This is a genomic window from Haloplanus sp. GCM10025708 (assembly GCF_042663985.1).
GTDB lineage: Archaea > Halobacteriota > Halobacteria > Halobacteriales > Haloferacaceae > Salinirarus > Salinirarus marinus.
This window is the reverse complement of the sequence record NZ_JBHSZA010000011.1, coordinates 2518105-2631883: the sequence shown is the minus strand read 5'-3', so window position 1 is coordinate 2631883 and position 113779 is coordinate 2518105. Positions and strand designations below refer to the sequence as shown.

Annotated in this window: 88 protein-coding genes, 1 tRNA gene and 29 pseudogenes (2 of these 118 running past the window's edge); 53 read left to right on the top strand and 65 right to left on the bottom strand. The window is 67.4% G+C overall.

Features of this window, described 5'->3' with window-relative positions:
• The 4 genes and pseudogenes from ACFQJD_RS17785 to ACFQJD_RS17770 form a co-directional block, all read right to left on the bottom strand.
• Positions 1-242: pseudogene (locus ACFQJD_RS17785) on the bottom strand (homoserine dehydrogenase); it reaches 705 nt to the left of the window's first position.
• Between the two features lie 2 nt (positions 243-244).
• A complete protein-coding gene (locus ACFQJD_RS17780; RefSeq protein WP_379800008.1) occupies positions 245-832 on the bottom strand; it encodes an amino acid-binding protein in 588 nt (195 codons plus the stop codon).
• A gap of 192 nt (positions 833-1024) precedes the next feature.
• On the bottom strand, positions 1025-2014 hold the full coding sequence (locus ACFQJD_RS17775; protein ID WP_379800006.1) for a sensor histidine kinase: 990 nt from the start codon (positions 2012-2014) through the stop codon (positions 1025-1027).
• A gap of 174 nt (positions 2015-2188) precedes the next feature.
• The gene (locus ACFQJD_RS17770; RefSeq protein WP_379800004.1) at positions 2189-4375 is read right to left on the bottom strand and encodes an elongation factor EF-2; all 2187 of its coding nucleotides are present in this window, start codon (positions 4373-4375) and stop codon (positions 2189-2191) included.
• Positions 4376-4594: 219 nt separating this feature from the next.
• Between ACFQJD_RS17770 and ACFQJD_RS17765 the strand changes: the two genes are divergently transcribed.
• Positions 4595-5350 carry a DUF5781 family protein gene (locus ACFQJD_RS17765; protein WP_379800002.1) on the top strand — a complete coding sequence of 252 codons (756 nt, stop codon included), beginning with the start codon at positions 4595-4597 and terminating at the stop codon, positions 5348-5350.
• A gap of 16 nt (positions 5351-5366) precedes the next feature.
• On the opposite strand, the pseudogene ACFQJD_RS17760 reads toward ACFQJD_RS17765, so the two are convergent.
• The 3 genes and pseudogenes from ACFQJD_RS17760 to ACFQJD_RS17750 form a co-directional block, all read right to left on the bottom strand.
• A pseudogene (locus tag ACFQJD_RS17760) lies at positions 5367-5975 on the bottom strand (30S ribosomal protein S7); the annotation flags it as partial.
• Entirely contained in the window at positions 5975-6403 is a 429-nt protein-coding gene (locus ACFQJD_RS17755) for a 30S ribosomal protein S12 (protein ID WP_379800000.1), read from the bottom strand. The gene ACFQJD_RS17755 and the pseudogene ACFQJD_RS17760, both read right to left, overlap by 1 nt.
• 166 nt (positions 6404-6569) lie before the next feature.
• Positions 6570-6791 (bottom strand): annotated as a pseudogene (locus ACFQJD_RS17750) (sensor histidine kinase); the annotation flags it as partial.
• 47 nt (positions 6792-6838) lie between these two features.
• Here ACFQJD_RS17750 and ACFQJD_RS17745 point away from each other — a divergent pair.
• Entirely contained in the window at positions 6839-7261 is a 423-nt protein-coding gene (locus ACFQJD_RS17745) for a hypothetical protein (RefSeq protein WP_379800618.1), read from the top strand.
• A 49-nt stretch (positions 7262-7310) separates the two neighbouring features.
• Here ACFQJD_RS17745 and ACFQJD_RS17740 read toward each other — a convergent pair.
• From ACFQJD_RS17740 to ACFQJD_RS17710, 7 genes and pseudogenes are all read right to left on the bottom strand, one after another.
• Positions 7311-7625: pseudogene (locus tag ACFQJD_RS17740) on the bottom strand (PAS domain S-box protein); the annotation flags it as partial.
• Positions 7626-7683: 58 nt separating this feature from the next.
• The gene (locus ACFQJD_RS17735) at positions 7684-8112 is read right to left on the bottom strand and encodes a NusA-like transcription termination signal-binding factor (RefSeq protein ID WP_379799998.1); all 429 of its coding nucleotides are present in this window, start codon (positions 8110-8112) and stop codon (positions 7684-7686) included.
• Position 8113: 1 nt separating this feature from the next.
• Positions 8114-9324, bottom strand: a pseudogene (gene rpoA2 / locus ACFQJD_RS17730) (DNA-directed RNA polymerase subunit A'').
• Entirely contained in the window at positions 9317-12250 is a 2934-nt protein-coding gene (locus ACFQJD_RS17725) for a DNA-directed RNA polymerase subunit A' (RefSeq protein ID WP_379799996.1), read from the bottom strand. Before ACFQJD_RS17725 ends, rpoA2 begins: the two are co-directional and overlap by 8 nt.
• 3 nt (positions 12251-12253) lie before the next feature.
• The gene (gene rpoB, locus ACFQJD_RS17720) at positions 12254-14080 is read right to left on the bottom strand and encodes a DNA-directed RNA polymerase subunit B (protein ID WP_379799994.1); all 1827 of its coding nucleotides are present in this window, start codon (positions 14078-14080) and stop codon (positions 12254-12256) included.
• A gap of 1 nt (position 14081) precedes the next feature.
• Positions 14082-15641 carry a DNA-directed RNA polymerase subunit B'' gene (locus tag ACFQJD_RS17715; RefSeq protein WP_379799992.1) on the bottom strand — a complete coding sequence of 520 codons (1560 nt, stop codon included), beginning with the start codon at positions 15639-15641 and terminating at the stop codon, positions 14082-14084.
• Positions 15638-15868, bottom strand: coding sequence for a DNA-directed RNA polymerase subunit H (locus tag ACFQJD_RS17710; RefSeq protein ID WP_379799990.1), 231 nt, complete (start codon positions 15866-15868; stop codon positions 15638-15640). The genes ACFQJD_RS17715 and ACFQJD_RS17710 overlap by 4 nt, the downstream gene beginning before the upstream one ends.
• 252 nt (positions 15869-16120) lie before the next feature.
• Between ACFQJD_RS17710 and ACFQJD_RS17705 the strand changes: the two genes are divergently transcribed.
• Positions 16121-16193: transfer RNA gene (locus ACFQJD_RS17705), tRNA-Asp, on the top strand.
• 343 nt (positions 16194-16536) lie between these two features.
• Here the strand turns inward: ACFQJD_RS17705 and ACFQJD_RS17700 are convergent.
• From ACFQJD_RS17700 to ACFQJD_RS17685, 4 genes and pseudogenes are all read right to left on the bottom strand, one after another.
• Entirely contained in the window at positions 16537-17502 is a 966-nt protein-coding gene (locus tag ACFQJD_RS17700) for a hypothetical protein (protein WP_379799988.1), read from the bottom strand.
• A 505-nt stretch (positions 17503-18007) separates the two neighbouring features.
• A pseudogene (locus tag ACFQJD_RS17695) lies at positions 18008-18223 on the bottom strand (CrcB family protein); the annotation flags it as partial.
• A complete protein-coding gene (locus ACFQJD_RS17690; RefSeq protein ID WP_379799986.1) occupies positions 18220-18558 on the bottom strand; it encodes a fluoride efflux transporter FluC in 339 nt (112 codons plus the stop codon). The gene ACFQJD_RS17690 and the pseudogene ACFQJD_RS17695, both read right to left, overlap by 4 nt.
• 12 nt (positions 18559-18570) lie before the next feature.
• On the bottom strand, positions 18571-19686 hold the full coding sequence (locus ACFQJD_RS17685) for an ATP-binding protein (RefSeq protein WP_379799984.1): 1116 nt from the start codon (positions 19684-19686) through the stop codon (positions 18571-18573).
• 76 nt (positions 19687-19762) lie between these two features.
• On the opposite strand from ACFQJD_RS17685, the gene ACFQJD_RS17680 reads away from it, so the two are divergent.
• Positions 19763-20209 (top strand): DUF7382 domain-containing protein, encoded by a 447-nt coding sequence (locus tag ACFQJD_RS17680; protein WP_379799982.1) that lies wholly within the window; start codon positions 19763-19765, stop codon positions 20207-20209.
• Here the strand turns inward: ACFQJD_RS17680 and ACFQJD_RS17675 are convergent.
• The 3 genes and pseudogenes from ACFQJD_RS17675 to ACFQJD_RS17665 all read right to left on the bottom strand — a co-directional run bounded on the left by ACFQJD_RS17675 (position 20206) and on the right by ACFQJD_RS17665 (position 22767).
• A pseudogene (locus ACFQJD_RS17675) lies at positions 20206-21029 on the bottom strand (protein-L-isoaspartate O-methyltransferase family protein). The gene ACFQJD_RS17680 and the pseudogene ACFQJD_RS17675 sit on opposite strands and share 4 nt — an antisense overlap.
• A gap of 72 nt (positions 21030-21101) precedes the next feature.
• A pseudogene (locus ACFQJD_RS17670) lies at positions 21102-21751 on the bottom strand (HVO_0476 family zinc finger protein).
• Between the two features lie 62 nt (positions 21752-21813).
• The gene (locus tag ACFQJD_RS17665; protein ID WP_379799980.1) at positions 21814-22767 is read right to left on the bottom strand and encodes an aminopeptidase; all 954 of its coding nucleotides are present in this window, start codon (positions 22765-22767) and stop codon (positions 21814-21816) included.
• 116 nt (positions 22768-22883) lie between these two features.
• Between ACFQJD_RS17665 and ACFQJD_RS17660 the strand changes: the two genes are divergently transcribed.
• A complete protein-coding gene (locus ACFQJD_RS17660; RefSeq protein WP_379799978.1) occupies positions 22884-23960 on the top strand; it encodes a type II glyceraldehyde-3-phosphate dehydrogenase in 1077 nt (358 codons plus the stop codon).
• Here the strand turns inward: ACFQJD_RS17660 and ACFQJD_RS17655 are convergent.
• A pseudogene (locus ACFQJD_RS17655) lies at positions 23926-25112 on the bottom strand (phosphoglycerate kinase); the annotation flags it as partial. The gene ACFQJD_RS17660 and the pseudogene ACFQJD_RS17655 overlap by 35 nt on opposite strands.
• Positions 25113-25258: 146 nt before the next feature.
• Here ACFQJD_RS17655 and ACFQJD_RS17650 point away from each other — a divergent pair.
• Positions 25259-25624, top strand: coding sequence for an Hsp20/alpha crystallin family protein (locus ACFQJD_RS17650; RefSeq protein ID WP_379799977.1), 366 nt, complete (start codon positions 25259-25261; stop codon positions 25622-25624).
• Here the strand turns inward: ACFQJD_RS17650 and ACFQJD_RS17645 are convergent, their stop codons facing one another.
• From ACFQJD_RS17645 to ACFQJD_RS17625, 5 genes are all read right to left on the bottom strand, one after another.
• The gene (locus ACFQJD_RS17645; RefSeq protein WP_379799975.1) at positions 25625-26476 is read right to left on the bottom strand and encodes an ATP-grasp domain-containing protein; all 852 of its coding nucleotides are present in this window, start codon (positions 26474-26476) and stop codon (positions 25625-25627) included.
• Between the two features lie 37 nt (positions 26477-26513).
• On the bottom strand, positions 26514-27044 hold the full coding sequence (locus ACFQJD_RS17640) for a 50S ribosomal protein L16 (RefSeq protein WP_379799973.1): 531 nt from the start codon (positions 27042-27044) through the stop codon (positions 26514-26516).
• Positions 27045-27097: 53 nt separating this feature from the next.
• Positions 27098-27838: an endonuclease NucS gene (gene nucS / locus ACFQJD_RS17635; RefSeq protein WP_379799971.1), complete on the bottom strand. Its 741-nt coding sequence runs from the start codon at positions 27836-27838 to the stop codon at positions 27098-27100.
• 92 nt (positions 27839-27930) lie between these two features.
• Positions 27931-28788, bottom strand: coding sequence for an MFS transporter (locus tag ACFQJD_RS17630; protein ID WP_379799969.1), 858 nt, complete (start codon positions 28786-28788; stop codon positions 27931-27933).
• Between the two features lie 22 nt (positions 28789-28810).
• A complete protein-coding gene (locus ACFQJD_RS17625) occupies positions 28811-29107 on the bottom strand; it encodes a hypothetical protein (protein WP_379799967.1) in 297 nt (98 codons plus the stop codon).
• A 100-nt stretch (positions 29108-29207) separates the two neighbouring features.
• Here ACFQJD_RS17625 and ACFQJD_RS17620 point away from each other — a divergent pair, with 100 nt between their 5' ends.
• Positions 29208-30467: a CaiB/BaiF CoA transferase family protein gene (locus tag ACFQJD_RS17620; RefSeq protein WP_379799965.1), complete on the top strand. Its 1260-nt coding sequence runs from the start codon at positions 29208-29210 to the stop codon at positions 30465-30467.
• A 76-nt stretch (positions 30468-30543) separates the two neighbouring features.
• A complete protein-coding gene (locus tag ACFQJD_RS17615; RefSeq protein ID WP_379799963.1) occupies positions 30544-31761 on the top strand; it encodes a PQQ-binding-like beta-propeller repeat protein in 1218 nt (405 codons plus the stop codon).
• Between the two features lie 63 nt (positions 31762-31824).
• Here the strand turns inward: ACFQJD_RS17615 and ACFQJD_RS17610 are convergent, their stop codons facing one another.
• On the bottom strand, positions 31825-32889 hold the full coding sequence (locus tag ACFQJD_RS17610; RefSeq protein ID WP_379799961.1) for an alkaline phosphatase family protein: 1065 nt from the start codon (positions 32887-32889) through the stop codon (positions 31825-31827).
• A 32-nt stretch (positions 32890-32921) separates the two neighbouring features.
• Here ACFQJD_RS17610 and ACFQJD_RS17605 point away from each other — a divergent pair, with 32 nt between their 5' ends.
• Together ACFQJD_RS17605 and ACFQJD_RS17600 are read left to right on the top strand one after the other, a co-directional pair.
• Positions 32922-33356 (top strand): hypothetical protein, encoded by a 435-nt coding sequence (locus ACFQJD_RS17605; RefSeq protein ID WP_379799959.1) that lies wholly within the window; start codon positions 32922-32924, stop codon positions 33354-33356.
• Complete coding sequence (locus tag ACFQJD_RS17600; RefSeq protein ID WP_379799957.1) at positions 33353-33553, top strand: hypothetical protein; 201 nt, start codon at positions 33353-33355, stop codon at positions 33551-33553. The genes ACFQJD_RS17605 and ACFQJD_RS17600 overlap by 4 nt, the downstream gene beginning before the upstream one ends.
• A 60-nt stretch (positions 33554-33613) precedes the next feature.
• Here the strand turns inward: ACFQJD_RS17600 and ACFQJD_RS17595 are convergent.
• A pseudogene (locus ACFQJD_RS17595) lies at positions 33614-34668 on the bottom strand (isocitrate/isopropylmalate dehydrogenase family protein).
• A gap of 352 nt (positions 34669-35020) precedes the next feature.
• On the opposite strand from ACFQJD_RS17595, the gene ACFQJD_RS17590 reads away from it, so the two are divergent.
• Complete coding sequence (locus tag ACFQJD_RS17590) at positions 35021-37978, top strand: FAD-binding and (Fe-S)-binding domain-containing protein (RefSeq protein WP_379799955.1); 2958 nt, start codon at positions 35021-35023, stop codon at positions 37976-37978.
• Between the two features lie 155 nt (positions 37979-38133).
• Here the strand turns inward: ACFQJD_RS17590 and ACFQJD_RS17585 are convergent, their stop codons facing one another.
• Together ACFQJD_RS17585 and ACFQJD_RS17580 are read right to left on the bottom strand one after the other, a co-directional pair.
• On the bottom strand, positions 38134-39342 hold the full coding sequence (locus ACFQJD_RS17585; protein ID WP_379799953.1) for an MFS transporter: 1209 nt from the start codon (positions 39340-39342) through the stop codon (positions 38134-38136).
• A 354-nt stretch (positions 39343-39696) separates the two neighbouring features.
• Positions 39697-40812 (bottom strand): hypothetical protein, encoded by a 1116-nt coding sequence (locus tag ACFQJD_RS17580; protein ID WP_379799951.1) that lies wholly within the window; start codon positions 40810-40812, stop codon positions 39697-39699.
• A 223-nt stretch (positions 40813-41035) separates the two neighbouring features.
• Between ACFQJD_RS17580 and ACFQJD_RS17575 the strand changes: the two are divergent.
• Positions 41036-42336: pseudogene (locus tag ACFQJD_RS17575) on the top strand (MgtC/SapB family protein).
• Here the strand turns inward: ACFQJD_RS17575 and ACFQJD_RS17570 are convergent.
• Both ACFQJD_RS17570 and ACFQJD_RS17565 read right to left on the bottom strand, forming a co-directional pair.
• On the bottom strand, positions 42248-42604 hold the full coding sequence (locus ACFQJD_RS17570) for a helix-turn-helix transcriptional regulator (protein ID WP_379799949.1): 357 nt from the start codon (positions 42602-42604) through the stop codon (positions 42248-42250). The pseudogene ACFQJD_RS17575 and the gene ACFQJD_RS17570 sit on opposite strands and share 89 nt — an antisense overlap.
• Positions 42605-42675: 71 nt before the next feature.
• Positions 42676-43347, bottom strand: a complete 672-nt coding sequence (locus ACFQJD_RS17565; protein WP_379799947.1) for a DUF7345 domain-containing protein — start codon at positions 43345-43347, stop codon at positions 42676-42678.
• 283 nt (positions 43348-43630) lie between these two features.
• On the opposite strand from ACFQJD_RS17565, the pseudogene thiD reads away from it, so the two are divergent.
• Together thiD and mutS are read left to right on the top strand one after the other, a co-directional pair.
• A pseudogene (gene thiD, locus ACFQJD_RS17560) lies at positions 43631-44997 on the top strand (bifunctional hydroxymethylpyrimidine kinase/phosphomethylpyrimidine kinase).
• Between the two features lie 177 nt (positions 44998-45174).
• Positions 45175-47865 (top strand): DNA mismatch repair protein MutS, encoded by a 2691-nt coding sequence (mutS, locus tag ACFQJD_RS17555; protein WP_379799945.1) that lies wholly within the window; start codon positions 45175-45177, stop codon positions 47863-47865.
• 28 nt (positions 47866-47893) lie between these two features.
• On the opposite strand, the gene ACFQJD_RS17550 is transcribed toward mutS, so the two are convergent.
• The gene (locus ACFQJD_RS17550) at positions 47894-49498 is read right to left on the bottom strand and encodes a thiamine pyrophosphate-requiring protein (protein WP_379799944.1); all 1605 of its coding nucleotides are present in this window, start codon (positions 49496-49498) and stop codon (positions 47894-47896) included.
• A gap of 107 nt (positions 49499-49605) precedes the next feature.
• On the opposite strand from ACFQJD_RS17550, the gene ddh reads away from it, so the two are divergent.
• From ddh to ACFQJD_RS17525, 5 genes and pseudogenes are all read left to right on the top strand, one after another.
• A complete protein-coding gene (ddh, locus tag ACFQJD_RS17545; RefSeq protein WP_379799942.1) occupies positions 49606-50544 on the top strand; it encodes a D-2-hydroxyacid dehydrogenase in 939 nt (312 codons plus the stop codon).
• A gap of 43 nt (positions 50545-50587) precedes the next feature.
• Positions 50588-52632, top strand: a pseudogene (gene mutL / locus ACFQJD_RS17540) (DNA mismatch repair endonuclease MutL).
• A 245-nt stretch (positions 52633-52877) separates the two neighbouring features.
• The gene (locus tag ACFQJD_RS17535) at positions 52878-53831 is read left to right on the top strand and encodes a sugar kinase (protein WP_379799939.1); all 954 of its coding nucleotides are present in this window, start codon (positions 52878-52880) and stop codon (positions 53829-53831) included.
• 56 nt (positions 53832-53887) lie between these two features.
• On the top strand, positions 53888-54373 hold the full coding sequence (locus ACFQJD_RS17530; protein ID WP_379799937.1) for a DUF6663 family protein: 486 nt from the start codon (positions 53888-53890) through the stop codon (positions 54371-54373).
• Positions 54349-54474: a DUF6663 family protein gene (locus ACFQJD_RS17525; protein WP_379799935.1), complete on the top strand. Its 126-nt coding sequence runs from the start codon at positions 54349-54351 to the stop codon at positions 54472-54474. Before ACFQJD_RS17530 ends, ACFQJD_RS17525 begins: the two co-directional genes overlap by 25 nt.
• Before the next feature lie 32 nt (positions 54475-54506).
• Here ACFQJD_RS17525 and ACFQJD_RS17520 read toward each other — a convergent pair whose 3' ends face one another.
• Entirely contained in the window at positions 54507-54776 is a 270-nt protein-coding gene (locus tag ACFQJD_RS17520) for a hypothetical protein (protein ID WP_379799934.1), read from the bottom strand.
• 152 nt (positions 54777-54928) lie between these two features.
• On the opposite strand from ACFQJD_RS17520, the pseudogene ACFQJD_RS17515 reads away from it, so the two are divergent.
• Positions 54929-56232 (top strand): annotated as a pseudogene (locus tag ACFQJD_RS17515) (Tat pathway signal protein).
• A gap of 45 nt (positions 56233-56277) precedes the next feature.
• A complete protein-coding gene (locus tag ACFQJD_RS17510) occupies positions 56278-57264 on the top strand; it encodes a DUF7350 domain-containing protein (protein ID WP_379799932.1) in 987 nt (328 codons plus the stop codon).
• A gap of 39 nt (positions 57265-57303) precedes the next feature.
• Here the strand turns inward: ACFQJD_RS17510 and ACFQJD_RS17505 are convergent, their stop codons facing one another.
• The gene (locus tag ACFQJD_RS17505; RefSeq protein WP_379799931.1) at positions 57304-57963 is read right to left on the bottom strand and encodes a DUF2267 domain-containing protein; all 660 of its coding nucleotides are present in this window, start codon (positions 57961-57963) and stop codon (positions 57304-57306) included.
• Between the two features lie 226 nt (positions 57964-58189).
• Between ACFQJD_RS17505 and ACFQJD_RS17500 the strand changes: the two genes are divergently transcribed.
• The gene (locus ACFQJD_RS17500; protein WP_379799929.1) at positions 58190-58609 is read left to right on the top strand and encodes an Hsp20/alpha crystallin family protein; all 420 of its coding nucleotides are present in this window, start codon (positions 58190-58192) and stop codon (positions 58607-58609) included.
• Between the two features lie 142 nt (positions 58610-58751).
• Here ACFQJD_RS17500 and ACFQJD_RS17495 read toward each other — a convergent pair whose 3' ends face one another.
• From ACFQJD_RS17495 to ACFQJD_RS17480, 4 genes and pseudogenes are all read right to left on the bottom strand, one after another.
• Positions 58752-59432 (bottom strand): S1C family serine protease, encoded by a 681-nt coding sequence (locus tag ACFQJD_RS17495; protein WP_379799927.1) that lies wholly within the window; start codon positions 59430-59432, stop codon positions 58752-58754.
• Positions 59433-59506: 74 nt separating this feature from the next.
• A pseudogene (locus ACFQJD_RS17490) lies at positions 59507-59641 on the bottom strand (trypsin-like peptidase domain-containing protein); the annotation flags it as partial.
• 296 nt (positions 59642-59937) lie between these two features.
• Positions 59938-60849 carry a thiamine-phosphate synthase family protein gene (locus ACFQJD_RS17485; protein WP_379799925.1) on the bottom strand — a complete coding sequence of 304 codons (912 nt, stop codon included), beginning with the start codon at positions 60847-60849 and terminating at the stop codon, positions 59938-59940.
• A gap of 397 nt (positions 60850-61246) precedes the next feature.
• Positions 61247-62320 carry a succinylglutamate desuccinylase/aspartoacylase family protein gene (locus ACFQJD_RS17480; RefSeq protein ID WP_379799923.1) on the bottom strand — a complete coding sequence of 358 codons (1074 nt, stop codon included), beginning with the start codon at positions 62318-62320 and terminating at the stop codon, positions 61247-61249.
• 693 nt (positions 62321-63013) lie between these two features.
• On the opposite strand from ACFQJD_RS17480, the gene ACFQJD_RS17475 reads away from it, so the two are divergent.
• The 9 genes and pseudogenes from ACFQJD_RS17475 (at position 63014) to ACFQJD_RS17435 (ending at position 74481) form a co-directional block, all read left to right on the top strand.
• Positions 63014-63541: a hypothetical protein gene (locus tag ACFQJD_RS17475; RefSeq protein WP_379799921.1), complete on the top strand. Its 528-nt coding sequence runs from the start codon at positions 63014-63016 to the stop codon at positions 63539-63541.
• Positions 63542-63547: 6 nt separating this feature from the next.
• On the top strand, positions 63548-64309 hold the full coding sequence (locus ACFQJD_RS17470) for a M28 family metallopeptidase (protein ID WP_379800584.1): 762 nt from the start codon (positions 63548-63550) through the stop codon (positions 64307-64309).
• Between the two features lie 87 nt (positions 64310-64396).
• Positions 64397-66270 (top strand): annotated as a pseudogene (locus tag ACFQJD_RS17465) (CocE/NonD family hydrolase).
• A 338-nt stretch (positions 66271-66608) separates the two neighbouring features.
• The gene (locus tag ACFQJD_RS17460) at positions 66609-68510 is read left to right on the top strand and encodes an ABC transporter substrate-binding protein (protein ID WP_379799918.1); all 1902 of its coding nucleotides are present in this window, start codon (positions 66609-66611) and stop codon (positions 68508-68510) included.
• Positions 68413-69360: an ABC transporter permease gene (locus ACFQJD_RS17455; protein ID WP_379799916.1), complete on the top strand. Its 948-nt coding sequence runs from the start codon at positions 68413-68415 to the stop codon at positions 69358-69360. Before ACFQJD_RS17460 ends, ACFQJD_RS17455 begins: the two co-directional genes overlap by 98 nt.
• Entirely contained in the window at positions 69361-70284 is a 924-nt protein-coding gene (locus tag ACFQJD_RS17450; protein WP_379799914.1) for an ABC transporter permease, read from the top strand.
• A gap of 3 nt (positions 70285-70287) precedes the next feature.
• Positions 70288-71382, top strand: coding sequence for an ABC transporter ATP-binding protein (locus ACFQJD_RS17445; protein WP_379799912.1), 1095 nt, complete (start codon positions 70288-70290; stop codon positions 71380-71382).
• A gap of 257 nt (positions 71383-71639) precedes the next feature.
• Positions 71640-72884: a M20/M25/M40 family metallo-hydrolase gene (locus ACFQJD_RS17440; RefSeq protein ID WP_379799910.1), complete on the top strand. Its 1245-nt coding sequence runs from the start codon at positions 71640-71642 to the stop codon at positions 72882-72884.
• A gap of 259 nt (positions 72885-73143) precedes the next feature.
• Complete coding sequence (locus tag ACFQJD_RS17435; protein WP_379799908.1) at positions 73144-74481, top strand: ABC transporter ATP-binding protein; 1338 nt, start codon at positions 73144-73146, stop codon at positions 74479-74481.
• Between the two features lie 87 nt (positions 74482-74568).
• Here ACFQJD_RS17435 and ACFQJD_RS17430 read toward each other — a convergent pair.
• Positions 74569-75198 (bottom strand): annotated as a pseudogene (locus tag ACFQJD_RS17430) (serine hydrolase); the annotation flags it as partial.
• 470 nt (positions 75199-75668) lie between these two features.
• Here ACFQJD_RS17430 and ACFQJD_RS17425 point away from each other — a divergent pair.
• The 6 genes from ACFQJD_RS17425 to ACFQJD_RS17400 all read left to right on the top strand — a co-directional run bounded on the left by ACFQJD_RS17425 (position 75669) and on the right by ACFQJD_RS17400 (position 79230).
• On the top strand, positions 75669-76334 hold the full coding sequence (locus tag ACFQJD_RS17425; protein ID WP_379799906.1) for a TasA family protein: 666 nt from the start codon (positions 75669-75671) through the stop codon (positions 76332-76334).
• A gap of 78 nt (positions 76335-76412) precedes the next feature.
• On the top strand, positions 76413-77417 hold the full coding sequence (locus tag ACFQJD_RS17420; protein WP_379799904.1) for a hypothetical protein: 1005 nt from the start codon (positions 76413-76415) through the stop codon (positions 77415-77417).
• The gene (locus tag ACFQJD_RS17415) at positions 77407-77931 is read left to right on the top strand and encodes a signal peptidase I (RefSeq protein WP_379799903.1); all 525 of its coding nucleotides are present in this window, start codon (positions 77407-77409) and stop codon (positions 77929-77931) included. The genes ACFQJD_RS17420 and ACFQJD_RS17415 overlap by 11 nt, the downstream gene beginning before the upstream one ends.
• An 86-nt stretch (positions 77932-78017) precedes the next feature.
• Positions 78018-78182 (top strand): hypothetical protein, encoded by a 165-nt coding sequence (locus tag ACFQJD_RS17410; protein WP_379799901.1) that lies wholly within the window; start codon positions 78018-78020, stop codon positions 78180-78182.
• A 32-nt stretch (positions 78183-78214) separates the two neighbouring features.
• Positions 78215-78805 carry an MFS transporter gene (locus ACFQJD_RS17405; RefSeq protein ID WP_379799899.1) on the top strand — a complete coding sequence of 197 codons (591 nt, stop codon included), beginning with the start codon at positions 78215-78217 and terminating at the stop codon, positions 78803-78805.
• Positions 78778-79230 carry a hypothetical protein gene (locus ACFQJD_RS17400; RefSeq protein ID WP_379799897.1) on the top strand — a complete coding sequence of 151 codons (453 nt, stop codon included), beginning with the start codon at positions 78778-78780 and terminating at the stop codon, positions 79228-79230. The genes ACFQJD_RS17405 and ACFQJD_RS17400 overlap by 28 nt, the downstream gene beginning before the upstream one ends.
• Here ACFQJD_RS17400 and ACFQJD_RS17395 read toward each other — a convergent pair.
• Complete coding sequence (locus tag ACFQJD_RS17395) at positions 79137-79910, bottom strand: hypothetical protein (protein ID WP_379799895.1); 774 nt, start codon at positions 79908-79910, stop codon at positions 79137-79139. The two genes, ACFQJD_RS17400 and ACFQJD_RS17395, sit on opposite strands and share 94 nt — an antisense overlap.
• 119 nt (positions 79911-80029) lie before the next feature.
• Between ACFQJD_RS17395 and ACFQJD_RS17390 the strand changes: the two genes are divergently transcribed.
• The gene (locus ACFQJD_RS17390; RefSeq protein WP_379799893.1) at positions 80030-80695 is read left to right on the top strand and encodes a CRISPR-associated protein Cas4; all 666 of its coding nucleotides are present in this window, start codon (positions 80030-80032) and stop codon (positions 80693-80695) included.
• A gap of 19 nt (positions 80696-80714) precedes the next feature.
• Here the strand turns inward: ACFQJD_RS17390 and ACFQJD_RS17385 are convergent, their stop codons facing one another.
• The 3 genes and pseudogenes from ACFQJD_RS17385 to ACFQJD_RS17375 form a co-directional block, all read right to left on the bottom strand.
• Entirely contained in the window at positions 80715-81305 is a 591-nt protein-coding gene (locus tag ACFQJD_RS17385) for an L-threonylcarbamoyladenylate synthase (RefSeq protein WP_379799891.1), read from the bottom strand.
• Between the two features lie 3 nt (positions 81306-81308).
• Entirely contained in the window at positions 81309-81818 is a 510-nt protein-coding gene (locus ACFQJD_RS17380; RefSeq protein ID WP_379800582.1) for a redoxin domain-containing protein, read from the bottom strand.
• A gap of 51 nt (positions 81819-81869) precedes the next feature.
• A pseudogene (locus ACFQJD_RS17375) lies at positions 81870-82112 on the bottom strand (glutaredoxin family protein); the annotation flags it as partial.
• Positions 82113-82383: 271 nt separating this feature from the next.
• Between ACFQJD_RS17375 and ACFQJD_RS17370 the strand changes: the two are divergent.
• A pseudogene (locus ACFQJD_RS17370) lies at positions 82384-83657 on the top strand (hemolysin family protein).
• Here the strand turns inward: ACFQJD_RS17370 and ACFQJD_RS17365 are convergent.
• The 3 genes and pseudogenes from ACFQJD_RS17365 to ACFQJD_RS17355 form a co-directional block, all read right to left on the bottom strand.
• Positions 83654-84826 carry an inorganic phosphate transporter gene (locus ACFQJD_RS17365; protein WP_379799889.1) on the bottom strand — a complete coding sequence of 391 codons (1173 nt, stop codon included), beginning with the start codon at positions 84824-84826 and terminating at the stop codon, positions 83654-83656. The pseudogene ACFQJD_RS17370 and the gene ACFQJD_RS17365 sit on opposite strands and share 4 nt — an antisense overlap.
• Before the next feature lie 39 nt (positions 84827-84865).
• On the bottom strand, positions 84866-85003 hold the full coding sequence (locus ACFQJD_RS17360) for a hypothetical protein (protein ID WP_379799887.1): 138 nt from the start codon (positions 85001-85003) through the stop codon (positions 84866-84868).
• 271 nt (positions 85004-85274) lie between these two features.
• Positions 85275-85772 (bottom strand): annotated as a pseudogene (locus tag ACFQJD_RS17355) (metallophosphoesterase); the annotation flags it as partial.
• Positions 85773-85852: 80 nt separating this feature from the next.
• On the opposite strand from ACFQJD_RS17355, the pseudogene ACFQJD_RS17350 reads away from it, so the two are divergent.
• Positions 85853-86802: pseudogene (locus ACFQJD_RS17350) on the top strand (cation diffusion facilitator family transporter).
• On the opposite strand, the gene ACFQJD_RS17345 reads toward ACFQJD_RS17350, so the two are convergent.
• Together ACFQJD_RS17345 and ACFQJD_RS17340 are read right to left on the bottom strand one after the other, a co-directional pair.
• On the bottom strand, positions 86781-87821 hold the full coding sequence (locus ACFQJD_RS17345; RefSeq protein WP_379799885.1) for a threonine aldolase family protein: 1041 nt from the start codon (positions 87819-87821) through the stop codon (positions 86781-86783). The pseudogene ACFQJD_RS17350 and the gene ACFQJD_RS17345 overlap by 22 nt on opposite strands.
• A gap of 49 nt (positions 87822-87870) precedes the next feature.
• Positions 87871-88164, bottom strand: a complete 294-nt coding sequence (locus ACFQJD_RS17340) for a GYD domain-containing protein (protein WP_379799883.1) — start codon at positions 88162-88164, stop codon at positions 87871-87873.
• A gap of 127 nt (positions 88165-88291) precedes the next feature.
• Here ACFQJD_RS17340 and ACFQJD_RS17335 point away from each other — a divergent pair, with 127 nt between their 5' ends.
• Positions 88292-89374, top strand: a complete 1083-nt coding sequence (locus tag ACFQJD_RS17335; protein ID WP_379799881.1) for an aminopeptidase — start codon at positions 88292-88294, stop codon at positions 89372-89374.
• Between the two features lie 250 nt (positions 89375-89624).
• On the opposite strand, the pseudogene lrp reads toward ACFQJD_RS17335, so the two are convergent.
• Positions 89625-90079 (bottom strand): annotated as a pseudogene (lrp, locus tag ACFQJD_RS17330) (HTH-type transcriptional regulator Lrp).
• Positions 90080-90205: 126 nt separating this feature from the next.
• On the opposite strand from lrp, the pseudogene glnA reads away from it, so the two are divergent.
• A pseudogene (gene glnA, locus ACFQJD_RS17325) lies at positions 90206-91575 on the top strand (type I glutamate--ammonia ligase).
• A gap of 51 nt (positions 91576-91626) precedes the next feature.
• On the opposite strand, the gene ACFQJD_RS17320 reads toward glnA, so the two are convergent.
• The 3 genes and pseudogenes from ACFQJD_RS17320 to ACFQJD_RS17310 all read right to left on the bottom strand — a co-directional run bounded on the left by ACFQJD_RS17320 (position 91627) and on the right by ACFQJD_RS17310 (position 94915).
• Positions 91627-92511, bottom strand: a complete 885-nt coding sequence (locus ACFQJD_RS17320; RefSeq protein WP_379799879.1) for a phosphatase PAP2 family protein — start codon at positions 92509-92511, stop codon at positions 91627-91629.
• 2 nt (positions 92512-92513) lie between these two features.
• Positions 92514-93758: pseudogene (locus tag ACFQJD_RS17315) on the bottom strand (YihY/virulence factor BrkB family protein).
• Between the two features lie 38 nt (positions 93759-93796).
• Entirely contained in the window at positions 93797-94915 is a 1119-nt protein-coding gene (locus ACFQJD_RS17310) for a tRNA (guanine(26)-N(2))-dimethyltransferase (RefSeq protein ID WP_379799876.1), read from the bottom strand.
• 125 nt (positions 94916-95040) lie between these two features.
• Between ACFQJD_RS17310 and ACFQJD_RS17305 the strand changes: the two are divergent.
• From ACFQJD_RS17305 to prs, 3 pseudogenes are all read left to right on the top strand, one after another.
• A pseudogene (locus ACFQJD_RS17305) lies at positions 95041-95385 on the top strand (hypothetical protein); the annotation flags it as partial.
• Between the two features lie 32 nt (positions 95386-95417).
• Positions 95418-96223, top strand: a pseudogene (locus ACFQJD_RS17300) (hypothetical protein).
• A 45-nt stretch (positions 96224-96268) separates the two neighbouring features.
• Positions 96269-97116, top strand: a pseudogene (prs, locus tag ACFQJD_RS17295) (ribose-phosphate diphosphokinase).
• Between the two features lie 4 nt (positions 97117-97120).
• Here the strand turns inward: prs and ACFQJD_RS17290 are convergent.
• On the bottom strand, positions 97121-97546 hold the full coding sequence (locus ACFQJD_RS17290) for a hypothetical protein (protein WP_379799872.1): 426 nt from the start codon (positions 97544-97546) through the stop codon (positions 97121-97123).
• Between the two features lie 110 nt (positions 97547-97656).
• Between ACFQJD_RS17290 and ACFQJD_RS17285 the strand changes: the two genes are divergently transcribed.
• The 4 genes from ACFQJD_RS17285 to ACFQJD_RS17270 all read left to right on the top strand — a co-directional run bounded on the left by ACFQJD_RS17285 (position 97657) and on the right by ACFQJD_RS17270 (position 99925).
• Positions 97657-98454: a hypothetical protein gene (locus tag ACFQJD_RS17285; RefSeq protein ID WP_379799870.1), complete on the top strand. Its 798-nt coding sequence runs from the start codon at positions 97657-97659 to the stop codon at positions 98452-98454.
• A 5-nt stretch (positions 98455-98459) separates the two neighbouring features.
• Complete coding sequence (locus tag ACFQJD_RS17280) at positions 98460-98987, top strand: PH domain-containing protein (RefSeq protein ID WP_379799868.1); 528 nt, start codon at positions 98460-98462, stop codon at positions 98985-98987.
• A 64-nt stretch (positions 98988-99051) separates the two neighbouring features.
• Positions 99052-99282 carry a hypothetical protein gene (locus tag ACFQJD_RS17275; protein ID WP_379799866.1) on the top strand — a complete coding sequence of 77 codons (231 nt, stop codon included), beginning with the start codon at positions 99052-99054 and terminating at the stop codon, positions 99280-99282.
• 1 nt (position 99283) lies between these two features.
• On the top strand, positions 99284-99925 hold the full coding sequence (locus ACFQJD_RS17270; protein ID WP_379799864.1) for a uracil-DNA glycosylase: 642 nt from the start codon (positions 99284-99286) through the stop codon (positions 99923-99925).
• On the opposite strand, the gene ACFQJD_RS17265 is transcribed toward ACFQJD_RS17270, so the two are convergent.
• A complete protein-coding gene (locus ACFQJD_RS17265) occupies positions 99922-100920 on the bottom strand; it encodes a hypothetical protein (RefSeq protein WP_379799862.1) in 999 nt (332 codons plus the stop codon). The two genes, ACFQJD_RS17270 and ACFQJD_RS17265, sit on opposite strands and share 4 nt — an antisense overlap.
• Before the next feature lie 641 nt (positions 100921-101561).
• Here ACFQJD_RS17265 and ACFQJD_RS17260 point away from each other — a divergent pair.
• Positions 101562-101981 carry an HIT family protein gene (locus ACFQJD_RS17260; RefSeq protein ID WP_379799860.1) on the top strand — a complete coding sequence of 140 codons (420 nt, stop codon included), beginning with the start codon at positions 101562-101564 and terminating at the stop codon, positions 101979-101981.
• 26 nt (positions 101982-102007) lie between these two features.
• On the opposite strand, the gene ACFQJD_RS17255 is transcribed toward ACFQJD_RS17260, so the two are convergent.
• On the bottom strand, positions 102008-103183 hold the full coding sequence (locus ACFQJD_RS17255; RefSeq protein WP_379799858.1) for an MFS transporter: 1176 nt from the start codon (positions 103181-103183) through the stop codon (positions 102008-102010).
• A gap of 120 nt (positions 103184-103303) precedes the next feature.
• Between ACFQJD_RS17255 and ACFQJD_RS17250 the strand changes: the two genes are divergently transcribed.
• Positions 103304-104041 carry an AAA family ATPase gene (locus tag ACFQJD_RS17250; protein ID WP_379799856.1) on the top strand — a complete coding sequence of 246 codons (738 nt, stop codon included), beginning with the start codon at positions 103304-103306 and terminating at the stop codon, positions 104039-104041.
• Here ACFQJD_RS17250 and ACFQJD_RS17245 read toward each other — a convergent pair.
• The gene (locus tag ACFQJD_RS17245; protein WP_379799854.1) at positions 104038-104553 is read right to left on the bottom strand and encodes a hypothetical protein; all 516 of its coding nucleotides are present in this window, start codon (positions 104551-104553) and stop codon (positions 104038-104040) included. The two genes, ACFQJD_RS17250 and ACFQJD_RS17245, sit on opposite strands and share 4 nt — an antisense overlap.
• Positions 104554-104713: 160 nt before the next feature.
• On the opposite strand from ACFQJD_RS17245, the pseudogene ACFQJD_RS17240 reads away from it, so the two are divergent.
• Positions 104714-105576 (top strand): annotated as a pseudogene (locus ACFQJD_RS17240) (transcription initiation factor IIB).
• Here the strand turns inward: ACFQJD_RS17240 and ACFQJD_RS17235 are convergent.
• From ACFQJD_RS17235 to ACFQJD_RS17205, 7 genes and pseudogenes are all read right to left on the bottom strand, one after another.
• On the bottom strand, positions 105555-106217 hold the full coding sequence (locus ACFQJD_RS17235) for a P-loop NTPase (RefSeq protein WP_379799852.1): 663 nt from the start codon (positions 106215-106217) through the stop codon (positions 105555-105557). The pseudogene ACFQJD_RS17240 and the gene ACFQJD_RS17235 sit on opposite strands and share 22 nt — an antisense overlap.
• Positions 106214-106957 carry a hypothetical protein gene (locus tag ACFQJD_RS17230; protein ID WP_379799850.1) on the bottom strand — a complete coding sequence of 248 codons (744 nt, stop codon included), beginning with the start codon at positions 106955-106957 and terminating at the stop codon, positions 106214-106216. The genes ACFQJD_RS17235 and ACFQJD_RS17230 overlap by 4 nt, the downstream gene beginning before the upstream one ends.
• A gap of 203 nt (positions 106958-107160) precedes the next feature.
• A complete protein-coding gene (locus ACFQJD_RS17225) occupies positions 107161-107730 on the bottom strand; it encodes a hypothetical protein (protein WP_379799848.1) in 570 nt (189 codons plus the stop codon).
• Positions 107727-107999, bottom strand: a complete 273-nt coding sequence (locus ACFQJD_RS17220; RefSeq protein ID WP_379799846.1) for a hypothetical protein — start codon at positions 107997-107999, stop codon at positions 107727-107729. The genes ACFQJD_RS17225 and ACFQJD_RS17220 overlap by 4 nt, the downstream gene beginning before the upstream one ends.
• Positions 107996-108334, bottom strand: a complete 339-nt coding sequence (locus ACFQJD_RS17215) for a hypothetical protein (RefSeq protein WP_379799844.1) — start codon at positions 108332-108334, stop codon at positions 107996-107998. The genes ACFQJD_RS17220 and ACFQJD_RS17215 overlap by 4 nt, the downstream gene beginning before the upstream one ends.
• A gap of 41 nt (positions 108335-108375) precedes the next feature.
• Positions 108376-108653 (bottom strand): annotated as a pseudogene (locus tag ACFQJD_RS17210) (hypothetical protein).
• Positions 108653-112675: an LAGLIDADG family homing endonuclease gene (locus tag ACFQJD_RS17205; RefSeq protein ID WP_379799842.1), complete on the bottom strand. Its 4023-nt coding sequence runs from the start codon at positions 112673-112675 to the stop codon at positions 108653-108655. The pseudogene ACFQJD_RS17210 and the gene ACFQJD_RS17205 overlap by 1 nt, the downstream one beginning before the upstream one ends.
• A 732-nt stretch (positions 112676-113407) precedes the next feature.
• Between ACFQJD_RS17205 and ACFQJD_RS17200 the strand changes: the two genes are divergently transcribed.
• Positions 113408-113779, top strand: the start of a protein-coding gene (locus tag ACFQJD_RS17200) for a MutS-related protein (RefSeq protein WP_379799839.1). It continues 1629 nt past the right edge of the window; the window shows 372 of its 2001 coding nt (coding positions 1-372); it begins with the start codon at positions 113408-113410; its stop codon lies beyond the right edge, outside the window.

Here is a 113779-nt window from a genome sequence, read left to right as displayed (position 1 = left end):
AGCGTCGTCGGCGTCGCCTCGACGAGGACGTCGTACTCGGCCGCCAGGGCGTCCTCGGGCGCGGCCGTCCCGACGGCTCCCTCGCGGTCCTTCCGGTCGAGCACCGCCTCGGGGTCCAGTCCCGCCGGGTCGATGGCGGCGCTCGACGAGTCGGCGACCGCCGTCACCGTGTGGCCGTACTCGCCCGCGAGTTCGACGACGGAGCGCCCGACCGCGCCCGCGCCGACGACGGCGACGTTCAGGCTCACGCCGATCCCTCCATCAGCGGTTCGACGACGTTCAGTCCCTTCGCGGTCGCCACCTCGCGGACGAGGTCGACCACGGTCGTCGCCTTCCCCGCGCGCGTCGCCAACCGGAGGCGCGCGCTGGAGATGTCCTCGCGGCCTTCGGGGGCCGACAGCGACAGGTCCGCGAGCGTCGCGTCGGTACAGCGTTCGATGCGCCGGAGCGTGTCCGAGAGGTCCGTGTCGACGATGTCGCCGACGAGCAGCACCGTCAGCTCCTCGCCGTAGCGCTCTGATCCGGCCTGGATGACGTTGACGCCCTCCTCGCGGAGCGCGTCGACGATGATCTCGAAACGGTCCGGCGGACATTCCAGGTCGACCTCGACCGGGATGTGGCCGCGCGGCGTCTTGTTCCCGCGCTCGTGGAATATCGAGAGGAGGTTGCCGCCGTTGTCGGCGATCGGCTTCAGGGCGGCCAGTAGCTGTCCCGGTTCGTCCACCAGTTCGAGGCGGATGGTGTACGTCTGCGGGCGCTCGCCGCCGTCGGTCCGCTCCTCGCCGGGCATCTCCTCCGGGGCGTCTGCCGACAGCGCTTCGTCCCCGGACATCACGCCGTCACCCCCGCGGCCCGACCCGTCGCTGTAATAATTGTAATCGGCGACGGGGCGGGACCGCGGGGTGGCTCCGTGCCGACACACCAACGAGTGGGGTTCGTGCCGCAGGCATACCTGCATACAACAGCCACGCGGTATAAGACTTCACCGATGGCGCACGTCGGCGGCCGTCGTTCGGCGTCCCGGTCACTCCCGAACGCGTGCGCGACGATGTGAGAGCGTGACGACGGTGCGGTCCTCGGTCGAGTCGAAGCCGAGGCGGCCGCCGCTCGACTCCGCGATGGTCCGTACCACCCAGAGGCCGAGGCCGCTCCCGTGGGTGAGCTGGTCGATGTCGGCGTCGCCCGTCACGACGGCGCGTTCGTGGTCGGGAATCCCGCCGCCGTCGTCGCTGACGCGGACCCGGACCCAGCCGCCGTCGGCTTCCGCCGTCACCGCGACGTTCGACCCGCCGTGTTCGACGGCGTTCTCGACGAGTTCCGTTATCGCGTCCGCGTAGCCCTCGTCGGCCCACACCCACAGGTCGTCCGGCACGTCCGCCTCGACGCGCTCCCCGTCGACGGCGTCGACGGCCGTCGCCACCGCCCCGGCGACGTTCGTCCGTAGCGGCGGACCGCCCCGCCGTTCGACCGCCGAGACGAGTTCGCGTGCCTTGGTCGCGAGACCGCCGATCACGCTCGCCCGCTCGTGGACGACTCTGGCCGACGACGCGAGTTCGGGGTCGTCGAGTTCGGCTTCGAGCTGTCCGGCGTGTCCCAGCAACACGTTCGCCTCGTTGCGGAGGTTGTGTCGCAGGACGCGACTGAGGACGGCGAACTTCTCGCGTTCGCGAGCGAGCTGTTCGGCCCGGACCCGCCGGGCGTCGTGGACGCCGATGAGGACGTGGGCCGTCGCGCTGACCGCGAGCAGGTTCCCCGCCATCAGCGCGTTCCCGGCGAGGCCGCGCGCGCCGACGTGCAACCAGAGGACGCCCCCGAGGACGACCAGTCCGAGACAGTCCCACACGGCGATGCGGACGACGTTCGGCGTCGAGAAGTCGCTCCGGTACAGTAACACGCCCGAGACGGCCAGCCCGAGGCTGACGGCCGTTCCGAGCGCTCCCAGTCCGAGCGAGACGGCCGAGCCGCCGCGGACGAACGGCGTCGCGTTCGGGACGAGCAGCGCGACGCCGCTCACCGCGACGAACGCGCACGCGACGACCCTGGCGACCCGCGACCGGCGGCGACTCGCGGACGTCGCTCCTCGCCGAAGCGCCTCCCGAACGCGGCGTCGAGTTTCGTGAGAATACCCGGCACGTCCCCATCGTTCGCCGACGGCGACAATCAATCTTCGCCAGCGAAACGGGCGACGTTAGAAGTAGTCGATGGAGGCGGGCAGTTCGAGCTTCATGCCCTTGCGCTCGCGGATCTCCATGATCTTCTCGCGCTGGAGGTTGTCGGCCATGATGCGGAAGCCGGCGTTCTCCGTGTTCCACGAGGCGCGTCCCTCGGTGGCGCTCCGGATGTCGGAGGAGAAGCCGATCATCTCCCCGACGGGCGCGATGCCCTCGATGACCATCAGATCGCCCTCCTGGTACATGTCGTCGACGCGGCCGCGACGACCCTGGATCTCGCCGGAGGCAGCGCCCATGTGCTCCGACGGCACGTCGATGCGGACGTCCTGGATCGGTTCGAGCAGGCGGACCTCCGCGTCGATGAGCGAACGGTGGACCGCCTCGCGGACGGCGGGGATGACCTGTGCCGGGCCACGGTGGATGGTGTCCTCGTGGAGCCGGGCGTCGTGCAGGCGGACGAGCGCGCCCTGGACGGGTTCGGCCGCCAGCGGGCCGTCGTCGAGCGCCTCTTCGAGGCCTTCGACGACGAGCTCCATCGTCTCGTTGAGGTGCTGGATCCCCTTCGTGTCGTCGATGAGGATGTTCGTCCCGTGGATGGTCTCGACGTTCTGGGAGGGGTCCTTGTCCATGCCGGCCTCCTGGAGGGCCTCGCGGCGCTCCAGTTCGGGCATGTCCATCGACGCCTCGCCGTGTTGGATGGCCTCGACGATCCCCTCCGAGAGCGGCTCGACGGAGATGTAGAACTTGTTGTGACGGTTCGGCGAGACGCCCTCGACGGTGTCGGAGGACCCCGTGGGGGCCTCGCGGTAGACGACGATGGGTTCGCCGGTGTGGATGGGGATGCCCTGGTTGCGCTCGATGCGCTGACCGATGACCTCCAGGTGGAGTTCGCCCTGGCCGGAGATGAGGTGTTCGCCCGTCTCCTCGTTGATCTCGACCTGGATCGTCGGGTCCTCCTTGGCCACCTGCTGGAGCGTCTGGATGAGCTTCGGCAGGTCGTCCATGTTCTTCGCCTCGACGCTTTTCGTGATGACCGGCTCGGAGATGTGTTCGATGGACTCGAACGGCGTCATCTCGACGCTCGAAACGGTCGACCCGGCGATGGCGTCTTTGAGTCCGGTGACGGCGGCGATGTTACCGGCGGGGACGTGTTCCACTTCCTCGCGCTCGCCGCCCATGTAGATGCCGACGCTCTGGACGCGGTTTTTCCCCGCCGTCCCCGAGACGTACAGCTCCTGGCCCTTCTCCAGCGTTCCGGAGAAGACGCGGCCGGCGGCGATTTCGCCGGCGTGGGGGTCGATGCCGATGTCCGTGACCATCAGAACGACGTCGCCGTCCTCGTCGACCAGGCGCATCGACTCCGCGATGTCGGAGGTGTCGTCGCCGCGCCAGATGCGCGGGATCCGCCGTGGCTGGGCGTCCAGCGGGTTCGGGAAGTGCTCACAGACCATGTCGAGCACAACGTCCGAGAGCGGCGTCCGCTCGTGGAGTTCCTGGCGCTTGTCCGCGCGTTCGAGTTCGATGATGTCGCCGAAGTCCATGCCCGTCCGCTGCATCGAGGGCATGGAGACGCCCCACTTGTAGAGCGCGGAGCCGAAGCCGACGGTGCCGCCTTCGACGGAGACGGTCCAGTCCTCGACGGTCTCCATCTCCTCGGTCATCCCACGGATGAGTTCGTTCACGTCGTGGATGACCGACAGGAGGCGCTCCTGCATCTCCTGGGGACCCTCCTGGAGTTCGGAGATGAGGCGGTCGACCTTGTTGATAAAGAGCGTCGGCTTGACGCCCTCGCGGAGCGCCTGCCGGAGCACCGTCTCCGTCTGGGGCATCGCGCCCTCGACGGCGTCGACGACCACGAGCGCGCCGTCGACGGCGCGCATCGCGCGGGTCACGTCGCCGCCGAAGTCGACGTGGCCCGGCGTGTCGATGAGGTTGATGAGGTGGTTGTTCCCCTCGTACTCGTGGGTCATCGAGACGTTCGCGGCGTCGATGGTGATGCCGCGTTCCTGTTCGTCTTCCTCCGTGTCCATCGCGAGCTGCTGGCCCGCCGTGTCCTGTGAGATCATCCCTGCACCCGCGAGCAGGTTGTCGGTGAGCGTCGTCTTGCCGTGGTCGACGTGAGCGGCGATGGCGATGTTCCGGATGTTCTCCGGCTCGTCCATCAGCCGTTCACACTCCTGCACGATTTTCTTACGTCGGCCCATTATACTGCCTTCTACCGGAAGGAGGGTCAAAAGGGTAGTGTTTTGCCGGAGACGAAACGGGCGCTGTGAGCGTCCTGCTTCCGATTGATAGAGTTTCGCACGCTGCCGTCGCGTCGCGCCCGGAAGTCCGCCTCTCGGGGTGCGGTCGAACGGCCAGTCGCGAACGCAACCGCGTTTGGCACAAGAGTCATAGCCGTCGGTTGCTTGGTACGCATACGCATGGACGTGCGAGTGAAGGGGACCGCCCCACCGGACCCGTTTCTCGGTGCCGCCGAACTCCTCGAAACCGAATACGAACTCACCGATCCGGTTCGCGTGCGGGTCCGTGACGACCCGGACGAACGGACGTGGGCCGCCCACTACGACGACTATCACGTCCTCAACATCTCCCGACAGGCCGCGACGAGCGCGATGGCGCGCGAACTCGCCCTCCACGAGCTCGCCCACATGGTCCGCCACGAGGGGCGCCACGCCTCTCACACCCAGTCGACCGAGGAGGCGCTCTTTCTCGCCCTCTCCGGGCGGTCGGTCGAGCGCCGGAAGCTCTCGCACTGCTATCAGATCGCCAATCACATGAAAGACATCTACGCCGACGACATCACCCTCTCGGTGGCCCCGGCGGACAAACTGGTCCAGTTCCTCGAGTCCAAACTGGCGGCGGCCGTCGCGGACTCGCCGCCGACGGCACCGCGGTCCGACTCGCGCCGCGTCTCCACTGCGTCGGACCCCGACATCACCGCCGTCAACGCCGCGTTCGCGCTCGCGCTCGTGGAACGCCACGATCTCGTCGGCGACTCACACCGGCTCTACGACCTCGCACACGCCGCCGCGGACGACGCACCCAACGTCGGTCTCGACCGATTCCGACGGCGGTTCCGGTCGCTCGTCGACGATCCGTCGGAGAGCGACTACAGGAAGGAACTCGTAGACGTGACGCGCCAGTACGCCGTCGGAACGGGACCGGCGGCAGATTAGAGAGACGGCGCTTAGCGGCCGCGGCGGCGACGCGTTCTTTCTCCTCTTTCTGGTTGATGGCGTACGTCTGGACGTCGTAGTCGGCCGCGCCGATGAGCTGGCGGGCGAGCGCCTCGGCGGCGCTGGTCGACGTCTTGTAGGAGGTGCGCTGGACGCCGTCGGCGAGGAACTTCAGTCCCTGATCGACGCGCCGCTGCGGGGCGACGTCGACGGCCTGCGGGACGGAGATGCCGCCGTACTTCAGGCGAACCGTCTCCTCGCGCGGGGCGGCGTTCTCGACTGCGGTCACGAGCACCTGCACGGGGTTCTCCTCGGTGCGTTCGTGGACGATCTCGAACGCGTCGCGCACGATGCGCATCGTCATCTGCTTTTTCCCCGTGTTCTCCTCGGTCTGCATTAAGCGGTTGATGAGCCGCTCGACGACCGAAATCTCGGATTTCTGGAACTGCTTGGAGGCGTGGCGACCCATCGTGTGCGCGATGGGCGTCACGTTGAGATAGCGCTCCGTGCTGGGGTCGCCGTACTCGATGTCGGTGACGTCCCAGACGCCAAAGAGGAGGGCGTTCTCCTCGGCTTCCTCGCTGTCGGCGGGGGCGTCCGGTTCGGGGGTGTCGCTCTCGGACATTATCGCACCGGTTTCTCCGCGTTGCCGCGCACGAGTTCGATGAGCGAGACGCCGTTGACCTTCTCGACCTTGTAGTTCACGCCCGACAGGTCGCCCATGGCACGGCCCTTCGCGCCGCCGATGCCGGCGATGGTGACTTCGTCGTGTTCGTCGATAAAGGAGATCGCACCGTCGCCGGGACAGAACGCCGTCACCTGCTTGCCGTTCTTGATGAGCTGGACCCGGACGCACTTCCGGATCGCCGAGTTGGGCTGTTTCGCCTCGATGCCGACCTTCTCCAGGACGATGCCGCGCGCCTGCGGTGCGCCCTCGAGCGGGTCGGATTTCTTTCGGAGACCGCGCTCCCGCCGCGCGTACTCCGAGTCGGACCACCGACGCTTCTGGCGGTCCTTCTTGAGTTTACGGGCTGCGTACTTGCCGTTCGCCATAGTAGCAAGGAGTTGCCGACGGAGCTACTTAAGGCTCCCTTTTTCGGCCGCCGAAACTGCCTGAGCGTCGCTCGTTGGGGGCTCTCCGCGGTTCTGAGGCCGTCTCGATCTCGCGACGTCTCCTGCCGGCGCAGGCGGCGAGCGACGGCGAGAGCGCGTCGTTCGGTCACCCCTCCTCGTCGACGACGGCGACGTCCGAGAACTCGAAGCGTGCGCCGCCGGCGTCGCTCTCCGTCGCGCGCACCTCCCAGCCGTGGGCCTGTGCGATGGCCCGGACGATGCTGAGGCCGAACCCCACCTCCGAATCCGTCGACGTGTACCCGCGATCGAACACCCGGTCGCAGTCGTCGGCGTCGAGGCCGACGCCGTCGTCCGCGACGAAAAACCCGACTCCCCGTCGAACGGTTCGACACGGACGGACGTCGCGGTCCCCGCGTGGGTCCGCACGTTCCGAAAGAGGTTCTCGAACAGCGTCCGCAGCCGCTCGTCGTCGGCCCGAACCGTCGCCGTCGACACCGCGAGATCACAGGCGTCGTCGCCGGCCGTCGCCCACGCTTCGCGAGCGACGCGACCCAGGTCGACGGGCTCCGTCTCGCCGATGGCCCGCCCCTGCTTCGCCAGCGTCAGCAGCTCCTCGACGAGCCGACTCATCCGTTCGTGCGCCTCGGCCACCTCCGCGAGCGCGTCGCAGTCGGCGTCGGCGCGCTCCCGTGCGACCGAGAGCTTCCCCGCGCCAGCTGTAACGGGTTCCGCAGGTCGTGGGAGACGACGTCGACGAACTCCTCGAGCTGTTCGGTCTTCCGTTCGAGTCGCTGTTCGCGCGCGACGCGGCGCGAGACGTCGCGAAAGACCCCGTGAAGATCCGGTCGTCGCCGTCGCGGTGTTCCGTGAAGGCGGCGGAGATCGGCACTTCCCGGCCGTCGCGGTGCCGTACCGTGGCCTCTACGTTCTCCCCTTCGAACTCGCGTTCGGACGACGTGACCCGATCGACGACGTCCGCGTCGCTGCGGGGGAGCAACACGTCGAGCGGCTCGCCCACGAGTTCGTCCGGATCGAAGCCACAGAGCCGCTCCACCGCCGCGTTGGCGAACACGACCGTCCCGTCCTCGTCGATGGAGACGACGGCGTCGGTGCTGTTTCTCACGACCGCCTCGAAGAAGTCGCCGCCGCGTCGTTCGTCCCCGGCGTCGACCGTCGACTCTCCGGAACCCACAGAGGCCATAGTCGCACTCCTGAAGGCGTACCGGTCCCTGACGACCCGGCCTAATTACTTCGGTCGGCTACGTCAGCTGGACGTCGTCGACGCCGTAGTGGCGTCGGGCGAGCGTCCGGGCGACGTCGATGTTGCGACCGTTCTCGCCGATGGCCGCACCGCGGTCGTCCGGGGCCACCTCGACGTAGGCGACGACGCTGTCGCCCTGCTCGCTGACGGTCACGTGCCGGACCGCCGCCGGCGAGAGCGCGCTCGCGACGAACGCCTCGGGCGTGTCCGCGTCCTCGACGAGTTCGACCGACCGGCCGAGTTTCTCCTCGACCTCGCGGACGCGCTGGCCGCCGGGGCCGACCGCCTGTCCCATCTCCCCCGCGGCGACGAGAAAGACCACGCGATCGCCGTCGTCGCGGACGAGGCAGTCCCGGGCCGTCGCCCCCGTCACGTCCTCGAAGAGGGCGATGTATCGGCGCTCCCGGTCGGTCAGCGTGACCGTCATCTCAGTCCGACGGCTGGGTGGGGCTGAACGACCCCATCCGCAGGTCCACGTCGCCCGTGCCGATGGAGACGGGCTTGCCGACGATGACGTTCTCGATGACGCCGTCGAGCCGGTCGCGCTCGCCGTGGATGGCGGCGTCGAGTAGGTGGTTGACCGTCACCTCGAAGGCGGCGCGAGCGAGCACCGACTCCTTCGACCCCGAGATGCCGTGGCGGCCGATGGATTCGATGGTGCCGCGGTTGGTCATGATGTCCGAGACCAGCATCAGGTGCCGGACGTTGACGTCGTCAGCCCCTGTTCTTCGAGGGTGTCCATCGTCTCGTTGATGATGGCTTCGCGGGCCGCTTCCACGCCCAGATTGCGGTAGATCTCGTGGATGTTGTTACACGTCGTCCGCGAGGCGTCGACGCCCTCGATCTCGAGGACGTCGCCGAAGGCCGACCCCTCGGTGTAGAGGACGAACTCCTCCTCGCCGTCGTCGAGTTGCTCCTTGCGGATGACGACCCGCGAGATGTCCTCGATGCCCTTGAAGACGACTTCGCGGAGTTCCTCGACCAGCTGGAGCAGTTCGCGGTAGCTCGGTTCGGACGGCCCGAACTCGATGACGGTGCCCGTCCGGCGCGTCTCGACGCCGAGGGCGTCCTCGATGGTCTCGGCGATTCGAGCGGCGATCTCCTCGACGTCGTCGATGGTCGGCCATCGTTCCAGCAACGTCCCCTCGTTGAGGTCGATCTGGACGAGCATGTCCGCGACGTTCGTGGAGACGTCACCGAGGGCGAGGATCTTGGTCGCTTCGATGGACCAGACGACCTCGTGGGCGCGTTCGCGGTCGACCGCGTACTCGTCTTCGAGGTGGACCGTCATCATCGGCGTGTCGGGCGTCTTGCGCGCGTCCACCAGTTCGATGAGGCGAGGCAGACCCTGGGTCACGTCGATCTCGGCGACGCCCGCGTAGTGGAACGTGTTCATCGTCATCTGCGTTCCGGGCTCCCCGATGGACTGTGCGGAGACGGTCCCCACGGGGTCCAGTGGATCGACCCGGGTGTCGAGATACCGCGACTCGACGGCCTGGACGATCTCGTCGGCCTGTTCGGCCGTGACGCCGCCCCGGTCGTCGACCGTCTCGTACACCTGCTCTCTCAGTCGCTGGGGCAACTCGCTGTCTTCGGTGATGGCGCGAACGTCCTCGTCTACGTGTTCGTATTCAGTCATCCGACTGCACCCCCGTGCCCTGTGCCTTGTTCAGACCGGGGCCGGCGTACTCCGAGAGGTTCGTCGGCGGTTCCTCCCGCCCGAGGAAGCGCTCTTTCTCCGTCTCGTTCTCGAACTCGGATTCGAGGACGCGGTCGACGATGTTGTCGACGTCGATGCCGTGTTCCTCGGACGAGGACACCTTCACCGGACTCGTCCCGTCCTCGCCGTATTCGAACTGGACGATGGTGTCGCTGGTGTCGCGCACCGTCCCGTCGTACTGCGCTTCCAGTTCGGACAGGGCGTTGATGAGGCGGCGCTGGAGGTAGCCGGACTTCGAGGTCCGGACCGCCGTGTCCACGAGCCCCTCGCGGCCGCCCATGGCGTGGAAGAAGAACTCCCGCGGCGTCAGCCCGCCCCGGTAGGAGTTCTCCACGAAGCCGTGGGCCTCCGCGGACAGATCGTTCGGCTTGTAGTGGCTGAGTGTCCGGTCCTCGTAGCCGCGGTTGATGCGCTCGCCTCGAACTGCCTGCTGACCGACGCAGCCGGCCATCTGCGTGAGGTTCAGCATCGACCCACGCGCACCGGACCGGGCCATGATCACCGCCGGGTTGTCGTCCGCGAAGTGGTCTTCGGCGATCTCGCCCGCGCTGTCGCGGGCCTTCCCCAGCGTCTGCATGATCTTCATCTCCAGCGTCTCGTCGACGGTCCGACCCGGCAGGGAGTCGAGTTCGTCCGCCTCGTAGGTCGTGATGAGTTCCTGGATCCGCTCGTGGGCGTTGGTGATGGCCTCGTCGACCATCTCGTTCGCCTCGTCCGGGATGGATTCGTCGTCGATGCCGAGCGAGAACCCGAAGTGCATGATGGCGCGCATCGCCAGCGACGCCACCTCGTTGACGAACACCCGGGCGCGCGTCTTCGAGTACACCTTCGTGATCGTGTCCACGATCTCGCCGCCGAACGCGCCGACGGCGTCTTCGTCGATGGTGCCTTCAACCAACTGGCCGTCCTCGATGGTGACCGCGTCACCCGTCGACGACGTGAACGAGAGCGTCAGGTCGTCGGGCAGGAGTTCCGAGAAGACGGTCCGGCCCGTCCAGAAGGGTTTGCCGTCCTCCTCGCCGTCCGGGTCGGGCAGTTCGTCCACGCTCGTCGCCCGCAGCAGGTCGAGCGCCTGCGTCTCGGTGAAGCGGGGGTTCTCGTGAGTGAGCAGGTAAGTGCCCGAGATGTGGTCCTGGATGGCTCCGATGATGTTCTCACCGAACCGCGGGCTGAGAATCTGCTCTTGGACGCGCATCAACACGCGCGCTTCGGCCCGCGCCTCCTCGTTCTGGAGGGCGTGCATGTTCATCTCGTCGCCGTCGAAGTCGGCGTTGTACGGCGGACACACGGTGGTGTTCAGCCGGAACGTCTTGTACGGCATCACGACCACTTCGTGGGCCATGATGGACATCCGGTGGAGCGACGGCTGGCGGTTGAAGATGACGATGTCGCCGTCGACGAGGTGGCGGTTGACCTCCCACCCGGCTTCGATCTTCGTCGCGAGTTCCTCGCAGTTCTTCTCGGTCACTTTCAGTCGGCGGCCGTCGGGGCGGCGGACGTAGTTCGCGCCCGGATGCCCTTCGGGACCGTTGGATACGTACTGCTGGGCCGTCTCCAGGTTTCGCTCGGTGACGTTCAGCGTCTGCGTCATCTCACGGGCGACCCGTTCCGGGACGCCGACTTCGTTCAGCGACAGGGTCGGGTCCGGCGAGATGACCGTCCGCGCGGAGAAGTTGACGCGCTTGCCCGAGAGCGACCCGCGGAAGCGACCCTCCTTGCCTTTCAGGCGCTGGGAGAGCGTCTTCAGCGGCCGCCCGGATCGGTGGCGCGCCGGCGGCGTCCCCGAGATCTCGTTGTCGACGAACGTCGTGACGTGGTACTGGAGCAGTTCCCAGAGGTCCTCGATGATGAGTTGGGGCGCGCCCGCCTCGCGGTTCTCCATGAACCGCTGATTGATGCGGATGATGTCCACCAGTTTGTGCGTCAGGTCGTCCTCGCTGCGCTGGCCGTTGTCCAGCGTGATGGAGGGTCGCGCCGTCACCGGCGGCACCGGGAGGACGGTGAGGATCATCCACTCCGGTCGCGATCGGCCGGGGTCGATGCCCAGCACTTCGATGTCCTCGTCCGGGATGTCCTCGAACCAGTCGCGGATGTCCGAGGGCATCAGTTTGTTCATGTCCTCCTCGGTCAGGTCGACGCCGAGTGCCTTCTCCAGGGACTTGCGGGCCTCGGTCGTCGGCCGGAACTCGGCCGAGAGGATGTCGTTGATGCGGTCGAGTTCGATGCCCGTCTCGTCGGCCAGCGCCTGCGGGCTCGTCCCCTCGTCCTCGGAGTCGTCGGGATCCGGTTGCATCGCTTCGGCGACGCGTTCGGAGTAGTCGCCCGCGAGGACGTCCTGGACCTCGTAGTACGTCGTCGGTTTCTCGTGTTTGATGTCGTGCTGTTTCGCGCCGCAGTGGGGACACTGCGAGGCCTTCCGGGCCTGCCGGACGGCCGCCTTCAACACGTCGTTTTCGTCCTCGTCGAGGTCGATCGCGCGCTGGAGGTTCTCCTGGAACTGCGCTTTCTCTTCGGCGGTGAGCGCGATCCGACCGCACTCCCGACAGGTCGACCGGAGGAGCCGGCGGATGAGTTTCGTGAAGCCGACGTGAATGACCGGCGCGGCGAGTTCGATGTGGCCGAAGTGGCCGTTACACGACCCCGAGTGCTGGCCGCAGGTGCGACACTCCAGGCCGGGGTCGATGACGCCGAGTCGCGGGTCCATCAGCCCCATGTCGATGGGGTAGCCGTCGTCGTCGTACGTGTCCGCCGTGATGACCTTCGTCGCGGACATGTCGCGGTACGTCTCCGGGTCCATCAGCCCGAACTGGATGCCGCCGATCTCTTTCGGTGTGTTGAGTGACATGAATTACACTGCGTCCTCGAGTTCGAGTCGCGGTCGGATGCCGAGCGCGATCATCTCGTCCAGCAGGAGCTTGAACGCGTAGCTCACCTCTATTTCGTGAATGTCGTCCTCCTCGCCCGTGATCGGGTCGTAGACGCGGCGCTGATCCGTGTCCTCGACGGCGACCATCCCCGTCTCCTCGGAGATGTAGACGTCCTCGCGGTCCGAGGAGTCGAGGAGGCGCTCCTTGAGCGCCATCGCGGCCCCATGACCGATGAGGACTTCGCGCTCCATCTCGCCGACGCGGAGGCCGCCTTCGCGGGCACGGCCCTCGGTGGGCTGGCGCGTCAGCACCTGCACCGGCCCGCGCGAACGGGCGTGCAGCTTGTTCGAGACCATGTGGTAGAGCTTGTGGTAGAAGATGGTCCCGACGAAAATCTTCGCCTCGATTTTCTCGCCGGTCACGCCGGAGTACATGACCTCCTTTCCGGAGGACTCGAAGCCGTGTTCCTCCAGCGCGTCGCGGAGTTCTTCCTCGTCTTCGCCCTGGAAGGCCGTCCCGTCGACGCGGCGGCCTTCGAGCGAGCCGACCTTGCCGCCCAACATCTCCAGCACGTGGCCGACGGTCATGCGCGACGGCAGCGCGTGGGGGTTGAGCACCAGGTCCGGGACGACGCCGTTCTCGGTGAACGGCATGTCCTCCTGTGGCGCGAGGTGGCCGACGACGCCCTTCTGGCCGTGGCGGGACGCGAACTTGTCGCCGAGTTCCGGGATGCGCTCGTCGCGCACCTTCACCTTCGAGAGCTTCGAGCCGTCCTCGCCCTCCATGAGGGTGACGGTGTCGACGACGCCGTCCTCGCCCGAGCGCATGGTGACGCTCGTCTCTCGGCGCTTCTGCGGGCTGAGGCCGCCCATCTCGTCCGGCTCTTCGAGGAACCGCGGCGGCGACGTCTTGCCCAGCAGCACGGAGTTCTCGTCGACCACCGTCTCGGGGTTGACGAGGCCGTCCTCGTCGAGGTGGGTGTAGGCGTCCTCGCCGCGCGCGCCACGAACGTCCTGGGACGGGATCTCGAAGCGGTCTTCCTGTCCGCCCGGATATCTGCGCTCCTCACCCTCGTAGGTGCGGAAGAAGTGCGACCGGGCCATCGCGCGGTCGACCGACCCCTTGTTCATGACGAGGGCGTCCTCGATGTTGAACCCCTCGTAGGACATCACGGCGACGACGAAGTTCTGGGCCGCCGGCCGCTCGTCGAAGCCGATCTGCTCGGTCGTCTGGGTCTTCACCATCGACAGCTGCGGGTAATGCAGGAGGTGCTGTCGCGTGTCGGGCCGGATGCGGTAATTGGCCGACGGAATCCCGAGCGACTGCTTCATCATCCCCGCACCCATCGTGATGCGCGGGCTGGCGTTGTGTTCCGGATACGGAATCATGCCCGCGCCGATGCCGAAGACGAGCTGCGGGTCGATTTCGAGGTGCGTGTGGTCCTCGGTGAGTTCGTCCTCGTCGACGGCGACGTAGATGTCCTCTTCCTCCTCGGCGTCGATAAACTCGATGTAGCCGCGGTCGACGAGATCCTCGAACTCCAGGTCGCCCTCGGTGACGGCCTCGATCTCGTCGTCGGTCAGGAGGGGCTCGCCCTCCTCGACGACGATGAGCGGTCGGCGCGCACGGCCGGCGTCGGCGTTGATGATGACCTCGCGGGTGCGTTCTTTGACCGAGACGTTCACCATGTCGCTGACGTCGCCGCGTCGACGCGCTTCCCGGATCTGTTCTGCGAGCTCTTCGGGGTCGGGGTGGGTACCGACCAAACTGCCGTTGACGTAAATTTTCGCTTCTCGTGCTTGAGCCATATTAATCAGCCATGGATTCGACGCCCTCGATACCGGGAATCCCCTTGACACCCATCGACGCCAGTTCCCGTTTGAGTCCCTGTTCGTCCTCGACGTTCTGTGAGAGTTCCATCGCCTGCGCGAAGTTCTTCACCAGGCCACAGTTCGGCCCCTCCGGCGTCTCGGAGGGACAGATGCGACCCCACTGGGTCGCGTGCAGGTCGCGCGCCTCGAAGTGGGGCTGGGAGCGACTGAGCGGGCTCCGGAGGCGACGCAGGTGGGACAACACGCCCATGTAGTCGGTGCGGTCCACCAGTTGGGAGACGCCCGAGCGGCCGCCCACCCAGTTCCCCGTCGCGATGGGGTGTTCCAGCCGTTCGGTCAGCACGTCAGACCGGACGACGGTGTTGACCGTCAGCTGTCGGTTGCGCATGTTCGCCCGTTCGAGCTGATACTTCACGTCGCGCGCGAGCTTGTTCAGCGCCGTCCGGAACAGGTCGCGCATCAGGTCGCCTGAGACTTTCAGGCGCTTGTTGGCGTAGTGGTCCTTGTCGTCGGAGTCGCGGCGGCCGAGTGCGAGTTCGAAACACGCCTCGGCCATCCGGCAGAGGTAGTACGCCTTGTTGATGCGGACCTCCTCCTCCTCTACCCCTTCCTCGTGGAGGTGCGGGAGGAGATACCGGTCGATGACGTAGTTGGCGCGCTTGAGCTGGTAATTTTTGCCCTGGCCGCCGGCGACGCGCTTGCCGAGCGTCTCGATGGCTTCCTCCTCGGTCTGGACGTCGGCCTCCTCCAGATTCTCCAGCATGAACTTCACGATCTCCGGGTCGTCGGAGACGCGGTGGACGATCTCCTCGTCGGATTCGAGGCCGAGCGCGCGCACCAGCGTCACGAAGTTGACGCTCCCCGACACCGAGGGGAACGACACTTCGAGCAGCCCCTCGCGGTTGCGCTCACAGAGGACGAGCGCGCGGTAGCCACGCCGCTGGCTGAACGTCTTGGCGACCTGGATCTCGTCGCCGTACTTCGTGTCGTACTCGGCGAGGATCTTGTTCGGCGCGAGGTCCTCGCTCGTCATCAGCACTCGTTCGGAGCCGTTGACGATGAAGTAGCCGCCGGGGTCGACGGGGTCTTCGCCGATTTCGATGAGGTCCTCGTCCGTGAGGCCCTCGATGTTGCATTTCCGGGAGCCGACCATGATGGGCATCCGTCCCACCTTGGTCTCGGTGGAGTCGACGACGACTTCCTCCTCTTCCTCGCCGCCGCGGACGATGGACATCTCCATGAACACCGGCGCGGCGTAGGTGATGTTGCGAAGGCGGGCTTCCTGCGGGTAGAGCAGTTCCTCGCTCCCGTCTGCTTCCCGGACGCGTGGCGTCTCGATGCGGACGTCGCCGAGTTCGACGAACACCGGCTCCTGGCCCTCCTTGTCGCCGATGTCCGTGTCGATCGTCTCTTTCTCGTCGACGACTTCCTGCATCCCCCGATCGAGGAACGCGTTGAACGACCGGAAGTGGTGTTCTGCGAGCCGTTCCTGGGAGAAGTACTCCCGCGAAACCGCACGTCGGTCCTGTCGGTTCATTCGATCACCAGTCGGTATACGACCGCTCGGTCCGTGGTTCGAGACTCCCTGACTATTTTGACGACGTCGCCCGGCTCGGCACCCTCGGGCAGTGCCGAATCCTTCGTCCGAATCTTCGGTAGGTTGGTCTTGCTGACGTTGTACTCCTCGAGCACTTCCTCGATTTCCTCCGGGTCGTCGAGGAGGATGTGCTCCGGAACCAGTTTGTGTTGGCTTACGTCTACCATGAGTGGGTGGGGGAAGAAGCTATCACGAGATACTACGGCGTCGTTGCGCCCCCATCCATTTAACGCTTACCAAAATCCGCCAGCAGACGCTCACCGACCGGGGCAGATCCCACCGATGAGTGCATCCGTGATACTCCTACGCAGGGTGGCTCCCCGTATAGGTGTTTCGGGGCGGGCGCGGGGTAGCGGCTGCCACGCCGCCGGTAGATGGCAAGCCTTATTTAATCGACCGCGATAGAAATAGATGCGTCAGCCCGGGTGGTGTAGTGGCCCATCATACGACCCTGTCACGGTCGTGACGCGGGTTCAAATCCCGCCTCGGGCGTTTTCTGTTGCGACTAACTGCCGAGCGACGAGTGGAACGAGGAGCGAGGCACAGTCGCAACGAAACGGCTTGAGGGATTTGAACCACGGCAGACCGAGCGAAGCGAGGTCTGACACCGGGTTCAAATCCCGCCTCGGGCGTCTCGGCGCTTCGCGCCTTCTACCGGTTCTTTAGAACACTTACAAGCAGGGAGCCACGTACGCATCCGGCCGTGCGACGAAACGCACTCTCGAAGCGAGTCCGACGACGAGCCTGCAGTATTTGGCACTCGACGCGCAGATGCCCGTCACCGTCCTCGAGAAGCCGTCGAAAGACGAAGTGCTGATCGTCGAGGGCCACCGTGTTACGACGGCCTGAAGGTGAGTGCCGTCCCTGTAGCGAGATTGCGAATCCGAAGTATACGACCGCCACCGAGCGAAATTGTGTCGCTGTTCCCCGTCGGCTTGATCCCCAGCCAATCCGTATTAGCAATAGTACCGTTTCCGACTGGCCCGCCACGACCACCTTCATCAAGAAGGTGGATTCCGTTAGCTTCCGACCGGCCGTATGATCCCAAGGGGGCGGACGATCCCTGTATCACGCTCGATGCGTAGTTGATCGCATCTCGCCGTGTCCGATCGTTCGGATTGGATCCGATCGAGATTACGTAACCAGTGTAGGGTATGAGGGTGATATACGTTCCTCCGCGCTTGTGTTCTCCGATCTGAAGCGTCCACCTGTAAAGCCCTTCCTTCACGTCGAGCGCGGTCTTGTCGATCTCGAATACCTGCCCGTTTCCGCTCGTCTGTGGTTGCTGGGTGGCTAGCGGTTCATAATCGCTCCAATCATCGTCCCTGAGGCGGAAAGTTGCTGACCAATCCTCCCGGACACCGGGCTGTCGGGTAATAAACACACGGTCGCCAGTCTGTGCGAGCCGCCACCGATACCCGACAGCGAATATCCGGTCTGTCGTATGAGCGACCACCGACCCGTTCTCGACTATCTCGGCGGCGTAGCGCGCGAAAGTCTGGTGTTTGAACAACTGTCGATCCCCCTCGAACTGTCCAGAAATTATATCCTTCTTGCCGGGTCCGAGACTCGCCCCTCGAATGTCGCCGGTGTTCGAGAGCTCGATATGGAGTTCTGGTACCTCTATCGATTTACCCCTCGGGGTCTGCGTTCTCGTTGACGTTGCCTCTTCCGAGCGATTTTGGGACTCGTTATCCCTCCCGTCCGTGCTCGTTTGAACAGGATCAGCGCCGGTCTGGGAACTGGTGTCGGTGAGTCGCAGACATCCGCCAGTTCCCACCGTTCCGAGGAGCGCTAACACGGATCGACGGTTCACGTATACGCTTTCGTATAAGCCGAAACATGACTTTTTCGGCCTTGTTGACGACCGACGGCGTCGAGAAAAGTCGCCGATTCCCCGCCCGACGGCCGTTCGTCCCGGTTCGTACGACTACTCCCTGTCGATTTTTGTGGAAGCGTCTTTGGACCGCTGGTACCAACTCCACCAGTAGACAGAGCAACCGCGGGACCGGACGTCCAGTCGCTGCCGGGGAACGCGCCGGACGGTGGGTCGACTACCACCAGCGCCACGCCACGACTAGCTCCCCGAATTCGTCGTCGACGTCCGCGGGAAGGGGCTCATGCTCGCCGTCGAGTTCGACTCGAAACAGCGCCGCGACGCCGTCGCCGTCGTCTAACGATTCACGCCACGCGTCCGAGCCAACTGCCGACGACGACGCCGACGAGCGCCGCGGCGAGGGTTCCCCTGCGTATCCTGCGGCGAGTCGCCACTCGCCGTTCTCGACGAACTCGGCGACGTCGACGGCGAACGACGAGAACGTAGTGAACGCCCCGCAGAACCCGGCCCCCACGACGAGCATCGCCGACGTACCGAGCGGTGTGGCCGTGAGAGAGCCGAGGACGACGCTGCCGAGGACGTTCACGACGACGGTGCCGCGCCGTCCCGCGAGCCGGCGGTCGACGGCGTAGCGCGCCAGCGCGCCGAGGACGCCACCGCCGCCGACGAGGAGGAACGCGTTCACCTCCGCCTCCCGGCCGCGAGTCCGAGAAGTGCGGCCACGACCCCGAGGGCGTAGTTCGCACCGACGTTCAGCGCGCCGAGTTCGGGTCCGAGGGTCACCGTCTGGACGGCGAACGTGCTGTACGTCGTGAACGACGACAGCAACCCCGTCCCCACGAGCAGTTGTATCCGGTGACGGGGCATCAACGCGACGACCGCGCCGAGTGCGAAACTCCCGAGGACGTTCACCACCAGCGTCCCCGTCACTCCCGGGACGGCGAGGCCGACGCCGTAACGAAGCGTCGCTCCGACGAAGCCGCCCGCAGCGACGAGCAACGGGTCGATCCGATCCGTCATTACCTCCTTCTCTCACGCTCTGTACACGTCGGTTTCGGTCCGTTTTTCTTCGGCGTCGGTGGTCGTTTTGTCGGCGTCTGAACACGCGTCGGGTCGGGCCTCGCTCGCCCGCGGCGACTCGCCGCCGTGTGGCGTCACTCGCTCCCGAACGCGGACGTCGTGGACGGATTCGGTGGCATCGTCGACGACGAGCACGTGCCCCGGCGTCTCGGGTAGTCTGTCCCGGATGGTCCCGTCGAGATACGTCGGGCGCGCGGCCGAGAGCGCGTCCACGTCGCGGACGGCGGTGAGGCGGTGCGCGAACAGCAGGTCGGCCTGCGAGATGGCGGCGTCCGGCAGGACGCTCGGACGCTGCGTCGCCGCGACGAGACTCACTCCCGGCGCACGGCCGCGGGTGAGCAGCGTTTCCAGCGCCGCGGCCGCGAATCCGTCGGCGAAGGCGTGCGCCTCGTCGACCAGCAGCCACGGTAGCCGGTCGAGACGGCCGTCGAGGCGCGCGTCGTACAGTCCTCGGGCGACCACTGCGACGACGGCGTTCATCGGTCCGGGGTCGTAGCCCGCGAGGTCGAGAACAGTCGCCGGACCGGCCGCGAGCGACGCCGGATCGACTCCGTCCGGGTCGAAGACGTCCCACGCCGCCGCCACGTCGAGATGGTTTTCGGCCGCGCGTCGGGGGCCTCGCTCGGCCGACGCGTCGGCGACGTGCGCCCGCATCCCGTCGACGGTGTCGGCGTGCGTCGCCGCCTCCCAGAGGAGCGCCCCCGTCGGATCCGTCGCCGACAGGTCGAACAAATCCGGCCACGCCCGCGGCGGGAGCGCGCCGGCGCGAACGACCGGTTTCTCGACGACCCGTGCGGGCACGTCGTCCCCCGCGGCCAGTCCTCGAAAGACGCCGAGCGGATCGACGACGACGGGCGCGACGCCCGCCGTTCGGGCCGCCGATTCGGCGACGACGCCGAGCGTGTAGGACTTGCCGTAGCCGCGCTTGCCGACGACGACGCCGGCGTGCGGCCGGTCGAAATCGAGGCCGACCGCCGCCCCGTCGCTCCCGTCGCGGGCGCGATACGTACCCAGTCGGCCGGTCGGAAGGTCGCCGTCCAGTGCGTCGTCGCGTCCGAGGACGTGCATGGGTCTCCCTGCTCCCGGCTTCCCACCTAAAGCCCCGTCCGAGGGTTCAAATACGAATCCGGGACCACCCCGGGCTATGTTCGATGCGTTCAGCGAGGACACGCGGGCTATCGAGGGGCTCCCGATTCGGCTGGTCATCGCGCTGGTGATCGGCGTCGCGAGCCTGAGCGTCATGATGAACATGCTGACCGGGATCCAGGGGCTTTCGATAACCGAACTCGACGCGAAGCCGTCGCCGGAGGTGGTCTCGCCGGGCGAGCGGCAACTGACGTTCACCGTCGTCGGAAGCAAGGGGACGCCCGTGGCCGACGCCACCGTCGTCGTGAAAGGCGGGAGCGCCGATCTCGACGGCGTGCAGACGGCGACGACGGGCGAGAACGGGACCGCCACGATGACGGTGACGCCACAACTCCGACCGAACCAGGAGGAAGGGACGTTACAGGTCGACGTCAAACCGCCCGCCGGAAGTCAGTACAGCGACCGCAGAACGAACGCGAAGGTACTGGTGGTGCGCGACGGCTAAAGGTGGCGTTCCCAGTCGATCCAGTCCTGTTCCCATCCGGTCGGCGCGAAATACCCCTGCTGGGCGAACTCGCGGTCCTCGCGTTCGGTGCGGTTTCGCGTGCGGCCGCCGGCCTGTTCGCCCTCGACGAGCAGCGGATCGAACGCGACGTCTCCGAACGCCTCGACGACGCCGAATCCCGGCACGTCGAGTCGCGCGTCGCGTTCCGCCGGTACGCCGTCGCGATCCGCCGGTACGCCGTCGCGCTCCGCCGGTGCGCCGTCGCGCTCCGCCGCCTCGACGGCGACGAGCGTCTGTGCGGGACCGCCGACCGGCATGACGAGCCGCCCCCGTCCGCGAGCTGGTCGAGGAGCGCTCGCGGCGGGCGGACGGCGGTCGCTTCAACGAGGATGCGGTCGAACGGGGCGTACTCCGGGAGGCCGCGCGCGCCGTCGCGACAGTCGACGAGAACGGCGTCGTAGCCGGCGCGAGCGAGATTCCGGCGGGCGTCGAGGACGACCCGCCGGGTAATGTCCACGGCGTGGACGTTGCGGCCGCCGGCGATTTCGGCGACGACGGCGGCGGTGTAGCCGACGCCGGCCCCCACGACGAGAACGTCGTCGCCCGCGCCGACGTCGAGCGCTTCGAGCAGGCGAGCGACGGTCTTCGGGGCGAGCACCGTCGTTCCCCCGTGTTCGGTCGCCCGGTTGTCGTAGGGCCGGTCGTCGACGAACTCGTGGCGCGGGACGGTCCGCATCGCCGTTCCGACGGCCGCTTCGAGACCGTCGACCGCGTGGTCGACGCCGTCGACCATGTCGTCACGCAACACCGCGGGGTCCATGCTCTCTCTCGGGGGTCATCCGTAATCAAGGATGTGCTTGCGTCGGCTCCGGTGCGACGGCGAGTGGCTACCTCACCACGCGGACCACGCGGTCGAACTCGTGTCGCGGGCGTACAGCCGTTTCACGTCCTTGGCGAACACCATGTCGCCCTCGTGGTCGAACTTGTCGAAGCGGTAGTTCGCGGCGTCGTCGCGAACCTGGATCCCCTCGATTTCGAACTGTTCGTCGCCGAGTTCCTTCTCGTCGCCGACGACGAACTCGTAGTCGCCGGGCACCTGCACGTCGACGCTTTTGGTCTCGTCGCGGCGGCCGTCGTTCGGGTGTAACGTGACGTTCACGCTCACGTTGTCGACGACGCGCGCCCAGACGGTGTCGACGTCTTCGGCGACGGCTTCCTCGGTCCGCTTGTCGCCGCCCAGATCCAGCGACGTGATGCGCACCTGCAGGATGGCCTCCGGCGTGTCCGCGACGAACTCCTCGCCGACCGCGAGCGTCTCTTCGGCCGGCGCGTCGACGCGCGCCGTGAACGACTCGCCGTCCTGCGAGACGACGACGTCCAGTTCGACTTCGCGTTCCTCCTCGATCCGGACCTTGTGCGTGTGTCCACATTCGGTACACCGGACGGTCGCGTGTCCCCCGGTTTCAGCAGCTCGTGGACCGCTTCGAGGTCCGGGGAACACGACGGACAGGCCACCGCGACGCGTTCCGCTGTCTCGTTCATACTTTCGGCTAGTCAGCCGAGATGTAAAAACCCGCGTTTACCGTCGCCTCGGACCGTCAGGGCTACGACTGTTCGGCTGACGGGAGGGCTATCTCCTCCCCGTCGGCGTACACCGTCGGCTCCCGCAAAATGCCGTCGAGATGCAACGGCGCTTCGGTGTCGCCGCCGATGCTCGCGTCGTCGCCGATGGCGACGTGGACGGTGCCGGCGGCCTTCTCGTCCAAGAGCACCGACCCGATCAGTTCCTCGACGCCGAGGTTCGTGCCGATGCCGAGTTCCGCGAGATTGTAGGCGTCCGTTCCCACCTCGTCGGCGGCCGACTCCACCTGACTTCGAACTTCGGGATCGCTGACGTCGGTGACGTAGCCGTCTTCCACCTCGAAGCGGAGTTCGCGTCCCGCCAGCAATCCGTGGGGCATCATCGTCCCGTCGACGACGTAGGTGCCGGTCGCCGTCTCGGGGCTGACGAACACCTCACCGGCCGGGAGATTCGAGAAATCGCCGGGTTCGTGGACCATCCCGGTGTCGGTGTGCCACTCCCGGCCACCGGGTTCGAAGGTGATGTCGGTTCCCTGTGGCGAAGTGACGCGCACCTCCGTCGCGTCCTCGACGCGTTCGAGGAGTTTCACGCACTCGCGGGCGATGGCGTGGTAGTCGGCGTCGAGGCCGGCTACCATCACCTCCTCGGTGATGCCCGGCATCGTCGCCGCGCGGGCCCCCGCTTCCGTCGCCCGGCTCCGGGCGCGGGTGTGACTCAGGCTCTTCGTCGTCGGCGCGAGCAACACGTCCGCGTCGCGCATCGCCGCCGCCACCGGTGCGGACGGTTCGGCCCCGTGTTGCTCGCCCGGCGGGTAGCGAACGAGTACCGACTCGTCGGTCACCTCGCTCCCGACGTCGTAGAGCGTCTCGCCGATTTGCAAGCGTTCGTCGTCGGTGACGACGACGAACGTCTCGTCGGCGTCGAGGGCCATACACTCGTGAATCGCCGTCTCCGCGGCGGCGCGAAGCGAACTCATACGCGTACGTCCGGTCGCCCCGCCGTTAGCTTTGTCCCTCGTCGCTCGCCCCGTCGTTCCGTTCTCCTGGGCAACCTCGTAACGATTATCCCCGTCGGTCGTGCAGTGACGACTGTATGATCCAGGTGGGCGTAAACGGGTACGGCACGATCGGAAAGCGGGTCGCCGACGCGGTGGCGGAACAGCCCGACATGGAACTCGTCGGCGTCGCCAAGACCCGGCCGAACCACGAGGCCGAGACGGCGGTTCGACGTGGCTACCCGCTCTACGCGGCGATACCGGAACGCGCCGATCAGTTCGCCGACGCGGGCATCGACGTCGCCGGCGAAGTGGACGAACTCGTCGCCGCGAGCGACGTCGTCGTCGACGCGACGCCGTCGGGCGTCGGCGAACAGAACCTCGAACTGTACGACGACTACGACACGCCCGCCATCGTGCAGGGCGGCGAGGGCGCGGACGTCGCGGACGTGAGCTTCAACGCCCGGGCGAACTACGCGAACGCCCTCGGTGCCGACTCCGTCCGCGTCGTCTCCTGTAACACGACCGGTCTCTCCCGCCTCCTCGCTCCCCTGCAGGAGGCCTACGGCGTCGAGAAGGCTCGCGTCACCCTCGTCCGCCGCGGCGGCGATCCCGGACAGACGGACCGCGGCCCGATCAACGACATCCTGCCCGACCCCGTCACTATCCCGTCACACCACGGTCCCGACGTCAACACCATTCTCCCCGACCTCGACATCGACACCCTCGGGATGAAGGTGCCGGCGACGCTGATGCACACGCACAGCGTCAACGTCACCCTCGACGCCGCACCCGACGCCGACGAGGTGCGCGATCGTCTCGCCGACGAGAACCGCCTCTTTCTCATCCCCGACGACTCCGGCATCGACGGATCGGGCAAACTCAAGGAGTTCGCCATGGACGCCGGCCGGCCGCGCGGCGACATCTGGGAGAACTGCATCTGGGAGGAGTCCATCACCGTCGAGGGGTCCGACCTCTATCTCTTCCAGGCCATCCACCAGGAGAGCGACGTCGTCCCCGAGAACGTCGACGCGATCCGCGCTATCACCGGCGACGAGGACGCCGACGAGAGCAGAGCGACCACCGACGACCGACTCGGCGTCGGCCTCGACAGCGTCTTCGCGGACGCCCCTGGTCGCAGAGCGCTTCGACGGCCGGCAGTTCCGACCCCGTGAGCGCGTTGACGTAGGCACCGCCGGCGATGGAGACGTGCGAGAAGTCGTCCTCGTCGAGGCCGTACAGAGTGATGGCGCGGGAGGTGTCGCCGCCGCCGACGACCGAGAAACAGTCCGTCTCGCCGATGGCGCGCAGTATCTCCACCGTGCCGTCGCTGAACCGCTCGTCTTCGAAGACGCCCATCGCCCCCTTGACGAACACCGCCGCCGACTCCTCGATGACCGGCTGGAACGCCTCGATGGTGTCGTGCCCGATGTCCGGAAACGGCCGGTCTTTCTCGACGCCCTCGACCTGACACTCCTCGCGTTCGCCGTCCGCCTCGTACGCCAGATCGGACGGGAGGCGGACGCGCTCCTCGCGTTCGATCAGCAGCCGCTCGATCGTTCCCTCGTTGCGCTCCCACTGGTAGTCGAAGACGTCCGTTCCGCCGACGTCGTAGCCGACGTCGTAGCCTTCCGCCCGCAGGAAGAGTTCGCCGACGACGCCGCCGAGGAGGTACGTGTCCACCTTCTGATCCAGGGCGTCCATGACGTCGACGACGTCCGTCGCCTTCGCCCCGCCGAGGACCATCGTCACCGGGCCGTCGAACTCGCGGTTGGCGATGCTCGTGTTGGCCTCGTATTCGCGCTCCATCACCCGGCCGGCGTAGGAGTCGAGAACGAGCGGGAAGCCGACGAGCGAGGCGTGGGACCGGTGGGCCGCCGAGTACGCGTCGTTGACGTAGGCGTCGAACTCCGGGGCCAGCGCGCGGACGAACTCGCTCTCGGCGTGTTCTTCCGGCGGGCGCTCGGGGAGTTCGTCGCCGCACATCCGGACGTTCTCGAGGAGGAGGATCTCCCCGGATTCCAGCGACCGGACGGCGTCGACGGCCCGCTCGCCGCAGACGTCGTCGACGAACTGCACCGGGTGGTCGACGTGGTCGGCGAGGATGTCCGCGTGTTGTTCCAGCGAGACGAAGGAGTCGCGGCCGGGCCGTCCCTGGTGGGCCATGCAGACGACGTGGTGGCCCCCTCTCGGAGTTCGCGGACGGTCCGGGCGTGACGCGAGAACCGCCGATTGTCCTGCACGACGCCCTCCTCGACGGGGGAGTTGAGGTCGAGACGGACGAGGACCCGTTTTCCGGTCCCGATGTCGTCGAGCGTCTTGAACATACAGGGGAGGCAACGAGGACGGAGGGTTAGTAACGTTCGATTCTCCTGCTGTCGCGACCCCGCACGAGGGCGGATCAGATCCCCGACCGGGACGTCCCCGTGCCGTCGTCAGAAAGCTTTTGAGTCACAACGGTCTACCACGGGTCATGAGAGGAAACGACCGCGACGACCCGTTCGGCGACATCTTCGACGAGATCGAACGGATGATGAACGAGATGACCGGCGACGACGGAGCGGGCTTTGCCTCCGAGACGCACGTCGACGTACACGACGAGGGCGACGTCGTCCGACTCGTCGCGGACCTCCCGGGCGTCGAGAAAGACGCCATCGACCTGAAATGCGACGGCGAGACGCTCACGATCAGCGCCGCCAGCGCCCGGCGCGAGTACGACGAACGGATTCGCCTCCCCGCCCGCGTCGACGAACACTCCGCGTCGGCGACGTTCAACAACGGCGTCCTGCAGGTCACCTTCGACAAGGTCGGCGACTCCGCCGACATCGACGTCGAGTAATCAGTTTTCCGCCGTTCGCCGTATCAGCGCCGCCAGTCGGTCGTAGAAGCCGTCTTCGTACTTTTCCGACTCGTCTACCGTCGGCCGGGCGTTCGTCTCGTTCACGACAACCCGGTCCCCCGTCGCCAACAGGTCGACGCCGAGAAACGGCACGCCCAGCACGTCGGCGGCGCGTTCTGCGAGTCGACGATACGCCGCCGGCAGGTCGACGCTCTCCGCCGCCGCCCCCCGATGGACGTTGTGTTTCCACCCCGCCTCCGAGCGCCGCTCGACCGCGCCCGCGTACTCGCCGTCGACGACCATCACTCGGTAGTCGCGGGCGTCGGGGAGGAACTCCTGGAGCAGGTACGACTTGTCGCCCGTCGCCGGGTCGTCGTGGACGAGGTTCAGGTAGTCGACGACGCCCAGCAACGAGTCGAGATCGGACGCTCTGACGACGCCCCGCCCCCGCGTCGTCGAGTTCGGCTTGACGACGACGGGCCAGTCGAACGCCTCGGCCGCCGCCCGAACCGCCGCCTCGTCGACGGGGTTCGACACCAGCGTCGTCTCGGGGACGGGCAGGCCGGCAGCCGAGAGCGCCGCGATGGCACCTCCCTTGTTCCGCGAGGTCAACACCGCCTCGCGGCCGTTCACCCACGGCACGTCGAGCAAGGCGCTCACCGCCGTGCCCTCGGCGACCCGAGAGGGAAAGACGAGGCCGGCGTCGACGTCGCCGACGCCGCCGTCCGCGCCCGTGAGGTCGATCGTCCGCCCCTCTACGGGGAGGTGGACGACGTCTATCTCGCGAGTCGCGAGCGGGTCGCGCAGTCGCTCGAACGTCTCGGCGCGGGTCGTGACCGCGAGCCGGAGCATACGCGACGACTCGCCTGCGGGGAGAAAAACGGGCCGGTTAGGCGACGAGCAGTTGCTCGCCTTTCTCGACGACGACGCGGCAGGGCGGAGAGATCTTGTTGTAGGCGCGGCGGAACGCGTCTTTCACCGTCGCGGCGTCTTCGACGTCGCAGTAGGCGGTGAAGACGGTGTCGCCACGCTGAATGCGGGCGGCGGTTCCGATGGGCTTGCCGAACGCCTGCCGCATTCCGTCGGAGACGCGGTCCGCCCCCGCACCGGTCGCCTGTTTGTTCTCGCGGATGACGTGGTGGGGGAACTTTCGCAGGACCATCTTGTAGTTCCCCTCCCCGAGTTCCTTCAGGAGATGTCGGTTGGCCGAGAGCCGGGAGGCCTCGAGCGCACCGTGGCGAATCTGGCACTCCTCCTCGACTTCGAGGCTGACGTGAACCGGGTAGTCGTCGGGGTCGGCCTGGAGGTTCCCCATGTTGTGCTGTGCGATCTTCGATCCGGGAATGCCCGTGATGTACTCGCGTCGAGTGTACGGGCGTTTGCTGATCTCCCGGTACATGGAGGCGGGCTTTTCTGACATGGTTACTTGTCGAGAAGGAGGGTCAGGTCGTGAATAAAGCCTTCGATGCCGTCTTAGCCCGCCTCTTCGGGCGGTCGGCCCGTCGTCGGATCGACGGCGACGAACTCCAGTCCGTGTTCTTCGAGGAGGTCCGCGGCTCGGTCGGTGACGGAGGGCGCGACCAGCACGCCGCGTATCTCCCCGTCGCCGAATTCCCGCCGCATCGCCTCGACGTAGCGGCGCAACTGACCCGCTGCGGACGGGCCCACCCGCCGGCGTTTCAACTCGACGACGACGGGGCGTCCCTCGCCGTCCTCGCCGAACACGTCCATGGGTCCGGCGTCCGTCTCCCGCTCCGTCGCCGTCGGCGTGAACCCCTCCGCGACGAGTCCCGGGTTGTCGAGGACGTGCTGTCGCAGGTCCTCCTCGCTACCGCGCAAGTCGAGTTCCTGACCCGCGCTCACGTCGTAGGCGGTAAACTGGTGGACGCGCTCGAAGCGGACGTCGAGCGTCTCGTCGGGATTCTCCCGGACGCTCCGGACGCACAGTCGGCCGTCGCGAACGCTGGCGAAGTGTTCACAGCCCGGCGGTTGCCAGTTCACGGGCGTCCGCTTCTCGCCCGTGTGGACCAGCGCCGAGCCGTCGGGTTTGAGGACGAGCAGTCGCTTCCCCGCGCCGAGGCTGCTCTCCGCCCGCCCCTCGTACTCGACGGTACAGCGCCCGAACACCGTTATCAGCTCCTCGCGCTCGAACGCCGATTCGAGCGCGTACAGCGTGTCGCGGTGAGTCGGACGGTGGAGGGTCGTAACCGACATTCGAGTCGGCCGGAGTAGGCGTTCGACGCACTAAAGGGGCGCGTCACGTCGGCGGCGCTCTCCGAACGCCGTCAGCGGCGGGATTCGATCCGTTAGCCGTTCCCCTGCTGAGTCCGCCACCCGACGACGACCGTGCCGACGACGAGCCCGCAGACGAGGCCGGCGAAGGCGACGTCGTAGCTCGTGTGCTGGACGACGAAGCCGATGTACGTGGGGCCGAGGCTCCCGACGCCGATGTAGACGGTGCGGGCGAAGCCGAGGTCGCCACCCATGCTCGCGTCGGGGAAGACGCTCATGAGGTGTGCCTGCATGACCGGCGGGAACCCCATCAGCCCCACGGCGTACAGCGCCGTTGCGGCGACGACGGCGGCCGTCGACTGCGCGACGACGAGGACGCCGAGGGCGAGCGCGCCGAGGGCGAGGGCTCCGGCGGCGACGCGGCCGCGCTGCATCCGGTCGCCGAGGTCGCCCGCGAGGGGTTTGACGACCGCGCCGACCAGAAACAGCCCGGCGAAGCCCGCGCTGGCGAGCGCCGGGGAGAAGCCCTTCGTCTGCTGGAGGTACGTGGGGAGAAAGCCCGCCGTCCCCTGCCACGACAGAGCGAACAGACAGTAGGCGAACACCAGCCACCGGACCTCGCTCTCGGCGAACAGCCGTCCGCCCGCCGTTCGAACGTCGAGCGGAACGGTTTCGATCGTGTACGGCTCCCGGCTCAACTGGTGGACGCCGAACAGGAGTACCGCCAGTGTCGCCACGACGGGCAGGAAGGCGATCCGCCAGGTCCCGACGGCGAGGGCGACGACGGCCAGTCCCGCCGCGGCCCCGCCACCGACGTCGCCGGAGGCGGTGTGGAGACCGAACGCGCCGCCGCGCCGCGCCTCGAAGTGATCGGAAATGAGCGCGCGCGCCGCCGTCGGATAGAGTCCGACGCCGACGCCGACGACGGCCACGCCGACCAGAAAGAGGGGTAGTTCACCGCCCCGTACAGCGCCGCGAAGCCGAGACAGGCGAGGCCGAGGCCGGCCACGAGCAGCGTCTTGCGCGAGAGGTAGTCGGAGTAGTGGCCGCTCGGATACTGACAGAGGGCGTACACCCCCAGAGGAGCGAGAGCGCGATGCCGGCCCGGAACGGCGTGATGGCGAGGTCCTCGATGACCGTCGGGAGCAACGGCGGGAGGAGCAGTCGCCCGCTCTGTAGCGTCAGCCACCCGAGCGAGACGGCGACCAACAGGTGTCCGCCGTAGCCGCGGACGAGGCGCTCTTCCCCCATGTCGTGGGCTCACACCGGCGAGATACTTCAACCGCCGAGTACCGGAAAAGCGAACCGCGGGAAGGGAAGAATTTTATCGCGGTCAACTCTCGGATGTGGTATGGACACAACCGAATCATCGAGTCGCATCCTCGACGGAATCACGGTCGTCGACCTCACGACGTTCGTCACCGGCGGATTCGCGTCGCTGATGCTCGCCAACCAGGGTGCGGAAGTCATCAAGATCGAACGCCCCGAACTCGGCGACGACAACCGCCACTCGGGGCCGCCGTTCGTCGAACCGAGCGAGGAGTACGACGGCCCCGGTCGAACCGCCGACGAGAACGGCGAGTCGCCGTACTTCTGGACCATCAACTACGACAAGCGCAGCGTCGAACTCAACCTGAAGAGCGAGGCGGGCCTCGAAGCGCTCTACGACCTGGTGAGCGAGGCCGACGTCTTCCTCGAGAACTTCCGTCCCGGCACCGCCGAACGCCTCGGCGTCGGCTACGACGACGTCCGCGAGTTCAACGACGACATCGTCTACTGCTCGATCTCGGCGTTCGGCGAGACGGGGCCGTGGGCGAGTCGCCCCGGCTACGACCTCCTCGTGCAGGGCACCAGCGGTATCATGTCCGTCACCGGTCCGGAGGACGGCGACCCCGTCAAGGTGGGCCTGCCCCAGACCGATCTCATCACCGCGATGTGGGCGTCGTTCGGCATCGTCGGCGCGCTCTTCCGGCGCGAACTCACCGGCGAAGGCGACCGCATCGAACTCGGAATGCACGACGCCGCCCTCCCGTGGCTGACGAAGCAGGCGGGCAAGGCGTTCGTCGGCGAGACGCCCGAGCGCATGGGGACCAAAGACCCCGTCCTCGCGCCGTACCAGGCCTACCCCACCGCCGACGGCTATCTCAACGTCGGCTGTGCCAACCAGAAACTCTGGGGCGAACTCTGTGACGCCATCGACCGGCCGGACCTCAAGGACGACCCCCGATTCGCTTCCAATCCCGACCGCGTCGAGAACATGGACGAACTGGAGGAGGTGCTCTCGGCGGAGTTCCGCGAGCGAACCACCGACGAGTGGGTGGACCTGCTCGCCGACGAACGCGGCTTGCCGGTCGGCCCCGTCTACGACGTCCCGCAGGCGCTGGAGAGCGAACAGACCGAGGCCCGCGGCGTGATGCGCGAGATCGAGCATCCGGCGCTCGGCACGGTCCCCGTCATCGAACATCCGCTGAACTACGACCGCGCCGAAAGCGGCTTCGAGGGCGCGCCGCCGCTTCTCGGCGAGGACACGGAGGCCGTCCTGCAGGAACTCGGCTACACCGAGGAAGACATCGAAGCCCTCCGCGCCGAAGGCGGAATCCCCGGCGAGTAGGCGGTTACACCGTCGCCCACGCGACGCCGGCGCGTCTTCCCCTGATTTTTCTAACTGAGGCGTAAACCACCGCTCGATGCCCTCCATCACGCGCCGTCGACTCCTCGGCGGTGGTGCCGTCGTCGCGGCCGCCACGGTCGGCGCTTCCCGTCTGTACCGGGGCGCGACGGACGCCACGTTCGCGTCCTGGACGCCCGCCCCCGGAACGTGGCCGCTCCGCCGGTACGACCCCGCGAACACCGCTCACAACCCCCACGCCAGTCCGCCCCGCGAGACGCCGACCCTCCGCGACGTCGCGTCGGTCACCACGGCCGCCGAACGCCCGTCGTTCCGGCCCGTGGTCGGCCCCGCTCACGTCGCCGTGTACGGCACGGGCTTCGCCGCGTATCCGCGCGGCGCCGGAGAGTCCGGAGTCGACGTGGACGCGGTCACGCCGCTCGCCGGCTTCGGTCCGGACGGTCGGCTCCACGCAGTTCGTCGAGACCCGACCGGCGTCGACGCCCCCTCGGCCGTCGTCGTCGCCTCCGGCGACCTGCGCGACCCCCGTCGCTTCCCCCTCGACGCGGACCACCCGCAGAGCCTGACCGTCGGGTCGCGCGAGGTGTACGTCGGCACCGTCGGAAACGGGGTTCGCGCCGTCGACCCCGACGGCGGTCGGCGCTGGCACGTCGACGGCACGATGGCCGCCCTCGACGACGGCCGGCTGTACGCGCCGGGAGCCCTGGACGGCACCGTCGGCTACGCCCAGCGTACGGGGATCGACCGCCGCCTCCGGGCCGGTCCGGAGCGAGCCTGGCGCACCGACGCCATCCGCGGCTTCCCGCACCTCCCCGCCGTCGCCGACGGTCGACTCGTCCTCGGCTCCTACGCGGAGGGCGGCGGCGCGGTCGTCGCCGTCGACGCCGGCTCCGGCGACCGCCTCTGGGACCCCCGGCCGCTCGGCCGGAACGTCGCTACCCCTGCCGTCGCCGGCGACCGCGGCTACACGGCCGTCGAGACGGGAGCGGGCGACGGCCTCGTCGTCGCTCTCGACCTCGCGACCGGCGAGACCCGCTGGCGCGACGCGGTCGAGTGGACCGCCTTCGCGCCGGCCGTCGGCGGCGACACCCTCGTCGTCGCCGGCGAGGTGCGGGCGAACGGGCGGCGGAATACGGGCGTGGTCCGCGCCTACGACACCGCCACCGGCGACGCGCTGTGGACGCGCCCGGTCGAAGCGGGCGTCCCGACCGGATTCGCGCTCGTCGAGGACCGAATCCTCGTCACCGTCGAGTCGTCGCTGTACGAACTCGCGTAGGGGCGTCGCGTGGGCGTCGGCGCGGCCGTCCGCGTTCGACGGCCGTTTCGGCGGCTACCGCGGCTACCGCGGCGCGCCCAGCGCGTCGAACGCCTCGACGTTGTACGAGAGGTCGCAGTCGACCGACGACACGTACGGCACCGTCCGTTCGTGGTGCGATCCGTGGGAGCGAAGCGACACCTCGTCGTGCGTGGCGCCGTCCCCGACGGGGCCGAACACCGAGGTGGGCGTCCCCAGCAGCATCGCGTCGCCGATGCGGTCCGCGGGGAGACGAAAGCGGGCCGCCGCGTCGGCCGCCGGCAGCGCCGCCTCGACGCCCGACACGTCACTCAGCCACGCCACGTCGTCGGCGTCGTGCAGGTAGACGTAGGCCGACCCGCCGAGGTTCCGGTGGTGGTAGGTGTGTGTATCGCGGATGAGGCGCACGACGGTCGCGTCGTACCCCTCGTCGGCGAGGACGGCCTCGACGTCGACGCGCTCGGTCTTCTCGCGCATGCCGTGGTCCGCGGTGGCGACGACGTCGCCGTACTCGCGGAGGCGGCCCAGTCCGGCGTCCATCGACCGGACCCACTCGTTCGCCTCGAGCGTTCCGGGTTCGTGTTTGTGCGGAACGACGTCGGTCGTCGAGACGTAACAGACGTCCGGATCGCGGGTCGCGAGGACGTGTTCGGCGGCGGCGACGACCCACGCGCTGGCCTCGCCGGAGTAGATGCCCGGCGCGTCGCCGACGGCGGCCTCCAGTTCGGCCGGCGGGTCCTCGGCCGCGGCGGCGTAGGAACACCCCTGTCCGACCGTCCGTTCGAGTTTCTCTTTCGTCACCAGTGCCGCGACGTCCTCGCCCGCGTCCGCGTACTGCTGGAGGCGCGTCTCGCACCGGCGGTAGGCGGGATCGTCCATGTAGACGCGTTCGCCCCTCTCGCGGTCGAAGTAGGTGTTGCCTGTGACGCCGTGGACCGCCGGGAACGAGGCGGTGACGATGCTGACGTTGTTGACGTTGGTGAGACTCGGGACGACCGACCGGCAGGTGCCGGCCGATCCCTCCGCGGCGATGGCGTCCCACGCGGGCGTCTCGACGGCGTCCAGATACGCGGGGTCCAGGCCGTCGAGACAGACGACGATTCGCGTCACGTCTCCCCTCGCGGCGGGACGAGAGTTAAGCGTTGACGTCGGCCGCTGCGGCCGCCGACGCGCGGTCGAGTATCACCGAACGGTCGCGACGAAACCCGGTTCCGCCCGGACGCCGCTCCGGCGACCGCGGAATCCCGACGCGGACGCGGGCGGATTACGACTGTCACGCCGAGCCGGACGGAGGTAGTTATTTTTATCAGCCGGCGTATAGCAAACGCAATGAGCGACGGCGACGCGCGAGAGGGGGCGGTGAACCGCATCCGGAGCGGCCGGGCGGCGAGGTCGTCTCGGAGGCGACCGCCGCGGAAGCGGGCTTCTTCGCCCGCGTCCCGGACGCCGTCGTCGCCCTCGGTGCGGGGTCGCTCGCCATCTCGGGGCTGTTGACTCTCGCCGCGACGGCGTTCGCCGGCTACTCCGTCTCCACCGGCCAGTGGCGCGGCTTTCGACCCCCGTGCTGGTCTCGGTGACGGTCCTCTACGCCGCCTCGTCGCTCTTTCAGCTCTCCGGCGCATACTTCGCGCACGAACGGGTGCGCTGGCCGTGGGCGACGCTCGCGTCGTTCGCGGGCGTTCTCTTTTTCGTCGGCATCCCGTTCGCCGCCCTCGCCGTCATCTGTCTCGGCCTCGGAAAGTACCACTTCTCCGCCGCTGCGCCGTCGGAGTAGTTCGGGCGTTCGGCGACGCGGCCGGTGGCTCCGCGACGGACGCGGCCGACGGCACCCGTGTCAGAGCCGGTCGCGCAGGTCCGCGACGACCGACTCGGTGGTAGCCTGTCCACCGATGTCCGGCGTGTGCGGCGCGTCGTCGTCCGCGATCTGCTCGGTCGCGGCGTCCCAGAGGGCGTCCGCGGCCGCGTGTTCGCCCAGGTCCTCGAACAGCATCGACGTCGAGAACACCGTCGCCAGCGGGTTGGCGACGCCCTGACCGACGATGTCGGGAGCGCTCCCGTGGACGGGTTCGAACATCGCCGGGTATTCGCCCGACGGGTTGATGTTCGCCGAGGAGCCAGCCCCATGCTCCCCGTGATGATGGCCCCGATGTCGGTGAGGATGTCGCCGAAGAGGTTCGACGCGACGACGACGTCGAACTGCTCGGGTCGTCGGATGAAGTCCATGCTCGCGGCGTCGACGAGCAACCGCTCGACGTCGACGTCGGGGAACTCCTCGGCGACGTCCTCGACCACGTCGTCCCAGAAGACCATGCTGTGGGCCTGCGCGTTCGACTTCGTGATGCTCGTCACGTGGCCTTCGCGTTCGGTCGCCGCGTCGAACGCCGCGCGGACGATGCGTTCGGTCCCCTCGCGGGTGAACACGGCGCTCTGGACGGCCACCTCGTGGTCGAAGCCGACGTGTTCGCGCCCGCCGACGTCGGCGTACTCGCCCTCGGTGTTCTCGCGGTAGAGGACGAAGTCGACGTCGCCGCCCTCGTAGCCGCGAAGCGGGCTCTCGATGCCCTCGAAGAGGACCGACGGCCGCTTACAGATCGCCTGGTCGAACCCCTTGCGGATGGGGAGCAGGAGGCCGTGCAGCGTGATGTGGTCCGGCACGTCGGGATGGCCCACCGCGCCGAGCAGGATGGTGTCGTGGTCCTCCAGCCGGTCCAGCCCGTCGTCGGGCATCATCGCGCCCGCGTCGAGGTAGCGCTCGGTGCCCCAGTCGTATCGCGTCGTCTCGACGTCGAATCCGTGCGCGTCCGCCGCGTCCTCGGCGAGCGGGAGGACCGCGTCGACGACCTCCGGGCCGATCCCGTCGCCGGGGATGAGTGCGATGTCGTATGCCATAGCTCACCATTACGGATGGGCTATAAAAAGGTGCAGAATCGGGATCGCGTGCGTTACGCCACACCGCCGCACGTCGGCGTCTCGCGGCGCGATCGGCGCGCCAGTCCGTTCGGAACTCGTCGAGAACGTTCGCGGCCGTTCTCACAACGATTATAAGGACGATTCGCTGTGCCGTTGATATGGTCACACGCCCCGCCGGCGACGACCCGAGGCGCGGAGACGCCCGCCGTCCGCCGATCCCGTGCGTGGGCGATTCCCACGGTCGCCCGTACACGGCCGAGACGGGGCACGGATCGCTGAATCGACATCCTTAGTTTCGTTCACTCCCACCGATAGACGATACCACGGCACGATGGCTACGCACACGAACTCAGATCCCGCGACGGACCGCAACGCAAACTACGACTACGTCGACGACGACGTGAACCGTCCGGATCTGATGAGCGACCTGGACTCGCTCGTCGACGGCGACGTCCGCTTCGACGACTACACGCGCAACCTCTACGCGACGGACGCCAGCGTCTACGAGGTGATGCCCGTCGGCGTCGTCTTTCCCACCTCTACGGACGACGTCGCCGCCGTCGTCTCCTACTGCGCCGACCGCGAGATTCCGGTTCTCCCGCGCGGCGGCGGCACCAGCCTCGCTGGCCAGACTGTCAACGAAGCCGTCGTCCTCGATTTTACCCGGTATATGGCCGACGTGCTCGAAATCGACCCCGAGGCGAAACTCGCCCGCACGCAGGCGGGGGCCGTTCTCGCGGAACTGAACCAGGAACTCGAACCCCACGGCCTGAAGTTCGCGCCGGACCCCTCGACGGCGAACCGGAGCGCCATCGGCGGAGCCGTCGGCAACAACACCACCGGCGCGCACTCGCTGAAATACGGCAAGACGGACGCCTACGTGGAGGAGCTCGAAGTCGTCCTCGCGGACGGGACGGTGACGACGCTCGGCGAAGTCACGCTGGACGAACTCCGCGCGGGCGCGGACGCCGACGGCAATCTGGAGGAACGGCTCTACGCCGAAGCCCTCCGCATCGTCGAGGAGGAGGAGGACGCCGTCCGCGAGGCGTTCCCCTCCATCAAGCGGAACGTTTCGGGCTACAACCTGAACTCCCTCGTCGAGGAAGCCGAGTCGGGATCGGTCAACCTCGCCCGCCTGATGGTCGGGAGCGAGGGAACCCTCGCCGTCGTCACGGAGGCGACGCTGTCGCTCGAACCCGTCCCCGAGACGAAGGCGCTCGCGCTCCTGACCTACGACAGCCTCGTCGAGTCGATGGAGGACGTCGGCGCGATCTTAGAACACGATCCCGCGGCGGTCGAGGTGCTCGACGGCGTCCTCGTCGACCTGGCCCGCGACTTGGACGAGTTCGAGGACGTCATCAACATCCTCCCGGACCGCACCGACACCTTCCTCCTCGTCGAGTTCTACGCCAAGAGCGACGAGGAACGCCGCGAGAAAGTGCAGGCCCTCCTCGACGACAGGGTGGGCGACATCGCCTTCGACGGCCTCGAAGCCTACGACGAGGGCGAACAGCAGGACTTCTGGAAGATGCGCAAGGCGTCGACGCCTATCCTCCTCTCCCGGACCACCGACGAGAAACATATCGCGTTCGTCGAGGACATCGCCGTCCCGCCCGAACATCTCCCCGAATACATCGCCGACTTCCAGCAGGTGTTCGAGGACCACGACACCATCGGGAGTTTCTACGCCCACGCCGGGCCGGGTTGCATCCACGTTCGCCCCCTCGTCAACCTGAAGACGCAGGACGGCGTCGATAAGATGGAGTCCATCGCCGACGCCGCGACGGACCTCGCGGTGAAATACAGCGGTTCGGTCTCGGGCGAGCACGGCGACGGGCGCGCGCGGACGCAGTGGAACAAAAAGCTCTACGGCGAGCATCTCTGGGGCGTCTTCCGCGATTTGAAGACGGCCGTCGACCCGGATTGGCTCCTCAACCCCGGGCAGGTCTGTGGCGACGTCGACATGACCGAGAACCTCCGGTTCGGTACGGAGTACGAGTTCGACGCGGGGTTCGACCCGGCGCTGAACTGGGAGAACGAGAACGGTTTCCAGGGAATGGTCGAACTCTGTCACGGCTGTGGCCACTGTCGGGGCGGCCAGGAGACGACGGGCGGGGTGATGTGTCCGACCTACCGCGCGGCCGACGAGGAGATAACGAGCACCCGTGGCCGGGCGAACATGCTCCGGCAGGCCATGAGCGGCGACCTCTCGAAGGAGGAGCGCTACGACGTGGAGTTCATGCACGAAGTGCTGGACCTCTGTATCGGCTGTAAGGGCTGTTCGAAGGATTGCCCCAGCGAGGTCGATCTCGCGAAGATGAAAGTCGAGGTGGCGAACGAATACCACGACCGCCACGGGTCGTCGCTGCGCGACAAGATATTCGCCAACATCGATCGGTTGAACGCGCTCGGGTCGGCGCTCGCGCCCGTCTCGAACTGGGCGGCCAAGGTGCCGGGCGCACGCGCGGTGATGGAGAAGACGCTCGGCATCGCCAAGGACCGGTCGCTCCCCGAGTTCGAGCGCGAATCGCTGGTCGATTGGTTCGACGCCCGCGGCGGTGCGCAGGTGAGAGAAGGCGAGGCGGACCGGAGCGTCCTCCTGTTCCCCGATACGTACACGACGTACAACGCGCCGGAGGCGGGGAAAGCGGCCGTCGAAGTGCTGGAGGCGGCGAACGTCCACGTCGAGATTCCGCGAGACGTCGCGGGCAGTGGCCGGCCGCCGTATTCGAAGGGGTTCGTCGAGAAAGCGCGCTCGCAGGCGCAAACGAACGTCGAGGCGCTGGCACCGAAGGTCCGTAACGGGTGGGACGTCGTGGTGGTCGAACCCTCCGACGCGGTGATGTTCCAGCCGGATTATCCCGACCTGCTCTCGGGCGAGGACGCGGCGACGGTGGCGGGCAACTCCTACGGCGTCCTCGAATACGTCGACGCGTTCCGCCTGGACGAGTCGCTGTCGCTCGCCGGCGAGGGGTCGCTCACGTACCACGGTCACTGCCACCAGAAGGCGACGAAAAAGGACCACCACACGGTGGGGGTCCTCCGTCGGGCGGGCTACGAGGTGGACCCGCTGGACTCGGGCTGTTGTGGGATGGCCGGCTCTTTCGGCTACGAGGCCGAACACTTCTCGATGAGCAAGGCCGTCGGACGCATCCTGTTCGGCCAGGTCGACGACAGCCCCGGCGAGGAAGTCGTCGCCCCCGGAGCCTCCTGCCGGACGCAACTCGGCGACCACTACGCGGAGAAACCGCCCCACCCCGTCCGGAAACTCGCCGACGCCCTCGACTGACCGGCGGGCGGGGCGCTCCGGCGCGGGGTCGCTTCGACGTCGAGCGACCGCCAGAGTCGGCGTGCTAGTCGTCGCTCGGCGGCGACGCCGTCGACGAGTCGGGCGCGTACACCCGGTCGTCAGGAGGAGCGTGACCGGAACGACCGAGAGGAGCGTCACGCCTGCGAGGACGGCGAACGCCCCCTGGAGGCCGGCCACGTCGCCGAGGTAGCCGACGACGGCGGGCGAGACGGAGCAGCGAGGAGCGCGCCGGTCCAGAGGTAGCCGAAAGTCCGCCCCTCGCGCGCGGCGGGAGCGATGTCGCCGATGAGGGCGTCGCGGGCCGGGCTCAGCCCCCAGAGGGTCATGCCGAGGGCCGCGAGGACGAGAAACAGGCCGACGGGTGGCAGGGCGACGGCCGAGAGGATGAACAGGACGGCCGCGCCGGCGACGAGGTAGGCGATGAGCACGTGCCGCGAGTCGTGGACGTCGACGAGGTGGCCGGTGATCAGTTGCGTCCCGCCGGCGACGAGCAACAGCGCGGCGTAGTAGAAGCTCGCGGTCGATTCGGGCGTCAACTGGTAGCCGAGAATCGAGAAAGCGTAGCCGTAGACGCTGGTGACGAACTGCGGGAGGAAGACGGTGACGCCGTTGGCGGCCGAGATCTGGACGGTGAAGTAGGCGAAGACGGCGAGCATCGGATAGAGATAGCGACGCCGGTCCAGCGGCTCGGGACCGCCGCAGTCTCCTGCCGGGGCTTCCTGTGGTCGGGTGTCGAACTCGCGGAGGCCGACGAAGAGGACGACGGCGTAGCCGACGCCGAGGACGCCGAACGCGACGACGATCTCGTGCCAGCCGAGGACGACGAGCAGGAGGCCGACCATCGCCGGCGCGAGTCCGTCGCCGAACTTCGCGGCGCTTCCCCACAGGCCGAGGGCGACGCCGCGACTGCCTTCGGGGACGTTCGCGGAGATGAGCGGATAGCCCGCGGGGTGGACGACGCTCGATCCGAGGCCGGCGGCGACCATGACGGCGAGCATCAGGAGGAACTGTCCCTCGAATCGGCTGCCCGCGACCGTCAGGGCGGGGATGGCCGGATCGAGCAGCGGGATGGCTCCGAGAGCGGCGACGGAGACGCCGACGAGAGCCAGTCCCGCCGACAACAGCAGCCGGCGATCCGAGCGGTCCGAGACGACGCCCATCGGTGCCTGTCCGACGGCCGACCCGAAACTGTTCGCGCCGATGAGGAGGCCGAGTTTCCACAGCGGGAAGCCGAAGGCGGCGGCCCAGACGGGGACGAGCGGGGGGAACAGGCGTTTGAGAAGGTGGTCGACGCCGTGAACGCCGCTCATCAACCCACCGAACCGCTGCGTCTGTCGGTCCATGTCCGGTCGTGACTCGCCCGATGGCGACTTCAGTGTTCGCCCGTCGAAACGGACCGTTCCCCCAGCGTTCGACGGAGGGGTTCGGAAATCCGCCATCGGAGCGACCCTTCGAGGCCGAACGGCGCCCGACGGGATCACGGCGCGGTTCGTCGCTCGACGACTAGACGCCGTCCGCTACACGCCGAGGGGAGCGTCTCTCTCGAACACGAAACGACCCGTCTCCGTCGTCCGCGGCGTCGCCGGAGACACGGAGTCGCCGTCACGTTCGCGCGCGCTGACGAGGCCCGATATCGGGGTGCTCCGGCGTCACAGGTGCTCTGTTATCCGTTCCCACGGCCGTCGTTCCGGCCGTTACTATCCGCCGTTCTGCCCCTGACCGTTGTTTCCGTGTCGGCCCCGGTCGTCGCCCTGACCGTTGTTTCCGTTCTGTTCCCGATCGTCGCCCTGACCGTTGTTTCCGTTCTGTTCCCGATCGTCGCCCTGACCGTTGTTTCCGTTCTGTCCCCGGTCGTCGCCGTTTTGCCCCCGATCGTCGCCCTGACCGTTGCTTCCGTTCTGTCCCCGGTCGTCGCCGTTCTGACCCTGTTCGCTATTTCCCCGTCGATCCGCTCCGTCGCTCGATTCCCCGTCACCGCGCTGACCGTTTCCCTGGCCGTTCCCCCGTTCGCTGGAATTGGATCCGCGTCGGTCCGCACGGTTCTCGTCGCCCCGACCGTTCGAGTCACCTTCGGCCGGTGGGCCGTTTCCCGCGCCGTTCTCGGCCGTCTCGTTGCTCCGTCCGTTCGCCTCTCCCGGCGGTCCCTCCGGGCCGCGTTCGCCGTCCGGCCCGCCGCGGGCCTGCGTCGGCAAGTCGTCGGGGCCCCGCTCGCCGTCCTCGTGGGGTCGCCCGATACCGTTGCCGACGACGGACCGGGCGAGCGCCGCCACTTCCGGCCCGGACATCTCGTCGGCGTCACGTCGGAGGCGTTCGATTTCGTTGGCGCTCACGCCGTGCGATTCGAGCGCCGCCGGCGGGAGCGTCTCCGACACCGCTTCGCTCGCGTTCAGCAGTCGAGTCGTCGTCCGGGTCTTCGCGAGGACGATGGCCATCCGTGACCGGTAAGTCCCCTCGCTGATGGTGCCGTTGGCCCTCGCTTCTCGGAGTCGCTCCCGCTGTGCTCGCAGCTCTTGGAGCCGATTCCGGTGCTGATTCACCTCCGTCGCCACGACGCCGGCTTTCGTCTCGTTCGTGGCGTTTCGGATCCGGACGCCGAACGTCCGCTCTTCCATCTCTCCTTCGAGTTCCGCCTGCTGGACGCCGACGACGCCCGCGAATCGGTGGCCCGGCTTCACGTCCGTCTGTGAGGCGTTGCCGGTGTTTCCGGTCGTGGTGACCTGTGTCAGCGTGTCCGTCGGGGCCGCCACCGCGGCGGCAGGCCCCGCTACGGCGACGACGAGTAGCGCGACGAGAACGGAAGCGTACTGACGCATCGACTGTCCCATGGCTTCCTTCGAACATATAACGCACGAACGTACACGCGAATCAAAGCCAGTTAAACCCGGTAAAACGCCTTATTCGCCGATTAAAGGCGCGTACGTATCGACGAGGCAACACGAGGGGAACGCCTAAATATATTGGAGTATATATACTATATAGCGTGCTAACTGCTACCGTGGGACAATCGACGCGCCGTTCACGCCGGGGTGGTCGGCGATGGAGATAGCCGCGTCGCTCGTCGGGATTCCGGCACCGATACGGCCCGAGCGAGTCGTCCAGGCGCATCCAAACGCCGCGAAACTCGTCTTCGCGGCGGCGCTCGGGATGCTTCTGGGCACGGAGCGCGAGTGGTCACAGAAACCCGCCGGGATCCGGACGTTCGCGCTCGTCACGACGGCGGCGGTGACGTTCGTCGTCGTCGACGCGCCGCTCCTGCCGGCGCTCGGCGGGGCCTTCGTCGTCGTCCTCGGGTCGATTCTCGGCGTCCGGGGCCTCGCGTCCGACGACGAGAGCGACCTGTTGACCACGGCCATCTCGCTGGTCGTCGCCTACGGCGTGGGCGTCCTCGTCGGCGAGGGGGCGTTCTTCGAGGCGGTCGTCGTCACCTTCCTCGTCGCCTCGCTTCTGGTCGCCGGACGGGAACTCCACGCGTTCGCCTGGAACCTCTCGAAGGACGAACTCCGGAGCGCCGTTGAGTTCGGCGTCGTCGCGTTCGTCGTCTTCCCGCTCCTACCCGACGCGACGCTCGGCCCGTGGGGTGCGATCAACCCCGGACCGTCTGGACTCTCGTCGTCGCCGTCAGCGCCATCGGCTTCGTGAACTACCTGTTCGTCCAGCGCTACGGCACACGCGGCGTCGCCCTCACGAGTTTCTTCGGCGGCCTCGTCAACTCGACGGCCGTCATCGGCGAACTCGCCTCGCGCACCCGCGACAACGCCTCGCTCGCGAGGGTCGGAGCCGGCTCGATTCTGCTCGCCGACTCGGCGATGGCGCTCCGCGATCTGGTCCTCGTCGTCGCCTTCGTCCCCGCGCTGGCGTTCGACGTCGGAATCCCGCTCGCCGCCATCGCACTCGTCGGCGTCGTTCTCTCCTATCTCCTGAGCGACTGGGGAGCGGACGTCGACGTCGACTTCGAATCCCCGTTCAAGGTGGGCAACGCGCTCAAGTTCGGCGCGCTCTTTCTGGCCGTCCTCGTCGTCTCCGCGGGCGCACAGCAGACGTTCGGCTCCTCCGGTTTCGTCGCGTCGAGTTTCCTCTCCGGCCTCCTCTCGTCGGGTGCAGTGACGACGAGCGTCGTCCTCCTCTACGGCACCGACCAGCTCTCGCGGCGCGTCGCCACCGCCGGCGTCGTCAGCGGCGTCACGGCGAGCATCCTCGTGAAACTCGCCCTCGCGGCGTCGATGGATCGCTCGCTCGTCCGTCCGGTGGCTATCGGGAGTTCGTCGCTCGTCCTCGCCGGACTCGTCGCCGCGGCGACGATCCACCTCTGCTTCCGCTCTCGTCGTCGGGGAGTTTGAGCACGTTCTCGCGGCCGAGGCGGAACCCCTCCAGTTCCCCGTCGTCGCGCAGGTCGCGGAGTATCTGGCTGGTCCGCGCCTCGGTCCAGCCGAACGCCTGGACGATCTCCTGTTGCTTGACGCGCCCGCCCCGTTCCTCGACGAACTTCAGGACGCGCTCCTCGTTGCTCAACAGGTCCTCGCCGGCGTCCGACTCGCTCGGCGCACCCGCCGCCGTGCCGCCGTCGCCGTCCTCGCCGTCCGTCCTCTCTCCCGTCGACGCCCCCACGAGTGCGTGGAGTCGGTCGCGCCGACGCCACGCGACGACGCCGACGACGCCGAGGGCGACGACGCCGACGATCAGTGCGAAGGGGGTCCGTCGGCGGTTGCGCCGTCGCCGTCGGCTGTTCCGTCGCCGTCGCTGCCGCCGCTGCCGGCGGTTCCGCTCTCGGTCGTCGCGCGCTCGCCGCTCGTGAGGAGGAGGTGTGGCTCGCCCGAGACGAAACTCGTCTCCGATCCGCGCCAGACGGCGGCGTCCGCCCGCCGTTCGTCCGCCTCGGGTTCGATTTCGGATACGGTGTAGCCGGTCGGCCACTCGACGACGAGGCGGGTCCGCTCGTCGAGGAAGATGCCCGCGATGGCGTCGCCGACGCGGAGGGTGTCGTCCCCGACGGCGGCGAAGCCCTTCCACTCGAAGGCGTAGACGACGACGCCGTACTGGGGCGGCGTCCGCGTCTCCGCCGTAACGGCGAACCCGGTGGCGTTCATCTCTCGGCCGGTGCTGTTCTCGGCGGCGGCGACGGTGCTTCGCATCCGCGACGCGAACCGGTCGGTGTAGGTCTCCGGATTCGACTCGACGTCGGTCCGGAGCGACTCGAACGCGGTCGTCGTGTTCTCGTCGTCGAGGCGGGTCCAGCTGGACCTCCCACGACGCGGTGCCGTTGGCGGCGACGGAGACGACCAGGCGGACCGAGTCCGTGTCCACGCGCTGCTGGGCGAACGTCGAGGGTGCCCGCTGTTGGGCGACGGCATCGGGGGCGAGGGCGAGGGCGAACGGCGTGGCCGTCGCGAGGACGACCAGCGCGAGGACGACGGCCGACGCGACGCGGCCGGAACGTAGAACCCACATCTGCTATCGGGCGTTTACCGCCCGCGTAGATAGGTCTTGCCGCTTCGGGTCGGCGCGGGACGGCTTCGTCGCCCGAGCCACCACCACCGCTAAATATCGCGTCGTAATACTTCCGTGTATGTCAGCACTCGGCACGGTCGACCGGGAGTTCTCCGAGGAGTCGCTCGAAACGGCGGAGGGAGCGAGATGACCCGCGAGCACGCGCCCGTCTCGCCACCCGTCGCCCTCACCGTCGCCGGGAGCGACTCGGGCGGCGGGGCCGGCATCCAGGCCGACCTGAAGACGATGGAGGCCCACGGCGCGTTCGGTACCAGCGTCGTCACCGCGGTGACGGCCCAGAACACCCGCGGCGTCGAGCGCTCGCACGTCCTCCCGACCGACGAGATCGCCGCCCAGTACGACGCCGTGACGGACGACTTCGACGTGGGCGCGGTCAAGACGGGGATGCTCGCCACGGAGCCGGTCATCGACCTCGTGGCCGCCCGCCTCGCGGACTACGCGGGCCCCGTCGTCGTCGATCCCGTGATGGTCGCCGCCAGCGGCGACCGACTCCTCGATTCGGCCGCGGAAGCGGCCTACGAGCGCCTCGTCGCCGAGGCGACGCTGGTGACGCCGAACGCCGACGAGGCGACGGTCCTGACCGGCGTCGACCTCGCCGACGTCGACGACGCGCGCGAGGCCGGCGAGGCCATCGTCGACATGGGTGCCGACGCCGCCCTCGTCAAGGGAGGTCACCTCGGGGGCGAGACGGTGGTCGACACGCTCGTCACCGACGAGGGCGTCGAGCGCTTCGAACACCCCCGCGTCGAGACCGAGGCCACCCACGGGTCGGGCTGTACGCTCTCCAGCGCTATCGCCGCCCGCCTCGCTGACGGCGACGACCTCGCCCACGCCGTCGACGCCGGGACCGCGTTCATGGAGCGCGCCGTGCGCTACTCGCTTTCCGTCGGCGAGGGCCCGGGCGCGGTCCACCACCTCTCGGGCCTCCGCGAGGAGGCCGACCGTCACCGGGCGGTCGCCGAGGTGGCCGACCTCGTCGAGGCGTTCGTCGCTCGCGACGTCGCACCGCTCGTCCCCGAGGTGGGGATGAACGTCGTCGGTGCGACGCCCTACGCGGAGGCGGTGAACGAGACGGCGGCCGTCGAGGGCCGCATCACGAAGACGCTCTCGGGTGTCGCACCCAACCGCGGCGTCCGCATGGGCGCGTCGAGCCACGTCGCGCGCTTTCTGCTCTCGGCCCGCGAGTTCGATCCCGACCTGCGCTTTACCGTCAACTGCCGGTTCGACGACGACGTCGAGGAGGCCCTGAACGCCCTCGACGGTCGGGTCGTCGAGTACGATCGCTCGGCCCAGCCATCGGACGTGAAAGCGCGCGAGGGCAGCACGATGCAGTGGGGGCACGCCAGGCGTTCGGCGACGACGGGGCGACGCCCGTCGCCGTCGCGGACCGCGGCGACGTCGGCAAGGAACCCATCGTCAAGCTCGTCGCCGAGACGGCCGACGGACTCCGCGAGCGGGCGTTTTCGCTGCTCTCGGCCGTCGAAAAGCTCTGAGCGCAGGTGGAAAGACACATGGCCGTCCCCGAACGCAGGGCATACGTCGCGCCGACCGATCGGGTTCTCGGGTAGGGGATACCCCTTCGGTCGGCGGGGCACGCGGTTCGGTCGATGGTTCCGAACTCCGTCGTCCAACCCACAGCGTTTTAGCCGGCGACCGTCGCAGATGTCTCCATGACTACGCAGGGTATCGTGGGGGAATTTTTCGATCTCAAAGCGGAGACCGACGCCGATCTGCTGACGATGCAGTGTGGCGACTTCTACGAGTTCTTCGGCGACGACGCCGAACGCGTCGGCGACGAACTCGACCTGAAGGTGTCTCAGAAGTCCGCGCACGGGTCGTCCTATCCGATGGCTGGCGTTCCGGTAGACGACCTCACGCCCTACCTGAAGGCGCTGGTCGAACGCGGCTACCGGGTCGCCGTCGCCGACCAGTACGAGACGGACGACGGCCACGCCCGCGAGATTACGCGCGTGGTGACGCCGGGAACCCTCCTGGAGACGGACGACGACGCCGCGCAGTATCTCGCCAGCGTCGTCCGCGCGGACGACGACTTCGGCCTCGCCGTCGCCGACGTGACGACGGGCCGGTTTCTCGTCACCGAGACGGCCGACATCGCGGACGTCTACGCCGAACTCTACCGGTTCGATCCGGCCGAAATCCTCCCCGGCCCCGAACTCCGGGGCGACGACGACTTCCTCGCGGCCGTCCGCGACCGGACCGACGCCTCGCTGACGCTTCACGGCGTCGAGGGCTTCGCGCCCGGCCGCGCCGAACGCGCGCTCCGCGAGCAGTTCGGCCGCGAGACGCTGGAGAGCGTCGGTCTCGACTCGGCGGCCGCCGTCCGGGCCGCGGGCGGCGTCCTCTCGTACGTCGAGGAGACGGGCGTCGGCGTCACCCGGTCGATGACGCGCCTGCGGGTGTACGCCCCCACCGACCACCTCGAACTCGACGCGACGACCCAGCGCAACCTCGAACTCACCGAGACGATGCACGGCGACCGGCAGGGATCGCTGCTCGATACGGTCGACCACACCGTCACGAGCGCCGGGCGTCGCCTCCTGCGTGAGTGGCTCACCCGCCCCCGGCGCTCGCGCGAGGAGATTCGCCGCCGACACGACTGCGTCGAGGCGCTGGCGTCGACCGCCCTCGCGCGAGAGCGCGTGCTGGAGACGCTCGACGGGACGTACGACCTCGAGCGACTGGCGAGTCGGGCCGCCGGCGGCCGCGCCGACGCGAGCGACCTGCTTTCGGTTCGCGAGACGCTCGCGGTCCTCCCCGAACTCGCCGCCGCCGTCGAGGAGAGTCGCCTCGCCGACTCGCCGCTGTCGGCGCTCGTCGCGCGCCCGGACCACGACGCGGCCGGCCGTCTCCGCGACGAACTCGCCGCCCTCGCGGACGACCCGCCGAAGACGATCACCGCCGGCGGCCTGTTCGAACGCGGCTACGACGACGAACTCGACGCCCTCCTCGACAGACACGACGAGGTCCGGTCGTGGCTCGACGGCCTCGCCGACCGGGAGCAGTCCCGGACCGGCATCACCCACCTACAGGTCGACCGCAACAAGACGGACGGCTACTACATCCAGGTGGGGAAATCGGAGACGGACCGCGTCCCCGAGGACTACCGCGAGATCAAGACGCTGAAAAACTCCCGGCGATACGTCACGGACGAACTCGAGGAGCGAGAGCGGGAGATCCTGCGTCTGGAGGAGGCCCGCGGCGACCTGGAGTACGACCTCTTCTGTGCCCTCCGCGAGACGGTGGCCGAACGCGCCCAACTCCTGCAGGACGTGGGACGCACCGTCGCCGAGGTCGACGCCCTCGCCTCGCTCGCGACACACGCCGCCGGCAACGACTGGACTCGGCCCGAACTCACGGACGCCGGCCCGCTCCGCATCGACGCCGGTCGCCACCCCGTCGTCGAGCAGACCACCGACTTCGTCCCGAACGACCTCGATCTCGACGAGGATCGCCAGTTCCTCCTCGTCACCGGCCCCAACATGAGCGGGAAGTCGACCTACATGCGGCAGGCCGCGCTGATCACCCTCCTCGCGCAGGCGGGGAGTTTCGTCCCCGCGCGGGCGGCCACCGTCGGCCTCGTCGACGGCATCTACACCCGCGTCGGCGCGCTCGACGAACTCGCACAGGGGCGCTCGACGTTCATGGTCGAGATGCAGGAACTCTCGAACATCCTCCACTCGGCCACCGACGAGTCGCTGGTCATCTTAGACGAGGTGGGGCGCGGGACGGCCACCTACGACGGCATCTCGATCGCGTGGGCGGCGACGGAGTATCTCTCGGACGCGCAGTCGGCCTCGCCGTCGCCGAAGGTCCTCTTCGCGACGCACTACCACGAACTCACCGCGCTCGCGACCCACATCGACAGCGTCGCGAACGTCCACGTCGCCGTCGACGAGCCCGGTTCGTCCGCAGGCGGGACGGAGTCCAACCCTCCCGAGGAGCGCGACGTGACGTTCCTTCGGACGGTCCGCGAGGGGCCGGCGGACCGGTCCTACGGCGTTCACGTCGCCGACCTCGCGGGCGTCCCCGAACCGGTCGTCGACCGCGCGCGGTCCGTCCTCCGGAAACTCCGCGACGACGAAGCCATCGACGTCCGTGGCGGCGGGAGCGCGGGCGACACCCACCAGGTCGTCTTCGACGTGTCGAGCGGCGAGTTCCGCGCCGCGAGCGACGGCGCGGACGGCGACCGAGGAGCGACCGAGAGCGACCCCGCCGAGGCGCTCGACCCGGAGACGCGGGCGGTCCTCGACGAACTCGACGGCGTCGACGTCGAGGAGACGTCGCCGCTGGAGTTGATGTCGAAAGTACAGGAGTGGCAGTCGCGGCTCGGTGGCGAGTAGTCGCCGACGAAACCCCGCGTCCGGGCGCTTATCCGAGATCGGGCCGCGACAGTTCCGTCTCCTTCGAGGTGATGAACTCCAACAGGACGGGCGTTCCCTCCTCCGTCTTCTCGATGCCGCGTTCGAGAGCGCCCGCGATTTCGCCGGGATCCTCGATGCGTTCGCTGTAGGCTCCGAGCGACTCGGCGACGCCGGCGAAGTCGCCGCCGAACGGCGTCTCGTAGCCCGCCATCTCGAAGTTGTTCAGCAGGACGGACAGGATGGGGATGTCGTAGCGGACGGCCGTCTCGACGTCGAGGCCGGTCATGCCGATCGCGCCGTCGCCCCAGAAGTTGATACAGAGCTTCTCGGGGTGGGCGAGTTTCGCGCCCATGGCGAGGCCGAGGCCGTAGCCCAGTTGGGTCGTCTTCCCCCAGCCGATGTAGCCCAGCGGTTCGGGCGACTCCCAGAACGGCGCGATGAAGTCGCGCGCGTTGCCGGCGTCGTGGGTGACGATGGCCTCGCTCGCGTCGATGACCTCCGTCATCTCGTTGACGACGCGGTAGGGGTTGATGGGCGTCTCGTCGGATTCGAGCTTGGGCCGCCACTCGTCGAGCCACGCCGCCTCGACCTCCCGGATTTCGGCGGCGACGTCGTCGGCGCGGCCTCGCGGGCCGTCGAGTCGGGCATCGGCTTCCTCGACCATCGATTCGAGGACGAGCCGGGCGTCGCCGAGGACGGCGTGGTCGGCCTGCACGTCCTTGTTGACGTCCGTCGCGTCGAGCGTCGAGTGGACGATGGTGTTGTCGGTCGGGACGGTGATGCCGTAGGCGGTGTCGGTGAACGAACAGCCGATCCCGAACAGGAGGTCACACTCGTCGAGGAAGTGAGCGAGCTGTCCGGGTTCGCTTTTCGACCCCGCGCCGAGCGAGAGGCGGTGGTCCTCGGGGAAGGCGCTCTTGCCGTTCAGACTCGTGGCGACGGGCGCTTCGACGAGTTCCGCGAGTTCCTGCAGCGCGTCCCAGCCTTTCGCGTAGTGGACGCCCTGACCGGCGTAGATGACGGGGTTCTCGGCGTCCAGCAGGAGGTCGACGGCCGTCGAGACGTCGTCGGGGTCGGCCCCCGGCGTCGACGTGCTCCCCGGCGAGTAGTCGAACTCCTCGACTTCCTCGTAGAAGACGTCTTTCGGAATCTCGACGACGGCCGGGCGCGGCCGCCCGTTCCGCGCGGCGCTGAACGCGCGCCGAACCGTCTCGCAGACGGCGTCCGGGTCGGTGAGCTGTTCGCAGGATTTGGTGACGTGCTGGTAGTTGACCAGCGAGTTGAACTTCGGATCGGTGTCGTTGTTCTTCTGGTCGTAGCCCGCCGGGAACGCCACGAGCGGGGCGGACTCGCCGTAGGCCTGGGCCACCCCGAAGGCGTTCTCCGTGCCGGGGCCGTGCTGGCAGGCGAACACGCCGACCTCGTCGCCGGCGGTGACGCGACCGATGGCGTCGGCCATGTGCGCTCCCGTCCGCTCCTGGCGGACGATGATCTTCTGGATGCCGACCTCTTCGAGAATCCCCGTGTCGAAGATGGGGTTCGAGGGGAATCCGAACACGTAGTCGACTCCCTCTTCGACCAGGATGTTTGCGACCGCTTCTGTTACGTCCATGTTCGGAAGCCCTGTCGCACCGTTGTAAATTTATCTGTGCCAGTATCCGTGCCGGACGGGAGTCGAGTGCGAAAGCCTCAATTCGGGTGGGGCTGAGGTGCACACTCATGGCCGAACGCTCCACCATCGAACGGTTGTGTATCCACGAATCGGTCGAGAACGTCGCTCCGAAGGAGGCGTTCGTCGCCGCCTTCGACGACCTCGACGTCACCACCGAACTCGTCGGCGACGACGAGACGTACGACGAGACGGACGCCGTCGCCTCGTTCCACCCGCGACCGGAGTTTCTCGACGCCGCGTGGGTCCACTGCATCCGCGCCGGCTACGACGCCTACGACACCGACGCTTACCGGGAAGCGGGCGTCCCCCTCACGAACAGTTCGGGCATCCACGGCGCGACGGTCGGCGAGATCGCCGTCGGCTACATGCTCTCGCTGGCCCGCCTGCTCCACCTCTACCGCGATCACCAGAACGACCACGACTGGTACGACCCCGACTACGAACGCCCCTTCACCGTGCAGAACGAGCGCCTCTGTGTCGTCGGTCTCGGCACGCTCGGACAGGGCATCGCGAAACGCGCGGCCGCCCTCGGCATGGACGTCGTGGGCGTGCGTCGCTCCGACGAACGCGTCGACGGCGTCTCGGAACTCTACGACCCCGCGGAGCTCCACGAGGCCATCGCCGACGCGCGCTTCGTCGCCCTCGCCGTCCCCCACACGCCCGAGACGGAGGGACTGCTCGGCCCCGAGGAGTTCGACCTGATGCGCGACGACGCCTACGTCGTCAACGTCGCCCGCGGCCCCGTCGTCGACGAGGACGCCCTCGTCGAAGCCCTGGAAGCGGGCGACGTCGCGGGCGCGGGACTCGACGTCTTCGAGACGGAACCGCTCCCCGAGGACTCCCCGCTCTGGGAGTTCGACGAGGTCATCGTCAGCCCCCACAAGGGGTCGGCGACCAACCGCTATCACCTCGACATCGCCGACCTGGTGTCGGAGAACGTCCGGCGCTTCCGGGCTGGCGAGGACCTCAAAAACCGCGTCGCGTGAGACCCCGCGGGATTGATAGGGCCCCCTCCCCTCGATACCGCCGATGAGCGAGGAGGCGAGCATCCACCCGCTGGACGAGGCGACGGTGCAGCGCATCGCGGCGGGAGAGGTGGTCGAACGGCCGGCGAGCGTCGTCAAGGAGTTGCTGGAGAACAGCCTCGACGCCGGCGCGTCGCGCGTCTCCGTCGCCGTCGACCGCGGCGGCATCGACGGCGTGCGCGTCCGCGACGACGGCGTCGGGATGACCGAGCGGGAGCTCGAACTCGCGGTGCAGGAACACACCACGAGCAAGATCGCCGACATCGGCGACCTCGAATCCGGCGTCGCCACCCTGGGATTTCGCGGCGAGGCCCTCCACACCATCGGTGCCGTCTCGCGACTCACCGTCCGGAGTCGCCCCCGCGAGGGCGTGGACACCGCCAACGGAACTGATGCGGGCGCGGAACTGACCGTCGAGGGCGGCGACGTCGGCCGGGTTCGCCCCGCCGGCTGTCCGCCGGGCACCGTCGTCGAAGTCGAGGATCTCTTTTTCAACACGCCGGCGCGCAAGAAGTTCCTCAAGACGGAGGCGACGGAGTTCGACCACGTCAACCGCGTCGTCACGCAGTACGCCCTCGCCAACCCCGACGTCGCGGTGTCGCTGGACCACGACGGTCGCGAGGTGTTCGCCACCGAGGGGACCGGCGACCTCGAATCCGCGATCCTCTCCGTCTACGGCCGTGACGTCGCCGAGTCCATGGTCCGCGTCGACGCCGCTCCCGACGAGTCCGTCGACGCCGTCTCCGGCCTCGTGAGCCACCCGGAGACGACGCGGAGCACCCGCGACTACCTCTCGACGTTCGTCAACGGTCGGTACGTCACGTCGCGCGTCCTCCGCGAGGCCGTCCTCGACGCCTACGGCGGCCAGCTCGCCCCCGACCGCTACCCCTTCGCCGTCCTCTTCGTCGACGTGCCCGCCGACGCGGTGGACGTCAACGTCCACCCGCGAAAGATGGAGGTGCGGTTCGACGACGAGGCGAACGCGAAATCGGCCGTCCGGGGAGCCGTCCGGGACGCGCTCCTCGATCACGGCCTCGTTCGCTCGACCGCCCCGCGCGGGCGGTCCGCACCGGACGAGACGGAGATTTCGCCCGAGCGGCCCACGCGCGAGGCGACGACGGCTGAGTCGTCCCCGCCGGCCGCGAACGACGACGCCGATTCGTCTGCACCGTCCGCAGACGACCCCGCGGAACCGACCTCTGTCGAGCGGTCGACCGAACCGAGCGCGGACGGCCAGGCGTCGGAGGCTGACTCGTCGGCGTCGCGTCCGTCGCCGTCGCGATCAGCGTCTCCCCCGGCGTCCGCCGATTCGCGACGGTCGTCGTTCGACGGCGACGCTGACGGGAGTCACCTGTCCCCGGTCGGTTCGAGCGAGTTCACCGGGCCGACCCAGCAACGGACCCTGACCGGCGAGGATGCCGCTCCCGAACGCGAGTTCGACACGCTCCCACGGATGCGCGTCCTCGGCCAACTGTACGACACCTACCTCGTCGCGGAGACGCCGGGCGGCCTCGTCCTCGTCGATCAGCACGCGGCCGACGAGCGCGTCAACTACGAACGCCTCCGGGAGACGATGGCCGGTGACACGCCGACTCAGGCGCTCGCCGAACCGGTGGAACTCGAACTGACGGCGCGGGAGGCGGAACTGTTCGAAGAGTACCGGGAGGCGCTCGCGCGAGTGGGCTTTCACGCGACCCGGACCGACGACCGAACCGTGGAGGTGCGCACCGTCCCCGCCGTGACGGACGCCGCCATCGACCCGGAACTCCTGCGCGACGCCCTCTCGGGGTTCGTCGACGGCGAGGGGAAGCGACGGTCGACGCAGTCGTCGATTCGCTGCTCTCCGATCTCGCCTGTTACCCCTCCATCACGGGTAACACGTCGCTCCGCGAGGGATCGGTCGTCGACCTCCTGTCCGCTCTCGACGACTGCCAGAACCCCTACGCCTGTCCCCACGGCCGTCCGGTCGTCGTTCGGTTCGACCGCGACGAACTCGAAGAACGGTTCGAACGCGACTATCCGGGTCACGCCGGCCGTCGGTCCGAGTAAGATGTCGGGCCGACCGAACCGTCGGTCCGAGTAAGATGTCGGGCCGACCGTGTCGTCGGTCCGAGTGAGTTGTCGGGCCGACCGTGTCGTCGGTCCGAGTAAGATGTCGGGCCGACCGTGTCGTCGGTCCGAGTGAGTTGTCGGGCCGACCGTGTCGTCGGTCCGAGTAAGATGTCGGACTCCCCGGCGGCCGGGACTTATATGTACGCCCCGCCAACGGCCGACATGGTCTGGAGGCGATCTCGGTGACGGATCTCGTCACGTTCGGCGACGCCGTGCTTCGGCTCTCGCCGGGGAGCGACACCCCTCTCGAAGCGGCCGACGAGTTCGCGGTCCACGTCGGCGGCCCCGAGAGCAACGTCGCCGTCGCGGCGTCGGCGCTCGGCCTCGAGACGGCGTGGCTCTCGCGTCTCCCGAAGACGCCCCTCGGTCGGCGCGTCGTCCGCGAACTCCGGAGCCACGGCGTTCGAACGGGCGTCGTCTGGACCGTCGACGGCCGCGTCGGCGTCCGCTATCGCGCCGCCGGCGGTTCGCCCCGGAACACGACGACGGTCCCCGACCGCGAGGGGGCGGCGACGACCGAGGCGACGGCGGCGGCGCTACCGCTGGAGGCGGTTCGGGCCGCGGAGACGTTCTACGTCTCCGGCGTGACGCCCGCCCTCTCGGAGACGCTGACCGAGACGACCGCGACGGTGCTGGAGACGGCCGTCGAGGCCGGGACGGAGACGGCGTTCGATCTCCGCTACGACGACCAGTTCTGGTCCGCCGAGGAGGCGCGGACGTGTTACGACTCGCTGCTCTCGGACGTGGACGTCCTGTTCTGCTCCGAGGGCGAACTCGAAGAGATATTCGGCCACGACGGCGGGGTCGTCCCCGCGGGACACAGCGTCCGCACGACGTACGACCTCGAGACGGTCGTCGTCCGCCGGGAGCGACGCGGCCCGGTCGGACTGCACGGTGACGAGATATACGAACGCCCGGCCTACGACGCGACCACCGTCGACGCGTCGGGTGCCCGGAGCGCGTTCGTGGGGAGCTTTCTCGCCGAGCGGGGGCGCGGGAACGGGATGGCCGACGCGCTTGCCTACGGCGCGGCGGCGGCGGCGCTGAAACGAACCATCGAGGGGGAAGCGCTCGTCGCCTCCCGGGCCGACGTCACGGCCGTCGTCGAGAGCGGCGAACCCGCCGAGACGGAGTGACTCCTCGCGGCTCTCGCTATCCGACAGTATATCTTCCCCGAGCGAATAGCCCCTGTATGGACCCGACTACGAACGGGGAGTACCGCGTCCTGTCGAGGCGGACCGAGACGGACCTCGTCTTCGTCGACCGCTCGGCCGACGAGTCGTACGACCCCGTCACGGTCACCGTCCCGGAGTCCGCGCCGACGCTCCGCCCCGGATACGCCGTCGACGCGACGCTCTCGTGGCCCGGATCGGGCCCCGCCGAACTCGTCGACGCGGACGTCCGCCGGCGGACCAGATTCGAATTCCTGGACGACGTGACCGGCCTCTTCGAGGCGGCACGGGAGACGTGGCGCGAGGCCTCGGCCGCCGGCGACGGCGTGAATTCGCGGGTCACCCGCAACACCGATGGCGACCCGAACGGCGCGCTCTACGTCTTCGCGAACCCGCCCGGCGGTCCGGACGTCTTCGAGGAGCTCCAGTCCGGAACGCTCCCCTCGAACCCCTCGTCGAACGGGTCAACGAGGACGACGGCGTGGCCGAACGCGAGGTGTTCGTGATGCGTCCGGCCGACGACCCGTTCGTCGTCGTCTACGTCGTCTTCGAGCCGGAGGGTCTGCTCGCTACCACCGTCAGGGACACCTACGACTGTCCGCGCTGACGCGGCCCCTCCGGCCGTCGGAGCCGACCGCGTCACTCGATGAAGCCGACGCCCATCTCCTCGAACTCGCGTTCGACGTAGTCGCGGCCGTGATCGGTCAGCAGATAGTACGCCCCGTCGAGCCGTCTCACCAGGTCGCGCCGTTCGAGTTCGTCGAGGGCGGCGCAGACGGCCGACTCCGACGGCGGGTCGTCGACGACCGCTGCCAGATTCGCCGCGATGCCGCCGGGGGAGACGCCGACGCCCGCCTGTGAGAGCACCCGAATCACCCGTTCGGCCGCCTCGTTCTCGAAGTCGGACATGGCTCTCTCCTCTCGACCGAGCGGCAAAAGCCCCGGGTCTAACGGCCGCTACGCCTGGGTACGGCCCCGGGCGTCTCGTAGTCGCCCGGGAGCGCCGGCCCTTCGAGAACCAGACCATAACCCGCTTTTTCCTCCCGCTCCTGGGCTGTTCTATGGACCAGCGTAGCGACCGAGGAATCCCCAGACGGGCCTTCCTCCGGAGCGCCGTCGCCATCGGTGGCGCGTCGGCGCTCGCCGCCTGTCTGGACCGCGAATCCGTGGACGTGCCGACCGGTCCCGACGACCTCTCGACGCTCCCGGACCGACAGCACGCGTGGAACGCCGTCTCTGCCACCGACGACCACGGCAACGTCGTCCAGCCGCGCCACCGGATTCTGCTCGCGTTGAACCTCGCCGGCGACGGCGCGCCCTCGGGCGTCGACCGGGAGACGACCGACTCCGCGCTCCGGAGCCTCGACCGCGCTTACGAACGGAGCCACGACGGCCTGCTTTTCACCGTCGGCTACTCGCCGGCCTACTTCGAGCGCTTCGACGCCGCGCTCCCCGACGCCGTCGACCTGCCGATGCCCGAACCGCTCGCCGCGTTCGAGGACCCCGACCCCGACACGCCCGACGCGATGGTCCACTTGGCCTCCGACCACGCGTCCGTCGTCCTCGGTGCGGAACAGGCCCTCCGCGGCGAGACCGCGTCGCTCAACAGCGTCGACGTCGAGGCGGCGCTGACCGACGTCTTCGCCGTGGCCGACCGGCGCACCGGCTTCGTCGGCGAGGGACTGCCGGCGTCTCACCAGGACGTCGACGGCGTCCCCGACTCCGACCCGGTCCCCGAGGACGCGCCGCTCTACATGGGGTTCAAGTCCGGATTCTCGAAGAACCAGGCCACCGAGGACCGCGTGACCATCCAGGGCGGCCCGTTCGCCGGCGGGACGACCCAACACGTCTCGAACATCCGTCTCAACCTCTCGCAGTGGTACGAACAGGACAGTCGCTTCCAGCGGGTCGGCAAGATGTTCTGCCCGGCCCACGCCAGGACGGGGGCCGTCGAGGGCGTCGGCGACAACCTCGGCGACAGTAGCGGGATGAGCGCCTGTCCGGCGGCGGACGACTCCGCCCGCGAAGACGGCATGGTCGGCCACTCTCAGAAGATGGTGAGCGTCCGCGAGGACGACCGTCCCATCATCCTCCGCCGCGACTTCGACTCGACGGACGGCGGCCACGCCGGCCTCCACTTCGTCACCCTCCAGCGACGCATCGAGGATTTCGTGGCGACGCGCGAGGCGATGAACGGCACCGACCTCTCGGGGGCGCCGTCGGCGAACGGAACAACAACGGCATCCTCCAGTACGTCGACGTCCGCACCCGGGGCAACTTCCTCGTCCCGCCGCGTCGGTTGCGGGCGTTGCCGCCGGCGACTCCGGAGGGCGCGACCGCGGAGGGGGCCGATGCGCCGGCGTGACTTTCTCCGCGGCGTCGGCGCGGCGGGCGCGGCGGGGTTGGCCGGATGCGCCGGACTCGTCCGGACGCGAGCGGCGAACGTCCCCCCGTCATCGAGAACCGCCCGAACGCCGTCTACGTCCCGAGTCACGTCGAGGCGATGAAAGTGAGCGGCGTGGCCAGCGCCGGAGCCTATCGGTGTGCGCTGACCTACTCGTTCCCCCACCGGTTCTGGACCGTCTCCATCGACCGGACCGAGCGGGTGTCGATACGCGAGGACGACGCCGTCCACCTGATGCCCGTCGTCTGGCACGCCGAGACGGGCGTCGTCCCGGTGACGACGAACCCCAAGATCGAGATCTCTGAGGGCGGCGAGACGGTCACGTCGCTGTCGCCGTGGCCGATGCTCTCGCAGCCGATGGGGTATCACTTCGGCGACAACGTCGAACTGCCGGGCGACGGCACCTACGACGTCACCGTCCGAACGGGCGCGATCTCGGCGGCGACCGACGCCCTCGCGGCCGACGCCGCCACGTTCGAGTTCGAGTTCGACTACGCCCGCGAGACGGTCCGCGACATCGAATTCACGACGTATCCCGACGAGCAGGGGTCGACCGGTGCGGTGCCGCCGATGGAGATGGAGACGGTGCCGACGTCGCAGGTGCCGAAACCGGACGCGCTCCCGGGGCGTCCGCTCGGAGCGGCGACGAGCGGCGACGCCGTCTTCGTGGCGACGGCGATGGAGGACGCGACGCCGTTCGGCGGCACCGCCGAGGAGACCTACCTCGCCGTCTCGGCGCGCACGCCCTACAACCGGTTCGTCCTGCCGATGATGTCGCTCTCGGCGACGCTCGAACGCGACGGCGAGACGGTGTTCGAGGGGTCGCTCTCGACGGCGCTCCACTCGGAACTCGACTACCACTACGGGGCGTCGGTCCCGAGCGTCGACGCGGGCGACGTCGTCCGCCTCGCCGTCGACGTCCCGCCACAGGTCGCCCGCCACGAGGGGTACGAGACGGCGTTTTTCGACGTGCCACCGGTCGAAATCGCTTGATTCGGGCGCTCCGTCGATCCGGCGTCGCCGGTCGACGCGCTACGCGAACGCGACGAGCGGGTCGTAGCGGTCGGGGAGCTGTGCCTCGGCGTGGTCGAGTTCCTCGTCGGGAACGTGCTCCGCCAGCGCCCGCGTCACGACGCGAACGTACTCGCGGGCCGTCGCCTCCGACACATCCGCCCGGTGTTCGACCGTCTCGACGAACTCCGCCTTCGAGAGGTCGAGGGCCGCGTCGCTCACGCGCCGGGTGAGCCACCGCCCCGCCTCGTCGTCGAGGTAGGTCGCGAGGTCCTCGTCCTCGCCTTGCGAGAGTCGCCGTCCCAGCGCATCGAGGACGGCCTGACAGGCGGTCCGTGCCTCCTCCTCGGAGTCGACGTCGCTCAGTCGCTGGACCGTCTCGGGCAGCGTCTCGCCGTGGGGGACCTCGGCGGGCTGGAACAGGCGACCGTACTCCGGCGGGAGCTGCGCGGCCGCGTCGTGGAGTTCGTCGTGGCCGATGCAGTCGCCGACGACGGAGATGACGCCACGGGCCACCGACGCCGCTTGGCCGCGGGCGACGTCGGCGTCGTCGCTCACCCGCTCCAGAAACGCCTCCAGCTCGAGCGGCGACGCGCGGTGCGATTCGACCTCCCTGAGCGTGCTGGCGTAGGCCTCGGGGAGCGGTTCCTCGACGTCGCGGCGCTCCCCGGAGAGAGACACTCGCCGAGGGCCGACAGCGTGGCGTCGATCGCTCGATCGGCGGCGTCGTCGGAGTCGACCACCGTGACGTCCCGGACGGCCTCCCGAATGTCGGCTGCTGACGTCGTCATGCCGGGAGCTACTGTACCGACGGGTGTCAAAGCCGCCCCTACGTCGTTTCGTTCGCCCCGCCAAGCCGTTAGGATCCGCGCTTTTGAGCGTCGGATCGGTGGATCCGGACGGAACCATGCACCGCACGCTCCAGGACGTCGAAGACCTCTTCGAGCAGATGGATCGGCAGTTCGACCAGGCGCGCGTCAGACTCGGCGGCGAGATCGGGACGGCGGCCGTCGACGTCGCCGAGTGGGACGGCGAGTTCCTCGTCATCGCCGACCTGCCCGGCTTCGAACGCGAGGACATCGACGTGCGACTCACCGACCACACACTCCACATCGACGCCGAACACGTGGCCGAACACGAACCGGAGGCGGATCGCTGGCTCCGGCGCGAACGCGCCCGAACGTCCGTCTCGCGGCGGATCGAACTCCCGGAGGCGATCGACGAAGACAGCGTGTCGGCCACCTACGAGAACGGCGTCCTCACCGTGACGCTTCCGAAAGAGAGCACCACCGAGAGCACCGGCGGCCGTCGGATCTCGATCCAGTGACGCTCCCGGAGTCGTTCGTATCCAGTCCCCGCCGATGGGAAACGTCTGACACGCGAGCGACGCCGAACTGATCGCGGCGTGGGAACTGCTCCACGGCCGCGTCGAGACGGCCGCCGACTGACGGCGACCCGGCCGTCGTGGCTCACCCGACCGTCGCTTCTTCGGGCTCCGGACGACGCCCGAGCTCCACCGCCGCCGTTCGCTCGCTGCCGTCCCGCAACACGGTCAGCGCGACGGTGTCACCCGGTCGCGCGTGTAGCGCGAGATAGCTCCCGAGGTCCTCCGTCGTCAGGGTCCGCGTGTCGTCGACGGCGAGGACGACGTCGCCGCCGACGGGAACGGGGTCGCCGTCGACGACGGCCCGCTCCTCGCTCGGGCGCAGGACGCCCTCGGCGGGGCCGTCCGGGTCGACGTCGACGACGGCGAGTCCCCGGGGCGTCTCCAGGTCGTTGGCTCGGGCGATCGCCGGCGTCACGGCGACGAGCGAGACGCCCATGTAGGCGTGTTCGAACGTCCCCGCCTCGATCAGATCGTCGACGACCCGTCGGGTGAGTGCAGCCGAGATTCCGAAGCCGACGTTGTCGCCGGCACCCGAGTTGATGACGGCGACCGCCTCGCCGTCGAGCGAGACGAGCGGACCGCCGCTGTTACCGGGGTTGACGGCGGCGTCCGTCTGGACCGCGTCCGGGATGCGATAGCCGGTGGGGCTGGGGATCGACCGATTGACCCCGCTGACGATGCCGGTCGTGACGGTGCCGTCGAGACCGAAGGGCGTCCCGATGACGACCACCTCCTGGCCGACGGCTGCCGGCTCGTCGGCCATCGGGAGGGGGACGCGGACGCGGGCCGGTTCGGAACCTCGACCACGGCCAGGTCGCTGTAGGCGTCGGTGCCGACGACGGTCCCCGTTCGCCACGCCCCGTTTCGAAACCGGAGCTCGACCGCGTCGGCGTCGCCGACGACGTGTGCGTTCGTGACCGCGTGGTCCTCGTCGAAGACGAAGCCGGTGCCTTGCGTTCCGTCGATCGACACCTGGACGACCGAGTCGACCGTCTCGCGGTAGACGCGGGTGTAAACGCTCTCCGAGGGGGACTCGTCGTGGGCGTGGCGGTCGACGTCGCCGCCGTCGTCGTCTCGTCCGCGTCGGATCGGGAGCCACAGCCGGCTACGCCGGCCGCAACGACCGAACTCGCGGCCGCGAGTAGCCGACGGCGCGTGAGCGCGTCCGTGGTCATACGGTACCTACGGTCCCGAGACGTAACTCCGTTGTCACACGACGTCGGACCGGCCGCTTCGCCGACGCCCCCGTCGCGGCGCTCACCGATTCGCTACCCCGTTCGCTCGACGAGGTCCAGGGCCACGTCGACGGCGTCGACGGCGGTCTCGCCGAGCACGTACGTTATCGGCTCGATGCCGAAATCGCCCTCGTGGTAGACGACCCGCGGCGCGTCGCGGTCCGCAAAGAGCGACCGGAGTCGCTCCGCTCGATTCTCGTAGCCCGCGTCGAACTCGACGGGGTCGAATCCGCGGTCACGGGCGGCCGCGAGCAGATCCGCCGCCGTCGCGAGGTTGACCGCTCCCCGGACCGCGGGATCGACGACCGTCGCCGCCAGAAGCACGGTCGCGACGTGGCGTGACGCGCCGAACTCGGGGTTCGCCGGGACGTTGACGTCGCCCCGCATCGCGTGGAGGCGTCCGGGGACGGCCGCGACGTCGGTCTCGTCGTCGGCGTTCGGCAGCGCCATCGCGACGTTGGTGCCGACGTTCGGCACGTAGTCGACGGCGTTCGGCGCGTTCGCGAAGCGACGGACCGCGCGCCGAACGTTCTCGAGGACGTCTCGCTCGGCCTGTACGGCCCGGTCGCGTCCGCGAACGCACAGATCACAGCCCATCCCTTCGAGCGCCGGCATCTCCCGCTCGTGAATCTCGCAGATGGGGCCCCGGTCCTCGAACTCCCGGACGAGCGCGAGCAGTTCGGCGAGCGCCTCGTAGTCGTCGAGCGTATCGTCGGCGAAGCCGTCGGCGAGTCGCTCGACCACCTCCTGCATCCGCGGATGGGTCGCCAGTTCGTCGGCCCGATCCTCGTTGAGGTACTGGCTCACCGCCGCCTGCGAGACGCCGAGGCGGGCCGCGATCTCCCGCTGGGCGAACCCGCGGTCGTCGAGCGCATCCGCCAGCATCGACCGCGCCGTCGGCAGGAAATGTTCGACTACGATTTCGCTGGGGAGTTGCAGCGTCACACTCTCACCCCGTGGGCGCGTTTCATGCCCGACACTGGCGAGAGGCCGTCCCTTATGCCTCTCGGTGCTCCGAACCGACGAGAACTGGCGGCGGGTTCGGATGCACCGAGCGTCGAACCGCTGTCGCTGCTCGGGCCTTCAGGAGCGAAGACACCGAAATCCGAGCTCCGACCCCCGTCTGCACAGGCAACACGAGTGGATCTCGACGACCCCGTCACGAATTGGCCGATGCGACCCTCCGCTCACACGGTTACCGACTCGTCCGAGCCATCCGCTGGTGTGGTGAGGACGGAATCCACGACTTGAACGATCACACCGGGAGATAGCCCTCGTTTTCGGGACAAACGACGTGAAGCGGTACTCGGTTGTGAAGAACCGTCGGTGTCTCCAGAACCGACTACTCGGCTTCCTCCTCGTCGGCCATCCACCGCTGCCCGTAGGAGCGATAGCCGTCGAACTCCCCACGGCTGATTTCGCGTTCGAGTTCTTCGCGGGTTTCGCTGCTGATGTGGACGAGGTGGCAGATCGGATGTCCCGGGAGCGCGATCGGGTTCTCGAGGACGCCGACGATGAGGCCGGTGAACGGCGCTTCGACGACGTGCTCTTCGTCCTTGAAATGGTCCGTAATGGTACAGATAGTCTCGCCTTCGTGGACGAGCGGGTTCGGCCCCCACTTCATTTCGACGAGTCCGCCCGTGTCCGCCCGAATCCAGCGCTTCTCCTCGGTCGGTCCCATGACCTTTCGCCAGGATGGCTCGGTAACTTCTCCCGCGGGGTAGACCCCGTATTCGGCGAGGACGCTCTCGACGCCATCGAGCGCTTTCGCGATGAGCGCCGGCTGGAACCGGTGAGCCTTCCCCATCTCGACGGTGATGGTCGGAACGCCGTTGCGCGAGGCGACGGCCCGGAGCGAGTTCTCGTCGCCTTCGCCCGAGAGGATGACGTTCGTCCCGAACGCTTCAGCGAGTCGTTCGACCTCTGGATTGCCGACGTCGGCGCGGGCGTGATACATCGTGGTCCGATTTCGGGTCGACGTGTGGAAGTCCAGTCCGAGGTCGCACTGCCTGACGAACTGGTGATAGACCTGATGAGCCATCCGCTCGGCCGTGTTCGAGCGTTCCTTCCCGGGGAACGATCGGTTGAGGTCCTGATCGTAGATAGGGAGGTAGCGCTGTTGTGCCTGATAGCCGGGGACGTTCACGACGTGAAGCAGTACCAGCGTTCCGTGGACATCGTTCGGGCGATAGCGGTCTGCGACCTCCTGTAAAACCTTGACGCCGTTGAGTTCGTCGCCGTGAATCGCGGCAGTCATGAACACGCGCGGCCCTGGCTGGTCGCCGTTGATAACCGTCACCGGCATCTCGACGGCGTCGCCGAGGTAGGTCTCGCTCACCTCGTAGCGGAACTGCCGTTTCTCGCCGGGGGTGACTTCCGCGTCGAACCGGAACGGACGTGGCTGCTCTTCGGCCATGGACGGAGATTGAACGTCGAAGACGGTTAATCATCTGCTGTGCCCCCGTTCTATGCCACCACCGATCGAACGTGAAGGCGTGTCCGTAGAACGTGACTGGCGTGAGCGTCTACCGCGTATCGGCACTCTCGTTGCCATCGGTGTCGTCGTTTTCGGACTGGCGGCTTCGACAGTCGGGACGTCGCTCGCCTGGATGCTGGCGAACTCTCCGTCACGATTCTTCCGTTCGGTCGAGCGCTCGCGGCACCGGATCTCTTCGCGGTCGTCACCGCTCGCGTCGGCAGTGTTCTCGTCCTGTGGGCCGTAGCTACTCGTCGAGCGCCACGCTATCGACCCCACCACCTCGCCGCGATGGGCTTTTTCTGGATGGGCTGGGGAGTTTGGCAGGCGTGGGTATTGCTCGCGTTACAGACGAACCCTTGTGGAGTTGAAGCTGCCCGCAGGGATATCAGCGGTCTACACGGTGGCCCCACGTCTGCTTCGTGTGCCTTCGCAACGTGGTCGAATATCGTCAATCTCCCAGACGGTATCTCGGCCACGTGCTTCGCGCTTCCGTTGGCACCCTTCGGCCGAGGGATAGCTACGTTGATAGGATAATTTAATACTGTGCGTTCCAGGGGGTAAAATCTAATGTCAGGGTTGGCAGAATCTACCATCGGAAACGCCTACAGAGAACCGTTTATGTGGGAGTTGTTGGAAGAGCTGACCGAGATCGGGAACAGGATGGCCGGACAGGAAGGCGAAGCGCGAGGGGCCGAGGTAATGAAGGACGGATTCGTTCGGGCGGGGGCGCGCGATCCCCAGATCAACGAATTCGAGATCCCGGGCTGGTGGCGAGAATCTGCCGCACTGGAGGTGACGGGACCGACGGCGAACGTTTTCGACCGGAGTTACGAAATCGTCGCGCTTCCCGGTTCACCGGCCGCGTCGGTGAGCGGCGAACTCGTCTCCGTCGGCGACGGCGTCCCCGAAGATTTCGACTCGACGGACATCGAGGGGAACGTCGTTCTCGTCTCGGCGCAAACGCCGCGTACGTACGGACGGTGGGTCAACCGAATCGAGAAATACACCAGAGCAGAATCCGGGGCGCAGCCGGATTCATCTTCTATAATAGGGGAGTCGATGGCGGTGTGCCGCCGACGGGCGCAGTCGGATTCAGCCGTAACGCCCCGGGACCGATTCCGGCCGTCGGCGTCAGTAACGAGGTCGGGCAGCGGCTGATCCGGTATCTCGAAGGGAGAGGTTACGGTCGATCTGTCTATCTCCTGTCGGAACGAGCGGGCGACGTGTCGGAACGTCGAAGCAGTCGTCGGTCCGGATACGGAGTCCGAGATACTGGTCACCGGTCACGTAGATTCCCACGACATCGGGGACGGGGCACGTGACAACGGCGCGGGAAGCGTCTTGGCCGCGGAGATCGGCCGTCTGCTGGCGTTGAACGAGGATCGCCTGGACACCAAAGTTCGACTCATTTCCTTCGGCGGAGAAGAGCCAGGACTCTACGGGTCGTACTACTGGCAGGAAAACCACGACCTCGACGCCGTCAAATGCCAGGTGAACATGGACGGGATCGGATACTCCCGCGATCTCATGGTGAACGGCAGTGAATCGGTCCGTGAGGTCTTCGAAGAGTCGGCCCGGCGACTTGGCGTCCCGATCGAGACGAATCCGCTCTCCTCCGTTGGACCGTTCACTGATCAGTGGCCGTTTATCAAGGAAGGAGTAGCGTCCGTGACTTGCAGGTCCAGAGAAGATAGCGCCCCCGTTCGGTACGGCAATACGGAGTGGGCACACACGCACGCGGACACGCTGGACAAACTCGATTGGCGCGATATGCGGGATCTGGGGATTCAGATCGCCACCGCGGTGGCCGGGCTCGCGGACGCGGAAACCGAGATCCCTTCGGTCCCCGTGTCTGCGGTCCGAGACGCCGTGCCAGAGCCGGTTCACGAGTATCTCAGGCTGGCGGGGCGTTCGGAGTGGGAATGAACGGAGGGCGATAGGGTAGCGCTCTGCGTTCTGCGAGACCGATCGGTGTTCCCCGGTATTTATTATCTACTGTAGAAATGTCGTGCCATGACAACTGATGAACGGTTCGATAACGTCGTTTATCACGACCGTATGGTCGAAATGCGCGATGGCACCCGATTAGCTACGGACGTATACCGGCCTGCGGACCCGGAGACGGGTGACCCCATCAGCGAACCGAGGCCCGCGCTTCTCGTTCGGACGCCGTACGACAAACGCGCCTACGACAGAGTGGAGACGCAGGGTCGGTGGTACGCGAAACGAGGATACGTCGTGGCTATGCAAGACGTTCGAGGGCGGTACGCGAGCGAGGGCGAGTTCTACTTGCTGAAAAACGAAGCGGAAGACGGGGCGGATACAGTCGAATGGCTCGCGGACCGGCCGTTCGTCGACGGCCAGGTCGGGACGATGGGTACGTCGTACATGGCGTGGGTGCAGAACGCGTTAGCGACGCAGAAACCCGAGGGGCTGTCAGCGATGTTCGTCAATCAGGGGGGCCAATGCGTGGGAGGCCACGCTGAGACACAACGGCGCGTTCGAACTCCGCTGGCTTACGTGGGCGTTCACCCTCGGCGGAGGGTTCGCCAAACGCTGTCTCGAAGACCCCGACCTCCAACGGCGGATGGCAGCGGTTGACATGCGCGATCTGCTGGCGGACGAGCCGGTGCTCGAAGGCCAATCTCCGCTAGCGAACCTCCCGAATTACGAAGAGTATCTGTTCGACTATCTGACCACCGAAGGGAGCGACGAACACTGGGACGATCCTTCGATCAATTTCGAGGCGCACTACGACGAGATGGCGGACGTCCCGGCAGTGTACTCGGGGGCTGGTACGACTCCTACACCAAGGCGACGATAGACAATTTCGAAGCCGTAACGGACCACCTGGAGAGCGATCAGTTTCTGATCGTCGGCCCGTGGACACACGGGGGACAGGACACGTGGACGCGGACGTTCTCCGGTGACATCGATTTCGGCCGAGACGCCATCGTCGACCACTTGGAGACGAAATTACGGTTCTTCGACCACTACCTCCTGGGGAAAGACAGTTGGGCCGATCAGCCACGTGTACAGTATTTCAGGATGGGGACCCACGAATCGACGGACGTTCGGAACCGGAGACTCCACCACGGCGGAGCGTGGGAGAGCGCAGACGACTGGCCGCTGCCAGGGACCGAGTTCACGAAATACTTCCTGCACGACGACCAGTCGCTTTCGCGAGAGCGGCCGACGAACGACGCGGGGACGACGACGTACGATTTCGACCCACACGATCCCGTCCCGACGGTGGGCGGTAACTGCTCGTCGTACTACACGTTCGAGCCTCGTGACGAGTCGATCGAAGAGTATCCCCTCCGCGAACGGCGGAGAGTGAGTATTACTGGCCGTGGAGGCTACGACCAACGGACCAAGCCGAGCACTGCTGGCGCGAACCCTCCCTACGGACCGTTGGAGAACCGATCCGACGTCGTTTCCTTCAAAACGCCACCGCTGTCGGACCGAGTGGAGATCGCGGGGCCGATCCGCGTCCGCCTGTTCGCTGCGACGGACGCACCGGACACGGATTTCACCGCGAAACTGATCGACGAATACCCCCGAGCGCTGAGTACCCGGAAGGGTTCGCACTGAACATTTCGGACTCGATCTGCCGAGCGCGGTATCGAGGATACCGACGGACCGAAGATTTCGTCGAACCGGGGGAAGTGTACGAGTTTTACATGGAGCCGTATCCGAGCGCGAACGTGTTTCAGCCGGGACACCGGATTCGGCTGGACATTTCCTCCTCGAATTACCCCCGCTACGACGTAAATCACAACACAGGCGGGCCGCTGTACGGCGATCGAGAGTACCAGGTTGCCACGAATACGATCCATCACAACGAGGAGTACCCGACCCACGTCGAACTACCGATTCGGCCGTGAACCCCGGATAGGCTGGCGTCGAGTCACGCTCGAACGACGGTCGAACCGACGGATGCGGTGTCGAACCGTCATTGATTACCATGTAAATATACGGAAAATAACGTAATTTGGATGAAAGTTACTCATATGTAGTCGAGCTCACCAAATAGAGCGTTATTTTTGCCGCTATACTGTAGTACACCCCAATATAATACAAATCCCACTTAGTTAACCGAGTTTGATGGGAAAATTGTTCAAATACAGTAAGATAATAGAACAATATTGAACACAAGTCACTTGCCGGGCATTAGCATTACGCAAGAGAGAGATTTAATAGCATGGAGTTGAAGGTATGCCTCATGCCAAAGGTTGACAGAAGTGACCTTGAAGGCCCAAAGATCGATCGACGGACAGCTACCAAACTCTTCAGCCTCGCTGGATTCAGTGGCATCGCGTCGCTAGCGGGATGTTCCGGCGAAGACGGCGGGAGTGGCGGCGACGGTGGTGGCGGCACGGCCGGGGGCGGTTCCGACGGCGGTGATGGAGGAACTACGCAGACGGAAACGCCGAGCACCGGGAGCCAGGGCGGGAGCGTCGAGGCCGCGCTCGCTGGCATCGACCAGGTCGCTCACCTCAATCCCCATCGGATCAACCAGGCTTTCGAAGTCCAGGTTGCCTCCAACATCTTCAGTGCGCTGCTCAAACTGAACGACAACGCGGAGATCGTCGGCGACCTCGCCACGGACTGGACTATTCCGGACAACACGACGTACGAATTCACCATCGCGGAGGGGGTCACCTTCCACAACGGGGACACGCTCGACTCCGAGGCGATCAAGTGGTCGATCGAGAGCCTGATGGAGAACGACGCGTCTCCCCGACAGGGGAACACCTCGGCGATCGAAAGCATCGAAGCGCCGGATCCGACGAGCCTCACGATCTCGCTCTCACAACCGCAAGCGCCGTTCATCAGCTTCCTCACCCGAGGGGTCGGCCGCGTGTCGACCGTGATCAACCAGACCGCCTACGAAGAGGATCCGGAGGAGTACGATCGGATGCCCGTCGGCAGCGGTCCCTTCGAGATCACGAATCGGGACTCTGGCTCTTCGATCACGCTGGAGGCGTACGACGACTACTGGGAGACCGACAGCGACGGAAATCAGCTGCCGTACCTCGACCAGGTGACGTTCAACATCGTTCCGGAGGCGACCACGGCCTGGAACGCGGTCCGGTCCGGGTCCATGCACTACTCGGACAACATGCCGCCACAGCAGGCCCAGCAGGCCGAACAGGCTCCGAACATCAGCGTTCGAAACGTCTCGACCGCGACGTGGCACTGCCTGGCCCCGCTCTGTGTCAAACCCCACGAACACCCCGAGTGGGCGCGCAGGGCGAGCGGGAGTGAGGAAATCACGGACAAGTGGGAAGGCACGGACCTCCCGACCACCGACGCCAGAGTCCGCCGAGCGATCTCTCTGGCGATCAACAGAACGGAGATCGTCGAGCGGGCGTACTTCGGGACGGCCCGGGAGGCACATCAGCTGTACAACTACCAGGTCGGATGGCTCCCGCACGACGAGATGCCCCAGCAGCAACACGACCCGGAGCAGGCCGAACAGCTGCTGGAGGAAGCCGGATACACGGGCGAGCCTCGGGTGTCGATGTCGCTTCTCGCCCCCACGGGCTGGGAACGAGAAGCCACCGTTCTCCAGGCGCAGCTCTCGAACGTCGGCATCGACCTCGAGTTGAACGTGGTGCAGTTCTCCGAGTTCTACGACCTCCTGTACGCGTACACGCACGAACTGGTCATCGCCTACGGTGCCCAGGACATGGATCCGTGGATGTCTCACTGGAAACAGCTGCACACGCCGACGGGCGAGAACAACAAGGGCGTCTGGCAGAAGGGTCTCTACTCCAACGAGGAGTTCGATCAGCTCATGCAGGAAGACTTCAGCCAGGCGGCTCCGGAGGACCGGGTCCCGATCCTCAAAGACATGATGGAGATCTTCGTGGAAGACGCGCCCTACGCGATGACCGCGTTCCTTCGGGAAGTGCGGCCCTACTCCGACTCACTCAGCGGGTTCGAAACCCCGGTCGGCCAGAGTAACTTCCACTACGCGTCCTCGAGCAGTAGCGGCCCTCCCTACCACAATATTTCAGAGTATGCAACGCTATCTTGCCAAACGTGTCGCGCACGGGCTGGTAGTCATTTATGTCGTTGCGACGGTCGTATTCCTGGCCGTTCGATCGGTCCCAGGTGACCCAGCACGGCTCTTACTTGGCGGCGACGCGCGACCTTCGGCTATCGAAGCACTGAGAGAACAGATGAATCTGGACGAACCGGTCCACGTACAGTATATCAACTGGATGACCGACATCACCCAAGGTGATCTCGGAACGTCGTTCTTCTCCAATCAGCCGGTGCTAGAGATGATCGTCGGGGTGATCGAACCGACGTTAAGCATCGGAACGCTCGGGATGCTGATCGCGGTCAGCATCGCGCTCCCGGCAGGGATAATCAGCGCGCTTCGACGGTATCAGCCCGAGGATTACGTCGCGACGATACTCGCATTCCTGGGCCTCAGTATGCCCGAGTTCTGGATCGGGATTCTGCTGGTCTTGGTGTTCGCCACGACTCCGATTCCGATCTACGGATATACGGCGATCTCCCAGGGGCTCGTTTCGTGGCTCTCTCACATCATCCTTCCCGCTATCGCAGTCGGTGTGCCCTACGGGGCGATCCTCATGCGGATGGTTCGGTCTTCGATGTTGGAAGTGATGAGCGAGGACTACGTCCGGACGGCCCGCGCGAAGGGGCTGGACGAGAACCTCGTAGTATTCAAACACGGATTACAGAACGCTCTGATCCCAGTGGTAACGGTCGCTGGAATCCTCTTTGCGGTCTTGCTCGGTGGCGTCGTCGCCGTCGAACTGGTGTTCGGAGTGAGCGGCTTCGGACGTCTCCTGATCGGGTCTATCCAGCGGCGGGATTTCCCCGTTATCCAGGGGAGCGTCATCACGATCTCCTTCCTGTTCGTCGGTATGAACCTGGTGATCGACTTCGTGTACACATTAATCAACCCACAGATCAGGTATGGAGGAGAGTCATAAATGATTTCGAGGCTAATAAACACCGTTTCGAGGAGACTGACTGGCGGTTCGGAGACACATCTCTTCGGGATCAGATCGAACCTGCTGGAGCGTTTCTCCCGTATCCTCAAACGCGACCGCAAAGCACAGGTCGGGCTGTCGATCGTCGCAGTAGTGTCGCTGATAGCGATCTTTGCCCCCGTGATCGCCCCGTACGATCCGATGTCGCAGAATTTCCCCGTGATGCAACCGCCGACGTTCACGGGTGCCCACCCGCTCGGGACGGATTCGTTCGGTCGAGATCTGCTCTCACGGGTAGTTTTCGGCGCGAGGCTTAGCTTGGCCGTCGGGCTGAGTGCCGTCGCGTTCGGGACGCTAATCGGGGTCCCCATGGGACTGTACGCCGGATACTACGGCGGCTGGGTCGACGATTTGCTAATGCGGATGGTCGACACCATGTGGGCGTTCCCGGCGTTACTGATCGCGATCCTGGCCGTCGCCATCCACGGTCAGAGCATCTGGGTACCCATCTTCGCCATCGGCTTCGCCCTGATCGACGACTTCGCCCGCATTACCCGCGGTGAAGTCCTCTCCATCCGGGAGGAAGAGTACACGTTAGCGGCGGAATCTATCGGGATGGGGAAATTCAAGATCATGTTCGAAGAGATCCTGCCGAACGCAGTCGCCCCGATCCTCGTTCAGTATACGGTCTCTACGGCGCGTGCGATCCTGACGGAAGCCACCCTCTCGTTCCTCGGGATCGGTGTGAAAATCACCACTCCGACGTGGGGGTCCCTCCTTCGCCAGGGACGAGGATTTATCCAGCAGGCGTGGTGGATATCAATCATCCCCGGACTGATCATCATGATCACCGTTCTCGGTATCAATCTCTTCGGGGACGCGCTCAGAGACGCCTTCGACGTCAAGGAATCTGGAGGAACGTAACAGATGGCAGAACCACTACTAGAGGTCGAGAACCTCCGCACGCACTTCGACACTGAGGACGGAAGAGTTCAAGCCGTCGACGGGATCTCGTTCTCCGTCGAACACGGCGAGATATTCGGTGTCGTCGGCGAAAGTGGGAGCGGCAAGAGCGTGACGGCACGCTCGATCATGCAACTCATCGAATCGCCGCCGGGCGTGATCAACGCGGACGCGATCCGTTTCAAAGGGGAAGACCTGCTCGAAAAGTCGCCCCCGGAGATACGGGAAATCCGGGGCGGGGAGATCAGCATGATCTTCCAGGACCCGATGACGAGCCTGAACCCCGTTATGACGGTCGGTGAGCAGATCGCCGAGGTCGCGCGCCATCATCTCGATACGTCCGAATCGTCCGGGTTCTGGAGCGAGATGAAACGAAAATACGTAACGGGGGCTTCTCACGAGAGTGAATCCTGGAGGAGAGCGATCGAGCTAATGGATATGGTCGGTCTCCCCGATCCGGAACAGCGAGCCCACGAGTATCCCCATCAGCTGAGTGGCGGGATGCGACAGCGAGTAATGATCGCACAGGCCCTCGCCGGCGATCCCTCGTTGATCGTCGCTGACGAGCCGACGACGGCGCTGGACGTGAGCGTCGAGGCCCAGATTCTCCACGAACTACTGGAACTACGCGACGAATTCGACGTTTCGGTCGTTCTGATCACTCACGACCTGGGAGTCATTCACGAGACGTGCGATCGGCTCGCGGTCATGTATGCGGGGGAACTGATGGAGAAAGGAAAGACCGGGGACGTATTCGAGGACCCGAAGCATCCGTACACGCAGGCCCTCATGAAGAGCATTCCGCAGATAACAGACGACAGGGAGTGGTTGGACGTCATCCCAGGATCCGTGCCGGACCTGGTAGATAAACCGGCCGGTTGCCCCTTCCGTGAACGGTGTGAGTACGCGTTCGAGGGCTGTACGGAGCCACTCGTCGAGTACGACGTCGGGGAAAAACATACAGCAGCGTGCCATCTCCATAGCGACGAGGTAAACAAAGAGCTGACAGACCGTCCGGCCGCGCCCGAAAGTCACGAAGGGCCGTCCGAACAGGTCTAATCCACCCGCCGTTTGGCACGCCAAGCCCGAGCGGCTCCCCCGGCTACTTTTCGATTCGGTTTGTCGGGCGAGAGCAGTTCGTCCGTATCCCCCTGCGTTCTCCGATATGAGAATCGTTAATTGGTGTCGGAGAAAGGGGAGTTCATGGCGAACGGAATCACCGATTTAGTCGAGCAGAACGTCGAGAGATACCAAGAAGAGCTACTGGAACTGCTCGCCCAACCGAGCGTTAGCTCGACCGGTGACGGAATCGAAGCGTGTGCACGGAGCGTCGCCGGACTGCTGACGAATACGGGATCGATTCCGAGATCATCCCCACCGAACACAGCCCCGTCGTATACGGGGAGAAGATCGTCGACGATTCCTCGCCGACCGTGCTTTTCTACGGACATTACGACGTACAGCCACCTGGTGATCGCGAACGGTGGGATTCGCCGCCGTTCGACCCCACGGTCAGGGATTGTGCGGACTGTGGGACGTCGATTTTTGCCCGTGGCAGCGGCGACAACAAGGGCCAACTCGTCGCGCACATCTTCGCTCTCGAGATCCTCCACCAGGTCGCTGACGAACAGAACGTAAACGTCAAGTACGTTTTCGAAGGCGAGGAGGAAAACGGTAGCACCGGGTTCCACGACTTTCTCCGAACCCACGCCGAGAAACTGGAGTGCGATTTCGTCTACATCTCGGACGGCCCGATGCACGGTTCACGTCGCCCGACCATCGTCTACGGAAACCGAGGGCTGCTCGCGATGGAAGCGACGATCACGAAAGCGAACACGGACGTCCACTCCGGGAACTTCGGGGGACCGATACCGAACGCCGCTAACGACCTCGTCGCGGCCCTCGATACGCTGTTCGACGGGACTCACGGAACGCTGGACGTACTCGACGAGGACATCGACCTCCCCGATACGTACGCGGAGATGGCTTCTACCGTCCCCGTAGATCACGAGGCAACCAAATCGGAGTTGGGGCTCTCACGGTTAGCGCGGTCCGAAGACCAAACGTACTACGAGCGAATAGCCCTGTCACCGACCTTCTCGATAAACGGCCTCACCAGTGGCTATCAGGGGGACCGGATGAAGACGATCATCCCGCACGAGGCGACGGCGAAGTTCGACATCCGACTGCTGCCCGGTCAAAATCCGGATAAAGTGTTTACGCACGTCGAGGAGCGGTTGACGGCGCTCGATCCGGAAATCTCGGTGCGGAAACTCAGCACGTTCCTCCCCATGATAACGGATCCGGAAACACCGTACGCGGAGTTGATCAGAGACGCGGCCACGACCACGTGGAACGAGGAGGCCGTCGAGATGCCAGTCCTCGGCGGAAGTCTCCCAGCGGGGTATCTCAAAGACGTGCTCGAGGTCCCGGTGCTCGTCGTACCGTACGGTAACCCGGATCAGAACAACCACGCTCCGAACGAACACATGTCCCTCGACAATTTCAAAAACGGGATCGAGACCTCGGCCAGGGTTCTCGCAAACCTGCAGCGGCAGTGACGCGCGACTGAAGCCGCGGAACGCCCGCCTCGCCATTTTCTTTCAGGTCGGTCGTTCGCGAGACGCCGGTCGGGGACTGCCGGGTGTAGGCACACGACGCCCGTTCACCGGAACTCCCTCGCACGCGGCCCCCTCCGCCGTCGACGGCGACGCGGTTCGGGACGGGTTCACCTACGGGCGCTGTCAGAACGGCCGACGAGGAACCCCTGGTTTGATGAACCCTGCAATCTAGACGGTACCGACGCAAAAGGTGACGACAATGTCCCAGAAAGCCAAATCAGTCGATTCTCCTCTCCTAACGGCGGAAAATATCAAGAAGCATTTCCCTGTCGAAACAGGCATTATTAGCCGATTCCTCGGGGACGAAGAGTTCGTTCGCGCGGTCGACGGCGTAGATATCGAACTCCGAGAGGGCGAGACCGTCGGCGTCGTCGGAGAAAGCGGTTGCGGGAAGACGACGCTCGGTCGCACGGTCGCTCGCCTCTACGAACCGAGTGACGGGTCGATCCACTTCGACGACCAGGAGATCACGGACGTCTCGGGGGACCGCCTAAAGAAACTGCGCAAGAACATCCAGGTGATCTTCCAAGATCCGATGTCTTCGCTGAATCCTCGGAAAACGGTCGGCGAGATCGTGGCCAAGCCACTGGAGATTCACGATCTCGCGTCCGGGGACGAAAAGCGAGAGCGCGTCATCGAGCTCTTCGAGGAAGTCGGGCTACAGGAGTCCCATCTCGATCGGTATCCCCACGAGTTTAGTGGCGGGCAGCGACAGCGCGTCGGGATCGCCCGCGCACTGGCCGTCGAGCCGAAACTCATCATCGCGGACGAGCCCGTTAGCGCTCTCGACGTGAGCGTCCAGGCGCAGATCATCAATCTGATGAAACGGCTGCAAGCGGAATACGGAATCTCCTATCTCTTCATCGCTCACGATCTGAGCGTCGTCAAACACATCAGCGATCGCGTTGCCGTGATGTATCTCGGGAAGATCGCGGAGAAAGGGTCGACCGAGGAGATATTCGAGAACCCGCAGCATCCGTACACGCGCGCGCTCATGAATTCGATCCCCCGGGTGGACAAGAAGCGCTCTCGCCGCGACATCCTGCTGGAAGGCACTCCGCCGAGTCCGTCTAATCCGCCGGAGGGATGTCCGTTCCACAGCCGGTGTCCGGAGTTCATCGGCGACGAGTGTGTCGATCGAGAGCCGGAACTCGAGCAAGTGAGCGGCGATTCGGGAAGCGAGGACTCGTCGCACGTCGTCGCGTGCCACTGGCAGGAAAAGAGCGTCGAAGAGCGCCAAGAACAGGACCCGTTCAACAGAGAGCGACGGAGCCGAGCGGCGTCCCGTGAAATTCCCGCCGGGTCGAGGGAGATCACTCACTGCACGGCGGATATCACTCGCTGGAAGAGCTCGTCCATGTTCGGTCTGCGAGACCCCTCCTGTTCGGCTTTCTTCAGCCATCGCGAGACGACGACGAGATCGTGCTCCGGGTCGACCCAGACGACGTTCGAACCGCTTCCGATGGCCGCAAAACTGCTTTCGGGGGCGCTGGGCCAGAGGGCTCGATCTTCGTTGAGCCACCAGAGATACCCGTAGGTCGGCTGGAGAGAGCACGGCGTCGTTGCCATGTCGATCCACTCGGGGAGAGAATCTGCTTCTCTCCCCAGCTACCCCGTTCAACATGAGCTGGCCGACCCGAGCCAGATCGCGAGTGTTCATCCAGACGCCACCACCCCAGTGGCCGCCACCGGAGACGCTCTTCATCCGTTGGCCGTCGATCTCGACGTCCGAGTTGTAGTAGCCGTGCCACTCCCAGGTAGAAGACGCTCCGATGGGGTTCATTACCTCGTGTTGCAGGACCTTGTAGAGGGGCTTCTTCCAGAGGCGAAGTAGCGACAGCGCGAGTTGGTTCACCCGAACGTCGTTGTATTCCCAGTACGTGCCGGGTTCCCGTAGTTCGCGGGGAGTGCCCTTTTCGCCGTCCAGATCCGCCGTCCCGACGGGCCGGTATCGGTCGATGACGTCGGGTTTCCCGAACAGCGTTCCCTCCCACTCGCTGGTCTGCTGGAACAGCTGTTCCCAGGTGATCTCGGAGTTGTGTGGGGAGTCGAACCCACCGCCATCTATGTACTCCCGAACCGGGTCGGTTACGTCAGCGATGTGTCCCCGGTCGTATGCGACGCCGCCGACGATGGAGAGAAAGCTCTTCGAGATACTGAACGCGTGTTCGACCCTCGTCGTATCGCCCCACTCGGCCAGAACGTGACCGTCCTTGAGCACGACACCACTGGGCCCGCCACGCCGATCGGGCATCGGACCGATGAGCGTCGCATGTTCTTCCTCCGTATCGATCCCCAGCGACGAGAAATCGTACGGGAGCTGTTCCGACGGCGTGTCGTGTATCTTCGCGTACTCGACGGCGTCCTGCAGCGCTCGTGAATCGACGTCGGGAGCGGCGGCGTCGGCGAACTCCGGAGACCAGGTCATCTCTCCGGATTCCATCGCACGTTCGGCGGCGATTCATCGACGGTGCCGTCTCTGCTACGGGTTAGCATCACTTGCTCGACTAAGGCGATTGCCGATTTATATTTTCTCCTATAGCTCGGGGAGTCGCGTGGTCCGGGAACGCGGTGACCGTGCCGGGGTTGCTCGAACCGAGCGGGGAACGATTAGGCCGGCGATTTCCTCGACCTCCAAAGCAATTAGCCACCTCGGACTTCCACGGCTCCAGCGTATCGAAAGGCAGGCTTCACAGGACCCGCGCGGTCCGGAGCCACGGAACAATGTCAGAGGACTCTCACCCACTCTCACGACGGAAGGCACTGGCGGCACTGACGACGATCGGCGTCGGGAGTGCGGCCGTCGGCGCAGGGACGTTCGCGGCGTTCAGCGACACCGAGACCAGTAGCAGCAGTCTCTCGACCGAATCGATCACGCTCGACAAAGGGACGCAGACGCTCTCGTTCCAGTCGGGCAGCATCGAACCCGGAGACAGCGGAAGTTCGTCCGTCGTCGTCACGAGTACGGGCACAGCAGGCGGACAGCTCTCCGTCGCGATCGCGAGCGTCGACAACACCGACGTGGCCTCGACGACGCCCGAGGAGGACGCCGAAGGCGGCACGAACGTCCCGCTCTCGGAAGCTCTCGAAATCAAGATGTGGGTCGAAGAAGCCAGCGTGAGCAGCGGCACGGAAGGGCAGTTCGACCCCTCGTACGACTACGGGCTGAAATCCGACGGAAGCGTCGCCAACGGGAGCGGTGCGTCGCTGAGCTTCGCCCCCGTCGCTCAGTATCCGACCACGACGAGCTACTCGACGGCGACGTTCGCGGACTCCAGTTCCACGGACAAGGAGTTCTACGTGAAGTGGCAACTGCCCCAGTCGGCGACGAACGCCGTACAGCGCGACGAGACGACGGTCAACTTCGATCTCACGCTGAACCAGGTCTGACGCGGCCGCCGAGGTATCGCATCGACCACTGCGGGCGGGACCGCCTCGCTGTCTCGCCCATCTCGACTACGTCCACGCATGACCGAACGTCTGGGTCGGCGCGAGGTGCTCGTGAGCGTCGCGGGCGGGAGCCTGGCGTCCGCCGGCCTGATCGGCGGGACGACGGCGGCGTTCATCGACGGCGAAACCGCCAGCGGGACGCTCGCGACCGGTACGTGGGGCGGCGACGGCGCCAGAGTCGCCTACACGGACGGCGGCACGCTCTACTCGCTGGTGCAGTCGGGCGGAACGACGGCCTACGGCGTCACGGACGTCGACGTGCTCGGACCGGTCGAGACCGGGTTCGGCGGGAGTTCCTACCACGTCCCGCTCGTCGATGGCGGCGGGACGCTCCGGCTGGTGGCCGCAGACGGGACACAGACCGCGCTCGACACCAGCGCGGCGCGACCACCCCGGGGAGCGAAATCTGTCCTCGCGACGGCGGCGTGGAACGGCCATCCGCTGTCGGTGTACTACCCCGGAAGCAACGAGAGCAAACTCTTCCGCGTCGCCCCGGGCGGGACGGCGAAACAGGTGTCCGAGCCCGGGAACGGCGTGAAGGCGGTGCTCGGTGCCGGCGACATCGACGGCGACGGGACGGCGGAGTTCGTCTTCGTCGACGGCTCCGGGACCATCCGCTACATCGTCCCGTCCGGGGAGAACGCCAGCCGAGGCATCGAGTCCACGGGCACGGGGCCGGGGTCGAACAACAACTACGGGGCCGGTCGCCCCAGCGCAGTCGGTGGCTACGGCGTCGTGGTTCCGGCGGTCAACGGCTCCGGCGGACTCGGCCTCGTCGGGGCGAACGGCTGGGTCGAGAAATCCCTCACCGCCGGGAGCACGGCGTCGAAGACGGCCGTCGCCCCCTGTGACTTCGACGGCGACGACGCCGTCGAACTCGTGTTCGTCGGCTCCTCGAACGCGCATCTGCAGTTCCTCGACGACGTCGGCGGCGCGAACGACGTCGGGACGATCGCCGATTCGTCGGGCGACCCCGTGCCGGCCGACACGAGCCGAGGTGTTCTCAGTACGTATGTCCGATAAACTCCGCGACGTCGCTCGAATTGCCGTCACACTGATCGTCGTCGCAGCGGTCGCGCTCGTCGCCGTCCTCGCGGTTCCGGGCGCGATCGGCGCGGAGGACAGCTACGTCGTCCTCAGCGGGAGCATGGAGCCGGAGATCCGGTCGGGCGACGTCGTCGTCGTGCGGTCGACCCCGACCCGGGCGATCGACGTCGGCGATATCGTCACCTACCGGGCGGAGCGCGACGTCGGCGGCGAGGGGACGAACCGGGTCACACACCGAGTGGTCGAGCGGCGTCGGACTGACGGCGGCGTCGTGTTCCGGACGAAAGGCGACGCGAACGAGGCCGCCGACCCCGAACCCGTCGAGCCCGCCCAGATCGTCGGAACGGTGTGGTTCCACGTCCCGTACGTCGGGCTGATCGTCCACTTCGCTCAGCAGCCGGTCGGGCACGCGCTCCTCGTCGTCCTCCCGGGGCTCCTCCTCGTCGGAAGCGGGCTGCGAACGCTGTATTCGGAGGGCGCAGTCGAGTAGACCGGCACAGCCGGGAGCCCCGCGACGCTCCGGTCGAGACGGTCGCCACCGGTACGTTGATACAGGCTCCACCGGAACGCCGTGGCGTGACGACCCGCCGACTGCGCTACGGCCTCCTCGCGCTGGGGACGGGGGCGTACGCCTGCCTGATGCTGGTCTGGTTCTCGCTGGCGGCCTACCTCTCGGAGATCGTCGTCGACCTGCGTCTGACGAGCACGCAGGCGGGCGTTCTCACGGGAGCGATCCCCTGACCTACGTCCCGGTCGCGCTGTTCTCGGGGGTCGTGACCGACCGCGTCGGCCCGTATCGGGCCATCGGCACGGGGCTGGTGCTGTTCGGCGCGGCACAGGTCGGGCGGGCGAGCGCGGACTCCTTCGCGGCGATGCTCGCGTTGACCGTCGTCGTCGGCGTCGGCGGGACGACCGTCACGTTCGGCCTACCCAAACTCGTCGCGGAGCTGTTTCCGGCGGACGCGTCGGGGACGCCCTCGTCGATCTACATGCTCGGGTCGTTTGCGGGGACGGCCGCGGCGTTCAGTCTCGGCCGCGGCGTCGTCGGCCCGATGCTCGGCGGGTGGCGCCCGCTCTTTTCCGCCGTCGGCGGCGGCGTCCTCGCGTACGCCGTCTGCTGGTGGCTCGCCGTCTCGCTGGCCCCGTCGGCGGTCCTCCGAGAGAACGGCGCGAGCGACCGCCGAAGCGACCGCTCGGGCGTCGCCGCGCTCCGGCGGGACGTCCGGCAGGTGTTCGCGACGCCGGCGATGCGGTGGCTAGTCGTCGTCGGCGTCGTGTATCTCGTCGTCGTCCACGGCCTGCAGAACTGGCTGGCCACGGTGTTGCGGGCGCGGGGGTGTCGCCCGCGCTGGCGGCGACGGTGACGAGCGGCTTCGTCGTCGCCGAGGCGGTCGGCACGCTCACGGTGCCGGCCGTGTCGGACCGCATCGGGAACCGCGGCGGCGTCGTCGCCGTCTGCGGCGCGGGGTGTGCGCTCGGGACGGCCGTGCTCCTGCTACCGGGCGTCGCCTTCGTCGTCCCCGTCGCGGGCGCTGTCGGCGTCGGCGTCGCCGTCGGCGGCCTCTCGCCGCTCGTGCGGATGATCCCGGCCGAACTCGACGGCGTCGGTCCAGAACTGACCGGGACGGCCGTCGGACTCGTGTTCGCCGTCGGCGAACTCGGGGGCTTCCTCGGTCCCTTCCTCGTCGGAACGCTCTACGACCTGACCGCGTCGTACGTACCCGGACTGGCGGTCATCTGCGTCGCGTGTCTCGCGGCCGTCGTCGCCGGCCGCCGACTGCCGACGTGACCGCTGGGGTTCGCGAACGGGTCCCGCCGGCGAGTCGCGAAACGCCCGCCGCAGGCGTCGAGCGATTCGCCGATGACGTCCGCGACGGCGCTCGCGGGGTCGTCGCCGGCGGACGCCTCCTCGACGGCTTCGAGAAACTCCGTGGCGTGTGCGGTGGCCTCGGCGTAGTCGTCGGTTTCGACGAGCGTCGTCGCCCGCGCGTCGGCCCGGCGGACGCGCACCTCGAACGTCTCGTCCCAGACGACGGCGACCCGGAGCGACGACGCTCGGCGTTCGTACACGTCGGCGGCGTCGTCGGTCGTGACCTGCCACGGCGCGGGTGGATCGGGAGGGAACGCGTCGGTCCGGACGTCGCGCAGGAACGTCTCGAAGACGCCGACGCAGGTGGGACAGAGCAGGTACGTTCCCTGCGAGGTGACGCGGCCGTCGAGGCCGACGCTCGCGAGGTCGAGGGTCGTCGAATCGGCGGCATCGGCGTCACAGAAACTACAGGCCGTCTCCGACGGGGATCGCTGCGTCCAGTGTCTGGTGAGGTCGGTGACCTCGGGGCGACACGCGCCACAGACGACGAATCGGTCGGGGGCGTCGACGTCGTCGGCGCGGCGGACGCGACCGTAGCGCGTCTCCGTCGCGGCGTCGACCGGCGACCGGCAGGTGAAACAGCGAGTCCCGAGAGCCATAGACTGGTATCCGGGGGTCACGACCATAATGATACTGCCGGCCGGCGAGAGGCAGGCGCGGTCCGGGCGGACCCCGCCCACCGCGAAGGTTCAAGTAGGAATCCGGAGCCAAATCCCGTGTGCCGACGTTCAGCGACCTCTCCCGCGCCGCGTACTGCCTCCGCCAGTGCTACTACGTTCGACGCGACGACGACCGAGCGCCGCCGCCCGAAGTCGAGGCGCGTCGCCGACTCGCGTTCGAGTACGCCGACCGGCGCGACGCCGCCGACGCGATCCTCGAACGCCTCCCGATCGAACCGTCGCCCGCGACGTACCGGGCGGCGCTCGACCGACTCGCTGCGCGGGACGACTGGGACGAACTGGCGGACCCAAGCGAGCGGTCGGTTCGCCTCCACGGGAAGGACTGTCGCGGCGTCGCCGACAAACTCCTCGCCGGCGATCCGCCGACGCCGACGTTCGTCTCACCGGGGACGCCGCCCGAATCGGGCGTCTGGAAGCCACAGCGCGTCCGTGCCGTCGCCATCGCGAAGGCGCTCGCGTGGGAGCGCGAGCGGGAGATTCCGCGAGCGATCGTCGAGTATCCGGCGTACGGCGTCGTCAGGACCGTCAGGCTGACGACCCGGAATCGAGCGGCGTACCGGCGGACGGTACGCCACCTCCGCGAACTCGACGGCCCGCCGCCGCGGGTGGACGACCGATCGAAGTGCGAATCGTGTGACTACCGGACCGAATGCGGGGTGAAAACGCACTCGCTCCGGTCGTTGCTCGACGCGACACGGCGGTAGCGCGACGAAGGCCCGCCGGTCACTCCGAGCGGAGCCACGCCGCGACGTCCTCGGCCATCGCGCCGCGGCGGTGAACGTCGCCGGTGCCGGGGTCGACGACAGTGCTCTCGGTGCCGGGCGTCTCGCCGCCGTCGACGACGGCCGCGACGCCGTCGCGCACGCGTGCATCGAGGTCCGACGGGCGGGTGACGCTCGGCGAGCCGCTGACGTTCGCACTCGTCGCCGTCACGGGGGTCGGCGAGACGCCGCGGAGGAACGTCCGGGCGAGTTCGTGGTCGGGGACGCGGACGCCGACGCGGTCCCGACCGGCCGTGAGGACGTCGGGGAGGGCGTCGGCCCGCTCGACGACGACGGTGACGGGGCCGGGGAGAAAGTCGCGCATGAACCGCTCCTCACGGGGCGTCGGCCGAACGTAATCGAGGGCGGCGTCGACGTCGGGAACGGCGAAAGAGAGCGGATCCTCCCGCGGCCGGCCTTTCAGCTCGAAGACCCGTTCGACGGCGGCCGCCGAGGAGGCGTCGGCACCGAGGCCGTAAACCGTCTCGGTCGGGTAGACCACGAGCTCTCCGCGTCGAACGGCGTCGACGGCGGCGGCGACGTCCTCGCGCATCCGTCAGGCGACGCGCCGAACCTGGCGTTCGAGTTCGTCGTAGTCGGGGAACTCCGGCCACTCGGTGGCGACCCACGCGTACTCGACCGTGCGGTCGGCGTCGAGGACGAACGCCGCCGGCCGGGGTTCCTCGATGCCGGCCATGCCGTCCAGGTCGTGTTCGATGCCGTACTCGCGGGCGACCGCGTTCGACGGGTCCGAGAAAAGCCGGTAGTCCATCCCCCGCTCCTCGACGAGGCGCTTGTGGGCGTACGGCGTCGAGATGGAGAGGCCGACGACGGTGAGGCGGTCGCCGAGTTCCCGGTCGCGAAGTTCGTTCCAGACGTACGTCGCCGGGAACGCCCCGTCCATCGGGGAGAAGACCAGCAACACGGGGCCCTCGTCCGTGAGGTCCGACAGCGACGCGTCCTCCCAGTACTCGTCGTTGACGAGCGGTCGGGTGAAATCCGGCGCGGTGTCGCCCTCGGCGACGTGGTCGGTATCGCCGAGTTCGACGACGTCGAAGTCGACCATCAGGCCGCCCCCGTCGTCGGTTTCGACGACCGCGCCGTCGCCGCCGTACGTCTTCTCGACGTACTCGACGATGTTCGCGGACTCGGCCATCGTCACGCCGGTGTTCTCGTCGTGGATCGCGGGCACCGTCCGCGCGCCCACGAGGCGCTTGACCGCGTCCCGTTCGGAGTGCATCGGCTCGACGAAGCGCGACCGATAGGGGACGTCGTGGTCCTGAAGCGCCCTGACGACGCGCTCGCAGTACGGGCACGCCTGCAGTCGATACAGCGTGATCGGCGGGCTGTCGGCGGGCATGGGCGTTCGTTCGGGCGGCCGCCGCGTAAGCCCTTCGCTCGGGGCAGCGGGACGCCGGGGGACCGTCAGTCTCCCCACGCCGGCGCGTCGCCGGGGCGTCTCGCTACCGACGCCGGCGTTTTCGGCAGTTCGGAGGGTAACTCTTAATTCCAGTCCCCGACAAGCAAGCGTGTTCATGGGTTTGTCGCTCGTCGTGAGTACCGCCGCGTCCCTCGGCCCGGCACAGATTGCCGTTCCGCAGGTGTCTGATACCGCCATCACCGTCGGTGGGGTGGTCGCAATACTCGTTCTCATCGCGCTGTCGGCGTTTTCTCCTCCTCGGAGATCGCCATGTTCTCGCTGGCGAAACACCGCGTCGACGCCCTCGCCGAGGACAACGTCCCCTCTGCGAAGACGGTGCAAGAACTGAAGTCGAACCCGCACCGACTGCTCATCACCATCCTCGTCGGCAACAACATCGTCAACATCGCCATGTCGTCCATCGCGACGGGGCTGTTCGTCTACGTCGGTCTCGGGCAGGGACAGGCCGTCGCTGCCGCGACGTTCGGCATCACGACGCTCGTGTTGCTCTTCGGCGAGAGCGCGCCGAAGTCCTACGCCGTCGAGAACACCGAGTCGTGGGCGCTGCGCATCGCCCGCCCGCTGAAATACTCCGAGTACGTCCTCCTGCCGCTGGTCGTCGTCTTCGACCACCTGACGCGGGTCGTCAACCGCGTTACGGGCGGGCGATCGGCCATCGAGACCTCCTACGTCACCCGCGACGAGATTCAGGACATCATCCAGACGGGCGAACGCGAGGGGGTCATCGAGGAGGAGGAGCGCGAGATGCTCCAGCGCATCTTCCGGTTCAACCGGACGATCGCAAAGGAGGTGATGACCCCGCGCCTCGACGTCACGGCGGTGCCGAAAACCGCGAGCGTCGACGAGGCCATCGAGACGTGCGTCCAGAGCGACCACGAGCGCATCCCCGTCTACGAAGGCAACCTCGACAACATCGTCGGAATGGTCAACCTCAGGGATCTCATCCGTCAGAAACACTACGGCGAGGGGTCGGTCGACCTCACCGACGTGGTACAGCCGACCCTCCACGTCCCCGAGTCGAAAAACGTGGACGAACTCCTCCAGGAGATGCAAGACAACCGGATGCGGATGGTCATCGTCATCGACGAGTTCGGCACGACGGAGGGGCTCATCACCCTCGAGGACATGGTCGAGGAGATCGTCGGCGACATCCTCGAAGGCGACGAGGAAGAGCCGTTCGAGTTCCTCGACGGCGACGTGGTCCTCGTCCGTGGCGACGTCAACATCGACGAGGTGAACGAAGTGCTTGACCTCGAACTTCCGGAGGGCGAGGAGTTCGAGACGCTCGCCGGCTTCATCTTCAACCGCGCCGGCCGCCTCGTCGAAGAGGGTGAGGAGATCGAGTACGACGGCGTGACCATCCGCATCGAGCAGGTGGACAACACCCGCATCATGAAAGCCCGCATCACCACGCAGGGGCGGCCGGCGGAGGCGGCGGAAGGCGAGGCGGAAATAGAGCCCTAGAGCGCCGAGATGGCGGCGAACGCGCCGTAGCCGACGGCGAGAGCGATCGCGAGCGATCCGAGCCACGCGAGGACGGTAAAGAGCATCTTCCGCCGGCTCACGTCGCCGCCGCCGGCGGCGTAGCCGCTCCCGATGATGGCGCTGACGATTATCTCGTTGAACGAGACGGGGACGCCGAAGGCGACGGCGGTCTGAGCGATGGCGAACGAGGGGATGAGCGCGGCGATGGAGCGTCGCGGCCCGAGCGAGGAGTAGTCCTGTGCGAGCGCCTTTATCATCCGGGGCGCACCGGTCCACGAACCGGCGAGCAGCCCCAAACCACCGCCGACGAGTACCGCCCACAGCGGGACAGCCACCTCGTCGAGGAGGGGAACCAGCGGCCCGATCGCCAGACCAACCTGGCTCCCGCCCGCGGAGAAGGCGACGAGCGCGCCCAGAACGAGCAAGAATCGACGCTCGGCGATCTGCCGCCGCCGCGTCACTTCGCGGAACAACACGCCGCCGGCGACCGCAGCGAACGCCAGCGTGACGACGGCGCGACCGGCGGACACTCCGGCCGCCGCACCCAGCGTTCCGGCGAGCGTCCCGCCCCCGTCGCCGGAGCCGAGGGCCGCGAACTCGATGTTGGCGACGAGTGCGCCGACGACGGCGGCCAGCACCGAGACGACGGCCCGTTCCGAGAGGCGCTCGGTCCGCAACGCGACGGCAGTGAGGAAGGCAGAGCCGCCGCCGACGAAGGGTGTGAGGACCCAGAGCGTGGCTATCTGCTGGTATTTCGCCCACGCGGGGTCGCCGCCGAGGGCGAGGCCGACGCCGACGACGGCCCCGGTGACGGTGAACGCCGTCGCGATGGGGTAGCCGGTGAAGACACCGATGGCGACGAGGATGGCAGCGGTCATCAGGCCGACGATGGCGGCCGTCGCCGTGAGCGAAGGGCCCAGAATGAGCTGGGTGCCGACGGCCTGCGTGACGTTCGCTCCCTGCAGGACGGCTCCCGCGAAGCCGAGGAGGCCGACGACGAACCCCGCCCGCATCACGGAGATGGCGTTCGCTCCGACGGCGGGGGCAAAGGGCGTCGATCCGGAGGATCCGGCACCGATGGCCCACGCCATGAAGAGACTCGCGAGACCCGCTACGACCAACGTCGCCAGCGTCCCGGCCGCGACCATTGTCCCTCCCTGTGTTCGGGGGTACTAAGCCGTACCGGGCTATCGATGCGACGCCTCGTCGTACCCCTCGCGGAGACTCAGCAGCGTCCGCCGGACGAACAGATAGGCGAAAAAGACCAGCAGTAACATCACCGCGATGAGACCGAGGAGGACGGGGTCGTCGATACTGATCGCCATGTGTCCGCCTTTCGGCGGCGTACACTAAGCGGTTTCGACGCGGGGCGCGCGACGCCCGCCGGACTCGCTCGCGACGGAGGTCGTCCGCCCCTCGAAGACGCCGCAGTAGCGCCCGCGTTTTGGGTAAAACGGCGTTTTGAGCTTACCGAGTTTATATTGAACGACGGGGCGTAGCCGTAACCGCGCGGTCCCCCTTCGGCCCTCCATTCACCTGAAGACCGCGCGTCCCTCTCCCCTCCCCCGTTGACGCCCAGCGACGCCTCGTCGCCCGAACGGCGAACGTCTCGAGCGTCTCGCCCGTGACCGCACGGAGACGTCCCTCGAGTCCCGTTTCCGTCCGCGTCAGCTCTGCGTGGGCCGCCTCGTGTCCCCGCGGCTCGGCGTGACTCCCCGGATTCAACAGCGCGGGGTCGCCCGTCTGGAAGCTGGGGCGGTGGGTGTGGCCGGAGACGACGACGTCCGCGTCGCGTTCCCGCCCGAACATCGAGAGGCCGGTCGCGCCGCCGCGCCGCGTGTGCGTCACGGCGAACCGGACGCCGCCGTACTCGAAGGTGCGCGCCGACGGCAGTCGGTCGGTGACGGACGGGGCGTCGGCGTTGCCGTGGACGGCGAACAGGCGGTCGCTCTCGGCGTGGAAGGCGTCGAGCACCGCCGCGGCCGTGAAATCACCCGCGTGGACGACGACGTCCGCGTCGCGGACGGCCGTCAGCGTCCGCCCGGTGAGGCGGGCGTCGGCCGCGCCGTGCGTATCGGAGACGACGGTGAGCATACCGGCGCTACGGGGGTGGGGCGGGAAAGCGCTCCGTCTCGGGCGGAAGGTCTAATCGGCCGCCCGCCGACAGGCCGACCATGGCAGGCAATCGCTCCGTCGTCATCGCCGCCCTCGTCGCCAACGGCGCCATCGCCGTGTTGAAGTTCGGGGGTTTCTGCTGACGGGTAGCCCGTCGATGCTCTCGGAGACGTACCACTCCATCTCGGATACGGGCAATCAGGTGTTCCTCCTCATCGGCATCCGGTACAGCGGGAAAGCGCCGTCGATCGAACACCCGTTCGGCTACGGGAAGGCGCAGTTCTTCTACAGCTTCCTCGTCTCGGTGTTCCTCTTCGGCATCGCCGGGTGGGAGAGCCTCAAACACGGCTACAACGCCCTCACCGCGGGCACGCACGCCGGACCGACCGGCCCGGTGACGCTGCCGGTGGTCGGCGTCAGCGTCGACGCCTACTTCATCAACGTCGCCATCCTCCTCGGCGCGATCGCCTTCGAGGGGTACGCTCTCGACAAGGCGTTCGCGGAACTCAGCCGGCAGATGCGGCGATACGGCTGGGACGACCTCGTCGAGGCGTTCAAGACGACGAGCGACGTGACGACGCTGACGGCGTTCACCGAGGACACCATCGCCCTCGTCGGCGCGGCGCTGGCGCTCGTCGGCATCACTCTCTCGCGGTGGACGCACAACCCCGCGTACGACGCCGCGGCGGCCGTCCTCATCGGCCTGCTGTTGATGGGCTTCGCGCTCGCACTGGCGTGGGAGAACAAACGCCTCCTCCTCGGCGAGAGCGTGCCGCCAAAGCTCGGCGACGAACTGCAGAACGTCGTCCGAACACACCGGGGCGTCGTCCACGTCGACCACTTCCGGACCATGTACGTCGGCCCCGAGTCCATCCTCGTCGCCGCCGAGGTGAGTTTCGACCCGGAGCTCGACACGAGCGAACTGGACGAGGACATCACGCAGATAGAGACCAAACTCCAGGAGGTAGACGAGCGGATCCGCTTCGCCTACATCGAACCCGAACTGTAGTCGTCGACGGCCTCCGCGACGCTCGCTACCGCCTCCTCGACGTCGCCGCGGTCGACGTCGAGATGAGTACAGAAGCGAGTGACGTGTTCACCGAAGGCACCGCCGGCGACGCCGTGGTCCTCGCAGGCGGCGACGAACTCCTCGGCCGTCAGGCCGGCGTCCGCGGAGTTCACCCGGACGACGTTCGTCTCCGGCCGTGGAGCCGAGAGCCCCGGAATCGAGTCGAGGCCCTGCGCGAGGACCGTCGCGTTGTCGTGGTCGTCGGCGAGGCGGTCGACGTTCTCCAGGGCGAGCAGTCCGGGCGCGGCGACGAGGCCGACCTGGCGCATCCCGCCACCGAACAGTTTGCGGACGCGACGGGCCTCGTCGACGAACGCCTCGGACCCGGCGAGAATCGACCCGACGGGCGCGCCGAGGCCCTTCGAGAGACAGAACATCACCGAATCGACGGCGTCGACCATCCGGTCGGGGGCGACGTCGAGGGCGACGCAGGCGTTGAACAGACGCGCGCCATCGAGATGAACGGAGACGTCGTGCTCGCGCGCCGCCGCGGCCACCGCGTCGAGGGCCTCGGGCGGGGTGGCGACGCCGCCGCGGGCGTTGTGAGTGTTCTCCACGACGACCAGCCCGGTCCCCGGCCGGTGGAGGTCCTCGTCGACGACGTTCGCGTGGATCTGTTTCGGCGTGAAGACCGCCCCCGCCGCCGGCTCGACGGTCCGCGTCTGCAGATCCGAGAGGTCGGCGAGACCGCCGAGTTCCCACTTGAACGTGTGCGTCTCGGGGTCTAAGAGGACCTCCGACCCGGGATCGGCGTGGACGCGAGCGGCGATTTGATTGCCCATCGTCCCCGTCGGGACGAACAGGGCGGCTTCCGTGCCGACGCGGTCGGCGGCGCGCGCTTCGAGTTCGTTGACGGTCGGATCGTCGCGGTAGACGTCGTCGCCGACGTCGGCGTCGCGAGCGGCGGCTCGCATCGCGTCGCTCGGGCGGGTGACGGTGTCGCTCCGGAGGTCGATCATACCGGGAGATGCGTCCGGGCGAAGAAATACGCGCTGGTCGCCGCCGGTATCAGGGCAGTTCGGCTATCAGGTCGCGGTACTCGTCTTCGGGGAACGCCGTGAGCGTCTCCGTCTCGATGGCCCCCGCCTCGCCGATGGTGATCGCCGCCTGCGCGGCGGACTCGGCGTCCGGGAACTCCATCACGACGACGGCGTCGTACTGCCCCATCGTCAGGTAGAACTCCTTCAGTTCCCCGCCCATCGACTCGACGACGTCTTCGGCGCGTTCGAGACGCTCCGGGCTCTCTTTCATGTTGGCGATACCCGCCGCCGTGTATTCGACGAGGGAGATGAACGTTGGCATGGCTACCCCACCGATATGATTGTATATTTGACACGAGTGAAAGAGGTTTCGGCGGCACCGAGGCGTCCGGTGATTCCACCGCTCCGCCGACGAAAGGGGTTTTGCGGGCGGCGGCGGAAGGGCGAGTATGGATCCGCGAATCCGCGAACACGCCGAGGTGATCGCCGATCACTCGACGAACATCGAAGCGGGCGACGACGTCGTCATCTCGCTGCCCGCCGTCGCCGACGAACTCGCCGTCGCACTGCACGAGATCGTCGGAGAACGGGGCGCGAACCCCGTCTACCTGAACAACTCCGGGCGGGCGACCCGGGCGTACCTCCGCAACAGCGACGAGTTCGAAACCCCGGACCACCAGCTCGCCCTCTACGAGGAGACGGACGTGTTCGTCATCGCGCGCGGCGGCCCGAACGTGAGCGAGGAGGCGGACGTCGCCCCCGAGACGAACGCCGCATACCGGCGGGCGTACCGCCCGGTCCTCGACGAACGCCTCGAAAAGCGCTGGTGTCTCACCCAGTATCCGTCGTCGGGACACGCCCAGCTCGCGGGGATGAGTACCGAAGGCTACGAGAACTTCGTCTGGGACGCCGTCACGCTCGACTGGGAGGCCCAGAAGGAACAGCAGGCGCGGATGGTCGACATCCTCGACGGGGCCGACGAGGTGCGCATCCGGAGCGGCGACGAGACGGACGTCCGCATGTCCGTCGCGGGCAACGAGACGCTCAACGACTACGGCGAGCACAACCTCCCCGGCGGCGAGGTGTTCACCGCGCCGGTCAAAGACAGCGTCGAAGGCCGGGTGCATTTCGACATGCCGCTCTACCGGAAAGGAACCGAAATCGAGGACGCACGCCTCGAGTTCGAGGACGGGAGGGTCGTAAACCACAGCGCCGAGCGCAACGAGGACGTCCTGACGGGGATTCTGGAGACGGACGAGGGGGCGCGCTACCTCGGCGAACTCGGGATCGGGATGAACCGCAGCATCGACCAGTTCACCTACAACATGCTGTTCGACGAGAAGATGGGCGACACGGTCCACATGGCCGTCGGCAACGCCTACCCCGAGACGGTGGGTGAGGAGAACGACCGCAACGAGAGCGCCGAACACGTCGACATGATCGTGGACATGAGCGAGGAGTCCGTCATCGAGGTGGACGGCGAGGTCGTCCAGCGCGACGGCACCTTCGTCTTCGAGGACGGGTTCGAGTAGGCGTCGCCGAGAGCCCCGGTCGGCATGTCAACATGGCACAGCACCGTGCGATTTAACACAATGATTGAGAATGTCATACCACATGTCGAAGGTGACCTGCACAGACTGCTCCCGGAAGATCGCCATGCACGAACTGGAGGCAAAGACCACCGCCGTCTCCGGCGGGTTTTCGACGCGCTATCGCTGTCCGTTCTGTCACACCGAGATGGACGACGTCGCGAGTCAGTTGACTCGCAGGGCGGTCGCGCGGTCAGGACACGTCGAGTTCGAACTGTTCGTTTTCGACGACGTCGTTGAGGACGACGCTCGTGTTCGACTCGCGGATGTCGGCGTCGGTCAACAGCTCCTTGATCTGGTCGTTCATGCCGTCGGTGTCCTCGAACTTCCCGATGGCGATGACGTCGTAATCGCCAGTCACCTCGTAGACGCTGATCATCCGCTTTTGCTCTCGCAGTCGGTCGGTGATGTCGGGGAGCGCGCTCCCTTCGACTTTCAACTGGATGACGGCGGTCACGTCGTAACCGAGAGCGTCGTAGTTGACTTTCGGGGTGTACCCCTCGATGACGCCCTCGGATTCGAGGTCGCGGAGGTGGTTCGAGACGGTCGTCACCGACACGTCGAGTTTCTCGGCGAGGCTCGGAGACTGGCTCGGCCGTCGCCGAGGAGTGCGTTGATGAGTTTCGCGTCGAGGTTTTCGTACGTCATTACAGTTACTCACTCGCTCCGGGGTTTATAATTTTACGAATATCCAATTTCGACTGGCGGAGAGGGGTTTTTGCATCCAACGATAAGGTCTTTATACTGGAACTATTTCGATTAGTTGTCCAGAACATGACGGACGAAAACGCATCTCCAGACGGCGGCCTGACCGCCAAGGAACAGGACGTAATCGATCGTATCGAGGAAGAAGGCGTCGATTTCCTGCGCCTCCAGTTCACCGACATCCTCGGTACCGTCAAGAACGTCTCCATCCCGGCCCGGCAGGCCGAGAAGGCGTTCACCGAAGGCATCTACTTCGACGGCTCCAGCATCGAGGGCTTCGTTCGCATCCAGGAGAGCGACATGCGCCTCGAACCGGACCCGGAGACGTTCGCCGTCCTGCCGTGGCGGAAAAACGAAGACAGCGCGGCGGCGCGGCTCATCTGTGACGTCATCGACACGTCGAGCGGCGAGCCGTTCGCCGGCGACCCGCGCGGCGTCCTGAAGCGCGCCATCGAACGCGCCCAGAGCATGGGTTACGAGGTCAACGCCGCGCCCGAACCCGAGTTCTTCCTGTTCGAGGAAGACGAACAGGGCCGCGCGACGACGGTAACGAACGACGCCGGGGGCTACTTCGACCTCGCGCCGAAGGACCTCGCTTCCGACGTGCGCCGTGACATCATCTACGGCCTCGAAAGCATGGGCTTCGAGGTGGAGGCCTCCACCACGAAGTCGCCCAGGGCCAACACGAGATCAACTTCACGTACGACGACGCGCTCTCGACGGCGGACAACGTCGCCACCTTCCGCGCGGTCGTTCGCGCCATCGCGGCCGAACACGACCTGCACGCGACGTTCATGCCAAAGCCCATCCCGCGCATCAACGGCTCCGGGATGCACACCCACATGTCGCTGTTCGAGGACGGCGAGAACGCCTTCCACGACGGCGACGACGAGTTCGACCTGAGCGACACGGCCAAGCAGTTCGTCGCCGGCATCCTCGAACACGCGCCCGCGCTCGCAGCCGTCACGAATCCGACGGTCAACAGCTACAAGCGCCTCGTCCCCGGCTACGAAGCGCCCGTCTACGTCGCGTGGTCCGACCGCAACCGCTCGGCGCTCATCCGCAAGCCGGCGGCGCGCGTCCCGGCCGCCTCCCGCATCGAGGCGCGCTTCCCCGACCCGTCCTGCAACCCGTATCTCGCGTTCGCAGCGCTCATCCACGCGGGGCTGGACGGCATCGAGAAGGGTCTCGAATGTCCCGATCCGGTCCGCGAGAACATCTACGAGTTCGACGAGCAGAAACGCGAGGAGTACGGCATCGAGACGCTCCCGTCCGACCTCGGCGGGGCCGTCGAGGCGCTCGAAGAGGACGACGTCGTCTCCGACGCGCTCGGCGAACACGTCTACTCGAAGTTCGTCGAAGCCAAGACCCAGGAGTGGCAGGAGTACCTCGTCGACGTCTCCGACTGGGAACTCGACCGCTACCTCGAGACGTTCTGAGCCGCGACCGGACGTCCGCTTCTCAGTTTTTTCGAACGACGAGCCGGTGGCTCACCGCCGGACACGCCACCAGCGCAGCGACGAGCGCGGCGGTCCCTCCGACGTAGACGACGGGTCCCGACGGCGACGTCGAGACGAGCCGAAGCAGGCCGACCAGGACCGGCACCGCGACGACGTTGACCGCGAGCGCCGGCCGGGGAGCGACAGCGTCGCGACGTCGTCGCCGGCGAGTCGCCAGCCGATCCAGCCGCCGGCGGCCGCGCCGAGTCCGAGGAGGACGTCCGTCGCGACGGCGAGCGACCCCGCGAGGGCGGCGTTGATCGCGAGGCCGGCGACGGCGACGGCGAGGGCCGCGTCGAACGCCCGCGCCGAGTCGGCGACCGAGAGGCGCTCGCGCGATCCGACGAGTCGGAGGACGGCGGTGAGGAAGGCGACGCCGACGAACGCGCCGGCGACGATGTCCACCAGGTAGTGGACGCCGATGACGACCCGCGAGACGGCGACGAGGGCGGCGACGCCGACGAACGCGAGCGTCCGCCGGCGGGACCAGGACGGGAACAGCGCCGCCAGTCCGCCGTAGACGACGGTCGCGCCAAGCGCGTGACCGCTCGGGAAGCCGTAGCCGTCGGCGGGGGCCCCGGGCGGGCGTGGGAGTCGGAAGGCGTATTTGAGCGACATCGTCAGCGCGAGCGCGCCGAAGCCGAGCGCGAGGACGACGGCGAGGCGAGGCGGCGAGGCGTCGAGCCGGTCCGCGAGCAGGTAGGCGAGCGACAGGACCGCCAGCAGGAGCCAGGGGTTGCCGAGGTGCGTGAGGACCCCGAACGCGGCGACGACGGCATCGGGGAGGCCGGCCGCGACGCCGAGTTCGCCGACGCCGCGGGCGGCCCCGAAGAGCGGCGGCGTCGCCCCCGCGGAGGCCAGTGCGTCGAGCGACATCGTTAGCGGCGCAGGTCGCGGGCGTACTCGATCGCTTGGCCGGGCTTCCCGAGGAGGTTCAGTCCGACGCCGACCAGCACGAACAGGACGTAGAGGCCGAGCGTCGAGAGAAAGAGGACGACCATCGCGAGGATGGCCCACGGGCCGTCGAGAAAGCGGAAGGCTCCGAGCGTCAGCACCGTCCCGTAGAGGAGAACGAGATACGGGCCCCAGCCCCGGGCGTGGCCGCGACGCATCCGCTTGCGAACGTACTGCTCGAGTTCGGCTTCGAGTGCCGGCTTGTCGACCGTTCGCTCGGACACGTCGTCCTCGAAGGCGTCGAAGTCGGCGCGTAGTTCCTCGAGGCGGGCGTCGAGGTCCGTGATGTCGGGCGCTCCCGCGGGCCTCTGTGAGCGGTCTTCGTCCCGAGTCATCTCAGTCGTGGCGTATCGACGGCCCGGGTCGTGTTGTACCTGCCGGTCCCGAATCGACCCGCCCGGCCAGCACGGCGTTGACGACGCCGCCTACGAGGACGACGGCACCGGCGAGATAGAACCAGGTCACCAGCAGGAGCATCGCACCGAGGACGCCGTAGACGGCGAATCGGCCGGCCGCGTATCGGGCGTACGCCCCGAAGGCGGTTGCGAGGAGCGTCCACCCGACAGCGGCGAAGACGGCTCCGGGCACCGCTTCTCGGACGCTCACGTCGGCGTCGGGGAAGACGTAGTACATCGGGAGGAAGGCGACGACGAGGAGGGTGACGAGGGCAACGGGCGCGAAGGCGGCGAACAGCGGCCGTGAGACGAACCCGAGCAGGCCGACGAGAACGAGGGCGGAGAGCGTCCCGACGCCGACGCCGAGCAGAGCGACGAGCCCCGTCTCGACCTGTTCGACGACGCCCCCGGCGCGGTCCCGTAGATGCGGGCGAACGCCACGTCCATGCCGCGAAAGAGTTTGAGCGCGCTCCACACGAGGAGCACGAGGCCGACGGCGGTGACGCTCCCCCGGCCCGCGGTGTCCGTGAGGGCGTCCTCGACGAGACCGTCGCTCACGGGGAGCAGGTACTGGTGGACGAGGTCGACCACCGCGGCTTCGAGCGACGCGCCGCCCACGACCGACGCGATAGCGAACGACAGGATCAGCAACGGCAGGAGGGAGACGAACGCGTAGTAGGCGATGCTCGCGGCGAGAAACGTCACTTCGCGGGCGCGAACCTCGGTCCAGACGCGGCGGGCGAGTCCGCCCCACCGTTCGATGCGGTCGTTCACACGCACCGTCCGCGGGCGACACACAAGAAGTTCCGGCCTCAGGCCGTCGCCTCGCGAATCTCGGCCACCGTGGCGTCCGTCTTGAACGTCGTCCCGCCGTAGTGGGCGCGGGAGGCCTCGAAGCCGGCCGCTCGAAGGTCGTCCAGGAACTCGTCCATCGCGGGCGCGGGGCGGGTCCACTCCTTGCAGAGCCGGTGCTGGTCGTAGTGGGTCGGGACGTCGAGTTCGGCTTCGAGCGTCGTCAGTAGCCGGCGAGCACGCGCGGCCTCGCCCATGTCGTCGGTCAGTTCCTCGCGGACGGACGCGACGAAGCCGGGATCGCGGATCGCTCCGAGCCACAGCGGTCCGGCGGTGACGGTCCGATCGCTCCCGCAGGCGGGACAGGCGTCGGGCGGGTGCGAGAGGTGTCCGAACTCGGCGTCGCGAGTCAGACAGTCCTCGCAGTGATAGACGTACCCCAGTTCGTCGATGGCGTCGTCGGCGCGGGTCGCGCGGTGATCGAGTTCGAGATAGGTGCGGACGTAGTGGCGCGAGACGTGCGAGAGGACGGGAACGGCGGCACAGTCGTAGCGCGCCGCGGTGCGCACGAGCGCCGAGAGGAGGGCGCGAAGGCCCATCTCGGGGTGGTAGTCGGTGTTGCGCGGGAGCGTCGAGTATTTGCGGACGCCGCTGTTGAAGTGCGCGCCACACAGCGGCGCGGTGTCGGTCGCGGTGACACAGACGAGGTTTCGGGCGTTGGCGAACGCCGCGTCGGCGAAGGGGATCGGCGTCCCGAACGGGTCGACGTCGACGACGTCGAACACCCGATCACGGTCGTGCATGAGCGAGTTGGCGTCGCGTTGGACGACCTCGCCGTCGAGGTCGTTGCGGTCGAAGTTCTCGCGGGCGAGCGCCACGGCGTCGGAATCGACGTCGGCGCTGGTCACGTCGTACCCCTCCGCGGCGGCGCGCACGCCCCGAATCCCGCTGGCGGCCATCGCGTCGAGGTAGGACTCCACTCGAGGATCGCGTTCGCGGTACGCGCGCAGGACGGCCACGGTCACGTCGCGGTTCAACTCCTGGGTGGGGTTGAAGAAGACGCCGTCGCCGCTCCCGACGCTCGCGCCGTCGCGTTCGCCGGGCACCTCCACTTCGACGCGACCCTCGCGTACCTTCATAGTCCGCAGTCGGGCAGCGACGCCGAAAAGCGACGCGATTCGCTCGACGGGCGGCGAGAGACGGCCGTGGCGTCACGGCCCCTTCGACCGAACCTGTTTAGTCGCCGCCGGCCGAATCGAGTGCCGTGAGCGACGTCGAGGACTGGCAGACGGCGCTGGACGCGGCCGGGGAGCTGACCGGCCCTATCGTCGACGCCATCCTCACGACCCACGGCGACCGGGGACAGCGAGCCATCGAGGCCGTCTCCGAGGGGCGAGTGAAGGAGTACCGCGATTTCACCGTCGTCGTCGGCCACGAGGACGAGTACATCGTCGAGGCTGGAGGGTGTAACTGCAAGGACGCCGAGTACAACCTCGATCCCGACGACCCGACCGAGCGGTGCTGGCACGCCATCGCCGTCGACGTCGCCGAACGCGTCGGCCAGGTCGACTACCACGACATGTGGTACTCCGAGGTCCGCGAGTTCGTCAGCTTTTTCACGGCCGGCGTCCGACTCCCACCATGGCAGGCCACGACCTCAGCCTCGACGAGAAGCGCGTCTACGACGCCCGGGGGACCGCGAGGAACTACTGGTGGCGACGGAACTCGGCGTCGTCGCCGTCAGCGTCTCCGACGACCTGGTCGGCGAGTTCGGCGTCGATCACCGGTGTGTCGCACGGGACGTCGCCTGCGCGGACGGCTACGTCGCCGTCGCCGCCGAGGAGGACGTCCTCCTGGGGACCGACTACGGCGAGACGGGATTCGGCCCGGCGACGGCGGTGGGCTTCGGCGACGGCCTCCTCGCCGGCGACGACGACGGGCGAGTGGCCCGCTACGGCGACGGCGACTGGCGGACGCTCGGCCGCGTCGGCGCGGTGCGGGCCGTCGACGGCCCCCTCGTCGCCGCCGCCGACGGCGTCTACCGCGTCCGGGGCGACGAACTCGTCGACGCCGGCCTCGACGACGTCCGGGACGTCGCGGGCGCGGGCGTCCCCCTCGCGGCGACGGGCGCGGCGCTCTACCGGCTCGGCAACGGCTGGATGGACGTCCTCGCAGGGGACTTTCACGCCGTGAGCGTCGGAGGCGAGCGGGCCCACGTCGGGGACGAGCGGGCCCACGCCGCCACAACCGAGGCACTCTACGCCCGCGAGACGACCGACGAGTGGACGCGCGTCGACGTACCGGTCGACGAGCGAGTCGTCGACGTGGCGTACGCGACGGCCATCTGTGCGATCACGGCCGACGGGACGCTCCTCCTCGACGCGGGCGACGGCTGGCGCACGCGGGCGCTTGGCGTCCGCGGCGTCGGCGGACTGGCGGTGCGCTGAGGCGGACGGAAACGCCTTTCGGGGCGGAAAGCAAGAGCCTCCCATATGCTCGTACCCGGTTCCACCGCGCAGGCGCTCGCGGCCGCCCTCGCCGACGAGACGGGGCGCTCGCTCGCCGACGTCGCCTACGAACGCTTCCCGGACGGCGAAACCCTCGCGGCCGCGCCGGGGTTCGACGCCGATCGGGCCGTCGTCGTCGCCTCCACGACCACCAACGACGCCTACCTCGAACTCCTACAGTTACAGGACGCCGTCCGCGAGGCGGGGGCCGAAGAGGTGGTGACCGTCCTCGGGTACATGGGCTACGCCCGGCAGGAACGCGCCTTCGAACCCGGCCAGCCCGTCTCGGCCCGCGCCGTCGCCCGCGCGGTGAGCACCGGCACCGACCGGGTCGTCCTCGTGAACCCTCACGAGGCGTCCGTCCGGGACTTCTTCGACGTTCCCTGCGAGGTGGTCGACGCCGCAGCGCGTCTCGCCGACCCGCTTCCCGCCGACCTCTCCGACCCGCTCTTTCTCTCGCCCGACGCCGGAGCCATCGACATCGCCATCGCCGTCCGCGACGCCTACGGCCGGGGCGACACTGACTACTTCGAGAAGGTCCGTCACTCGGGGACGGACGTCGACGTCACGCCCAGCGACGCCGACGTCGGGGACCGGGACGTGGTCGTCGTCGACGACATCGTCGCCACGGGATCGACCGTGAGCGAGTCCATCGGCGTGGTGAACGACCGGGGGCGGCGGGCGTCCACGTCGCCTGCGTTCACCCTCTGTTCGCCCGCGACGCCCGGACGAAACTCGAACGCGCCGGCGTCGACGGCGTCTACGCCACCGACACCATCGAACGCGACGTGACGGCCACGAGCGTCGCCCCCGTCGTCGCGGACGTCGTCTGACCGGTCACTCCCCGAGTCGGTGCTGTCGACGCGCCCGCTTCCGGAAGAAGTAGCTGACGGCGGCCGCGAAGAGGCCGAGTAAGACAGCGACACCGGCGAGCACCAGCGACCCTCGACGGAGGGCGCTCGCAGCCACCCCTTCGGCGGCACGGGAGGCGAGAAACGTCTGTGCGGCCGTCGAGATGCCCGCGAGGACGAGCAAAACGGCGGTGACGCCGGCCCCGACCGCCCCGGCCTCGCTCGGATACCGCTGTCGTGCCGCCTGTACACCCGTCACCCCGCCGACGACGATCATCGCCGCCAGCGTCACGTAGAGTGGCAATCCTGCGGGAGTGGCGAATACCGTGAGAGTTCCCGTCGCCAGCCCGACCACTGCACCACACCCTCGCATCGTCCACCGATCCGCCGCCCGTGTCTCGCTTCGCGCCATGGAGGATGATCTACGGAAGTTGACATAATTGTTGGGATAATTCGGCGACTCACCTTACCTCAATACCAACACTAATCAAACATGACAATGTACGGGGATTCGACCCGGCAATGGCCCGTCGAATCGTCTCCACGACAGCGACCGGAATCTACGACGCACTCGTCCGGCCGACGAGGTTCGTGATGGCCGACCACGAGTCGTTAGAACAGTCCCTGCTCGGAGCCGTAGACCAACTCGGGCATCTCGGGGCCATCTTCCTGACGAACCTCCTCGCGTACGCGATACCGCTGACGCTCGCCGGGCTCGGGACGGTGCCGGAGACACTCAGCACCCCGACGTGGTTCGCGGCGCTGTTCGCACCGACGACCGTCGACGTGGCAGGAGCGTGGCGGTTCACGCTCCGTTTCGCACAGAACTGCCTCTATCTGACCGGAGCAACGGTGGCCACGTTCGCCGCGTTCCACGCCGGCGTCCTCGTCACCCGGAGTTCGACTGGCGTCCTCCCGTCGCTCCACACGGTCATCTACAGTACGAGCGCGTATCTCGCCGGGATTTTCAGTTTCGTGATGTATCTCGATACGACGCCCGGCGTCTCGACGGCGGCGGCGCTCGTCCGCTGGATTCAATTGCGGTTCGTCTACGGCGTCCTCGACGCGTTCGGGAGCGACTTCGTGTTGGCTGCGTGGTCGCGTCCGGGAGCGAATCCACCGGTCGGACTGACGACGAAAGAACAGGTCCTCCTCGCCGGCCTCGTCGTCGCGGGGAGCTACTACGTCTACTCGCTGTACCTCGGTTCCCGTATCAATCACCGGACGGACCGAACGACGGCGGCGATGACCGTCGTGATGGTGTTGGCGACGCCGCTGCTGTTCGTCCTCGGTTCCCTCCTCGCGGTGACGACGCTCTAACAGAGATGACCGACGAATCCACCGACCCCACGGCCGACGTATCGCCTCCCGACCGACCCGCGACGGACGTCCTCTACGAGACTGGGCCCTCGCTTCGTCCGGCAGTGGTGAAACCAGCTCTCGCACTCGTCGTCGGCGTCCTCGTCGAGGCGTACGTCCTCACGCATCCACGGCTATTCGGTTCGCGACAGTACACCGAAATCGGCGCGTACGTCGTCGGCCTCGTCGTTCTCGTCCTCCTCGTGCGATACGCGGTACGCGTCTACCTGCTGAAACGTTACCGCTACACCATCACCGACGACGCCGTCCGCTGGGAGTACTCGCTGTTTTACAAGACTCGCTCGCGCGAACTCCCGTTCTCGAAGATACGAGGCCACGAGTTCCGACAGGACCGCATCCAGTCGGTGCTCGGGTTCGGGTCCGTCTCGTTTCTCTCCGGTGGGACGAACCGGAGTCTCGGCTTCCTCACCTTCGAGAACGTCGCGGACCCGGAAGAGGTACAGTCAGTCGTCAAGTCCCGACTCGACCCCTGACGGCGGCGTCCACCTCGGCCGCGGAACCGAAACGCCCTCGTTCGATGCCGTCCGACGTCGAATTATGACCGGTCGCTACGGCAGCCTCGATTACGCCCGACTCACGAAACGCGGGATGGCACTTGGCGCACTGCTGTTCGCCGTCGGTGCGGTCGGCGAACTCGCCGGCCGCGCCTTCTTCGGTGACCTCCCGGCGTGGGAGCTCTCCCTGCTGTTCGACGCCGAAATCCTCGGCATCGCGCTCCTCCTGGTGACGCCGTTCGTCTTCGGCATCGCGCTCCCCTTGACCGAGTAGGATGGACCCGCAGTTCCCGGACGCCGACGACCGACTCGTCCTCGACGCGGACTGCAGCCGCTGCCCCGCCCTCGTCGACTCCCGAACGTGTATCTCGTGGGGGAACGGCCCCCGCGACGCCGACGTCGTGGTCGTCGGCGAAGCGCCCGGCGCGGGCGACGCCGCGGCCGACCGGTGGCGGGGCGGCAACCACACCGGACTCGCCTACACCTCGCGACACTCCGGCCGGCGCGTCCGTCGACTGATGGCCGACGTCGGCGTCGCCGACCGGACCTACTACACGAACGCCGTGAAGTGCTTCCCCGCCGACGGAGAGGGGTCGAACCGCGAACCCACCGCCGCGGAACGGGCGAACTGTCGCCCGCACCTCGCGACCGAACTCGACCGGATCGATCCGACCGTCGTCCTCCCCACCGGCAAGCACGCGACGACGTCCGTCCTCGCGTTCGAGGACCGGGACGTCGACGGCTTCCTCGACGTCGTCCTCGAACCGTTCGACTGCCCCACGCTCGACGCGACGGTCGTCCCGCTCCTCCATCCCTCCTACCGGGACGTGTGGCAGTCCAGACTCGGCTACGACGACGCGGCGTACCGCCGCGAACTCGCCGCTCGCCTGCGGGACTGTGGCGTCGCCGTCGATTAGAAGAACGCGCGCGCCTCCGCGGCGTACGTCTCCGGCGCGACGTCGACGACGCCCTCGTCGTGGAGCGACGTGAAGAACGTGGCGTCGCTCCAGTAATACTCGTCGAACACCGACCGGGCGACGAGGTGGAAGACGGGCGGAGTCGCCGGGTCGTCCTCGGTGAGGTGGAGCGCGAAGTTGAAGCTGTTGAGGCCGACGTCGCCGTAGTGGGCGAGGGCGTTCTCGATTCCCGCCGCGAGGTCGGCGAGGGCGTCGTCGTCGGGCAGACCCGGGTCGTCCACGACGCCGACGAGGTGGCGGTGGTGTTTCGGCGCGAACGGGGCGACCCACTCGACGTCGCCCGTCGCTCCGACGTATCGCTCGCCGTCGCGTTCCTCGTCGACGAGTGCCGGCCAGTACGCCTCGTCCTCCTGTTCGTAGAAGGCGCGGGCCGCGCCCGCCTGGAGCCGCTGCTCGTTCGTCCCCTCCCCGTCGACCAGCGTCTGGACGTGCGGATGGATGATGCTGCTGCCGGCCGACCGGAGGAAGTTCATGTTCACCGACCCGAACTCGGCGTCGGCGTCGTGGTCCATCGCCCGCCGGACGTACTCCAGGGCCGCGACGAGGCCGTCCTCGAAGATCCCCGCCGTGAACTCGTCGATGGGGACGTAGTGGTCCTCCGTCAGGGCGACGACGTTCGAGTGTTTCCCGTAGGGGTTGAGGTTCGGAAACGACGTCGCCTCGCCGACGTGTCCGCGGTCCATCCCGACCCAGTCGGGGTAGGTCGGCGTCGTCTCGTCGACGCTGTCGGGACAGAAATAGCAGCCCTCGTCGTCGGTGACGACGGCCTCGATGTCGGGGTCCTCGGCCATCAGGAAGTGGTCCGAGACGACGCGGGCGTTCCGGTCGGTCAACGGGTCCCGCCGCACCTCCGTCTCGACGGTCACCGCCTCGAACTCTTCGAGCGGACTGTGGAACGACGCCTCCTGGACGTGCCGGTCGAACTCGATGGGCATGGAGACGAGATTGGGCCGGTCGGCGCAAAAGCTGCCGTGGGGCGAATCGTGCGTGCCCGTCGACAGGATACCGACGCCCACCTATCAGGTATATAGTCATACGTGAACGAATCCTAGCCTCGATACCAGTATAGTGGCATATCAGACCCTCGTACAGGTATTCCTGACCGAGCCAAAATATTAATGATGTGTCGCGACTCGCTCACGTACGAGACGGGCGTTCGTCAGCGGACGAGAAGGGCACCTAGAAATGGATTGCTATCGCTGCGGAAGCCGAGCAGATTACGACCGGATAACGGTCGGTCGGTCGACGGGAGACATCCTCGGGAGTTTCTGTACGACCTGTGAGACGGACCTGATGTCCCGGGAACCCGAGACGGCCGCGCCGTCGATGGCTACCTGTCGCCTCTGTGGCGGCGAATCCGACCTCCTCTTTCCGCAGTGGGACGCGTTAATCGAGGACGGGAACGAAACCGTCACTCCCGAATATACGATCGCACTGAACACGCCGGCCTGTTGTCTCGCGTGTGCCGTCTGGACTGCAAGCTATCCAGCCAACGCCCCCGGAATCGACTCCGGACGGATTGACGTGCCAGCGGTACATCCGGGAGCCTTTTTCCTCGCCATCGCATCACTCGCCCATGACGGACTGTATCTTCTGTCGCATCGTCGACGGCGACCTCCCGAGTCGAACCGTCTACGAGGACGACCACGTACAGGCGTTCCTCGACGCCAATCCCCTCTCGCGGGGCCACACGCTCGTCGTCCCCAAGTCCCACCACGAACGCGTGCACGACCTGCCCGAATCCCTCGCGTGCGACCTGTTCGCGGCCGTCCACGGGGTGACCGGCCGGGTCGAACGCGCCGTCGACGCCGACGCGACGACGGTGGCGTTCAACGACGGCCCCGCGGCCGGACAGGAGGTCAACCACGTCCACTGTCACGTCGTCCCGCGCTTCGAGGGCGACGGCGGCCGACCCGTTCACGCCGTCGTCGAGGACCGGCCGAACCTGAGCGACGAGGAACTCGACGCGGTAGCCGCGGAGATCTCCGGGGCGTGACGCTCCGGCGAGAGCGACTCCACCGGCTAAACCTCCGGCGCTCGGAGCGACACCGCGAAGCCGGCGACGCCCAAGACGCCGGCCAGGACGAACACAGAGAGGTAGTCGTCCGTCGCCCCGATGAGCCACCCAGCGACGACGGGGGCGAGGAACGCACCGGACGAACTCGCGCCCGTCACGACGGCGACGGCGGTCCCGGCGACGACGGGGTCGACCACCTCGCGCGCGTAGGCGAAAAACGACCCCATCCCCAGTTGGATGAAGAAGCCGGCGACCACTAACAGCACCAGCACGGCCACCACGCCCGACGTCCATCCGAGGACGACCGCCGCCGGCGTTCCGACGAGAAACGAGAGGATGGCGACGGGGCGACGCCGCGAGTCGAACACGTAGTCCGAGACGACGCCACCGCCGAATCGGGAGACGATTCCCACAGTGGGAAACAGCGCCACCAACAGGCCGCCCGTCGCTACGGGGATGCCGACCTCCTGGGTGAAGTAGGTGGGGAGCCACGAGTTGAGCAAGACGAAAAGCGAGAAGGCGAGAAAGGACATGGCACCGACGAGGGCGACGCGCCCGTCGTAGAAGACGCGAGCGAATTCGGCGCGCGTTGGTGTCGACGTCGACCCGCTGCCGACGTGCATCCCGGTGCTCGTCGCCCAGAAGGCCACGAACGGGAGGAGAGCCAGAACGCCCGGAACGACGAAGACGTACTGCCAGCCGAGCGCAGACTCGACGATCGGACCTCCGACCTGCGTCAGCGCGAATCCGGCGGGAGCGCCGGCGGTGAAGATGCCGATGGCCGTCCCTCGTGAAGCGGCCGGGAATGCGCTCCCGATGATGATGACGCTGGCGTTCCAGATGACGACGCTCGCGGTGCCGCCGAGGAGACGGGAGACGAGTAGTGAGGGCACGTCGCCGGCGAGCGCTGCCGCCGTGCCCCACGCTCCGGAGACGGCCAACGCCGCAACGGCACCGGCGACGACCCACCGGGGGTCCCGGCTGTCGACCAGCATGCCGGCGGGGACGCTCGCGAGAATCTGGACGCCGAAGGTGACGCTCACCACGAGGCCAGCGATCGAGGGACCGACCGACAGTCCGGCCATCATCCCCGGCATGGTCCCGGCGGGCGCGATCATGTACGCGTTCGACAGCGTCGAGCAGGCGAGCAAGCCAGCGCCGATACGCCGATGACGAGACACGTTCGGCAGTCACTCCCGTCCGTGTTAAGCCCTGCCGTTGCCGTGTGAAATCCGATATCGTGGCGGCGTCGATCGGCGGGCGACCGAGAGTTTTACACTGACGACGGAAGCAGTCGCCGTATGGCAGGAACTCCCACCGTAGCGCTCGTCGGTGCGACGGGCGGTGCGGGGACGACCCGAACGTGCGTCGAACTCGCCGCGCTTCTCGCGGGCGACGGGCGGACGGTGGCCGTCCTCGACGCCGCCTTCGCGACGCAGGGACTCGCCGACTATCTCGACGGGAGACTCGACCCCGACGTGACGTCGCTGCTGACCGACGCGGCGGACGAACCGCTCGAGAACGGGCTCGTCGAACTCGTCGACGACGCCCCCGGACGCGCGGCGTGTTGTCCGGCGTCCGCGCCGTTCGAGCGACTGGCACGGGCGAAAACCGCCGGCGCGGCGCGCGACTTCGAGGAGCGCATCGACGAGGCGAGCGAGGCGTTCGACGTCGTCCTCGTGGACACGCCGCCCGTCGCGGCGAATCAGGCCGTGGCCGCGGTGAACGCCTGCGACCGGACTGCGCTGGTGACGCCCGCGAGTACGCGCGGCCGGGACGCCGTCCAGCGGATGCGTGACCGACTCGCCGACCTGGCGGCCGACGTCGACGCCGTCGTCTCGACGCGGGGGAACGAGACCGCCGCGGACGTCTCCCTCCCGGAGACGGAGAGCGAAGTGAGCGCGGCACCGTCGGTGGCGACGGACGGGTCGTACGCGACGGCCGTCGCTCGCCTGGGCGAAAAACTGCTCGAAGCCGACGTCGACGTGCCGTCGGACGACGGCGTCTTCGGGTCGGTCAGCGACTACGTCTCGCGTTAGCGGAGATCGGTGGCGGAACTCATCGTCTCGCCGAGGGCGTCGCGTTTGGCGACGCTCGCGTTCGCCTCGGGTTCGAGGACGCCCTCGACGGCGTCGGCGAGTTCGGGCACGGCGTCGTGCGTCTCGACGTAGGTCTGGAGCGCGAACTCCGTCTCGTCAGCGCCCGAGAGGGCGAGCGCGTCGGCCCGCGAAACGTCGCCGGAGAGCCAGTCGCGAACCACCCGCCGGGCGGTGGGCGAGAGCGGGGAGACGCCCGCGACGCCACACCGGTGGAGGACTTTCGCGGCGGTCATCGGCGCGACGCCCGCCTCGCGAGCGCTGTCGCCGACGCTGGTACCGGCCGAATGCGTCTCCAGCACCGTCGCCGCCGCCTCCGGGGTACACGGGAGCGATTCCGCGTGCGAAGAGAGCCGCGAGACGAGGTCCGACTGCGTGGCGTCCACCGTCGGAACGCCCCGCTCGTTCTGGCGTTCCGTTATCTCGATGCCCGCCGCGATGTCCGACAGCCCCATAGCTTCGGTTTGTTACCCGACACGTCTAAAAACTACCGCCGCGACGGCCGGCGATTTTCGAACGTACCGGTAACCGATACGTTGTATCGCCGCTGGGATGGCGGAAATTCCGCGTTCCACCACCCTTTAAATAATGCATCGGGCCGAAACTCCAGTTGTGATGAGTGAGGCACGTACGACGCACTGTCCCGAATGCGACGGCCGACTGAAAGCGAACGACACCGAGACCATCTGCGCGCAATGTGGGCTCGTGGTCGCGGAAGATCACATCGACCACGGCCCGGAGTGGCGCTCGTTCGACGACGACGACACCAACCCCGAACGGACGGGCGCGCCGCTGACCCGATCGCGCCACGACCGCGGCCTCTCGACGGAGATCGGGCGCTCGTCCCGCGTGAAAGGCCGCAAGCGACGGCAGTGGGCGCGGATGCGCCGCCAGCACAGTCGTGCGCAGATTTCGAGCAAGCGGGAGCGCAATCAGGTGTACGCCTTCACCGAGATCCGGCGGCTCGTGAGTTCGCTGTCGCTCCCGCGACACGTCCGCGAGAGCGCGTGTGCGCTGTTCGAGCGCGCGCAGAACGAGGACCTGCTCCGCGGGCGGTCCATCGAGGGGTTCGCGTCGGCCGCCGTCTACGCCACCTGCCGCGTCTCGTCGGTGTCGCGGACCGTCGAGGAGGTCACCGACGCGGCGCGGGCGAGCGAAGGCGAACATCGGGCGGCGTACCGCGCGCTGAATCGCGAACTCGACCTCCCGACCGGCCCCATCGACCCCGCCGAGTACCTCCCCGGTTCGCGACGAAACTCGACCTGGACTCGACTGTCGAACGCCGCGCCCGCGAGTACGTCGACGAAGCACGGGCGCGGGGACTCGTCGCCGGCAAGAACCCCAGCGGCGTCGCTGCGGCCTGCCTCTACACCGCCGCCGTCGAGGAGAGTGCCGGCCTGACACAGCAACGCGCCGCCGACGTCGCCGACGTGACGCCGGTGACGGTCAGAAACACCTACACTGCCTTACAGGACTGAACTGCCGCCGCGAGGTTCTCGACGCTCCGTGCCGCCTCGCTCTCCGGCGCGGCTCGAACGACCGGCCTGTTCTCGGCTATCGACTTTCCGACCCGTGGGTCCGCCGGCACGACGGTGACGGGCGCGCCGAGGGCGCGTTCGACCGCCTCGGTCGGCGGCGACTCCACGACTCGATTGACGGCGACGCCGACGAGTCCAGCGTCGAGTTCGCGCGCCAACTCCCGCGTCCGCATCGCGTCGGCGAGCGCGAATCGACGGGGCGACGCGACGACGAGACAGGCGTCGGCGACGGCCAGCGGAACCCCCACGTCGGCGCGCAACCCCGCCGGACAGTCCACGACGACGTCGCCGTACTCGTCGGCGACGGCGCGGATCGCGTCACCGAGGCCGCGCACGTCCGCGGCGCGGGCCCCCGAGAGCGACCGGCCACAGGGGAGCAGTCGCACTCGCCCCTCACGGACGGCTTCGACGGGGTCCGCTCGCCCCGCCAGGACGTCGTGGAGGTCGGGACCCGGTCCGGTCGGTAGGTCCGCCATCCCGAGATCGGCGTCGACGACGACGGCCGCGAGCGCCGCGCCGAGGTTGTAGCTCAGCGTCGTCTTGCCGACGCCGCCTTTCCCGCCCGCGACGGCGACGATCACGCCAACCTCCGGAGCGCGTCGACGGGCACGTCCGTCTCCTCCGCTCGGTCGGCCAGTCGCTCGGCCGCGGTCGCGACGGCCCGCAACGCATCGGCGTCGGCAGTCAGCGTCTCCGGGAGCGACGTTACGGCGTCGAGGCCGCCCGCCGATTCGAGGACGTCGGCCGCTTCGACCACCGACGCGTCCGTCAGACCCTCGCCGTATTCGACGCGGCGTTCGACCGCTTCGAGCCACGTCGCCACCGACTCCGGCAGCTCCTCGTCGGTCCCGTCCGGGAGGCGGTTCGCCGACGGGAAATCGACCGGCGGCGTCACGCGCTCGGCGACCGTCGGTTCGGCCGTACCGTCCGCCGGACGCGTCGTCTCGGCGTCGTCGGGTGCCGCCGAGCGAGAAGCGGTCGCCGACGACGGAGACGGCTCCGCTCCCGTCGGTTCCGCGTCGCCCGCCCCGCCCGAGTCGGGGGTGGGGAGCGTCGACTCGTCGTCGACGTCGCAGGACGTCTCGCCGGCGTCGTCCCGGCCCTCGTCGGCGTCGTCGCCTCCGTCACCGACCGTCGGGAGCGGAACCGCGTCCGCGGGCGGCGACGGGTCGCCGAGTTCGCGTATCGCCGACTCGGCCGTCGTGCCGTCGTCGGGGTCGTCGACGCGTCCCTCGTCGGTGACAGACACCGGTGGTCGTTCGACCGACGCGGGACACGCGTATCCCAGCGACACCCGATCGTCGGCCGCGACGACGCCCACGAACCCCTCGTCGTCCCACCCGCGTTCGGGGACCCCTGCCGTCGCGGCGGAAGGACGTCCCCCGCCAGTTCGTTCTCGACGCGAACCCGTCGATCGACGGGCGTCGGGTTGTGTAGTTCGACCGTGACCAGCGCCATCCCGTCGACGGCGTCGACGGACCAGCCCACGTTCATAGCGGGGATGGTCGCGTCATTCGATTTAAATCACGGCCGGGGAAGCCGAACGACGGGCGCGTCGAGGCGGTCGGCGGCCGTCGCGGCGTCGTCGAACCGATCGGCCGCGAGGACGACAGGTGCACGGAGAGGTGCGACGCGGGCGACGCCGAGGGCCGCCGTCACCGCGTCGCCGTCGTACTCTCCGGGTTCGCCGCCGGCGTCGCCGTCGCCGGGGAGCGTCGCGACGGCGGCGGTGAACTCGTCGTAGACGGTCGCCGCGAGGTCCGCCCGCGCCCCGCGTTCGAGATTGGCGAGGCGGTCCGCCAGTTCGAGGCGTCGCTCCCGGCGGTCACGCGCGGCGCGTTCCCGCGCCTCCGCCCGGGAGAGCGACTGCTCCGCAGCGATGCGTTCCGTCTCGACTTCCGAGAGTTCGGTGATAGCGGACTCGAGTTCGGCCTCCGCGTCGGCCGCCGTCTCCCCGTCCGCCTCGCGGAGGGCCTGCACGCGGCCGCGGAGTGCCGCCACGCGTTCGCGCAGGTGCGCCTCGTCGTCGCCCGCCTCCGCGACTCGGCGGCGTATCGCCGCCACGTCGATGCCGTCCACCTCGAACTCCGTCAACTGCGTCCGGAGGTCCTCGATAGCCTCTCGCTGTGGTGCCTCGTGACCGAGGGCCCGCGCAGTCGTCGCCAGCGCACCTCGAAGGTCGAACGCGTCGACGGGGGAATCAGGCCGACGTAGTCGTGGACGGGCGTCGGCGACGGACAGGAGACGGATACCCCGTCGACGTCCTCGCCGCGGACTGCCCGGGCGACGGCCGCCGCCGAGACGCCGGCGTCGACGTCTATCGCCCGTCCCTCGTAGGTCCGGCCGGCGACGACGGCGTTCATAGCTCGCTGGCGTCGAGTCGCTCCGGGTCGGGGTGGTCGGTGCCGGCGGCGAATTTGGCGTACGGCGTGCTCGGCTTATCTCGCTTCTCGTAGGCCGCGGCCGCCTCCTGGACCGACTCGGGGACGTCCTCGTACTCGTTGAGCGGCGTCGTCCGCTCTATCTGCACCTCGGAGCCGTGTTTCTCGCGCAGGCGCAAGGCGAGAAACGCGCCGAGTTCGGTCGCTTCGAACAGGGCCGCCCGACCGAACCGGCGAACCACCGTCGCCTCGTGACTCCGACAGACGTTCCGGAGCGTCGTCCGCGCCGCCTGCGAGTACGTCACCACTAACAGCACGATGGCGACTGCACGGAGCGCCGACGTAAAAGTATCGTCGGTCAGTTGAGGGGTTCGACGTCGAACGCGGGCGGGTCGTCCATCAGGCCGCGAATCCGCTCGTGCGCCGCCGACGGGGAGGCGGCGACGACGACGACGCCGTCGACGCGGTCCGGCCCCGTCGCCCGGTAGGCCGACTTTCCTCCTCGCTCTCGAACTCCGTCGCGTACGTCCGCAGGATGGTCGCCACCCGGCGTTCGGTCGCCGCGAGATCCGTCTCCCCGCGTTCGAACTCGCGGAGGGCTTGCTCGACGTTGCGGAGGGCGGAGATGCGGTCCATCAGGTGGTCCGCAAGTGATCGGCTTTTGGCTGGTACAGCTCGCCTCGAGTCTTGAGCTTCTCGATTTCGTCTTCGGCCCGCGAGCGGTCCATGCCGATCTCGTCGGCGCGTTCGAGCACCTTCTCGACCGGCGCGCCCTCCTCGTAGTCGTCCTCGATGTCGGCGATGAGATGCTTGAGGTTCTTGATGCGGTCGCGCTGGCTCTTGGAGGTGCCCGTCTCGACCACGTCGGCGTCGAACTGACCCGTCTCGGGATCGACGCCGATGTCCTGCAGACAGGAGCGGACGATCTCGATGACGCGCTCGGCGTCCTCGCGTTCGACGGTATCCGAGAGGCGGACGCGGGCGCTGGCCTCCGAGAGACGGACCAGCGCTTCGAGCTTCCGCGCCGTCACCGGAACCGGGGCGTCCTCGTCGGTGCCTTTCTCGCGAAGGTCGACGTAGAACTCCCGGATGGCCGCCTTCGCTTCGTCGGTCATCGCCGGGAAGCAACTGCGCTTGGCGTAGGCGATGTATTTGCGCATGAGGCCCGGGTCGATTTCCGGAGCGACGTTCTCGGTGACGTCGTCGACCTGTTCCTGCGTGTACTCCGAGTTGGTCATCCGGGTGCGCTGGGTGTTCAACTCGCCCGCGTAGTTCGTCTGCAGGATGTGGTCGGCGAGGTTGGCGTCCTTCTCGGGGTCGGGCTGGTCCGTCACCGTGAAGATGAGGTCGAACCGCGAGATGAGCGCGGGTTCGAGGTCTATCTGCTCGCCGATGGGTTCGTACTGGTCGAAGCGGCCGTATTTGGGGTTCGCCGCGCCGAGGAGCGAACACCGCGCTTTGAGGGTGGCGTTGATGCCCGCCTTCGAGATGGAGATTTTCTGCTGTTCGAGGCCTTCGTGCATCGCGGAGCGGTCCTCGGAGTTGTGGACGACGAGCCCGTTCGCCACGAAGTTGTGCGTCCCCTGGACGGTCAGGTCGTAGACCTTGGGGTCGGTTCGGGTCTCGATGGCGTCGAGAAGGCCGGCGACGGCGTCGTGTCGTGCCCGGATGCGTTCGAGGGCGGCGTCACGAACCTCGTCGAAGCGGTCGGTGTCGACGACGCCACGGAACCAGCGTGAGACGGTCGAGCCCGCCACGTCGAGGTCCGACGCGAGCGACGCGTAGGAGACGTCGTATCGGTCGAGTTCGACCCAGAGGTCGTCCCACGAGTCGGCGTCGACGTCGTTGGCGAGAAGCGAGCGAGCGCGAGATTCGGCGGCCGAGACGGGGCAGCCGAGGAGGGTTGCGAGGTCGTTTCGAAGGACGGAGAGCCGGTCGTCGGCGTCCGCTGCGGCGACGGAATCGACGGCGTCGACGCGACGCCACTTCACGTCACCGCGGACGAGGGAGCGAAACACGTCGAACTCCGCGTCCGCGACGCTGGCGACGACGTCACGAAGTCGGTTCCGAACGAGGGCGCGGAGTTCCTCGTCGTCGCCCCAGCGAGCAGAAATCGTCGGCTGTGAGACGTCCGCCTCGTCGGCAATCTCGGCCTGTGAGACGTGGTACGTCCCTTTCAGCTCGGCGAGCGTGTCCCACGAACACGGCGTCGAGAGTCGTTCGCGGTCAGTTTCGGCGTCTCGAACACGCGACTCGAACGCGTCGAGGACGGTCCGCGCCCGATGGAGCGAGACGTCCGCCCGCCCACACTCGAAGTCGGCGTACGTACCGGCAGGCAACCCACACTCCGACTGGTGGAGACGGAGCGATTCCCGAATCGCCCGCAGTCGGTCACCGATTCCGGGAACGACGTCGAGGATAGTCCGGTCACCGGAGGCGTTCTCGCAGACGGTATCGAGCGCCGCCTGTTTCCGGTCGAGCACGAAGCCGACGTGGCGGTTGTACGCCGATAGCGAATCGGCGGCCGTGATAGCGAGGACGTGGATGTCACGCTTCTCCGATTTCTCACGCGTCTGAATCTGCGAGGAGATTCCGAACTCCAACAGGAGGCTCTTTGTCCCCAACAGGAGTTCGTAACTGGCGGAGTAGATCCGAACGTTTCCCGTCCGCGTATCGACCGAGCCTTCGCTGTCGGCGAGCGCCCGGACGAACGCCGCTTTCGCCTCTCGCGTCAGGTCGGTCACGCCGTCGGGGAAGGCTTTCCCGTCGTACGTTTCGAGGTTCATCCCGGCGTCGAGGACGGCGTCGGCGTAAGCCTTGCCGGGGAGGCGGACCGTCTCCACGCCGTCGTCGCGCCGCTCGCTCGGTGGGCGGACCGGGTCGGCGTCGAACGCCGCCCGACAGGCGCGTTCGAAATCCACGAGGAGTCGCTCCTCCGCGTTCGTGAATCGGATGCCGTAACTCCCGCCGGCGCGGTCGTAGAAGACGTTGCCGTCGCCGGAGAGATAGCCGAGAATCGCGCCGAGTGCGGCCGCCGAGTCCCGTTCGGCGGGGCGCGTCTCCGCGGCGGCGACTCCGCCGTCGCTCGCCGCGTCCGGGAGCGCCCGTGGAACGTACACCCAGTCCCCGGCTTCGAGGTCCGCGGCGGGTTTCTCCACGCGATTCCCGTCTTCGAAGACGAAATACGGGTGGTCGTCGGTCGCGGTCACCGTCTCCCCGGATTCGAGACGGACTTCGGTCAGGTCGTCGGGCGCGTCGTACTCGTGGATTGCGGTCACCGGCCGACTGACGAGTCGGCCGTCGTCGGTCATCGTCCACGCGTCGAAGTCGACGTCGCGAATCGTCCGCCCGTTCGGAAGGGTTTCGATAGCCCCGTCGTCGGCCGCCTCCCGCGCCAGTTCGCCGATGCGTCGAACGCGGCCGTCGCCGAGGTGGACGAGCGTGTCGCCGGTCACACAGCGCATCTTGTCCAACTCGTCGATAGCGGCGATACCCTTGTCCGCGAGGACGAGCGCCCCCGCCTCCAGTGTCCACTGCTGGCCGTCGCTGAAGTCGTCGCGGACGGCCGCGGCAGTGAGACCCGCCGCCGACGACCCCTTGCCGGAGGTGTAGACCGAGCGTGGCGCAACGTTTTGGATATATGATAAGAGCTGGCTCTTCCCGGTGCCAGGGTCACCGATGAGAAGCATATGCAGGTCGCCACGAATCCGCGACCCGTCGGGGAGATGTTTGGTGACGCCCGAAAAGAGCTGGAGAATCATGGCGAGTTTCTCCTGGTCGTAGCCGTAGATGGAGGGAGCCACGGAGTCGACCATTCGCTCGTAGATGTCGTCGTCGTCGGAGAGTTCGACGATTTCCCGGACGTCGTCCTCGGTGATGTCCATATCCTCGAACTCTTCGTCCTCGATCTCGACGCTGACGCCGTCCATGTAGAGGTCGAAGATTGCCGACTTCTCCTGTTCGGACCCCTGCTGTTCGATGTGGAGGACGCCCGTGACGGTGACGTGGTCGCCGGCGGTCACCTTGCCGGTGACGTCGTCTTCGATGTCGACGTCGATGCTCTGGGGCGTCTCGCCGCCGCGCAGGCCCTCGGGGCTCTCCTGGATGCGGAGTTTCTGCGAGTCGACGAACTCGGACTGATCGTAGTTGACTCGGAAGGGACCCTGTCGCTCACAGCCCTGACACTCGTGGGGTTCCTGAAAGCTCCCGTCGGTCTGGGGGATGTAGGTCATAGTGCCACAGCGCTGGCACTCGAACGCGGCCTCCGTGATCTTGGGTCGAACGTCCGTCGCCTTGCGGACGATACCCTGGACGCTGACGAGTTTGCCGACGTGGTCGTCGTGGACCCGGATGTCGCGGATGTCGACGTGGTCGTCGAGGTTCCGCACCCGGACGTGGGCCTGCCCGAGTTTGACGTCCGCGGGCAGGTCGTAGAGGCGGAGCGCCTCCTCGGCGTACTCCCGGAGTTGGTCCGGCTGGGTGCGGTAGTCCTCGGCGAGGTCCGGATCGAACGTGTAGAGGTCGTCGTAATCGATGTAGAGCGAGCGCTGTTCGTTGGGGTAGCGCTGGGCGAGTGTGCTTATCTCGTCGCGGTAGTAGTTGCGAAAGAACCGACCGAACCGGTCGATGAGTTCCTGGTTCTGCGACGATTGCGCCATCGACAGTGGGTTGGTCGTCATCGGTTAAGGTGTTTTGCTTCGAATAGGCCGTCGTCGGGTCGAGTGGAATCGGTGGGGTAGTGACCTCGAAAGCCCTCGTATTCGTCGACGAGACGGAGACGACAGTGACCTCGAAAGCCCCGCCCAACGGCCTCCCCTCCCCAGCCACGGGTGCCCGCCCGGAAGCGGGCACGATACCCTCGCGCGCTATGGTCGCGCGACGGAGCGCGCGACAGCGCGCGCCGCTCGATTCGTCCGGTCAACGGGCGCGGCTCGCTGTTTTATCAGCGAGCCACGGGGAGGGTCCGGCGGTTGCGGTCCCTGGGGGACTGAAAGGGCGAGGCGGTCTCGGGGAAGCACGGCGACGTAAGCACAGCGAGACGGCAAAGCCGTCTCGCAAGCCGTGCGGGCGACTCGCGTGTCGCCCGCACGACACCGCAGGCCGAAGGCCGAGGCGCGTGGTTCGAAAGGCGCAAAGCGCCTTTCGTCATCACGAGAGAGCTCTGCTCTCTCGAACGACAGCGAGAGTCTCGCGAGCGGAGCGAACGAGACCTCGGGAGAGCTTTGCTCTCCCGGTGCGCGCGACCCGAGAGCGCCGAGGGCTTTCGAGGGCACAGTCACTCTCACGCAGGGTCATTCGAAGGCGTTCGAGGACACCCGGACACCGACTCATCCGAAGGATCGAACGAACTACCCGCAACGTTTTGACCGATGGGGCGATACTACCCCCGAATGGAACTGACGGCCATCCCGGGGGTCGGCGAGAAGACGGCGGCGGCGCTGTCGGAACTCGACGACGCCGAGCGCGCGCTCCGGGAGGGCGACGTAGCGGCGTTGGCACGCGCCCCGGGCATCAGCGACGGGCGGGCGGCGGCCATCGCCCGGGCGGCCATCCGCCGCGAACACGGCGACGGCGGCGACTTCCTCGCCACGGAGAGAGCGGACGAAATCTACCGCGACGTCCTCTCGCTGCTACAGGCGCGGACGGTGACTGACTACGCCGCCAAGCGACTGGAGACGTTTTTCCCCACCGCGTCGACGTCGCGCATCGAGGAGGTTCGCGCGTTCGCCGAACGGGCGGCGGAACGCGACCCCGACCCGGCC

What these genes read in the sequence shown, in the direction of transcription:
- ACFQJD_RS17780 (WP_379800008.1), bottom strand. Translation starts at nt 832, where the DNA reads ATGTCCGGGGACGAAGCGCTGTCGGCAGACGCCCCGGAGGAGATGCCC.
- ACFQJD_RS17770 (WP_379800004.1), bottom strand. Translation starts at nt 4,375, where the DNA reads ATGGGCCGACGTAAGAAAATCGTGCAGGAGTGTGAACGGCTGATGGAC.
- ACFQJD_RS17765 (WP_379800002.1), top strand. Translation starts at nt 4,595, where the DNA reads ATGGACGTGCGAGTGAAGGGGACCGCCCCACCGGACCCGTTTCTCGGT.
- ACFQJD_RS17755 (WP_379800000.1), bottom strand. Translation starts at nt 6,403, where the DNA reads ATGGCGAACGGCAAGTACGCAGCCCGTAAACTCAAGAAGGACCGCCAG.
- ACFQJD_RS17735 (WP_379799998.1), bottom strand. Translation starts at nt 8,112, where the DNA reads ATGACGGTCACGCTGACCGACCGGGAGCGCCGATACATCGCCCTCTTC.
- ACFQJD_RS17725 (WP_379799996.1), bottom strand. Translation starts at nt 12,250, where the DNA reads ATGTCACTCAACACACCGAAAGAGATCGGCGGCATCCAGTTCGGGCTG.
- rpoB (WP_379799994.1), bottom strand. Translation starts at nt 14,080, where the DNA reads ATGGCTCAAGCACGAGAAGCGAAAATTTACGTCAACGGCAGTTTGGTC.
- ACFQJD_RS17715 (WP_379799992.1), bottom strand. Translation starts at nt 15,641, where the DNA reads ATGAACCGACAGGACCGACGTGCGGTTTCGCGGGAGTACTTCTCCCAG.
- ACFQJD_RS17710 (WP_379799990.1), bottom strand. Translation starts at nt 15,868, where the DNA reads ATGGTAGACGTAAGCCAACACAAACTGGTTCCGGAGCACATCCTCCTC.
- ACFQJD_RS17690 (WP_379799986.1), bottom strand. Translation starts at nt 18,558, where the DNA reads ATGACGGATCGGATCGACCCGTTGCTCGTCGCTGCGGGCGGCTTCGTC.
- ACFQJD_RS17685 (WP_379799984.1), bottom strand. Translation starts at nt 19,686, where the DNA reads ATGCACGTCCTCGGACGCGACGACGCACTGGACGGCGACCTTCCGACC.
- ACFQJD_RS17680 (WP_379799982.1), top strand. Translation starts at nt 19,763, where the DNA reads ATGTTCGATGCGTTCAGCGAGGACACGCGGGCTATCGAGGGGCTCCCG.
- ACFQJD_RS17665 (WP_379799980.1), bottom strand. Translation starts at nt 22,767, where the DNA reads ATGAGTTCGCTTCGCGCCGCCGCGGAGACGGCGATTCACGAGTGTATG.
- ACFQJD_RS17660 (WP_379799978.1), top strand. Translation starts at nt 22,884, where the DNA reads ATGATCCAGGTGGGCGTAAACGGGTACGGCACGATCGGAAAGCGGGTC.
- ACFQJD_RS17650 (WP_379799977.1), top strand. Translation starts at nt 25,259, where the DNA reads ATGAGAGGAAACGACCGCGACGACCCGTTCGGCGACATCTTCGACGAG.
- ACFQJD_RS17645 (WP_379799975.1), bottom strand. Translation starts at nt 26,476, where the DNA reads ATGCTCCGGCTCGCGGTCACGACCCGCGCCGAGACGTTCGAGCGACTG.
- ACFQJD_RS17640 (WP_379799973.1), bottom strand. Translation starts at nt 27,044, where the DNA reads ATGTCAGAAAAGCCCGCCTCCATGTACCGGGAGATCAGCAAACGCCCG.
- nucS (WP_379799971.1), bottom strand. Translation starts at nt 27,838, where the DNA reads ATGTCGGTTACGACCCTCCACCGTCCGACTCACCGCGACACGCTGTAC.
- ACFQJD_RS17625 (WP_379799967.1), bottom strand. Translation starts at nt 29,107, where the DNA reads ATGGGGGAAGAGCGCCTCGTCCGCGGCTACGGCGGACACCTGTTGGTC.
- ACFQJD_RS17620 (WP_379799965.1), top strand. Translation starts at nt 29,208, where the DNA reads ATGGACACAACCGAATCATCGAGTCGCATCCTCGACGGAATCACGGTC.
- ACFQJD_RS17615 (WP_379799963.1), top strand. Translation starts at nt 30,544, where the DNA reads ATGCCCTCCATCACGCGCCGTCGACTCCTCGGCGGTGGTGCCGTCGTC.
- ACFQJD_RS17590 (WP_379799955.1), top strand. Translation starts at nt 35,021, where the DNA reads ATGGCTACGCACACGAACTCAGATCCCGCGACGGACCGCAACGCAAAC.
- ACFQJD_RS17585 (WP_379799953.1), bottom strand. Translation starts at nt 39,342, where the DNA reads ATGGACCGACAGACGCAGCGGTTCGGTGGGTTGATGAGCGGCGTTCAC.
- ACFQJD_RS17580 (WP_379799951.1), bottom strand. Translation starts at nt 40,812, where the DNA reads ATGCGTCAGTACGCTTCCGTTCTCGTCGCGCTACTCGTCGTCGCCGTA.
- ACFQJD_RS17565 (WP_379799947.1), bottom strand. Translation starts at nt 43,347, where the DNA reads ATGCCGTCGCCCAACAGCGGGCACCCTCGACGTTCGCCCAGCAGCGCG.
- mutS (WP_379799945.1), top strand. Translation starts at nt 45,175, where the DNA reads ATGACTACGCAGGGTATCGTGGGGGAATTTTTCGATCTCAAAGCGGAG.
- ACFQJD_RS17550 (WP_379799944.1), bottom strand. Translation starts at nt 49,498, where the DNA reads ATGGACGTAACAGAAGCGGTCGCAAACATCCTGGTCGAAGAGGGAGTC.
- ddh (WP_379799942.1), top strand. Translation starts at nt 49,606, where the DNA reads ATGGCCGAACGCTCCACCATCGAACGGTTGTGTATCCACGAATCGGTC.
- ACFQJD_RS17530 (WP_379799937.1), top strand. Translation starts at nt 53,888, where the DNA reads ATGGACCCGACTACGAACGGGGAGTACCGCGTCCTGTCGAGGCGGACC.
- ACFQJD_RS17520 (WP_379799934.1), bottom strand. Translation starts at nt 54,776, where the DNA reads ATGTCCGACTTCGAGAACGAGGCGGCCGAACGGGTGATTCGGGTGCTC.
- ACFQJD_RS17510 (WP_379799932.1), top strand. Translation starts at nt 56,278, where the DNA reads ATGCGCCGGACTCGTCCGGACGCGAGCGGCGAACGTCCCCCCGTCATC.
- ACFQJD_RS17500 (WP_379799929.1), top strand. Translation starts at nt 58,190, where the DNA reads ATGCACCGCACGCTCCAGGACGTCGAAGACCTCTTCGAGCAGATGGAT.
- ACFQJD_RS17495 (WP_379799927.1), bottom strand. Translation starts at nt 59,432, where the DNA reads ATGGCCGACGAGCCGGCAGCCGTCGGCCAGGAGGTGGTCGTCATCGGG.
- ACFQJD_RS17480 (WP_379799923.1), bottom strand. Translation starts at nt 62,320, where the DNA reads ATGGCCGAAGAGCAGCCACGTCCGTTCCGGTTCGACGCGGAAGTCACC.
- ACFQJD_RS17460 (WP_379799918.1), top strand. Translation starts at nt 66,609, where the DNA reads ATGCCAAAGGTTGACAGAAGTGACCTTGAAGGCCCAAAGATCGATCGA.
- ACFQJD_RS17455 (WP_379799916.1), top strand. Translation starts at nt 68,413, where the DNA reads ATGCAACGCTATCTTGCCAAACGTGTCGCGCACGGGCTGGTAGTCATT.
- ACFQJD_RS17450 (WP_379799914.1), top strand. Translation starts at nt 69,361, where the DNA reads ATGATTTCGAGGCTAATAAACACCGTTTCGAGGAGACTGACTGGCGGT.
- ACFQJD_RS17445 (WP_379799912.1), top strand. Translation starts at nt 70,288, where the DNA reads ATGGCAGAACCACTACTAGAGGTCGAGAACCTCCGCACGCACTTCGAC.
- ACFQJD_RS17435 (WP_379799908.1), top strand. Translation starts at nt 73,144, where the DNA reads ATGTCCCAGAAAGCCAAATCAGTCGATTCTCCTCTCCTAACGGCGGAA.
- ACFQJD_RS17425 (WP_379799906.1), top strand. Translation starts at nt 75,669, where the DNA reads ATGTCAGAGGACTCTCACCCACTCTCACGACGGAAGGCACTGGCGGCA.
- ACFQJD_RS17420 (WP_379799904.1), top strand. Translation starts at nt 76,413, where the DNA reads ATGACCGAACGTCTGGGTCGGCGCGAGGTGCTCGTGAGCGTCGCGGGC.
- ACFQJD_RS17415 (WP_379799903.1), top strand. Translation starts at nt 77,407, where the DNA reads ATGTCCGATAAACTCCGCGACGTCGCTCGAATTGCCGTCACACTGATC.
- ACFQJD_RS17395 (WP_379799895.1), bottom strand. Translation starts at nt 79,910, where the DNA reads ATGGCTCTCGGGACTCGCTGTTTCACCTGCCGGTCGCCGGTCGACGCC.
- ACFQJD_RS17385 (WP_379799891.1), bottom strand. Translation starts at nt 81,305, where the DNA reads ATGCGCGAGGACGTCGCCGCCGCCGTCGACGCCGTTCGACGCGGAGAG.
- ACFQJD_RS17380 (WP_379800582.1), bottom strand. Translation starts at nt 81,818, where the DNA reads ATGGTCGACTTCGACGTCGTCGAACTCGGCGATACCGACCACGTCGCC.
- ACFQJD_RS17365 (WP_379799889.1), bottom strand. Translation starts at nt 84,826, where the DNA reads ATGGTCGCGGCCGGGACGCTGGCGACGTTGGTCGTAGCGGGTCTCGCG.
- ACFQJD_RS17360 (WP_379799887.1), bottom strand. Translation starts at nt 85,003, where the DNA reads ATGGCGATCAGTATCGACGACCCCGTCCTCCTCGGTCTCATCGCGGTG.
- ACFQJD_RS17345 (WP_379799885.1), bottom strand. Translation starts at nt 87,821, where the DNA reads ATGATCGACCTCCGGAGCGACACCGTCACCCGCCCGAGCGACGCGATG.
- ACFQJD_RS17340 (WP_379799883.1), bottom strand. Translation starts at nt 88,164, where the DNA reads ATGCCAACGTTCATCTCCCTCGTCGAATACACGGCGGCGGGTATCGCC.
- ACFQJD_RS17335 (WP_379799881.1), top strand. Translation starts at nt 88,292, where the DNA reads ATGGATCCGCGAATCCGCGAACACGCCGAGGTGATCGCCGATCACTCG.
- ACFQJD_RS17320 (WP_379799879.1), bottom strand. Translation starts at nt 92,511, where the DNA reads ATGTCGCTCGACGCACTGGCCTCCGCGGGGGCGACGCCGCCGCTCTTC.
- ACFQJD_RS17310 (WP_379799876.1), bottom strand. Translation starts at nt 94,915, where the DNA reads ATGAAGGTACGCGAGGGTCGCGTCGAAGTGGAGGTGCCCGGCGAACGC.
- ACFQJD_RS17290 (WP_379799872.1), bottom strand. Translation starts at nt 97,546, where the DNA reads ATGGCGCGAAGCGAGACACGGGCGGCGGATCGGTGGACGATGCGAGGG.
- ACFQJD_RS17285 (WP_379799870.1), top strand. Translation starts at nt 97,657, where the DNA reads ATGGCCCGTCGAATCGTCTCCACGACAGCGACCGGAATCTACGACGCA.
- ACFQJD_RS17280 (WP_379799868.1), top strand. Translation starts at nt 98,460, where the DNA reads ATGACCGACGAATCCACCGACCCCACGGCCGACGTATCGCCTCCCGAC.
- ACFQJD_RS17275 (WP_379799866.1), top strand. Translation starts at nt 99,052, where the DNA reads ATGACCGGTCGCTACGGCAGCCTCGATTACGCCCGACTCACGAAACGC.
- ACFQJD_RS17270 (WP_379799864.1), top strand. Translation starts at nt 99,284, where the DNA reads ATGGACCCGCAGTTCCCGGACGCCGACGACCGACTCGTCCTCGACGCG.
- ACFQJD_RS17265 (WP_379799862.1), bottom strand. Translation starts at nt 100,920, where the DNA reads ATGCCCATCGAGTTCGACCGGCACGTCCAGGAGGCGTCGTTCCACAGT.
- ACFQJD_RS17260 (WP_379799860.1), top strand. Translation starts at nt 101,562, where the DNA reads ATGACGGACTGTATCTTCTGTCGCATCGTCGACGGCGACCTCCCGAGT.
- ACFQJD_RS17250 (WP_379799856.1), top strand. Translation starts at nt 103,304, where the DNA reads ATGGCAGGAACTCCCACCGTAGCGCTCGTCGGTGCGACGGGCGGTGCG.
- ACFQJD_RS17245 (WP_379799854.1), bottom strand. Translation starts at nt 104,553, where the DNA reads ATGGGGCTGTCGGACATCGCGGCGGGCATCGAGATAACGGAACGCCAG.
- ACFQJD_RS17220 (WP_379799846.1), bottom strand. Translation starts at nt 107,999, where the DNA reads ATGAACGCCGTCGTCGCCGGCCGGACCTACGAGGGACGGGCGATAGAC.
- ACFQJD_RS17205 (WP_379799842.1), bottom strand. Translation starts at nt 112,675, where the DNA reads ATGGCGCAATCGTCGCAGAACCAGGAACTCATCGACCGGTTCGGTCGG.